Source organism: Streptomyces xanthophaeus (assembly GCF_000725805.1).
GTDB lineage: Bacteria > Actinomycetota > Actinomycetes > Streptomycetales > Streptomycetaceae > Streptomyces > Streptomyces xanthophaeus.
Genome location: NZ_JOFT01000023.1, coordinates 1 through 113,791, shown reverse-complemented (window position 1 = coordinate 113,791; position 113,791 = coordinate 1). Strand labels below are relative to the sequence as shown.

101 protein-coding genes and 1 tRNA gene (1 of these 102 cut by a window edge) are annotated in these 113,791 nt (G+C 72.8%); 42 read left to right on the top strand and 60 right to left on the bottom strand.

The genetic code is table 11. The annotated features are described in order from the left end of the window. Positions 1–332: the 5' portion of an aspartate 1-decarboxylase gene (gene panD / locus IO30_RS0115860; RefSeq protein ID WP_031143468.1), read on the bottom strand. It extends 88 nt beyond the left edge of the window; only the first 332 of its 420 coding nucleotides appear in the window; it begins with the start codon at positions 330–332; the stop codon falls past the left edge of the window. A 669-nt stretch (positions 333–1,001) separates the two neighbouring features. Between panD and IO30_RS0115855 the strand changes: the two genes are divergently transcribed. From IO30_RS0115855 to IO30_RS0115835, 5 genes are read left to right on the top strand one after another with little or no spacing between them, the layout of a single operon-like run. Next, positions 1,002–2,423: an ATP-binding protein gene (locus tag IO30_RS0115855; protein WP_037894170.1), complete on the top strand. Its 1,422-nt coding sequence runs from the start codon at positions 1,002–1,004 to the stop codon at positions 2,421–2,423. Between the two features lie 20 nt (positions 2,424–2,443). Further along, on the top strand, positions 2,444–2,833 hold the full coding sequence (locus IO30_RS0115850; protein ID WP_031143464.1) for a roadblock/LC7 domain-containing protein: 390 nt from the start codon (positions 2,444–2,446) through the stop codon (positions 2,831–2,833). 38 nt (positions 2,834–2,871) lie between these two features. After that, positions 2,872–3,186 carry a DUF742 domain-containing protein gene (locus IO30_RS0115845; RefSeq protein ID WP_234321741.1) on the top strand — a complete coding sequence of 105 codons (315 nt, stop codon included), beginning with the start codon at positions 2,872–2,874 and terminating at the stop codon, positions 3,184–3,186. Further along, positions 3,167–3,790, top strand: coding sequence for a GTP-binding protein (locus IO30_RS0115840; protein WP_031143460.1), 624 nt, complete (start codon positions 3,167–3,169; stop codon positions 3,788–3,790). Before IO30_RS0115845 ends, IO30_RS0115840 begins: the two co-directional genes overlap by 20 nt. Then, on the top strand, positions 3,787–5,232 hold the full coding sequence (locus IO30_RS0115835) for a cytochrome P450 (RefSeq protein WP_031143458.1): 1,446 nt from the start codon (positions 3,787–3,789) through the stop codon (positions 5,230–5,232). Before IO30_RS0115840 ends, IO30_RS0115835 begins: the two co-directional genes overlap by 4 nt. Positions 5,233–5,364: 132 nt before the next feature. On the opposite strand, the gene IO30_RS0115830 is transcribed toward IO30_RS0115835, so the two are convergent. Further along, a complete protein-coding gene (locus IO30_RS0115830) occupies positions 5,365–6,450 on the bottom strand; it encodes a terpene synthase family protein (protein WP_031143456.1) in 1,086 nt (361 codons plus the stop codon). A gap of 546 nt (positions 6,451–6,996) precedes the next feature. Here IO30_RS0115830 and IO30_RS0115820 point away from each other — a divergent pair. The 3 genes from IO30_RS0115820 to IO30_RS0115810 all read left to right on the top strand — a co-directional run bounded on the left by IO30_RS0115820 (position 6,997) and on the right by IO30_RS0115810 (position 9,979). After that, the gene (locus tag IO30_RS0115820; RefSeq protein WP_237403494.1) at positions 6,997–8,274 is read left to right on the top strand and encodes an amidohydrolase family protein; all 1,278 of its coding nucleotides are present in this window, start codon (positions 6,997–6,999) and stop codon (positions 8,272–8,274) included. Beyond that, complete coding sequence (locus IO30_RS47870) at positions 8,211–8,522, top strand: DUF5994 family protein (protein ID WP_078904724.1); 312 nt, start codon at positions 8,211–8,213, stop codon at positions 8,520–8,522. The genes IO30_RS0115820 and IO30_RS47870 overlap by 64 nt, the downstream gene beginning before the upstream one ends. A gap of 185 nt (positions 8,523–8,707) precedes the next feature. Further along, complete coding sequence (locus IO30_RS0115810; protein ID WP_031143449.1) at positions 8,708–9,979, top strand: alpha-L-fucosidase; 1,272 nt, start codon at positions 8,708–8,710, stop codon at positions 9,977–9,979. Between the two features lie 2 nt (positions 9,980–9,981). Here the strand turns inward: IO30_RS0115810 and IO30_RS0115805 are convergent, their stop codons facing one another. Both IO30_RS0115805 and IO30_RS0115800 read right to left on the bottom strand, forming a co-directional pair. After that, positions 9,982–10,785: a helix-turn-helix transcriptional regulator gene (locus IO30_RS0115805; RefSeq protein ID WP_051902344.1), complete on the bottom strand. Its 804-nt coding sequence runs from the start codon at positions 10,783–10,785 to the stop codon at positions 9,982–9,984. A 12-nt stretch (positions 10,786–10,797) separates the two neighbouring features. Further along, positions 10,798–10,998 carry a hypothetical protein gene (locus tag IO30_RS0115800; RefSeq protein WP_031143445.1) on the bottom strand — a complete coding sequence of 67 codons (201 nt, stop codon included), beginning with the start codon at positions 10,996–10,998 and terminating at the stop codon, positions 10,798–10,800. 293 nt (positions 10,999–11,291) lie between these two features. On the opposite strand from IO30_RS0115800, the gene IO30_RS0115790 reads away from it, so the two are divergent. Both IO30_RS0115790 and IO30_RS0115785 read left to right on the top strand, forming a co-directional pair. Continuing rightward, the gene (locus tag IO30_RS0115790) at positions 11,292–12,323 is read left to right on the top strand and encodes an AraC family transcriptional regulator (protein ID WP_234321742.1); all 1,032 of its coding nucleotides are present in this window, start codon (positions 11,292–11,294) and stop codon (positions 12,321–12,323) included. A gap of 89 nt (positions 12,324–12,412) precedes the next feature. Further along, the gene (locus IO30_RS0115785; protein ID WP_031143441.1) at positions 12,413–13,594 is read left to right on the top strand and encodes an FAD-dependent monooxygenase; all 1,182 of its coding nucleotides are present in this window, start codon (positions 12,413–12,415) and stop codon (positions 13,592–13,594) included. Between the two features lie 43 nt (positions 13,595–13,637). On the opposite strand, the gene IO30_RS0115780 is transcribed toward IO30_RS0115785, so the two are convergent. The 3 genes from IO30_RS0115780 to IO30_RS45455 form a co-directional block, all read right to left on the bottom strand. Continuing rightward, the gene (locus IO30_RS0115780; RefSeq protein WP_051902342.1) at positions 13,638–14,648 is read right to left on the bottom strand and encodes a helix-turn-helix domain-containing protein; all 1,011 of its coding nucleotides are present in this window, start codon (positions 14,646–14,648) and stop codon (positions 13,638–13,640) included. Positions 14,649–14,657: 9 nt separating this feature from the next. Next, positions 14,658–15,584: an AraC family transcriptional regulator gene (locus IO30_RS0115775; protein ID WP_051902340.1), complete on the bottom strand. Its 927-nt coding sequence runs from the start codon at positions 15,582–15,584 to the stop codon at positions 14,658–14,660. A 188-nt stretch (positions 15,585–15,772) separates the two neighbouring features. Then, complete coding sequence (locus IO30_RS45455; RefSeq protein WP_157853323.1) at positions 15,773–15,946, bottom strand: hypothetical protein; 174 nt, start codon at positions 15,944–15,946, stop codon at positions 15,773–15,775. Here IO30_RS45455 and IO30_RS0115765 point away from each other — a divergent pair. From IO30_RS0115765 to IO30_RS0115755, 3 genes are all read left to right on the top strand, one after another. Beyond that, positions 15,945–16,367: a DUF5990 family protein gene (locus tag IO30_RS0115765; protein WP_031143435.1), complete on the top strand. Its 423-nt coding sequence runs from the start codon at positions 15,945–15,947 to the stop codon at positions 16,365–16,367. The genes IO30_RS45455 and IO30_RS0115765 overlap by 2 nt on opposite strands. Before the next feature lie 82 nt (positions 16,368–16,449). After that, positions 16,450–17,295 carry a hypothetical protein gene (locus IO30_RS0115760; RefSeq protein ID WP_031143433.1) on the top strand — a complete coding sequence of 282 codons (846 nt, stop codon included), beginning with the start codon at positions 16,450–16,452 and terminating at the stop codon, positions 17,293–17,295. A 150-nt stretch (positions 17,296–17,445) separates the two neighbouring features. Continuing rightward, a complete protein-coding gene (locus IO30_RS0115755; protein ID WP_031143431.1) occupies positions 17,446–19,353 on the top strand; it encodes a CASTOR/POLLUX-related putative ion channel in 1,908 nt (635 codons plus the stop codon). A 69-nt stretch (positions 19,354–19,422) separates the two neighbouring features. Here the strand turns inward: IO30_RS0115755 and IO30_RS0115750 are convergent, their stop codons facing one another. Together IO30_RS0115750 and IO30_RS0115745 are read right to left on the bottom strand one after the other, a co-directional pair. Beyond that, the gene (locus IO30_RS0115750) at positions 19,423–21,378 is read right to left on the bottom strand and encodes a flavin monoamine oxidase family protein (RefSeq protein ID WP_031143429.1); all 1,956 of its coding nucleotides are present in this window, start codon (positions 21,376–21,378) and stop codon (positions 19,423–19,425) included. Positions 21,379–21,515: 137 nt separating this feature from the next. After that, the gene (locus IO30_RS0115745) at positions 21,516–21,872 is read right to left on the bottom strand and encodes a zinc ribbon domain-containing protein YjdM (RefSeq protein WP_031143427.1); all 357 of its coding nucleotides are present in this window, start codon (positions 21,870–21,872) and stop codon (positions 21,516–21,518) included. A gap of 235 nt (positions 21,873–22,107) precedes the next feature. Between IO30_RS0115745 and IO30_RS0115740 the strand changes: the two genes are divergently transcribed. Next, complete coding sequence (locus IO30_RS0115740; protein ID WP_031143425.1) at positions 22,108–23,772, top strand: carbohydrate binding domain-containing protein; 1,665 nt, start codon at positions 22,108–22,110, stop codon at positions 23,770–23,772. A 13-nt stretch (positions 23,773–23,785) separates the two neighbouring features. On the opposite strand, the gene IO30_RS0115735 is transcribed toward IO30_RS0115740, so the two are convergent. From IO30_RS0115735 to IO30_RS0115695, 9 genes are all read right to left on the bottom strand, one after another. After that, complete coding sequence (locus IO30_RS0115735; RefSeq protein ID WP_031143423.1) at positions 23,786–24,442, bottom strand: HD domain-containing protein; 657 nt, start codon at positions 24,440–24,442, stop codon at positions 23,786–23,788. A gap of 33 nt (positions 24,443–24,475) precedes the next feature. After that, positions 24,476–25,837: an NCS2 family permease gene (locus IO30_RS0115730; RefSeq protein WP_051902339.1), complete on the bottom strand. Its 1,362-nt coding sequence runs from the start codon at positions 25,835–25,837 to the stop codon at positions 24,476–24,478. Further along, positions 25,834–26,640, bottom strand: coding sequence for a type I phosphoribosyltransferase (locus IO30_RS0115725; protein WP_031143419.1), 807 nt, complete (start codon positions 26,638–26,640; stop codon positions 25,834–25,836). The genes IO30_RS0115730 and IO30_RS0115725 overlap by 4 nt, the downstream gene beginning before the upstream one ends. Then, positions 26,637–28,013, bottom strand: a complete 1,377-nt coding sequence (locus IO30_RS0115720) for an MFS transporter (protein WP_051859388.1) — start codon at positions 28,011–28,013, stop codon at positions 26,637–26,639. Before IO30_RS0115720 ends, IO30_RS0115725 begins: the two co-directional genes overlap by 4 nt. Positions 28,014–28,089: 76 nt before the next feature. Continuing rightward, positions 28,090–29,025 (bottom strand): nucleoside hydrolase, encoded by a 936-nt coding sequence (locus IO30_RS0115715; RefSeq protein ID WP_031143415.1) that lies wholly within the window; start codon positions 29,023–29,025, stop codon positions 28,090–28,092. A gap of 59 nt (positions 29,026–29,084) precedes the next feature. Next, entirely contained in the window at positions 29,085–30,173 is a 1,089-nt protein-coding gene (locus tag IO30_RS0115710) for a glycosyltransferase family 4 protein (protein ID WP_031143413.1), read from the bottom strand. Between the two features lie 6 nt (positions 30,174–30,179). After that, entirely contained in the window at positions 30,180–31,193 is a 1,014-nt protein-coding gene (locus IO30_RS0115705; RefSeq protein ID WP_078904723.1) for a formylglycine-generating enzyme family protein, read from the bottom strand. Positions 31,194–31,323: 130 nt separating this feature from the next. Then, positions 31,324–32,013, bottom strand: a complete 690-nt coding sequence (gene ribA, locus IO30_RS0115700; protein WP_031154749.1) for a GTP cyclohydrolase II RibA — start codon at positions 32,011–32,013, stop codon at positions 31,324–31,326. Continuing rightward, positions 32,010–33,740, bottom strand: coding sequence for a WD40 repeat domain-containing protein (locus IO30_RS0115695; protein ID WP_031143400.1), 1,731 nt, complete (start codon positions 33,738–33,740; stop codon positions 32,010–32,012). Before IO30_RS0115695 ends, ribA begins: the two co-directional genes overlap by 4 nt. Before the next feature lie 533 nt (positions 33,741–34,273). Between IO30_RS0115695 and IO30_RS0115690 the strand changes: the two genes are divergently transcribed. From IO30_RS0115690 to IO30_RS0115660, 7 genes are all read left to right on the top strand, one after another. Next, positions 34,274–35,308: a questin oxidase family protein gene (locus IO30_RS0115690; protein WP_051859389.1), complete on the top strand. Its 1,035-nt coding sequence runs from the start codon at positions 34,274–34,276 to the stop codon at positions 35,306–35,308. 2 nt (positions 35,309–35,310) lie between these two features. Further along, complete coding sequence (locus tag IO30_RS0115685) at positions 35,311–36,951, top strand: alpha-amylase family glycosyl hydrolase (protein WP_037894167.1); 1,641 nt, start codon at positions 35,311–35,313, stop codon at positions 36,949–36,951. A gap of 52 nt (positions 36,952–37,003) precedes the next feature. Beyond that, on the top strand, positions 37,004–37,591 hold the full coding sequence (locus tag IO30_RS0115680) for a TetR/AcrR family transcriptional regulator (protein ID WP_031143394.1): 588 nt from the start codon (positions 37,004–37,006) through the stop codon (positions 37,589–37,591). Continuing rightward, positions 37,588–37,968: a hypothetical protein gene (locus tag IO30_RS0115675; RefSeq protein ID WP_031143392.1), complete on the top strand. Its 381-nt coding sequence runs from the start codon at positions 37,588–37,590 to the stop codon at positions 37,966–37,968. Before IO30_RS0115680 ends, IO30_RS0115675 begins: the two co-directional genes overlap by 4 nt. A 121-nt stretch (positions 37,969–38,089) precedes the next feature. Continuing rightward, a complete protein-coding gene (locus IO30_RS0115670) occupies positions 38,090–38,578 on the top strand; it encodes a GNAT family N-acetyltransferase (protein ID WP_031143390.1) in 489 nt (162 codons plus the stop codon). A gap of 268 nt (positions 38,579–38,846) precedes the next feature. After that, positions 38,847–39,563, top strand: a complete 717-nt coding sequence (locus IO30_RS0115665; protein ID WP_037894165.1) for a DUF4142 domain-containing protein — start codon at positions 38,847–38,849, stop codon at positions 39,561–39,563. 9 nt (positions 39,564–39,572) lie between these two features. Then, a complete protein-coding gene (locus IO30_RS0115660) occupies positions 39,573–40,967 on the top strand; it encodes a DUF1996 domain-containing protein (protein ID WP_031143386.1) in 1,395 nt (464 codons plus the stop codon). Positions 40,968–41,215: 248 nt separating this feature from the next. Here the strand turns inward: IO30_RS0115660 and IO30_RS47010 are convergent, their stop codons facing one another. After that, positions 41,216–42,595 (bottom strand): PucR family transcriptional regulator, encoded by a 1,380-nt coding sequence (locus IO30_RS47010; protein WP_031143384.1) that lies wholly within the window; start codon positions 42,593–42,595, stop codon positions 41,216–41,218. 518 nt (positions 42,596–43,113) lie between these two features. Between IO30_RS47010 and IO30_RS40560 the strand changes: the two genes are divergently transcribed. From IO30_RS40560 to IO30_RS0115630, 5 genes are all read left to right on the top strand, one after another. Next, a complete protein-coding gene (locus IO30_RS40560) occupies positions 43,114–43,893 on the top strand; it encodes a hypothetical protein (protein WP_063768195.1) in 780 nt (259 codons plus the stop codon). Between the two features lie 29 nt (positions 43,894–43,922). Continuing rightward, the gene (locus tag IO30_RS0115645; protein WP_234321743.1) at positions 43,923–45,338 is read left to right on the top strand and encodes an NADH-quinone oxidoreductase subunit NuoF family protein; all 1,416 of its coding nucleotides are present in this window, start codon (positions 43,923–43,925) and stop codon (positions 45,336–45,338) included. 163 nt (positions 45,339–45,501) lie between these two features. Then, a complete protein-coding gene (locus IO30_RS0115640; protein ID WP_031143379.1) occupies positions 45,502–46,497 on the top strand; it encodes an SCO0930 family lipoprotein in 996 nt (331 codons plus the stop codon). A gap of 96 nt (positions 46,498–46,593) precedes the next feature. After that, the gene (locus IO30_RS45450) at positions 46,594–47,109 is read left to right on the top strand and encodes a hypothetical protein (protein ID WP_051902337.1); all 516 of its coding nucleotides are present in this window, start codon (positions 46,594–46,596) and stop codon (positions 47,107–47,109) included. 175 nt (positions 47,110–47,284) lie between these two features. Next, entirely contained in the window at positions 47,285–48,919 is a 1,635-nt protein-coding gene (locus IO30_RS0115630) for an alpha/beta hydrolase (RefSeq protein WP_037894161.1), read from the top strand. Between the two features lie 38 nt (positions 48,920–48,957). Here IO30_RS0115630 and IO30_RS0115625 read toward each other — a convergent pair whose 3' ends face one another. From IO30_RS0115625 to IO30_RS0115610, 4 genes are all read right to left on the bottom strand, one after another. Beyond that, positions 48,958–49,410 (bottom strand): SRPBCC family protein, encoded by a 453-nt coding sequence (locus tag IO30_RS0115625; protein WP_031143373.1) that lies wholly within the window; start codon positions 49,408–49,410, stop codon positions 48,958–48,960. Positions 49,411–49,459: 49 nt separating this feature from the next. Next, positions 49,460–50,785 (bottom strand): MFS transporter, encoded by a 1,326-nt coding sequence (locus IO30_RS0115620; RefSeq protein WP_063768450.1) that lies wholly within the window; start codon positions 50,783–50,785, stop codon positions 49,460–49,462. A 73-nt stretch (positions 50,786–50,858) separates the two neighbouring features. Continuing rightward, positions 50,859–51,272: a PaaI family thioesterase gene (locus IO30_RS0115615; protein WP_031143368.1), complete on the bottom strand. Its 414-nt coding sequence runs from the start codon at positions 51,270–51,272 to the stop codon at positions 50,859–50,861. An 80-nt stretch (positions 51,273–51,352) separates the two neighbouring features. After that, positions 51,353–53,377, bottom strand: coding sequence for an NADPH-dependent 2,4-dienoyl-CoA reductase (locus IO30_RS0115610; protein WP_031143366.1), 2,025 nt, complete (start codon positions 53,375–53,377; stop codon positions 51,353–51,355). A gap of 210 nt (positions 53,378–53,587) precedes the next feature. Here IO30_RS0115610 and IO30_RS0115605 point away from each other — a divergent pair, with 210 nt between their 5' ends. Then, entirely contained in the window at positions 53,588–53,788 is a 201-nt protein-coding gene (locus IO30_RS0115605) for a hypothetical protein (protein WP_157853321.1), read from the top strand. Then, positions 53,785–54,585 carry a hypothetical protein gene (locus IO30_RS0115600; protein WP_051902335.1) on the top strand — a complete coding sequence of 267 codons (801 nt, stop codon included), beginning with the start codon at positions 53,785–53,787 and terminating at the stop codon, positions 54,583–54,585. Before IO30_RS0115605 ends, IO30_RS0115600 begins: the two co-directional genes overlap by 4 nt. Here the strand turns inward: IO30_RS0115600 and IO30_RS0115595 are convergent. The 4 genes from IO30_RS0115595 to IO30_RS0115580 form a co-directional block, all read right to left on the bottom strand. Then, positions 54,560–57,583 carry an alpha-mannosidase gene (locus IO30_RS0115595; protein ID WP_031143360.1) on the bottom strand — a complete coding sequence of 1,008 codons (3,024 nt, stop codon included), beginning with the start codon at positions 57,581–57,583 and terminating at the stop codon, positions 54,560–54,562. The genes IO30_RS0115600 and IO30_RS0115595 overlap by 26 nt on opposite strands. 86 nt (positions 57,584–57,669) lie before the next feature. Beyond that, positions 57,670–58,524, bottom strand: a complete 855-nt coding sequence (locus IO30_RS0115590; RefSeq protein WP_031143358.1) for a carbohydrate ABC transporter permease — start codon at positions 58,522–58,524, stop codon at positions 57,670–57,672. Further along, positions 58,521–59,342, bottom strand: a complete 822-nt coding sequence (locus IO30_RS0115585) for a carbohydrate ABC transporter permease (protein ID WP_308443108.1) — start codon at positions 59,340–59,342, stop codon at positions 58,521–58,523. Before IO30_RS0115585 ends, IO30_RS0115590 begins: the two co-directional genes overlap by 4 nt. Positions 59,343–59,437: 95 nt before the next feature. Next, entirely contained in the window at positions 59,438–60,772 is a 1,335-nt protein-coding gene (locus tag IO30_RS0115580) for an ABC transporter substrate-binding protein (RefSeq protein ID WP_078904721.1), read from the bottom strand. Between the two features lie 400 nt (positions 60,773–61,172). Here IO30_RS0115580 and IO30_RS0115575 point away from each other — a divergent pair. Together IO30_RS0115575 and IO30_RS40555 are read left to right on the top strand one after the other, a co-directional pair. Beyond that, a tRNA-Trp gene (locus tag IO30_RS0115575) sits at positions 61,173–61,248 on the top strand. Continuing rightward, on the top strand, positions 61,248–62,297 hold the full coding sequence (locus IO30_RS40555; protein ID WP_031143352.1) for a hypothetical protein: 1,050 nt from the start codon (positions 61,248–61,250) through the stop codon (positions 62,295–62,297). Before IO30_RS0115575 ends, IO30_RS40555 begins: the two co-directional genes overlap by 1 nt. A gap of 19 nt (positions 62,298–62,316) precedes the next feature. Here the strand turns inward: IO30_RS40555 and IO30_RS0115565 are convergent, their stop codons facing one another. Continuing rightward, positions 62,317–62,682, bottom strand: coding sequence for a hypothetical protein (locus IO30_RS0115565; RefSeq protein WP_031143350.1), 366 nt, complete (start codon positions 62,680–62,682; stop codon positions 62,317–62,319). 189 nt (positions 62,683–62,871) lie between these two features. Here IO30_RS0115565 and IO30_RS0115560 point away from each other — a divergent pair, with 189 nt between their 5' ends. Then, the gene (locus IO30_RS0115560) at positions 62,872–63,336 is read left to right on the top strand and encodes a universal stress protein (protein WP_031143348.1); all 465 of its coding nucleotides are present in this window, start codon (positions 62,872–62,874) and stop codon (positions 63,334–63,336) included. Between the two features lie 6 nt (positions 63,337–63,342). Here the strand turns inward: IO30_RS0115560 and IO30_RS0115555 are convergent, their stop codons facing one another. After that, entirely contained in the window at positions 63,343–64,278 is a 936-nt protein-coding gene (locus tag IO30_RS0115555) for a serine/threonine dehydratase (RefSeq protein ID WP_031143346.1), read from the bottom strand. A gap of 14 nt (positions 64,279–64,292) precedes the next feature. Further along, positions 64,293–64,934 (bottom strand): TetR/AcrR family transcriptional regulator, encoded by a 642-nt coding sequence (locus IO30_RS0115550; protein ID WP_031143344.1) that lies wholly within the window; start codon positions 64,932–64,934, stop codon positions 64,293–64,295. Positions 64,935–65,163: 229 nt separating this feature from the next. Between IO30_RS0115550 and IO30_RS0115545 the strand changes: the two genes are divergently transcribed. From IO30_RS0115545 to IO30_RS0115530, 4 genes are all read left to right on the top strand, one after another. Next, complete coding sequence (locus IO30_RS0115545) at positions 65,164–66,855, top strand: ricin-type beta-trefoil lectin domain protein (protein WP_234321745.1); 1,692 nt, start codon at positions 65,164–65,166, stop codon at positions 66,853–66,855. 174 nt (positions 66,856–67,029) lie between these two features. After that, on the top strand, positions 67,030–69,324 hold the full coding sequence (locus IO30_RS0115540) for an alpha-N-acetylglucosaminidase (protein ID WP_078904720.1): 2,295 nt from the start codon (positions 67,030–67,032) through the stop codon (positions 69,322–69,324). A 133-nt stretch (positions 69,325–69,457) separates the two neighbouring features. After that, the gene (locus IO30_RS0115535; protein ID WP_031143338.1) at positions 69,458–69,700 is read left to right on the top strand and encodes a hypothetical protein; all 243 of its coding nucleotides are present in this window, start codon (positions 69,458–69,460) and stop codon (positions 69,698–69,700) included. A 75-nt stretch (positions 69,701–69,775) separates the two neighbouring features. After that, on the top strand, positions 69,776–71,389 hold the full coding sequence (locus IO30_RS0115530; protein ID WP_051902333.1) for a molybdopterin-dependent oxidoreductase: 1,614 nt from the start codon (positions 69,776–69,778) through the stop codon (positions 71,387–71,389). Between the two features lie 3 nt (positions 71,390–71,392). On the opposite strand, the gene IO30_RS0115525 is transcribed toward IO30_RS0115530, so the two are convergent. From IO30_RS0115525 to IO30_RS0115445, 17 genes are all read right to left on the bottom strand, one after another. Beyond that, positions 71,393–72,778 carry an ABC1 kinase family protein gene (locus IO30_RS0115525; RefSeq protein ID WP_031143335.1) on the bottom strand — a complete coding sequence of 462 codons (1,386 nt, stop codon included), beginning with the start codon at positions 72,776–72,778 and terminating at the stop codon, positions 71,393–71,395. Continuing rightward, positions 72,778–75,030: an anthranilate synthase component I gene (locus IO30_RS0115520; RefSeq protein ID WP_202205077.1), complete on the bottom strand. Its 2,253-nt coding sequence runs from the start codon at positions 75,028–75,030 to the stop codon at positions 72,778–72,780. Before IO30_RS0115520 ends, IO30_RS0115525 begins: the two co-directional genes overlap by 1 nt. 34 nt (positions 75,031–75,064) lie before the next feature. Then, positions 75,065–76,513 (bottom strand): nitrosuccinate lyase, encoded by a 1,449-nt coding sequence (locus IO30_RS0115515; RefSeq protein ID WP_031143333.1) that lies wholly within the window; start codon positions 76,511–76,513, stop codon positions 75,065–75,067. Beyond that, entirely contained in the window at positions 76,510–78,501 is a 1,992-nt protein-coding gene (locus IO30_RS0115510; protein WP_051902332.1) for an FAD/NAD(P)-binding protein, read from the bottom strand. Before IO30_RS0115510 ends, IO30_RS0115515 begins: the two co-directional genes overlap by 4 nt. Before the next feature lie 112 nt (positions 78,502–78,613). Continuing rightward, positions 78,614–79,756, bottom strand: a complete 1,143-nt coding sequence (locus tag IO30_RS0115505; protein WP_031143329.1) for an acyl-CoA dehydrogenase family protein — start codon at positions 79,754–79,756, stop codon at positions 78,614–78,616. Then, complete coding sequence (locus IO30_RS0115500; protein WP_031143327.1) at positions 79,749–80,249, bottom strand: PaaI family thioesterase; 501 nt, start codon at positions 80,247–80,249, stop codon at positions 79,749–79,751. Before IO30_RS0115500 ends, IO30_RS0115505 begins: the two co-directional genes overlap by 8 nt. Positions 80,250–80,449: 200 nt before the next feature. After that, entirely contained in the window at positions 80,450–81,577 is a 1,128-nt protein-coding gene (locus tag IO30_RS0115495; RefSeq protein WP_051859394.1) for a ferritin-like domain-containing protein, read from the bottom strand. Beyond that, a complete protein-coding gene (locus IO30_RS0115490; protein ID WP_051902330.1) occupies positions 81,574–83,088 on the bottom strand; it encodes a class I adenylate-forming enzyme family protein in 1,515 nt (504 codons plus the stop codon). Before IO30_RS0115490 ends, IO30_RS0115495 begins: the two co-directional genes overlap by 4 nt. Before the next feature lies 1 nt (position 83,089). Then, positions 83,090–83,317, bottom strand: a complete 228-nt coding sequence (locus IO30_RS0115485; protein ID WP_031143321.1) for an acyl carrier protein — start codon at positions 83,315–83,317, stop codon at positions 83,090–83,092. Beyond that, the gene (locus IO30_RS0115480) at positions 83,314–84,336 is read right to left on the bottom strand and encodes a hypothetical protein (RefSeq protein WP_051902328.1); all 1,023 of its coding nucleotides are present in this window, start codon (positions 84,334–84,336) and stop codon (positions 83,314–83,316) included. Before IO30_RS0115480 ends, IO30_RS0115485 begins: the two co-directional genes overlap by 4 nt. Then, entirely contained in the window at positions 84,333–84,590 is a 258-nt protein-coding gene (locus tag IO30_RS0115475) for an acyl carrier protein (RefSeq protein WP_031154793.1), read from the bottom strand. The genes IO30_RS0115480 and IO30_RS0115475 overlap by 4 nt, the downstream gene beginning before the upstream one ends. Continuing rightward, a complete protein-coding gene (locus IO30_RS0115470) occupies positions 84,587–86,269 on the bottom strand; it encodes an AMP-binding protein (RefSeq protein ID WP_199921062.1) in 1,683 nt (560 codons plus the stop codon). The genes IO30_RS0115475 and IO30_RS0115470 overlap by 4 nt, the downstream gene beginning before the upstream one ends. Continuing rightward, on the bottom strand, positions 86,266–87,870 hold the full coding sequence (locus IO30_RS0115465; RefSeq protein WP_031143313.1) for a class I adenylate-forming enzyme family protein: 1,605 nt from the start codon (positions 87,868–87,870) through the stop codon (positions 86,266–86,268). Before IO30_RS0115465 ends, IO30_RS0115470 begins: the two co-directional genes overlap by 4 nt. A 294-nt stretch (positions 87,871–88,164) precedes the next feature. Then, the gene (locus tag IO30_RS0115460; protein WP_031143311.1) at positions 88,165–89,052 is read right to left on the bottom strand and encodes an alpha/beta fold hydrolase; all 888 of its coding nucleotides are present in this window, start codon (positions 89,050–89,052) and stop codon (positions 88,165–88,167) included. Positions 89,053–89,174: 122 nt separating this feature from the next. Further along, a complete protein-coding gene (locus IO30_RS0115455) occupies positions 89,175–90,425 on the bottom strand; it encodes a 3-deoxy-7-phosphoheptulonate synthase (protein ID WP_078904719.1) in 1,251 nt (416 codons plus the stop codon). Positions 90,426–90,529: 104 nt separating this feature from the next. Next, a complete protein-coding gene (locus tag IO30_RS41990) occupies positions 90,530–91,192 on the bottom strand; it encodes a 4'-phosphopantetheinyl transferase family protein (protein ID WP_051859397.1) in 663 nt (220 codons plus the stop codon). 87 nt (positions 91,193–91,279) lie between these two features. Beyond that, positions 91,280–92,806 carry a class I adenylate-forming enzyme family protein gene (locus IO30_RS0115445; RefSeq protein WP_031143305.1) on the bottom strand — a complete coding sequence of 509 codons (1,527 nt, stop codon included), beginning with the start codon at positions 92,804–92,806 and terminating at the stop codon, positions 91,280–91,282. A 207-nt stretch (positions 92,807–93,013) separates the two neighbouring features. On the opposite strand from IO30_RS0115445, the gene IO30_RS45445 reads away from it, so the two are divergent. Beyond that, on the top strand, positions 93,014–93,517 hold the full coding sequence (locus tag IO30_RS45445; protein ID WP_157853319.1) for a hypothetical protein: 504 nt from the start codon (positions 93,014–93,016) through the stop codon (positions 93,515–93,517). On the opposite strand, the gene IO30_RS0115435 is transcribed toward IO30_RS45445, so the two are convergent. Together IO30_RS0115435 and IO30_RS0115430 are read right to left on the bottom strand one after the other, a co-directional pair. Next, positions 93,494–93,991 (bottom strand): RNA polymerase sigma factor, encoded by a 498-nt coding sequence (locus tag IO30_RS0115435; protein ID WP_031143302.1) that lies wholly within the window; start codon positions 93,989–93,991, stop codon positions 93,494–93,496. The genes IO30_RS45445 and IO30_RS0115435 overlap by 24 nt on opposite strands. A 375-nt stretch (positions 93,992–94,366) precedes the next feature. Further along, on the bottom strand, positions 94,367–95,878 hold the full coding sequence (locus tag IO30_RS0115430; protein WP_037894155.1) for a carboxylesterase/lipase family protein: 1,512 nt from the start codon (positions 95,876–95,878) through the stop codon (positions 94,367–94,369). Between the two features lie 221 nt (positions 95,879–96,099). Here IO30_RS0115430 and IO30_RS0115425 point away from each other — a divergent pair, with 221 nt between their 5' ends. The 3 genes from IO30_RS0115425 (at position 96,100) to IO30_RS0115415 (ending at position 98,414) form a co-directional block, all read left to right on the top strand. Beyond that, positions 96,100–96,672: an RNA polymerase sigma factor gene (locus IO30_RS0115425; protein WP_078904085.1), complete on the top strand. Its 573-nt coding sequence runs from the start codon at positions 96,100–96,102 to the stop codon at positions 96,670–96,672. After that, on the top strand, positions 96,669–97,175 hold the full coding sequence (locus IO30_RS45440; protein WP_157853317.1) for an SRPBCC family protein: 507 nt from the start codon (positions 96,669–96,671) through the stop codon (positions 97,173–97,175). The genes IO30_RS0115425 and IO30_RS45440 overlap by 4 nt, the downstream gene beginning before the upstream one ends. A 171-nt stretch (positions 97,176–97,346) precedes the next feature. After that, positions 97,347–98,414 carry an alpha/beta hydrolase gene (locus tag IO30_RS0115415; protein ID WP_031143294.1) on the top strand — a complete coding sequence of 356 codons (1,068 nt, stop codon included), beginning with the start codon at positions 97,347–97,349 and terminating at the stop codon, positions 98,412–98,414. A gap of 12 nt (positions 98,415–98,426) precedes the next feature. On the opposite strand, the gene IO30_RS0115410 is transcribed toward IO30_RS0115415, so the two are convergent. Together IO30_RS0115410 and IO30_RS0115405 are read right to left on the bottom strand one after the other, a co-directional pair. Beyond that, on the bottom strand, positions 98,427–99,674 hold the full coding sequence (locus IO30_RS0115410) for a cytochrome P450 family protein (RefSeq protein ID WP_031143292.1): 1,248 nt from the start codon (positions 99,672–99,674) through the stop codon (positions 98,427–98,429). 79 nt (positions 99,675–99,753) lie between these two features. Beyond that, complete coding sequence (locus tag IO30_RS0115405; RefSeq protein ID WP_031143290.1) at positions 99,754–100,554, bottom strand: TetR/AcrR family transcriptional regulator C-terminal domain-containing protein; 801 nt, start codon at positions 100,552–100,554, stop codon at positions 99,754–99,756. A gap of 86 nt (positions 100,555–100,640) precedes the next feature. Between IO30_RS0115405 and IO30_RS0115400 the strand changes: the two genes are divergently transcribed. After that, a complete protein-coding gene (locus IO30_RS0115400) occupies positions 100,641–101,030 on the top strand; it encodes a VOC family protein (RefSeq protein WP_031143288.1) in 390 nt (129 codons plus the stop codon). A gap of 11 nt (positions 101,031–101,041) precedes the next feature. Continuing rightward, positions 101,042–103,312 (top strand): ATP-binding cassette domain-containing protein, encoded by a 2,271-nt coding sequence (locus IO30_RS0115395; RefSeq protein WP_031143286.1) that lies wholly within the window; start codon positions 101,042–101,044, stop codon positions 103,310–103,312. A 27-nt stretch (positions 103,313–103,339) separates the two neighbouring features. Here the strand turns inward: IO30_RS0115395 and IO30_RS0115390 are convergent, their stop codons facing one another. After that, complete coding sequence (locus IO30_RS0115390; protein WP_031143285.1) at positions 103,340–104,404, bottom strand: enoyl-CoA hydratase/isomerase family protein; 1,065 nt, start codon at positions 104,402–104,404, stop codon at positions 103,340–103,342. 36 nt (positions 104,405–104,440) lie between these two features. Here IO30_RS0115390 and IO30_RS0115385 point away from each other — a divergent pair, with 36 nt between their 5' ends. Next, complete coding sequence (locus tag IO30_RS0115385) at positions 104,441–105,010, top strand: dihydrofolate reductase family protein (protein WP_031143283.1); 570 nt, start codon at positions 104,441–104,443, stop codon at positions 105,008–105,010. A 174-nt stretch (positions 105,011–105,184) separates the two neighbouring features. Here IO30_RS0115385 and IO30_RS0115380 read toward each other — a convergent pair whose 3' ends face one another. The 8 genes from IO30_RS0115380 to IO30_RS0115345 form a co-directional block, all read right to left on the bottom strand. After that, positions 105,185–105,643 carry an ATP-binding protein gene (locus IO30_RS0115380; protein WP_051859399.1) on the bottom strand — a complete coding sequence of 153 codons (459 nt, stop codon included), beginning with the start codon at positions 105,641–105,643 and terminating at the stop codon, positions 105,185–105,187. Between the two features lie 186 nt (positions 105,644–105,829). After that, positions 105,830–106,213: an STAS domain-containing protein gene (locus IO30_RS0115375; protein WP_031143279.1), complete on the bottom strand. Its 384-nt coding sequence runs from the start codon at positions 106,211–106,213 to the stop codon at positions 105,830–105,832. Positions 106,214–106,388: 175 nt separating this feature from the next. Continuing rightward, entirely contained in the window at positions 106,389–107,177 is a 789-nt protein-coding gene (locus IO30_RS0115370; RefSeq protein ID WP_051859400.1) for a peptidoglycan recognition protein family protein, read from the bottom strand. Positions 107,178–107,368: 191 nt separating this feature from the next. Further along, positions 107,369–108,940, bottom strand: coding sequence for a phospholipase D family protein (locus tag IO30_RS0115365; RefSeq protein ID WP_031143275.1), 1,572 nt, complete (start codon positions 108,938–108,940; stop codon positions 107,369–107,371). Between the two features lie 146 nt (positions 108,941–109,086). Continuing rightward, entirely contained in the window at positions 109,087–110,505 is a 1,419-nt protein-coding gene (locus IO30_RS0115360) for an MFS transporter (protein WP_078904718.1), read from the bottom strand. A 28-nt stretch (positions 110,506–110,533) separates the two neighbouring features. Next, entirely contained in the window at positions 110,534–111,256 is a 723-nt protein-coding gene (locus tag IO30_RS0115355; RefSeq protein WP_051859402.1) for an SGNH/GDSL hydrolase family protein, read from the bottom strand. Continuing rightward, positions 111,253–112,683 (bottom strand): cytochrome P450, encoded by a 1,431-nt coding sequence (locus IO30_RS0115350; protein ID WP_157853315.1) that lies wholly within the window; start codon positions 112,681–112,683, stop codon positions 111,253–111,255. The genes IO30_RS0115355 and IO30_RS0115350 overlap by 4 nt, the downstream gene beginning before the upstream one ends. A gap of 110 nt (positions 112,684–112,793) precedes the next feature. Further along, on the bottom strand, positions 112,794–113,791 hold a 998-nt coding region (locus IO30_RS0115345; RefSeq protein ID WP_031143267.1), incomplete at its 5' end, for an alpha/beta fold hydrolase.

The following is a 113,791-nucleotide window of genomic DNA, read 5'->3' as shown; positions in this document are numbered from 1 at the left end:
TCCGCGTCGACGTGCACGACGCGGGGCTCGAACACCCGGGCCTGCGCGTCCTCGATCTGGGCGTAGCTGATGAGGATGACGAGGTCGCCGGGGTGCACGAGGTGCGCGGCGGCTCCGTTGATCCCGATGACCCCGGACCCGCGCTCGCCCTTGATGACGTAGGTCTCCAGGCGGGCGCCGTTGGTGATGTCCACGATGTGCACGAGCTCGCCGGGCAGCAGGTCCGCGGCGTCGAGCAGATCGGCGTCGACGGTCACGGAGCCGACGTAGTGCAGGTCGGCCTGCGTGACGGTGGCCCGGTGGATCTTGGACTTGAACATGGTGCGAAGCATGCGAATACTCCCGATATGTCTGCTCCCTGCCTGCTCATTGCAGGTCAAGGGCGGTCTCCGCAGATTACAACCATTCGCATGTTCGGTCAGCTCCCTGCCCCGAACAGTGGCGTACAAGGACCCCGGCTCACCGGCCGCCGCGCCCGCGGAGGCGTCCTTGCTCCATGGCATGCACGGGCCTGGAGGCGGCGGAGGCCGGAGCTGGGAGCCGTGAGCAGCAAGCTGCTGGATGCGGTCGATTCCAGGCATGTGCAGTGTGTGTGATGGCGGCGATCGATCAACTATCGATCCAGATCGATCAACGGAGATATCCGTCCCAGTCAAGGCCACTTGGCTTACCCGAACTGACTATGCTCGCCTCGCGTGTTGCGCTGCATTCACCGCGCGTCGAACCTCGCATTGCGCGCAGACGGAGCCCGGCCGCAGAGAGGCGTGACCACCAATGCGATCTCGAACCGGCCTGTCGGGCGCACCCATTAGAACATCTTTGCTCGGCCGAGCAATGTCCCGACCGTTCTTGTCGGCGCAATGCATCACGCCCAGTCCACTCATTCCAGACTGTTTAGGGACCCTTCGATGGTTCGTGCAGGTTCAACCCCTAGAGCGCTGCCGCGTGCAGTGGCTCCGGCATGGCTTATCCCCCCTGTTGCCCTGGCTGGGGCCTGCGTCGTGGCGCTGGTCTGTGTTTCCGCGCAGATACGCACGCCGGTTGCCTGGTGCGGCCTCGTCGCGGTCGTCCTGACGGCCATCACTTCGGCTGAGACGGCGCGCCGGACGCGCGCGGCAGAGGCGGCCCGCTACGCGCGGGCGAACGCCGAGGTACAGCGGTACTACGCGCAACGCGAGGCCGTGCTGCTCGCGCGCTTGTCCGATCAGCGGGCCACCACTGTATGGCTCGCCGAAGAGCTCCTCCCCGCGGCTGTCGCCCGCCTGCAGCAGGGTGAGCCCGTTTCGGAGATCCTGCACTCCGTCCCGTTCGGGGGACATCTCGACAGCGAGTTCGCCGAAGCGCTCCGGGCAGCTCTGCGCACGCTCCTGGAAGCCGTGGATGCCGAGGAACGCACACGGGACTCGTCGCAGCGGGCCCTGGTGGCGATCGCCCGGCGGGTCCAGGCGATCGTGCATCAACTCGCCAAGGACCTGCGCGACATGCAGATCCTGCACGGTACGGATGTCGTGGTCTCCCATGGCCTGCAGGACATCGACCATCGCAATGCCCTGATCGGGCGCCTCGCGGCCAGCATCGCGGTACTGGGTGACGCCCGGCCCGGGCGTCAGTGGTCGAAAGCGATTCCGCTCTACGACGTCGTGCGAGGGGCCATGTCACGCATCGTGGACTATCCCCGCGTGAAGTTGCAGTCGGTGACAGAGGTCGCTGTGATCGGCCAGGGAGCCGAGCCGCTGATCCACCTGCTCGCCGAATTGCTCGACAACGCCACGACCTTCTCGCCGCCGCACGCCCCGGTCGAGGTGACCGCGAGCGAGGTGCCCTCCGGTATCGCGATCGAGATCGAGGACCGGGGGGTCGGGCTCACCGAAGAGGTCCGCCAGCGCATCGACCGGGTCATGGCTCAGGCATCATCCGGCACCGGTCTGGCGGACCTGGGCGAGGCGACGCAGCTCGGCCTGCCCGTCGTCAGCAGGCTGGCCCGCGAGAACGGCCTCGACGTCGACTTGCGCACCTCCGCCTACGGAGGAGTGCGGGCCGTCGTGCTCGTTCCGCGGCGCCTGATCACCACAGTTCAGCAGCCTGCCCCGAAAGTCCAGCAGTTCGCGCCGAGGCCCACGGGCGCACCGACCGTGCCGACCGTGCCGACCGTGCCGAGGCCGACGATGACGCATGATGCCGCAGCCGATTCCGGCGAGGTCAAACAAACCGTCAACGGACTGCCGCAACGGCGACGCGAGTCGCCCGTCCCGACACCGGTCGTCCGCACAGCCCCTCATCCCCCTGCCGCGCCGGCCGCCACCCCGGGAACGGCCGGCGCACCCCGGCAGCCGGGCCTGATGTGGGAGGCGTTCAGCGGCGACAACAGACCGGCCACGGGCCCTTCCATCCGAACCAGCGAGCCATCAGACGAGGGTGAGTAACCGTGCCGCCACTTCTCAACATGGACTGGATGCTCAAGGAGCTTGCGGCCAGCGTCCCGTACGTGCGACACGTGGTCGTGTTGTCGTCAGACGGTCTGTGCATCGGTCAAGCGAACACGGAGCCCGACACCGCTGACGCGATCGCGGCCGCCTGCTCGGGCATCCAGAGCCTGGCGAAGGCCATCGCGCAGAAGTTCCCGCACGGAGACGGCTCGACCCACATGGTCGGGATCGAAGTCGACGGCGGTTACTTCTCCCTCATGGCGGCCGGACCCGGAGCCTATCTCGCGGTGCTGGCCGATGCGGAGGTGGACGCAGGATTGCTGGGCGACCGCATGCGCACGCTGGTGGTCCGGATCGGCCAGCACATGACCAGCCCGCCTCGTGATGACATCGGGCAGGCAATGTGACGTCACAAAACCAGGACGCATGGGATGAAGGCAGTCCCGTGCCGCTTTATGTCATCTCCGGTGGCCCAGGTTCCTCAGCCAAAGCCTTCAACCTGGTCACCCTCGTCGCATCGAGGTCCGCGCCCGAACCCGGTATGCAGCCCGAGCAGGCGGCCATTCTCGCCATGTGCCAATACCCGTTGTCGGTGGCCGAGATCTCCGCGTATCTCAGCCTGCCGTTCAGCGTCATCACGGTGCTGCTCTCCAAGCTCGTGGACCACGAGCGAGTTGAGGCCACTGCTCCCGTTCCTGTGGCGGCGGTCCCCGAACTTGGCCTTCTGGAGGCGGTGATCCATGGACTACGCAGGCTCTGACGCAGTCGCCGCCGGCCCCCGCCGCTCGGCCGTTCTGCTGCCGCACGGCGCCAGAGGGGTCAAGGTCGTGATCGTCGGCGGCTTCGGGGTGGGCAAGACGACCATGGTCGGGGCGGTGAGCGAGATCCCGCCCCTGACCACCGAAGAAACCATGACGCAGGCCGGCGTCGGGATCGACCACAATCCCGGCGCGGAAGGCAAGAACACCACGACCGTTGCTCTGGACTTCGGCCGCATCAGCATCAACGAGGAGCTGATCCTGTATCTCTTCGGGACGCCGGGACAGGAGCGCTTCTGGTTCCTCTGGAACGGCATCTTCGAGGGCGCACTCGGAGCCGTGGTCCTCGTCGACACCCGGAGGATCGAAGTCTGTTTCGAGATCATCACCCGTCTGGAGGACCGTCGAGTCCCCTTCGTCGTGGCCGTCAACACCTTCCCCGAGGCGCCGCAGCACCCGCTACCAGCCCTGCGCACTGCTCTGGCACTCAACGAATCGGTGCCCATCGTCACCTGTGACGCACGCGACCGGTCGTCCAGTCGCGACGCGCTCCTCTCGCTGATGGGCTACTTGTGTACCCTCGCCGCCGCTCAGGAGTCCGCATGACCGTCCCCCCCGCTGACCACACCACCACGGAACCAGGGCTCACCCCGCCCCAGGGGTGCCCGGCCCACACCGGCACGGGACTCGACGCGGCGACCCCGCTGTGGGGCGCCGCCGCCGAGACCGACCCCATGGGCCTGTACGAGAAGTTGCGTGCCGCCCACGGTCCGGTGGCGCCCGTCCTGCTCGACGGGGACGTACGGGCCTGGCTCGTCCTGGGGTACCTCGAGAACCGTGATGTGGCCAGCCGCTCCACCCAGTTCTCCCGCGACCCCCGCACCTGGCACGGCTGGAAGAGTGGCGAGATCGACGCCACCACCTCGCCGCTGGTGCCGATGATCGGCTGGCGACCCGACTGCGTTTGTGCGGACGGCGAAGAGCACCAGCGCCTGCGCGGCGCGGTCACGGCCAGCCTCGACCAGTTCGACCAACGCGGAATCCGCCGCCACATCACCCGCTTCGCGCACCAGTTGGTCGATGAGTTCTGCGGGGCGGGCAGCGCGGAGCTGGTCGGCCAGTTCACCGAGCACCTGCCCATGCTCGTGCTCACCCACCTGCTCGGAATGCCGGACGAGTACGGTCCCAAGCTCGTGCACGCCGCCCGGGACCTCTTCAAGGGCACCGAAACGTCGCTCGCGAGCAACGCCTACGTGCTGAAGACCCTCGAGCAGCTTGTCGTCGACAAGCACGCGGCGCCCGGGCAGGACATCGCATCCGTGCTGCTGGCCCACCCGGCCGGCCTCACGGACGAGGAGGTGCAGCACCACCTGCGCCTCATCTTGCTCGCGGGCTATGAGACGACCTCGAATCTCATGTCCAACGTGATGCGGATGGTGGTCACCGACCCGCGGTTCCGCGGGTCGTTGGCCGGCGGCCAGATGACCTTGCCGGAAGCAGTGGAGCAAGTGCTCTGGGACGAGCCGCCGCTGATGGTGTGCCCGGGTCGCTGGGCCACCGGTGACACCACCCTCGGAGGGCAGGAGATCAAGGCGGGGGACATGCTCCTGCTGGGCCTGGCCGCCGGGAACGTCGATCAGACGGTCCGCCCGGACTCCTCGACCCGCGTGCACCACAACCGCGCGCACCTGTCGTTCAGCGCCGGCGCCCATGAATGCCCCGGCCAGGACATCGGCCGTGTCATCGCCGACGCCGGCATCGACATCCTGCTCACCCGGATTCCCGACATCAGCCTGGCGGTGCCCGAGGAAGAGCTCACCTGGCGCTCCTCCACCTGGTCCCGGCATCTGACGGCGCTGCCCGTGAAGTTCGCGCCCCGCAGTCCGGAAGCCCATGACGTGCTGACACCGCTGCCGGCCGCGCCCCCGCCGAGCAGCGGTATGTCGACGGCGCCCAAATGGCCGCTATCCGAGCCGGTGTTGCCGCCGCCTGCCAAGCCCCGCACCTCGTGGCGGGCGCGGCTGAGGAGCTTCCTGCGGAAGCTGTAGGCCTCGCAGCTCGCATCGGAACCGAGCATCACAGCCGAGGAGGCTGCCGGACGGCGTGGGTCGGCAGCCTCCTTCGAGCTGGTGCGGCGCCCTCACGCGTGGGTCGACGTCGTGAGGCCTCATGACGAGACCTCATGACACCGAGACACAACGCCCGCCGGTGGGCACAGCGGCGGTGGAAGTCCGCTGCTCTTGGGACGGACCGTCTGCCGGAGCGTAGCGAGGCGCCCCGGTGTACCACGCATGGAGGCCGGACAGGAAACTGCAAGCACCCCGGAGCCACGACTCCAGCTCGATCCGTTCGCCCTGGTTCAGCCCGGCTCGCTGGACGACCGTGGGCAGTTCGCTCCGTGTGAGGTGCTCGAAGTGGCGCAGTCGGGCGGTCACCAGTTCGGCGGCCGCATGCATCGCCTCCTGGACGGATAGGCCCAGGGACGCCTGGAGGACTATGACGAGGTTGTTGACGTCGTGTTCGTCATGGACCTCCCGCTGATAGGAGGCGATGTCGTTCGCCATCCCCATGTAGTCCATGAAGGCGTCGAGCAACGCACGGAAGGCTCGGCTGTGCCGGATCTGCTCAGGGATCCGTGCACCGGTGGAGAGTTCCACGGAGTAGGGGGCGGTATAGGCGGCAAAGCTTTCACGGCGGAACTGGGCATACTCGATGAGGTCCGGGACACGGCCGGCGCGGCTGTTGGCCAGTTCCTGGACTCCCGCGTCGATGTACCTTGCCAGGGCGCGGTTGAGCCCCTGCTGCCAGTGCGCCAGTCTCGGGGGGAACAGTCGTTGCTGGAGGTCGGCCATGCCCCTTTCGACGGCATTGGTCGGCTCCGGCAACCGGGCGCCCGGCTCCAGCGGCAGGAAGGCATGGAGGCGGTCGGTGAAGGCTTGGGCGCCTGCGAGGTCGCCCGTCCGTTTGAAGGCGGAGGCGAAGTAGTCGTCCCAGGCCAGAGCCCAGAGGTTGAACCGGTGATTGAGCCGGAGGTCGGCGGGTGAGGCATCAGGAAGGGCCCAGGCGGTCAGCCGGTCAACGGCCATTGCGTGGAACTGGGACCGGGTCCAGATGGCCCGGTGGGCCGACGGTGCTTCGTCGCTGTCCAGCATGCCCATCTCTCGCGCCCACGTCTCGGTCTCCTCGTGCAGGGCCAGCAGAGACGGATTCACCCGCACCGGGTACGGCATCCGCAGTATGGGCAGCTTGATGGCCTGCACTGTCATGAGATCCCTGCTTCCCTTTCGGCGCGCGCCGGTGGTGCGTGTACCAGCGATACAAACCGGTGACGCGCCGTCACGAGTTCGAGATCATCCCGTGGCCGGTCTCTGGCGCGTCCGGGTCATGCCCCTTGATCGGGAACTGGACGAGGATCGCGCATGCCAGTTCCTGGAACATGACTTCTCCCTCCGAGACAGCCCATAGGCTGACGATCGCCGAACCGGTCCCACCCTTCGGTGCTCCAAAACGTGCGCCCACCCCGGCCAATCCGCAACCCCACGTAGCCGTCCTCGGCCCGCGATTAGGGCTGGTTTGCGGGTAATGAAACGATCCTTCTGGGTCAACTTGGCTCAAATTCGATCCTTAAGCCAGTCATGATCGGCCAATGATCGTCAGTCGGCATGCGCGCGCCTGCGGTCCCGATATGGCTCTGCACGGCGTGGGGGGCCCGCCGCTCGTCCGTTCGCGGCGAACCATGACGGCGATCTCGCAGACGTGGTACGGCAGTTGGCCGTAGTGTCGGGCGCGCAGACCGTGCGGGGAGGTTCATGATGCGGGCAGTGGTGTCAGCGGGGCGGATGGTGACCGGACCCGGTGGGCGGGAGACCGCCGACGGCGCCGTCCTCGTCGACAAGGGCGTGATCGCGGCGGCCGGGCCGCGCGCCACGGTCGAGGCGCAGGCCGGGCCGGACGTGCCCCGGCTGGCGTTTCCGGAGGGCACCCTGCTGCCGGGGCTCATCGACACCCACGTCCACCTCGCACTCGACGCCGGGCCCGATCCCGTGGAAACCCTGCGGGCCGCCACCGACACCGAGTTGTACCCGGGGATGGCCGAGCGGGCGTTGCGGCTCCTCGGCACGGGCGTGACCACGGTGCGCGACCTCGGTGACCGGGGCGGGCTCGCGGTGCGCCTGCGGGAGGAGATCGCGGCCGGGCTGCTCCCCGGGCCGCGCGTCCTCGCCGCCGGCACTCCGCTGACCGGGCCCGGCGGGCACTGCTGGTTCCTCGGCGGCGAGGTCGAGGGGGCGGACGCCATCCGGGCCGCGGTCCGCCGCAACGCGGAGAGCGGAGTGGACCTCATCAAGGTGATGGCCACCGGCGGCGGCATCACCAAGGGCGGCCCTCCCGTCTGGCAGGCCCAGTTCACGACGCAGGAGCTACGGCTCGTCGTGGAGGAGGCGCAGCGGTTCGGCCTGCCCGTCGCCGCGCACGCCCACGGCACCGAGGGCATCGAGGCCGCGGTGGCCGCCGGGGTGGACACCATCGAGCACTGCACCTGGATGGCGCGCGACGGGTTCGACGTACGGGAGGACCTGGTGGCCGCGATCGCCGCCCGGGGCATCGCGGTCGGCCCGGCGGCCAGCCCCGACTGGCGGGGCTTCGCTGAGCGCTTCGGCCGGGAACGGGCCGAGGAGATGTTCGGCCGGATCCGCTGGATGGCGCGGCGCGGCGTACGGCTCATCCCCGGTACCGATGCCGGGGTCTCCCGGGCCGTCTTCGACGGCTTCGTCTCCAGCCTGGAGTTCTTCGAGCACATCGGGATGACACCGGCCGAGATCATCGACCTGGCCACGACGGGCGCGGCGCAGGCCCTGGGCATCTCCCACGACACGGGCCGGCTCACGGCGGGCCACCGCGCCGACCTCCTCGTCGTGGACGGCAACCCGCTCTCCGACGTGCAAGCCCTGCGCTCGGTCCGCCTCGTCGTCGCCGGAGGCCGCCCGTTCAGCCCCGGACGGCGCCTGCCCCGCCATGAGCTCCGATCGTGCCGTCCGGAACAGCCGACCCCTGCGCAAGCAGACCGGTATCCGAGCTCTGCACCGGAGTAGGGCGGACAGCCCAGGTCGTCCCGCACACCGTCGCCGTGGACGGGCGCACGCTGCACGTGGGCTGGTTCACCGAACAGGGCCCCAGCAAGCTGGTCCTGCTCGCCGGTACCGGCGGACGCCCGGACCTCCTGGTCGTCCCGCCCCGGACGGCACCCGCCACCGCGTCCCGTCGGCCGGCTGCCGCGGCTCGTGCGGGCGGGGTCGAGGAGTGGCTGCGGTCCCAGCAGGTTTCCCGTCCGCAGGACTGACCCGCCGGGCCCCGATGGTGAGAACCGACCAGTTTTGGTGAGTGGCACCCACCCGCCGGGCAGTGGGACGGACCTAGCGTCGAGGTGGGGCCGGGGCCCGCCCCACCTCCGCGTTCCCACCTCCCAGAGGTGGGGCCGGGGCCCGCCCCACCTCCGCGTTCCCACCTCCCAGAGGAGTTACGACCGTGCCGATGCAGCCCTGGTTCACCGATGCCAAACTGGGCATTTTCCTCCACTACGGGATCTACGCCGTCGACGGCGTCGCCGAGTCCTGGTCGCTCTACAGCGGCGAGCTGTCACGGGAGGAGTACATGGGCCAGCTCGCCGGGTTCACCGCCTCCGCCTTCGACGCCCGCGCCTGGGCGAAGCTCTTCACCCGGGCGGGCGCCCGGTACGCCGTGCTCACCGCCCGGCACCACGACGGCGTCTGCCTGTGGGACACCGCCGTCAGCGACCTGAACGTCGTACGGCGCACCCCGGCCCGGCGCGACCTGGTCGCCGAGTACACCGGGGCACTGCGCGAGGAGGGCCTCAAGGTGGGCCTGTACTACTCGCATTCGGACTGGAGCCACCCGGACTACGCGAGCGTGGTCCACCCGCAGCCGCCGAACGAGGACGTGGCCGTCCACCCGCTCGTCGCCCCGGCGGACGGCAAGGAGTACCCCGAGGCCTGGGCCCGGTACCTGGCGTACCGGGACGCCCAGGTCGGCGAGTTGGTCTCGCGGTTCGGCCCCGACCTGCTGTGGTTCGACGGCGAGTGGGAGCGCAGCGAGGAGCAGTGGGGCATGGGGCGGCTCGCCGCACAGATCCTGGAGGGGAACCCGGAGACGGTGCTCAATGCCCGGATGCTGAGCCACGGCGACTACGCGACCCCCGAGCAGGGGGTCCCCCTGGAGCGGCCGGCCGGGCCGTGGGAGCTGTGCCTGACGCTGAACGGTTCCTGGGGCTTCCAGCCGCAGGACCAGGAGCACAAGTCGGTCCGCCAGCTGGTGCGCTACTTCACGGAGACGATCGGCATGGGCGGGAACCTGCTGCTGGCGGTCGGCCCGCGGGAGGACGGCACCATCCCGCAGGAGCAGGTGGAGCGGCTGGAGGGGCTCGGTGCGTGGATCGCGGCGCATTCCGAGGCCGTCTTCTCCACCGTGGCCGGGCTCCCCGCCGGGCACCACTACGGGCCGAGCACCCTGTCCGCGGACGGCCGCACCCTGTACCTGGTCTGCTTCGACCCGCCCCGCGAGGCCGTGTCCCTGCGCGGTCTGCGCAGCCGGGTGCGCCGGGTCTCGGTGCTCGGCACCGGCGCGGAGCTCGGGCACCGGGTGACCGGCGGCCTCGGTGAGGTGCCGGGGGTGCTGTGGATCGATGCCCCGGCGCCCGGGGACGTGGACGAGCAGGCGACCGTGCTCGCCGTGGAGCTCGACGGGCGGCTGGACCTCTACCGGGGTCCCGGACGGGACTGAGGTCACGGCCGCCCGGCCCGTACGGCTCGCGGCGAGGCGCCCAGTTCGCTGCGGCAGGCCTTGTTGAAGGCCTGGAGGTCGCCGATTCCGACGGCCGCGGCGATCGCGGGGATCGGCAGGGTCGACTCGCGGAGCAGGTGACGGGCGCGCTCCAGACGCCGACGCCGGAGGTACGCCACCACGGTGCCCCCGGTCTCGGCGCGGAACAGCCGCAGCAGGTGGTTGTGCGAGACGTCCGCGGCGCGGGCGATCTCGGGCACGGTGACGGGCCCGGCGAGCCGGGACTCGATGTACGCCACCGCCGCCGCGACCGCCGGATGCGGGCGGGGGACTCCCCCGGCCGGTTCGGCGAGGTCCGCCAGCTGCCACAGCACGTCCCACACCTGCGCGTCCGCCCGGCGCGGGGTGTGCGGGGCGGACGCGACGGCCCGCAGCAGGAGTTCGGACAGTGCCGGGGTCAGCGCTCCGGCGTCCTGCACCACCGGTACGGGGGTCAGCGGGCCGGTCCCGGGCAGCGCGAAGTGCACGTAGAGGTGCTCCGAGCGGCCCCGGTAGCGGTAGCCCACGACCGCGCCGGGCGGCACCAGGCTCACGCGGCCGGGCCGTAGGGCGTGCGCGGTCCCGTCCACGGTGAGTTCGGCCTCGTAGCGGTACAGGTGGAGCTGCCACAGGTCCGGCAGCCGGAAGACGTCGAGGCGGCCGGCCGTCCCGTGCACGCCGACGCCGAGCGCGGCCACGCGCGGCGGTTCGTCCAGGGGGACGCCGACGGTGCGGCCGGACTCGGTCCAGTGCGTCTGGTGCGTCAAGGCGGGGCCTGTCTACGGGATGACGGTGACGGAGCCGAGCTGGAGGCAGGTGCCGCCGGTCTGGGTGACGGTGACCGTGTGGCTGCCGGGGGTGAGGTGGTCGACGGTCCGGTACCTGTGCCGGGGGGGGTACGCGCCGGTGTGGACGGCCTTCACCGTACCGGCGGGCAGTCCGTCGACGCGGGCGGACGCGGTGCCGTCCCCGGTGGACATCGGGCCGCGCAGGACGAGTCCGGTGCCGGTGAAGGAGATGATGCCCGGGCTCGACGCAGACGCAGCTCCGGGACATCCACAGCGCGTCCGGCGACCCGGTGGGCGTCCTGCGCGTGGACGTCCTGCGCGTGGACATCGCCTCCGCGCTCCTCGACGGCCTGTGCACGGCGGTGGCGGTGGACCTGCCGCCTCCCCCCGCCTGACCTGCAGGTACGGCTCCCCTTCGGCGGCGTCCGGCAGCGCTCGGCGGAGTTCGGCCGCCCGGCCATCAAATACGCTGGGAGCATGATCACTTGTCGAGCCGTCAGTGGCGCCCGGCGAGCGGGGGCGCCGTGCTGATCCTGGATCTGGAGACCGTGGCTCCGGGCGAACGGGTGGAGGCGTTCCACCACGCGCTGACGGACGAGTCGGTGCCCAACGACATCGTCCACGAATCGCCCGCCCGGTCGGTCCGCGCGCGGATGGAGCTGTGGCAGATGGGCGGCATCCCCATGTTCTCCACGCGCAATTCCGGTTTCACGCTCCGCCGCACGGCCGCCCACGTACGCCGCCACCGGGCACGCCCCGTGGTCTCGGTCTCGCTCCAGACCAGGGGCCTGGGCCGGGCCGAGGTCGCGGGAGAGCAGATGCTGTTCGGCGCCGACGACATGGCCGTCTTCCACGAGCTGACGCCGCGCACCTACGGCTGGTCCGGCGACGGCGCCTCCCAGGCCATGGTGTTCGACGTCGAGCGGCTCGGCCTGCCGGTCGAGGCCGTGGTGCAGGCGTCGTTGCGGCTGCGCGCCAGCCCGATGTACGACCTCGTCCTGCACCACCTGCGCGGGATGTGGCGCAGCCCCGGGCGGCTGGCGGCCGATCCCGGGGCCGCGGCGTGCGCCCAGGCCACCACCGAGCTCGTACGCGCCCTGCTGGTGTCTGCGGCGCACGACGAGCGGAGCCCGCTGGTCGGCTCGGCCATGCACGAGACCCTGCTGACCCGCGTGATGGCCTACGCGCGGCGGCACCTCACCGATCCCGGCCTCACACCCGAACGGATCGCAGCGGAGCACTCCGTGTCGCTGCGTCAGCTCTACCTCGTGCTGGGCCGCGCGGGCATCAGCCTGGAGCAGTGGCTCATCGCCGAGCGGTTGGAGGAGGCCCGGCGGATGCTGGCCTCGCCCCGGTACGCCCGGCTCACGGCCGCGGCGGTCGCCGGCCGGTGCGGGTTCAGCAGCCGCAGCCACTTCACCCGGCGGTTCCAGGCCGCCTACGGGCTGACGCCGCGCGAGTGGAGGCTGCTCCAGCAGGTCCCCGCGGCCCCGTCCGCCGTCGCGCGGCCGTCGTGAACCGGGGTGGACGCGCCTGCACTCTACAGATGTAGAGTGAGGGCCTGCGGCCGCGGAGGACGCGCCCGGACCCGACGGAGGGGTGTTCCATGCCGAATCGTCACGCGGTGGTGGCCGGGGCCGGGATCGGCGGCCTCACGGCCGCCGTCGCACTGCACCGCCGCGGCTGGCAGGTCACCGTCTGCGAACGCGCCCCCGAACTCCCCGTCACCGGCGCCGGGATCGGCCTCGCCCCCAACGCCCTGCGCGCACTGGACGCCATCGGCGTCGACGCCGCCCGCGCCGCCGGAAGCGCCGTCCCGGAGACGATGGGTGTACGCCGCTCCGACGGCCGGTGGCTCACCCGGGCGGCCACCGCGGACATGGCCGCCCGCTACGGCATGCCCCCGATCGCCGTCCCCCGCCCGGCCTTCACCGCCGCCCTGGCCGCCGCCCTGCCTCCGGAGGCCCTGCGCTACGGCACCACCGTGACCGGCGTCGACGACGCTGCGGGCCGCCCGACCGTCCGGACGTCGGCGGGCCCGGACCTGCCCGCCGATCTGGTCGTCGCGGCCGACGGCATCCACAGCCCGCTGCGCCGCGCACACTTCCCCGGCCACCCCGGCCTGCACTACATCGGCGAGACCGCGTGGCGGGCCCTCGTCGACGCCCCGGACCTCGGGGCACCGGCCATGAGCGAGACCTGGGGGCGGGGCGAACGCTTCGGCGTGACCCCGCTGTCCGACGGCCGGCTCTACCTCTACGCCACCGCCGTCGTCCCGGCCGGCACCCGGCCGGCCGACGCCCGCGCCGAACTCCGCCGCCGCTTCGGCGCGTGGCACGACCCGATTCCGGCCCTGCTGGACCACGTCGCACGGCTCGACCCAGCCGACGTCCTGCAGAACGACCTCTACGACCTGGCCGCCCCGCTCCCCCGGCTGCACCACGGCCGGATCGCCTGGCTCGGCGACGCCGCCCACGCCATGGCCCCCAACCTCGGCCAGGGTGGCTGCCAGGCCATCGAGGACGCGGTGGTCCTCGCCCACCTGCTGCCCTCCGGCGACGGCACCGACCGTACGGACCCCGTCCCGGCCGCACTCGCCGCGTACACCGCCGCCCGCCGCGAGCGCACCGACGCCGTGCGCGTGCGAGCCCGCCGGGTCGGCCGTCTGGGCGCCCTGCGCAGCCCTCTCGCAGTGGCTGCGCGCGACCTCGCGGTGCGCGCCGTCCCCGACCGGCTGGCCCTGCGCGGCCTGGACGACCTCTTCGACGGCTTCCGCCTCCCCCGGTAGCGCGGCCCCGGAGGGACACCGAACCGGCCGGCAGGCCGCCGGCCTACGCGACGGGCCCGGCGGGGTCCGCGCGTCCGGCGGCCCCGCCGGACTCCGCCGCGCTGCGGACCTCTGCGCGCCACTGCCGTGGCGGACGCCCGTGCAGGGCCTTGAAGGCGCGGCTGAAGTGCGACGGGCTGCGGAAGCCCCAGCGCAGGGCCACCGCGGCGATGGACGGGTCCGCACCGGCCCGCCGCAGGAGTTCGCTGCGGCACTGCTCGACCCGGCGCTGCCGGATCAGCCTGCCCACGGTGGCTTCCTCCGCCTCGAAGAGGCGGTGCAGGTAGCGGACCGAGATGCGGTGCGCCGCCGCGATGTGCTCGGGGGCGAGGCCGGGGTCGGCGAGGTTCGCGTCGATGTACCGCCGGATCCCGGTGACCAGGTGCCCGCGTCCCGTACCGCAGGCCCCGTCCCCCGCGTCCGTCAGCTCGTCGGCCAGCCCCGCCACCAGGTCCGTGACGATGCCCCCCAGGGCCTCCCCCATCGCCCCGGGACAGCGGGCCCCCGCGTCGTCCGCCTCCGGCAGCAGCGCCGCGATCAGCGCGGCCGTACCGCCCGAGGTGGGAACGGCCCGGCCGGTGAGCGGGCGGAGGGCGCCCGGGGCCAGGCCGAGGGCGTGCGCGGACATCCGGGCCAGCAGGATCCTGGCGTCCGCCTCCTGTTCCAGCGCGAAGGCCCTGTCGAGGTCGATCAGCGCCAGCTCCCCCGCGGCCACGGTGGCGCCGCGGCCGTCCTGTACGAGACGGGCGGCCCCCCGGCGCGGCAGGACGAGGACGACCGCGTCCCCGGCGCCGCGGGCCACGAGGCCGGGGGTACGGCTCAGGCGGAGGGGGCCGCCCGCGCAGGTGATCAGCCGCAGGGAGCCGAGCTGGTGCAGGGTCAGGGAAGGGCCGTACGGGTCGTCCTCGCTGACCCGGGCCCGTACGGGGGCCAGCCATCGGGACAGCGCCTCCTGGAGGTCGGCGCCGGGTGGGGCCGCGCCGGGTGGGGCGACGGTCTCGGGGTGGGCGGACATGACGACTCCTCATGCGGTGGTGCGGTCGGGCGTGGCGGTACGGACGGCGCGCCATCGGCTCGGCGGCATCCCGTACGCGGAGCGGAAACTCCGGCTGAAGTGGGCGGCGTCGGCGAAGCCCCAACGTGCCGCCACCGCGGCCACGCTGATGTCCTGCCGCCCCGGCCGGGCCAGCTCGCGGCGGGCCTCCTCCAGCCGGCAGTGCCGGATCCACCGGCCGGTGGTGCTGCCGTGGGCCGCGAAGAGCTTGTGCAGGTGGCGGACCGAGATGTGGTGCGCGGCGGCGACGGTCACGGGTGACAGGCCGCGCTCCGGGAGACGGTCGTCGATGTGGGCCCGCAGACGGCCGAGCAGGGTCCGGTGGCAGCAGCCCGGCGCGGGATCCGGAACCCGCTCCTGCCGTCCTCGGGCGCGGTCCTCGTCGGCCAGGACCGCCATGACGGTGACCAGTTCGGCGATGGCCGAGGCCGCCTGCGCCGCGCTGTGCGGGGCGGCGGGGAACTCCCGCAGGACCGTCCGCAGGAGGCGGGCGAGCAGCGGAGCCACCGGTCCGGCGGGGTGCGGGCCGCGGGTGCCCAGATCCCGCACCTGCCGGTCGGTGAGGGCGAGCACGCGGTGCGGGATCCGCACCAGGTGCAGTTCGAAGTCCTCGGTCTCGTGGAGCACGAGGGGAGCGGCTCCGTCGACGACGAAGACCTCCCCCGGCCCGCAGGGGCGGTCGGCGCCGCCGGAGGCGGGCGCGGCGACCCGCGCGCGGCCACGGGTGTGGAGGCCGAGCACGAGGTGCGGGGCGGAGGCGGCGCAGCCGCCGGCGGGCAACGGCGCGAGCGGCTGCGCCGCACCGGACACCGTGACCACCTCCAGGAAGCCCAGTCCACGGGTGGTCACCCGGTTGCGGTGCGGGGCGGTCTGCTGCGGTACGGCCGTCGAACTCATGCTGTCCCCTGGTCAACGCGTCGCCCCGGGGGTACCGGGGCGATGTGCCGGAACGGGACGTCCCGGGTCGGGTGTCCTCGTGACGACAGCCTGCGCGGGGAGCCGGGCGGCGGGGAGGCCCGCGGGCGCATCCCTGCACCGAGGGGCAATCGCACTGCACGCCGGGGCACGACCTGGCCTGCCCGGTGTCAGCGCGCCTGCCCGTCCGTGGGGTCGACGAAGCGGCGGATGGAGGTGGGGGACGCTAGGCCGTGCGGGACCGGGCCGGTGCGCGTCCGCGTGCACAGCTCTTGCCCCGGGGCGCACGACACCGCCCGGCCGCCGCCGCCCGGCTCCGCCGTCGGCTCGTAGGCTGGGCGCATGTCTTCCCTCTCCCTCCGCGTCACCGGCCGGGACCTGCCCGGGCTCACCTGCGGACCCCATCACCACGTCCATGTCGGTGTGCAGCGCGGACGCGAGCCCGAAGGACTGGCTGCGGGGGACGCGGCACAGGCCGTCTGGGAGTTCGCGGTCACCCGGACCACCGCGCCGGACGGGTCCCCCGATTTCCGCGGCCCCCATGTCCAGGGCGGGCGCGGAGCCCGGTTCTTCTACCTGACCTGGGGCGAACTTCCCCCGGGCGGCGCCTTCGTGATGTTCCGGCGGATCAAGCTGTTCTTCGCGGACCTCCCCTCCTCGGCCCTGGAACGCGGCAGCGCTGCGGGAACCCTCGCCCTGACCGACGCCGACGGCATGCCGCTCTGCGGCGCGGTCCGCCCCCCGGCGGTCACCTGGACCGCATAGGTCCTGTCGTGGCGGCGGGTCCGGTCGGAGCGCACACTGGAAGGGTCCCGTCGGGGGCCGTTCACAGGGCCGGGAGCCCGTCATGCCCGTCACCCGCAGGAGGCTCGTCGCCGGGGCCGTGACCGCGGCCCTCCCCCTGGCGTTCCTGACACCGGCCGCACCGGCCGCGGCCACCACCTGCACCGGGCACTACCCCGTACGGATCGCCGACGGGTACGCCGGCCTGTACACGGAGTCCAGCCAGAGCCCCCGGCGGCCCTCGTGCTCCGTGGTGACCAATACGGCCACGGACGGAACGGCCCTGCTGATCCGGAGCACCGAAGGCCTCGTCGAGCCGACGTCCGACCCGGCCGGCGGCGTCCGGGACGCGCTGCGCGAAAGCGCCCGACAGGCCGCTCAGGACATCGTGGGGAGGGGGGCGACGGTCGTGCTGCCCGGCGAATCGGTCATCCTCCACTACTCACCGACGAACAGCTTCACCGTCTCGATCGCCGACAACCGGGTCAGCGCCGCGGGCAAAGTGGCCGGCTTCATCGCCTCGTACGCCCTGCGGAAGGCGATCGCCACCGGAACACCGTGGCTCGATACCGCCCTGAACCGGGCCAGCCTGAAGTCGGACATCGCCGCGTGTGCAGCGGCGGCGGCCACGGCGTGGAACCAGACCAGCGCCGACCAGACCTTCCCGGAACTCGCGGCCGTGCTCGCGCAGACCGCGCAGGAGGGGTCCGGCCCGTGCAAGACGGCCTACACCACCATCAAGGGCTTCGACCCCGCCCCCGTCCCCGCCCCCACGCACCGCACCTCGCTCGCCTGGCAGCAGACCCTGCACGAGGCCCAGCCCTACGGCCGCATCCACTGGAGGACCACCTGGACCCGCTCCCACACCCTCCCGCTGCGCCCGCTGATCCTCCAACTCCTGCCCCGGTGACCACGGCTGGGCCGGTTCAGGCCGACGGGTTCATACCTGCGGGTGAGGGCGGGGCGCTCGGGGGTGGTGCGGGCGTCGGGATTGTCTAACGTGGACGCGGGAGTGGCGGGCAGCCACCCCGTGGCACGGTCGAAGGCTCGGGAGCTGGCAATGGCGGGGCAGCACAGGACGTCCCTCCGGGTGCGCCTGCGGTACCGGTTCGACCATCTGGTGGCCCGGGGCACCACCGCGCTCGTCGGCTGGCTGGCGCTGGCCTGCCTCGCCGTCGTGCTCCCGGCGAGCGCGGTCCTCGTGTGGGCCGACCGGGGCGCCCCGAAGACCTTCTCCGGCAAGCTCACCGCGGTGTGGGTCAGCGTGGGGCAGACGCTCAAGATCGGGGGCGCGGTCGGGCCTCCCGTGTACGTCGTCGCCTCCGTGGCCCTGGCCCTGGTAGCCCTGCTGTTCGTGTCGGCCCTGGTCAGTCTGATCACCACCGGCATCAACGAGCGCATCATGGCCCTGCGCCTGGGCCACTCCACCGTGGTGGAGTCCCGCCACACCGTCGTACTGGGCTGGTCGGACCAGGTGTTCCCGGTGGTCGGGGAACTGGTGGCCGCCCATGCGAACCAGCGCCGGTCCGCCCTCGCCGTCCTCGCCCCGATGGACAAGGTGGCGATGGAGGAGGCGATCGCCACCCACGTCCCCCACACCGGCCGGACCAGGATCATCTGCCGGAGCGGCCGCACCACCGACCCGACGGAGCTCGCCCGCGTCAGCCCGCAGACCGCGAAGGCGGTGCTCGTCCTGCCGCCCGACACGGAGTGGGGCGACGCCCACGTGGTGAAGACCCTGCTCGCCCTCGACACGGCCGTACCCGCCGGTGGCGACACGGTGGTGGTGGCGGCCGTCCGCGACGCCCGCAACCACCCCACGGCGCGGCTGGCGGCCGGGCCGGGCGGACACGTGCTGTGCATCGACGACATCGTCGCCCGGCTCCTCGTGCAGACCGCCCGCCAGCCCGGACTCTCCCTCGTCTACCAGGAGTTACTGGACTTCGACGGAGACGAGTTCTACACCGCTGCTCCCGGGCCGCTCGTGGGCCGGACCTTCGGCGAGGCCCTGCTCGCCTTCACCACCTCCTCGGTGGTCGGCCTGCTGCACGCCGACGGAAGCGTCGCGCTCAATCCTGATCCCGCCGCGGCCGTCGGCGCGGACGACCGGATCCTCGTCATCTCGCAGGACGACGACACGGCCGTGGCGCAGGACGTGTCCTCCTTCGTCGACGAGGCCGTCATGGTCACGGCCCGCCCCCGGACCCCCGTGGCCGAACGGCTGCTCCTCCTCGGCTGGAACCGCCGCGCCCCGCTCGTCCTGGAACAGCTCGACGAGTACGTGAGCCCCGGCACCGTCCTGGACGTGGTGGCCCTCGACGACGGGACGACGACGCGCAGCGCCTACGAGGCCGCGGCGGTCCGCAGTCGGCTCGAAGTGACCTTCCGCGGCGGGGACATCACCGATCCCCGCGTCCTGGACAAGCTGGACGTGCCCGCCTACGACGGCGTGATGGTGATCGCCGAGGACGCAGCCGCGCCCCTGGACTCGGGGGCCCTGCCCCAGGCCGATGACAGGACGCTGGTCACGCTGCTGCACCTGCGGGCGATCGGGGAGGCCGCGCACCGGGAACTCTCGCTGACCACCGAGATGTCCGACGACGCCAACCGGCTGCTCGCACCCGCCCGGGACGGCGCCGACTTCATCGTCAGCGGACGGCTGATCAGCCTCCTGATGACCCAGGTCTCGGAGAGCCCCCACCTCGCCGCCGTCTTCGAGGAGCTGTTCCGGGCGGAGGGTCACGAGCTGTACCTGCGGCCGGTCACCGACTACGTCCGGGCCGGGTACGAGGTCAGCTTCGCCACCGTCGTCGCCTCGGCGCGCCGCAGCCGGGCCTGCGCGGTCGGCTACCGGCTGCGTGCGGAAGCCGCGACGGGGCCCGGCTACGGGGTGCGGATCAACCCCGACAAGCGCCAGCGGGTGCGTTTCGCCGAAGGGGACTGGCTGATCGTGCTCGCGGAGAGCTGACGGCGCCGCCCCTCGGGGAGGGGCGGCGCCCGGACAGCGGCGGGCGGGGGGGCGGCGGCCCCGTACGCCCTACGCCGAGTGGACCTCCAGGGCGCTGCGCACCGCGGACTCCAGGGCCCCCTCGATCCAGGCCGGCTTGATCGAGGTGTGGCAGCCGGCGAAGTGCAGGCTGCCCTCGGGCTCGCGGACGTGGGGGAAGAGCTCGGTGTGCTGGCCGGGCAGCAGGACGGAGGCCTCACCGTAGGCGTACGGGTCGCGCATCCAGGACTGGGTGCGCCCGACCCCGGTGTAGAACACCTCGATCCGCTGCCCGAACACCTCCTGGAGTCCGGCGAGGGCGCGCGGGTAGCGCTCCGCGTCGTCGAAGGAGTCCCACTTCAGGGCGTCGTCCGCCCAGCTGTAGGAGGCGAGGATCACGCCGCCCTGGCTGCCCTCGACGGGATAGGAGGGCTGGAACATGAAGCGGTTGGGGTTGTCGGTGGCCGATCCGCCGCCGATGACGCCGGCCGCCTCGGGCTGGTCGCGGGTGATCCGGCGGCAGGCGGCGTAGTGCGCGCGCTGGGCGGCGGAGACGTGGCCCTTGGGGACGGAGGAGTGGGCGCCGAGCAGCGCACCGTCGTCGGAGGTCTGGCCGAGCTGGTACTTGCGGTACAGCCCGGGCTTCACGGCTTCGAGTTCGCGCTTCCAGGCGGCCTCGTCGAACTCCCACCAGCGGCGGCTGAATTCCAGCAGCACCTTGGTGGCCGCGTCGTAGTGCAGTTCGGTGACCGCGCGCCGCTTGCCGTAGGAGAGTGCGGGGCTGACCTGGATGTGGCGCAGGCCGGAGAAGGGGACGGTGATGATCGCGGTGTCGCCGGTGAAGGTCTCGCGCCGTACGGGGCTGCCGCCGCGGCCCTCGGAGACGGTGTCGATGCTCACCGTGCGCTCGCCGTGCGTGATCCGGGTGGCCCGGCGGTCGAGCCGGACCAGGTCCTTGACGCGGCCGTAGAGCGCGTCGGCAAGGGTGGCGGTGCCGTCGGGCAGCTCGTAGAACGCGGTGTCGGGGCTGATCAGCGAGGCGCCGATGAAGCTGTGGATGAAGGCGAGGTGCAGCCGGGAGGTGAGGTTCTCGACGGTTCCGATCAGGTCGATCGTCCGGTCGTCGAGCTGTGCCTCCTCGGTCAGGAAGCGGTACATCGACATGTGGCCGTAGCGCTGGACGACCCTGGCCCAGCCCTCGACGAGCTCCTTGTCCTTCTTGCCCTCGATCTCCTTGCGCACGGGGGCGAAGGCGCCCCGCACGATCTGCGCGGCGGGCAGGGACTCGTACGCCGCCGGGACGCCGAAGGAGCGGTTGACGGCCTGCGGGCTGCGGGCGTAGTCGGCGCGGCGGACCCGGATGCCGTTGACGAAGATCCAGGTGCGGTAGGCGGGCCGGCCGGATCCGTCGACGTCGACCAGGTGGAAGCGCCGGCGCTGGAGGCCGAAGCTGTCCATCAGCCCGGTGACCAGCGGGTGGCTGTCGGGGATGCGCATGGCGCCGGCCTCGGCGTACTGCTTGGGGTCGGCGAAGGGGGCGGGCGCGTTCTCGTGGCCGCCCGTCCGGAAGGTCTTGATCCGGCCGCCCACCCGGTTGCCGTTGGCCTCGATGACGGTGACCTGGTGCCCGGCCTCGCGCAGCAGGTGCGCGGCGGCGAGCCCGGCGGGCCCGGCGCCCACGACCAGCACCTTCTTGGCGGGGCGGCGGGACCGGGGCAGTCCGTTCTTCAGCAGGACGTCCGCGTAGCGCGGTACGAGCGGCTGGTCCTCCTCGTCGCGGACGAGGACGGCCCGGGCGACGGTGAGGCAGGTGTCCCAGTCGGGGCGGGCGCTGCCGGGCGCCGTCCGCGGGGTCTCGGCCGACGCCGCGGCGACGGTGAGGGCGCCGGCTCCCGCGACGGTCAGTGCGCCGGCTCCGGCGATGACGGTGCGGCGGGAGGGCCTGCGGGCGGGCGCGGGTGCGGGCTCGTCGGAGGCGCTGGGGGTGGGGGGCGGATCGATGATCATGGGGCAACTCTTGCGGTCCCCACGGGCCCCGGGCGCCGAAAAGCCCCCGGGCGGGGAACTACCACCCGGACGTGCGGCCCGGGCCGCACGCTGCTGACGAACTGGGTTTCGTACGGGCCGTTCCGGACGTACCGGGGTCAGACCTTGCGGACCACGCTGGACTTGAGCTGCATGGCGCCGAAGCCCTCGATCTTGCAGTCGATGTCGTGGCCGTCGACCCCGTCGACCAGTCGGATGTTGCGCACCTTGGTGCCCGCCTTGATGCCGCTCGTACTGCCCTTCACCTTGAGGCCCTTGACGACCGTGACCGTGTCGCCGTCGGCGAGGACGTTGCCGACCGAGTCCTTGACCACCCGCTCGCCGGAGGCTTCGGCGGGCTCACCGGTGGCGGGCGGCCACTCGTGTCCGCACTCGGGGCAGACCAGGAGCGCGCCCATCTCGTAGGTGTAGGTACCGGAGCATTCGGGACAGGGCGGCAAGGAGTTCTCAGTCACCGGGACAGTGTATTTGAGGGCGCCGACCTGCTGTGATCACGGCGCGCGATCACGGCGGCGGGGGTGGGCGGCCGTGCGGGTCCGCGCCAACGCCCGTACGGGTGACCGGAATTCCCGCACGGCCAATTGGTCCAGACCTGTTGACGTCGAGACTTACGGAGGAATAGGTTCCCGGCACCCCCGCACTTCTCCGTGACCTCACGCCTGCTCTCCCCCCACCTCTGGAGGCACTGCCTTGCGTACCCCCACACGCCTGCTCGGCGCACTGGGCGCCACCCTGCTCGGCGCGGCCGCGGTGCTGAGCACCCCGGGCGCCGCCTTCGGCGCCAACCTGCTCGCGAACGGCGACTTCGAGACCGGGACGACGGCCGGCTGGTCGTGTACCGGCGGGCTGGGCTCGGTGGTGAGCTCCCCCGTGCACGGCGGCGGCAAGGCGCTGGCCGGGGCGGCGAGCGCCGGTGACAACGCCAAGTGCACGCAGACCGTCGCCGTGCAGCCGAACACCGCCTACACCCTCTCCGGGTGGGTCCGCGGCAGCTACGTGTACCTCGGTGTCACCGGCGGCGCCTCCACCTGGACCGGCTCCGCCGGCGCCTGGACCAAGCTCAGCGTCTCCTTCACCACCGGCCCGTCCCAGACCAGCGCCGAGGTCTACGTGAACGGCTGGTACGGGCAGGGCACCTACCACGCCGACGACATCAGCCTCGACGGCCCCGGCGGCAGCTCCGACACCGTCGCCCCCACCGCGCCGGGGGGCCTCACCGCCACCGGCAAGACCTCCTCCAGCGTCTCGCTGACCTGGTCGGCCGCCACCGACGACGTGGGCGTCACCGGCTACGACGTCTACCGGGGCACCACGAAGGTCGCCACCTCCACCACCACGAGCGCCACCGTCACCGGACTCGCCGCGGCCACCGCCCACTCCTTCACCGTCCGGGCCCGCGACCTGGCGGGCAACACCTCGCCCGCCTCCGCCGCGCTCCAGGTCACCACCGACGCCGGATCCGACCCGAGCGGCTTCAAGCAGGCCGCGCCCTACCTCTACATGGGCTGGGGCAACCCGCCGAGCGCCACCACGGTGATGAACGCGACCGGCGTGAAGTGGTTCACCATGGCCTTCATCCTCTCCTCCGGCGGCTGCAACCCGTCCTGGGACGGCCAGCGCCCCCTCACCGGCGGGGTCGACCAGTCCACCATCAGCGCCATCCGGGCCGCGGGCGGCGACGTCGTACCGTCCATCGGCGGCTGGCAGGGCAACAAGCTCGGCCCGAACTGCTCCACCCCCGAGGCCCTGGCCGGGGCCTACCAGCAGGTCATCGACGCCTACGGGCTGAAGGCCATCGACGTCGACATCGAGAACACCGACGAGTTCGAGAACGCGGTGGTCCAGGACCGCATCCTCGGCGCACTCAAGATCGTCAAGCAGAACAACCCGGGCCTGAAGACCATCCTCACCTTCGGCACCAGCACCACCGGGCCGACCTCCTGGGGCAACCGCCTGATCGAGCGGGCCGCGGCGCTGGACGCGGGCATCGATGTCTTCACCATCATGCCGTTCGACTTCGGCAACGCGTCCACCGACATGTACGCGAGCACGGTGAGCGCCACCCAGGGCCTGGCCGGCAAGCTCAAGTCCACCTTCGGCTGGGACGACGCCACCGCCTACGCGCACATCGGCATCTCCGGCATGAACGGGATCAGCGACACCCAGGAGACCACCACGGTCCAGAACTGGACGGACATCCGCGACTGGGCCAACTCCCACCACCTCGCCCGGCTCGCCTTCTGGTCCGTCAACCGCGACCGCGGCTGCGCCGGCGGCGGACTGCAGGAGACCTGCTCCGGGATCGCCCAGAACGACTGGCAGTTCACCTCCATCACCGCCGGCTTCACCGGCTGACCCGGCCCCGCCGTCAGGCGCCGGTGTGGTCCCGGGGCACCCAGCCCCGGTCCGCACCGGTGCGGATCAGGCTCTGCGCGTACTCCCACAGGTCCGCGGAGGCGTCCTTGATCACCGACTTGCGGGCCAGCACCACCTCCTCCGTGACCCCGGGGGTGCGCCATGTGCCGCCCTGGTTGCCGAAGTTGAGCAGCAGCGGCTGGAGCCGGTCCATGGCTTTGGCGAAGCGCGCCTCCGGGGTGACGCGGGCCTCGAACTCGTCCCACAGCGCGCGGAAGTGCTTCTGCTGGTCCTCCGGGAGCAGCGCGAAGAGCTTGTCCGCGGCCCGCTGTTCACGCTCTTCCTGGTCCTCGGCGCCCTCGGTGTCGTACAGGAAGGTGTCCCCCGCGTAGATCTCCACCAGGTCGTGGACGAGGACCAGGGCGAGGACCTTGCTGGTGTCGACCGGCTCGTCCGCGTGCTCGGCGAGCACCAGGGTCATCAGTGCGAGGTGCCAGGAGTGCTCGGCGTCGTTCTCCTTGCGGTCGGCGGCCAGCAGCGGGCTCTGCCGGAAGACGTTCTTGAGGCGGTCGACCTCGATGACGAACTCGATCTGGCGGCGCAGCCGGTCGGGGGTGCCCTCGGGCTGGCGGACGGACTCGGCGAGGAGGGGAAGGTCCTCGTTGCTCATGGTGGCTCCTTGATCGTGCGGTGAGCGGGCTGCTCAGCGGTTGAGGTACTGGAGGGCGACGGCTGCCACCAGCAGCACTGTCGTCACCCACAGGGCGGGACGCGGCCTGCGGCGGCCGGACAGGCCGGCCAGGGCGCACACCACGAAGGCGGCGGCCATCGCCTGGTCGATGGCGAGGGTGACCACGGTGACGGCCAGAGCCGTCACCGTGACGGCCAGGCCCAGGCGCCCGGAGGCCTCCGGGCGGCGCGCGGTCAGCATCTTGACCGCGACGAAGACCAGGGCGCCGGTGGTGGCCTCCACCGGTACGTGGGCCAGCACCGGGGCCAGGAACAGGCAGGAGAACAGGAGCAGGCCGGTGACGACCGCCGCGAGGCCCGTCCGGGCGCCGGCGCGGATGCCGACGGCGCTCTCGACGAAGGCCACGAAGCTGGAGGAACCGGCGGCGGATCCGGCCACGGTGGCGCCCGCGTCGACGAGCAGGGCCTGGCGCATGCCGGGCACCTTCCCGTCGGCGTCCTGGAGCGGGGTGTTCGCCGACAGGCCGACCACCTTCGCGATGCTGCCGAAGAAGTCGAGGGCGAACAGGACCAGGATCAGACCCCAGGCCCGGGGGTCGGCGATGACGCCGAGGTCGAAGCGGAAGAGCGCCGCCCCGCCCCCCTCGACCGAGCCCGCCGCAGCCGCCGCGTCGATGTCCGCGAGGACGCAGTACAGCGCGGAGGCCGCGATGCCGCCCAGGACGGCCGCGGCCCGGGCTCCGAGCGCGTCCAGGACCAGCGCGACGGCGAGCCCGATGTACAGCGCGACGGCGGGCGGCGCCGTCCAGTCGCCGAAGCCCGACAGCCGTCCGTCGGAGGTGCGCACGAGGTGGGCGATCTGCAGGCCCACCAGGCCGATGAACGCGCCGACCGAGGCGGCGAGGGCGGCGCGCAGCTCCGCGGGGATGGCGTCGATCACCGCCTCGCGCAGCCGCAGCACGGACACCACGAGCATCGCGACGCCGGACCAGAACACCATGCCCAGCGCCTCGGGCCAGGTGTAGGCGAGCGTGCCGACCACGGAGAACGCGATCATCGCGTTCATCTCCATGCCGGGTGCCACGGCGAAGGGGAGCCTGGCCCACAGCCCCATGGCCACGGTGGCGATGCCGCCGACGGCCGCCGTGGCGAAGAAGGCGGCGGCGTGCGGGATGCCGCCCTCGCTGAGGATCGCCGGATTGACGACCACGATGTAGGAGAGGGCCAGGAAGGTGGACGTCCCGGCGAACACCTCGCGCTGCCAGGTCGAGCCGCGGGCGGTCAGCGAGAAGTACCGGTCGACGGCTCCGGGGACCGCGGCGGGTTCCCGGCTGAGGAGTTCCGGCCCGCTGCCCGGGCTCCCGGGCCGCGTCACGGGGCGGTCCCCCGGGGTGGGGGCACGGTCGCGACCGGGCTGATGGTGTCCCCGACGTCACCGAGGAGCAGCTGCCCCGGGGCGTCGGGTGACACGGCGTAGAACTTCCCGTTCAGCTCGCCCGAGACGTGGCCGACGTGGAGGGTGAGGGACACCTGGAGCTGCTCGGCGTACCGGGCGAGGGCGAGGGCGCCCTGCCGGGTGGAGTGGCAGGTGAAGATCTCCACGGCGGCTCCGGGCCGGACCGTCAGCCGCATCATCGCCATGAGGGTCACCCCGCTGGCCACGACTCCGTCGACGATCACCAGCCGGTCGGCCCGGGAGGGGAGGCGTTCGTCGACGCCGACGAGGAGTCCGCCCTCCAGCGGTATGCGTTTGGCCTGCGGGGTCCAGTTGCGCTGCTGCGGCAGGACGCCGAGGCGCTCGGCGAGGATGCGGCCTTCGCGTTCGGGGGCCACGACGGCCGTTCCGGGTGCGGTGACGCGGTCGCGCACCCGGACGGGGAGCAGGCCGTAGATGTCGAGGAGGGCTCGGAGGTAGCGGGCCCGGTCGGCATCGCTCTGGGCGGGGAGGTTGGCGACCTCGGTGACGGTGGCCATGCGCTCGACGACCTCGGGGAGGGTGTCGGACGCGACGCGTACGTTCGGCGGCAGGGGGCCGGGGGCGTGCAGCGTCTCCAGCGTCCCGGGCGCGAAGTGCACCAGGTGGCTGAAGCGGGTGTCGTGTTCCTTCTCGTAGTCCTCGACGGTGCGCCGGGCCTCCGGGAGGAGTCCGGGCCGGTCGAGTAAGTGGGCGGTGTTCATCGATGACCTCCGGTCTTGGGCTGTGCGGACTGGTCCGTACGGGACGCGGGGGCCGGGCTGCGTCCCGTACGCGCGAGGAGGAGCAGGGCGAGCGGTGCGGCGGCGGCCGCGACGACGGCGGTGACGTAGAAGGTCAGTTCGAAGTCCGGGGCCGCGGGTTCCTCCCCGTGGAGCAGGACGAGCAGTGCCAGTCCGACGGAGCCGCCGGTGTACTGGGCGGTCGTCACCAGGGCGCTGCCGGTGCCGTTGCTCTCGGGCGGGAGGTCGCGGGTGCCGGTGATGAACATGCCGGTGAAGGCCATTCCCTGGCCGAGGCCGCTGAGCAGCAGTCCGGGCAGGACGGCGGGCCCGTAGCCGCCGTCGGCGCCGACGGCCAGGGCGAGGACGAGGAGGCCGGCGGCGCCGGTGACGAAGGCGGTGGCCAGCAGCCGCTGGAGCGGGAGGCGTCCGGCCACCCGGCCGGCCACGGTGTTGCCGACGACGATGGCGGCGGCCAGCGGCAGGAAGGCCAGGCCTGCGGCGAGGGCGCTGTAGGCCCGTACCTCCTGGAGGTAGAGGGTGACGAGGTAGAACTCGGCTCCGAAGCTCGCCATGTACAACGCGGCGGCGAGGCAGGCCACTTGGAGGGTGCGTACGCGCAGCAGCGAGGCCGGTACGAGCGGGCGGCGGTGGCGGCGGCTGAGGAAGAGGACGGCGCCCGCGAGGGCGGCGACCGCCAGGGCGGCGGTGACCACGGGGGCGGCGGGCCGGGCGCGGGAGAGTTCGGTGAAGGCCAGGACGAGGGCGACCACCGCGGTGCACGCGGTGAGGGTGGCCGTGGCGGCGACCGGGGCCCGCGCCGCGGACGCGGTGGAGCGCAGGGCGCTGCCCGCGGCACACAGGCAGACCGCGACGATGGGCAGGTTGATCCAGAAGATCCACTGCCAGGAGGTGACCGCGAGGATGCCGCCGCCCGCCGTGACCCCGAGGGCCAGGCCGACCGCCCCGGTGGTACCCCACACGCTCACGGCCCGGTCGCGTTCGGGTCCGGCCGGGTAGGCCGCGCTGAGCAGGCCCAGGGTGGCGGGCACCAGCAGGGCGGCGGCCACCCCCTGGCCGACGCGCGCCGCGATCAGCGGTGCGGCCGAGCCGGAGAGGGCGGCGCCGACCGAGGACAGCGCGAAGAGCAGCTGGGCGGCGAGGAACACCCGGCCGGCGCCGAACGCGTCCGCCAACTGGCCGCCCAGCAACAGGAATCCGGCGAAGAAGATCGCGTAGGCGCTGACGATCCACTGGAGGGCGACGGTGGAGAAGTGCAGGCTTCCCCCGATGTCGGGGAGCGCGACGTAGATGATGGAGAAGTCGAGCGCCACCAGCAGTTGCGCCCCGGCCAACGCCGTCAGTAAGCGAGCACCCGGAGTTGGTACGGAAGAAGCGGGCAAGGTCGGTCAGCCTTCCTAGGTCAGCAGGTCACCCCAGTGCGGCGAGGGCCTTCATGAACACGTCCCAGAACCGTTCCGTGTCCAGCCGCGTCGCCACCAGGGCGTTGGGCTCGCGCCCCGTGACACCGTAGAGGTCGATCACGGTCGCGCCGCGGGTGAACTCGCCGCGCAGCTCGATCGAGACGGGTGCCTGGACGCATTCCACCAGGGTGGGGTCCAGGACGCGGGCGATGGCGACCGGGTCGTGCAGGGGTGCGTCGGGCAGGTCCCAGATCTGGTCGTAGGTGCTGGAGCGGAATTCGAGGAGGGCGGCCGACACCTTGCTGATGTGCGTGCCCACGTCGAGGATGCGGCCCAGGACCTCGCGGGTGACCGGGGCCTGGTGGGTGACGTTGAGGCCGCAGTACGTCATCGGGACGCCGCTGACGAGCACTTCGTGGGCCGCCTCGGGGTCGACCAGGATGTTGTACTCGGAGTAGGGCAGGGTGTTCCCGCGGTGCGTGGCCCCGCCCATGCAGACGATTTCCTTGATCTTGTGGCGGTCCTCCGGGTGGAGGGCGAGGAGACCGGCGATGTTGGTCTGCGGTCCCGTGACCACGAGGGTGAGGGGTTCGGGACTGTCGGTCAGCAGGCCGTGGATGAGGTCCACGGCGTGGGCGGAGTGCAGCGGGACCTCGGTGGGTTCGGGGAAGTCCCAGCCGTCCAGGCCGGTTTCGCCGTGCACGTCGTCGCCGACCAGCAGGGGGCCGGTGAGCGGCTTGGGGTAGCCGGCGGCGACGGGGACGTCGAAGGCCTTGGCGAGGGCGCACATCCGCCGGGCGTTCAGGGCCGTCTTCGCGATCGTCTGGTTGCCCGCGCTGGTGGTGACGGCCCGCAGGTCCACGCGGGGGTCGCCGACGGCGAGGAGGATGGCCATCGCGTCGTCGTGGCCGGGGTCGCAGTCCAGGATGATGGGGGTGGGCATGCGGGACTCCATGTCGTGTCGGTCGGTCGTGGCGGCCGCGGCGGGCGGGTTGCGGCCCGTCACGCGGGGGCGGCGAGGGTCCGGTAGAAGTCCAGGTGGCGGCGGCCCGCCGTGGCGAACTGCGTGCGCAGCCGGTGGGCCAGGGCCCGGTCCGCCGCGGTGGGTTCGACGGCGGGCCGTGCCAGTGCCTCCCGGAGCGCCGCGGTCAGCGCCCGGACGTCTCCGGCGGGGACGACGGTGGCGGCCGAGTAGTCCCGCAGCAGCAGCGGCAGGTTGCCCGAGTCGCTGGCGACGATGCGCCGTCCGCAGATGACGGCCTGGGCGACGGACAGGGAGAACGGCTCGCCGTGGGCGCCCCGGTCGACGGTCGGGTGGATCACGACCTGACTGGCGCGGATCGCGCTCCAGCTCTGCTCGGGACGGTAGTGGGTGAAGTGCACGCGCCCCTTGTCCTGCCACACGCCGGCCCGTTCCATGAGGGAGTCGGGGATGCCCGGCGGCCAGATGAGGTGCCGGGTCCCGGCGTGGACGAAGTGCAGGTCGGCTCCTTCGTCCAGCAGGGTCATGGACGCCTCCAGGCTCAGGTGGGAGCCCTTCCAGCGGGTCATGCGGCTGGGCTGGAGCACGGTGGCGGCGCCGCCGCTCCCGGGCAGCGCGAAGGGTTCCTCGGCCAGGGGCAGGGCCAGTGCCAGCTCGGTGACCTCGGCCGCGGGCAGCCTGCGCCGGACCTCTTCGGCGACGAAGGGCGAGTGGGCGACGAGCACGCCGGGCAGCGTACCGAGGAACTCCCACTGTTCGGGGCTCTCGTCGATGTTGTGCAGGTCGAGGACGAGGCGGCCGTGCCATCCGCGCTCGCGCAGGGCCCGTGCGGCGGCGGTCACGGTCTCGGGCCGGTGCCACTGCGGGTTGTGCCAGTGCAGCACGTCCGCGTCGAGGCAGCCCTCGGCGAGGGCGGCGGCCGCGGCCGGGTCGAACGGCAGGGCGATGTCCAGGGCCGGGTGGTAGGCGCAGTCCGGTGAATCCCGGGTGCCGACGACGGCCCGGACCTCGCAGGGCAGGACGGCGAGCTGGCCGACGACCGCGCGCAGATGGGTCTCCACGCCGCCGGTCACCGGGAGTCCGGTCCAGTGGATGTGTACGATGCGCACCGCTCGTCACCCTTCCCGGGGTGTGTCGAGGTCCTCGGCCAGCCGGAATCCCATCGCGTACAGCGAGCGCGGGTAGGGGCCGTGGCGCCGCTGGCAGCGGGCGAGGTCGCGGAACCGGTTGAAGGCCCCGCCCCTGGCGATGCGGTAGGCGCCGAGCCGCAGGTACAGGTCGTCCTGGACGAGTTCCCCGCCCGGGTAGGGCCCGTAGGTGCTGCTGGTGTACTCCTCGACGTTGCCCGCCATGTCCAGGGCCCCGCACCAGGTCCGGCCGTCGGGGAAGGCCCCGACGGGGCTGGTCATGAGCAGGCCCGTCTCCAGCGTGTTGGCGGCGTGGGGGCTCCAGGTGCCGCCCCAGGGGTAGCGCAGGCCGTCGGGTCCGCCCGCGGCGTACTCCCATTCCTGTTCGGTGGGCAGCCGGAAGCGGCGGCCGGTGCGGTGGCTCAGCCAGACCGTGTAGAGGTCGGCGCTCTCGGCGGTGACCGTGTACACCGGGTGGTTGGCTGCGGCGGGGTCGTAGCGTCCGTAGTGCCAGTTGCTCGGCAGCCCGGGATGGCCGGTGTCCTTGAGGAAGACGCCGAACTCTGCGTTGGTGACCGGGTACTTGGCGATGGCGAAGGCGTCCGTCGGCACGGTGTGGCGCGGGCACTCCTTCTCCACCCAGGAACGCTGGACGCCGAACTGGGCGGACTCCGCGTGCAGTTCGTCGACTTCGGTTCCGGCGGTGCCGACGAGGGCGAGTCCGGCGGGGACCGCCAGCATGTCCGGTGCGTCCCAGGGGGTCCGGGGGTCGCCCGCGAGAGCGAGCGCGGCGCCGGCCGCCAGGCGGTGTTCGAGGGTCAGCGCCGTGTCCTCGACCAGGGCGGCGAGTTCGGCGGGCGAGTGGGCGGCGACCTGGCCGAAGCAGTCGAGGCGTTCCGCGCGGGGTTCCACGTAGCCCTCGGGCAGGCCCATCGCCGCGCGGTCGGTGAGGGAGTTGATGTCGGCGTCGACCAGGTTCGTGTGCGCGATGTGGGAGGTCACTTCGCTCCTCGGAGGGTGTCGTGGCGGTCGGACCGGGCCGGGGGCCGGGGGCCTCCGGCCCGGCGGCGCCGTCCCGCCCCCGCGGGCCGGCCCCCGGGGGAGGCGGGCCCGCCCGCGGAGGGGGGCGGGGTCACGGCGCCCCCTGCCCCGAGGCGGCGACTTCGAGCCCGGCGACGGGCGGCAGGCCGTGGCCCAGCGCGTCGAGGTGCCCCATCAGCCGGTCCTTGACCTCCAGATAGGCCTCGTTGAAGGGCGTGCGGAAGCCGCCGAGCGGCACCCGGTCCGCGACCACGATGCCCTGGGCGGCGAGCCCTTCGACCTTGTGCGGGTTGTTCGTCATGAGCCGCACCCGGTCGATGCCCAGCTGGCGCAGGCAGTCGGCGGCCATCCGGAAGTCGCGGCCCTCGGCCGGGAAGCCCAGGGCGAGGTTGGCGCTGATGGTGTCGTGCCCGGCCGACTGGAGGGCGTACGCACGGATCTTGTTGGCGAGTCCGATGCCCCGCCCTTCCTGGCGGAGCATGTAGACGAGCACGCCGTTGTGCGAATGGACGATGGCGGCCAGCGCGGCGTGCAGCTGGGGTCCGCAGTCGCACTTCTCGGAGCCGAGCACGTCCCCGGTGAAGCAGGCGCTGTGGATCCGGACGATCGGCGGGGCCGCGGACTCGCTGTGCGGCGAGATCGTCCGCAGGGTGACCACCTCCTCCGTCTCCTGCCCGTCCGCGCCGGCCTGGCCGAAGACGGTCAGCTGCATGAGGGTGGAGGCGACGGGCAGGGGGGCGCTCGCGAGGCGTACCACCGGGTGCTCACCGGGCGCGGTCATCGGCTGTCCCGGCCGCGCGCGGTGCGCTGCGCGGCGGTGTCCACCGTGATCTCGTAGACGCAGCCGTCGTAGGAGGAGGCCAGGAAGCGGCCCGGGGCTCCGCCGGGGGCCAGCGCCGAGATGCCCGCGGGGGTGGGCCGCGTGTCGCACACCCACTCGCCGGCGCCGGGGTCGTAGACGGCGACCTGTCCGTGGTAGCCGCCGGTGGCGATCAGGCTGGTGTGCGGGTCGACGGCGACGCACTTGATGCTGTTGAGGTGCGGGGTGGTGACGACGGCCTGCTGTTCCCCGGCCGCGGTCCAGATCCGCAGGGTCAGGTCGCGGCTGACGCTGACGAACCGACCGTCGGGCAGGCCGGCCGCGCCGTTGGCGATGCGGGCGTGCGCCGCCGCGTTGTCGGCGACGGGCTTGAGGTCGGGCAGGGCGTGCCATTTCGCGGCGCCGGTGGCACACACGCTGAAGAGCACGTCGCCCTGGACGGCGACGCCCTTGATCGCGTTGTCCTGGATCCGGTGTTCACCGACGAGCTGCAGGCCGGTCCCCTCGTCGCGCAGGACGAGTGCCTCGCCGGTGTAGGTGCCGACGACGAGGGTCTCGGAGCCGTCCGCCGCGGTGTGGACGGCCGCGCAGTTGAGCGGGGAGCGGTGCTGGTGGAGCAGGGCGCCGGTGGTGGCGTCGTAGAGGGCGCCGAGCTGGCCGCCGCTGACGACGGTGCCCGCGACGGGGGTGATGAAGTTGCAGCAGCTGCCGAGTTCGGTCACCACGTCCTCGTCGCGCCGGACGGTGCCGCTGTCGCCTACGGTGAACCGTCCCGTGGGGGTGTCCGTGACCGCGTTGAGCCCGGGGGTGGGCGTGACGGCGGACAGGTCCCAGCTCCCGTCGGCCCGGTCGAAGACCGCGTAGCTCGATCCGAAGGTGCCGAAGACCCAGCGGGTGTCGTCGAGCTTGGCGCAGGAGCGCAGCCAGACGTCGGCGGGCACCTGGCTCGTCAGGAGGTGGACGGGCTCCGCGCCCCGTTCCAGGCGCCACAGCCGCACGGTGCGGTCGTAGCTGGAGCTGAGCAGGAGGCCGGCCTCGGCGTCGTAGGCGATCCGCTTGATGCCCGCGTCGTGCACGCGGTGGCGGCGGGTGCCCGAGGGGTCGATGAGGATCAGCTCGCCCTCGTCGTTGCCGAGGGCGAAGCTGTCGACGCCCAGGACGGCCACGGTGTCCGTCTCGACGTCGCCTAGGTCGATGGTGCTCAGCAGGGCGCCGCCGGCCGCGTCCCAGCGGCGTACGGTCCCGTCGTCGCTGGTGGTGACCAACTCGGCTCCGCCGCGCACCCATTCGACGGACAGGACGTCCTCCTCGTGCCCCTCCAGTCGGTGGATGAGGCGCCCGTCGAGGTCGTAGATCCGCGCGATGTGGTCCCGTGAGGCGGTCGCCACCCGGGTCTCGTCGGGTGAGACGACGGTCATCTCCACGTCGTCCTTCTGGTCCGTCAGCACGCTGATCAGCCGCAGGTCCGGTACGGACCATAAGCGGGCCGAGTAGTCGCTGCTCGACGTCACCACGATGCGGCCGGAGGAGGAGAAGCGGCACTGGTTGGCGAGGTGGTCGTGGCGGGCCTCGGTGATGGCCGTCCTGGTCAGCGCATTCCACAGGATGATCCGGTTGTCGTACCCGGCGGTGACCACGAGATCGCCGCGGGCGTCAATCCCGCTGATCGGCGAAGTGTGCTTGATCATGAATTCTCCTCATCGTCACGTGATCGCGATCGCCCTGATCGAGGGCATGCCTGTGCGCCTTTACGGAGATATGGCACCGCAGGGGACGGAAACGGGAATGGGGATATCGATATGTGCCGAACGGCCGGCCGGCGGGACGAATGCCGGTGAATTGGGCTGCCGGACCCGACCGGTGACGGGGTGGTGTGAAGGGCAGGCCTCAGCTCGGACCGAAGTCGGACACTAGCTATTGGCACATGCCCAGGTCAACGACAGCCTGCCAGCTGTCCTGATTTCACTGGCATGCCGGTCACCGCATTCCCGTCGGCACTCCTGCGAAATTCCATGATCACGCCGATCGCCCACCAGTTCCGGCCTGCGCCGATCGGAGCCCTTTCTTGATCGCCGGACAGGGTGCCCCATTCGCGGAACCGCCCGCTCCCACGGCACGGAATGCCGCTCACCCACCCCAGAACAAGCCAATGTGTACATGCCATGTTGCTGAAAGAGGCCGCTGCGCCCTTCCATGGAAGGGAATCGATCTAGGGGGAACGGTGAACGACCTGGACGGCGCCCTGCAGTACCTCAGCGACTCCGGACCGGAATTCGGGCCCGGCGTGAGCAACCACGGCCCCATGGCGGCCGAAGCCCTGGGACAGCTCGGGCACGGCGCGTCGATCGGAGCCTGGGTGAGCTCGTACCGGAAGGTGCTCTACGAAGACACCTACGGGCGCTTCCACGAGATCACCCAGGACAACTGGCCGTCGGCCCTCGGCAACATGCGCCTCCTCGGGGACTGGAACGAATTCTTCCGCCGGGAACTGGACAGCGCTCCCTGGGCCGAGGTCCTCACCCGCTGGTGGCCCCGGCTGCTGGGCGGCTTCGCCGCCGGAGGCGGCCACGGCGTCATCCGGACCGGGCACGCGGTACGGATGCTGACCGAGGCCCACACCCCGTGGCGCCTGGAGGAACTGGCCCGCGGTCTCGGTTACTGGGCGGCCCGCTACCAGGAACTCCCCGAGGAACCCTCGACTCCGCGTGCGCGGGACCTGCCGCAGGCCTGGGCGGCGGTGCCCAGGCTCCGCAGCGACCAGGGCATGGGCATGATCTTCCGGATCCGGCTCGAAACGGTCTGGCTCGAGCCGGACTTCGCGCCGGCCGTGGACTCCCTGCTCCCCGAGGACGACGCCGACCTGGCCCTGAGCCGGCTCACCCTGGCCGCCGCCGGGAGCTACCTGACCGACGACCACAAGACCCCCATGGCCTTCGTCCACGCGCTCACCACCCCCGCGGCGGCCCGCCTGGTCCTGCCGCACCTGCCGCAACGGCTGCACTGGCCGACCGTCGCGGCCGCCGTCCGCTTCTCCGCCGCCATCCGCAGCGCGTACGGTACGGGGCTGCGCGAGCACCACCCCGAGGAGCCCGTCCGGGACTACGTGACGCTCGCGGAACGGGCCCTGGCCACCGAGGACCCGCACGCCATCAAATACGTGGAGGCCTGCCGCCGCGAGGACGCGCTGCGCCCCGACCCCGCGTACGCCGTCGCCGCGACCGACTGGGTGCGGCGCTGCGAGACGGGATCCTTCTGAACGTGACGGGCCACGAGCCCACGGCGACGCCGCCCTGGTGGTGCGACGCCGTGATCTACCAGGTCTACCCGCGCAGCTTCCTCGACACCGACGGTGACGGCGTCGGCGACCTGCCCGGTGTCACCCGCCGGATCCCCTACCTCGCCCGCCTCGGCGTCGACACGCTGTGGCTCTCCCCCTTCTTCTCCTCCCCCATGGCGGACTTCGGGTACGACATCCGGGACCACACCGCCGTCGACCCCCTCTTCGGTGACCTCGCCGACTTCGACGCGCTCCTCGCCTCGGCCCACGCCCACGGGCTGCGCGTGCTGATCGACTACGTCCCCAACCACACGTCCGGCGAACACCCCTGGTTCCTGGACGCGCGCACCGGTCGCCACAGCCGCCGGCGCGACTGGTACGTATGGCGGGACCCGGCGCCCGGGGGCGGGCCCCCGAACAACTGGATCACCCTGTTCGGGGAATCCGCCTGGACCCTCGACCTGAAGAGCGGCCAGTACTACCTGCATTCCTTCCTCTCGTCGATGCCCGACCTGAACTGGCGCAACCCGGCCGTGCAGGAGTCCATGTTCGACGTCGCCCGCTTCTGGCTCGACCGCGGCGTCGACGGGTTCCGCGTGGACTGCGCACCGCTCGTCGCCAAGGACCCCGCGCTACGCGACAATCCCGGGGCCTCGGCGGGGACCTTGGCCCATCACCGGCCCATGGGCGGATACGACGGCCAGCTGCACCTGCACGACCAGGGGCATCCCGATCTCCACCGGATCTACCGGGAATTCCGCACGGTGCTCGACGGATACGGGGACGGGCCGGGCGCACGCATAGCCCTCGGCGAGATCCACGAATACGACTGGGCGGCCTGGAGCCGCTATTTCGGCCGGGAACTCGACGAAATGCACCTGCCCCTCAACTTCGGCCTGCTCCGCACCTCGTGGGAGCCCGGCCCCGTCAGGGACCTCGTCCAGGAGGTGACCGCCGCCCTGCCCGCCGGGGCGGCGGCGACCTGGGTGACGGGCAGCCACGACGACCCGCGGGTGGCCACCCGCGTCGGCCCGGGGCAGGCGGCGAACGCGATGCTGCTCCTGCTCACCCTCCCGGGCGCGGCGATCCTGTACAACGGCGACGAACTCGGGCTGCCGGACGCGGACATCGCCCCGCAGGACATCCGGGACCCCTGGGGCCTGCGCACCCCCGCGCTCAGCCGCGACCCGTCCCGCTCGCCCATGCCCTGGACCGCCGGGCCGGCGGCGGGCTTCACCGAGGGGGGCGTACGGCCGTGGCTCCCCCTGGCCCGTCCGCCGGGCGGCGACGCGGCAGCCCAGGAGGCCGACCCCGGTTCCCTGCTGAACCTCACCCGGAGGATCCTGGCCCTGCGGCGCGGGCATCCGGCCCTCGGCGCCGGCGGGATCGAGTTCACCGACGCCCCCGAGGGGGTGCTGGCCTACACGCGCGGCAGCTCCCCGGACGGCCCGTCCCTCCTGCTCACCCTCAACATGACGGACCGCCCCGTACGCCTCGACAAACTGCCCGCCGGCGGGCCCTGGCACCGCCACCTGTCGACGGCCCCGCAGCCACCGGGGGCCCCGGCCCCCTCCGACCCCCGGGTCCTGGCCGCGGACGAAGGGGTGGTCTGGCGCCGCTGAGTGCCGAGCCCGGGTTGTTTATCAAACGGGTCGACCCGTAAGGTAACTCGGTATGAGTACCTCATCGCCCTCCAGGGGCCGTCCCCGGGATCCCCGCTCGCACGAGTCGATCGTCACCGCGACCACGGAGCTGGTGACCGAGGTCGGCTACGCCGCGACGTCCATCGGGGCGGTGGCCGCCCGCGCCGGCGTCGGCAAGGACACCGTCTACCGGCGGTGGCGGGGCAAGCCGGAGCTGATCTTCGAGGCCGTGTTCACGACCACCGACCACGCTCCGGCCCCGGACACCGGAACGCTGGCCGGGGACCTGACCGCACTGCTGCAAGGCCTGGTCGACGAATTCCACGCACCCGCCGCTGCAGTGGCGCTCCCGGGGCTGCTCGCCGACTTCGCCGCCGATCCGGCACTGAAGGAGCGCATCCGCAGCGACTTCCTGGCCCCGTCGAAGGAGCGGCTGCTGATCGTCTTCGAACGTGCCGTGGCGCGCGGGGAGATCGCAGCCGGCACACCTGTGGACCTGGTGCTGGACACGCTCGCAGGAGCCGTGTTCTTCCACGTCGGTCTGGTCGGGGTACAGCCCGACCACCAGCTGGCCGCCCGGCTGGCTGCCGTCATCGCCAAGGGGATCGAGATCCGATGAACGGCTGGTTCCTTGCTGCGGGCATCACCGCGTCCGGCGTGGCCGCGACGCACATCGTCGCGGGACACCGGGACGTGGTGCGCCCGCTGCTGTCCTGCGGACTCGCAGACGAACCCAAGCGCGTCCTTCATGCCGTGTGGCACATGGTGAGCATCGACCTGGTGCTCTCGGCAGCCGCCCTGATCCACCTCGCACTGGCGGACGGCACCTCAGCGACCGGCCCGCTGGCCTGGTTCGTGGCCGCGCACTTCGTGGCGTACGCAGCCGCCTTCCTGGTCGTCACCCTGTCGGCCGACTGGCCGAAGCCACTCCTCCGCCTCCCGCAGTGGATCCTCCTCCTACCGGTGGCGGCCCTGACGGGGGCGGGCGCCGCGTAGGGCGACAGGACGCGAAAAGCCAGTGCGCCGATCATGCACAGCACCACCGACAACGAGCTTCGGCGTGGGGGCACCGTGAACCCACTGGTGGAGGCCGTTGCTGCCGGGGGATGCTGGCGGCATGACGGATCAGCCCGGGGTCGTTGTCGTCCGGAACCCCTCTGCCGCGCCCGGCTTGGCCGGGCTGCTGGCGGCCTATCACCTGCGGACGCAGGCGGAGAAGGGCGAGGCCGTCGCCGGTGTGGACGGGTTGCCCGGCCGCTATCGGGCGGAGGTCCTGGATCCGGGGGCCGCCTTCGCCGATGACACCGTCCTGATGGCCTCCAGCGGGGTGACCGCTGCCGGATGTCTCGTGCTGACCGGCCCCGTCGGAGGTCGTGCCGAGGTCAAGAGGCTGTGGACGGACCCGGCGTTCCGGGGCCGGGGCATCGCGTCCGCGCTGATCGGCGCTGCGCTCGCGCACGCCGCGGGGAGCGGCGTCGCCACCGTCGGGCTGTCGGTGTGGAGGTGGCGCACGGGCGCCATCTCCTTGTACGAGCGGCTCGGTTTCGCCGTGGCCGCCTCCTGGGACGAGCGGGACGGCCTGGTGTGCATGGAGCACACGCTGTGACCCGACGGCCCCGGCGGACACGGCCGTAGCACCGCGCGCGCGGGACGGCGGCGACGCGCAGCGCGTCGTCCGAAAGGGCGTCGGAGGCCGCACGGTAGCAGCCGTTCGGGGGGGCGCCCCGATGTTTGTCCGATGGTGATGGTCCTCCGGTGACGGCACCACAAGTGGCACTAGCGTCCCGTGGCACCCGGGAATGCGGGTGCGCACCGCAGGCCGCACACAGGCCCTGCGGCCGCCCCCTCCGGGCCCACGGAGCGAGGAGGCACTTGTGCTGTCATTGCGGCGGAGAACCGCCGGCAACCTGTCGGGAGCCACGAAGTACGCGATCGGGAGCGTGGTCGTCATCGCCGCCCTGGCCATGACGCTGGTCGCGCTGTTGATCCCCGTGGAGAGTTACGGCGGCCGCGCCCAGGCGGCTGCCGCCGCACCTTCGGGCGAGGACGACGGCCGCGGAACCATGAGCACCGCCTTCGGGCCGCTGACCGCCGCCGACCGGGACTTCGTCCGCAAGGTCCGGCTGGCCGGGCTGTGGGAGCTGCCCGCCGGACGCCAGGCCCAGCAGCGCGGGTCGCGCCCTTCGATGCGGACGGCCGGGGACCACCTGGTGGACGGTCACACCGAACTGGACCGGCAGGTCATCCAGGTGGGCCAGGCCCTCGGCGTGGACCTGCCCAACCAGCCGAGCGCACAGCAGCAGGAGTGGCTGCGCCAGCTGACCCAGGCCCAGGGCGAGGAGTACGAGCGGCTGTTCGTCCAGTTGCTGCGCCGGGCCCACGGGAAGGTGTTCGCCCTGCTGGCCGGGGTGCGGGCACAGACCCTCAACTCCAAGGTCCGGGCCCTCGCCACGTCCGCCAACGCCACGGTCCTGGACCACATCACGGTCCTGGAGGACACCGGACTGGTCGACTTCGACGCGCTCGCCGACACGCCCCCGCCCGCCACCACCACCCCGCCCCGTTCCTCCGATGTCCGACCGACGAAGTGAAGTGATCGCATGAGTCAACAGGGCCACAAACGCCCCCGTTTCTCGAACAAGCTCCTGGCCGTGGTGTCCGCCCTGGTACTGGGCGGCGGCGGGGTCGCCGTGGTCGCGGGCAACGCGTCCGCCGGCCAGGAGGACGACCGTACGTCGCAGGTGATGGCCACCATCGACTGCCCGGACGTCGGGGACAAGCTCACCGCCGTCCCCGACCCCGCCAGGACGGAGGTCGACGAGAACCTCGCCCAGCTGGACGACCAGGTGGCCGACGCCTACCGGCGCCTCGCCGCCGGCGAGGCGGCCGGGGACGCCCTGCTGGGCGAGCTCAAGGACCAGCGCGGCGCGACCATCACCAAGGTGGCCGACGCGATCGGCCGCTCCGCCGCACGGCCGGAGGGCCTGGACGCCCTGAGCAACTGCGAGATGAAGCAGGCCGAGGCCTCCGACGAGGGCGCGGACGGGCAGGGCGCGAAGGCGCTGGCCGCGGAGGGCGCCGACGGACAGCGCGCCGCGGACGCCGCGCGCAAGAGCGGTCCCGCGCGCGGTGACTTCGTCAACATCACCAAGGTCCGGCCGAACGTGCGCACCCCGAACGCCAGGAACGGCGCCTCCACCGGCTCCTTCAGCTCCCGCTGCGGCCGCAACGAGAACGGCCACTTCAACCCCGACAATGTGATCGTCGCGCCGGGCGTCTCCAACGGCGCGCACCACATGCACGACTACGTGGGCAACAACTCCACGGACGCGTTCTCCACCAACGACAGCCTCGCCGCTTCCGGCACCACGTGCAGCAACGGCGACCAGTCCACCTACTACTGGCCGGTGCTGCGGCTGCGCGACGGCAAGGCCGAGAAGGACGCCAAGGCGCCGGGCGGCGGCCAGGACGGCAACGTGGGCACCATCCTGCAGCCCAAGCAGGTGACGATCACCTTCAAGGGCAGTCCCGACGGCAAGGTCACGGCCATGCCGCGGTTCCTGCGCATCATCACGGGCGACGCCAAGGCCTTCACCAACGGGACGGCTAACGCCAACGCCTCGTGGAGCTGCACCGGTTTCGAGAACCGCCAGCTGAAGGACAAGTACCCGATCTGCCCCAAGGGCAGTGACGTCGTACGCACCTTCACCTTCCAGAGCTGCTGGGACGGCCGGAACACCGACAGCGCCAACCACCGCACGCACGTAGCCTTCGCGGACAGCGACGGCCGCTGCAAGAAGGGGTTCAAGGCCCTGCCGCAGCTGGTGCAGCGGATCACCTACGGGGTCGCTCCGGGTTCCAAGATCGCTGTGGACAGCTTCCCCGAGCAGCTGCACAAGCCGGTGACCGATCACGGGGACTTCATCAACGTGATGTCGAACGGGCTGATGAACAAGGCCGTGGACTGCATCAACAGCGGGCGCACCTGCCGCTGACGCGGCGCGGTCCCGGCCGCCCCTCATGACTCCCGGGACGGGCGCTCCCTCCCCCCACTCACCGCGCCCGTCCCGGGAAAGGTGTTGGCCCGGAGCCGACTTCGGGCCAACACCGCCGTGCTGCCGGGCACACGACCGAGGGCCCCGGCCCGGCCCCGCCGTCGCGGGGGCCGGGCCGGGGCCCTTGCCGTAGGGCCGGGGGCCCTTGCCGTACTGCTCGCCGTGCCCGTCGAAGGGCTCCCGACGTCCTACAGGCCGTTGACGCGCGCCATGCGGCCGACGACCACGGGGGTGAAGTCCGCGGTGACCACGCGCTGCGTCCTGCGGCCGACCCGTGCGTTCTGGCGCCGTACGTGCGCCATCAGACGGCGGCTGCGCAGGGCCATCTCCAGTTCGAACCGGGTCCGCGGGTCGCGCAGGCCGGGTCCGAAGAGCTTCTCCAGCTGCCGCATGCGGTAGCGCACGGTCTGCGGATGCACGTTGAGGGCCTTCGCGGCCTCCGGGGCGCCGCCGCCCTCCAGCCAGGCGAGCAGGGTCACCTCCAGGCGTTCGCTCTGGCGGGGGGTCAGGTCCGCCAGCGGCTGCAGCCACCGGGCGGCGAGCGCGTGGGCCAGGGGCTCGTCCTGGAGCAGCAGCAGGGTGGACAGGTGGTCGTCCACGAAGACGGCCCGGGCGTCGGGTGCGGGCCGGACGGGTGTCAGGGCGATCAGCCGCAGCGCCCAGCGCAGCGAGGACGCGGTGTCCCGCAGGGATACGGCGTGACCGACGGCCACGGCCCGTCCGCGAAGCGGGAGTTCGAGGGGGGAACGGGTGTCAGGGTCGGGGCTCGGCACCAGCAGGCAGGGCCGGCCGGCGAAGGTCCCGGGGAGGGCGGCGTCCAGGACGGCCGCCAGCTGGTGCGTCTCGCCGGGCAGGGCCGGTACGACGGCCCGTACCGCCGCGGGCAGGGGCCAGCCGGCCTCTTCGGCGAGCTGGGTCAGCGAACCCTCGGAGGCGGCCCGGTCGTCGGTGAGGGCCTTGAAGAGGTCCTGGCGTGCGCGGTCCGGCGGCTCGACGGGCCCCGGGCGCTCGCCCTGGCCGCCGCTCTGGACGCCGGGTCCTGCGTGGCCGCCCGCGTGGCCGCCCCCGTGGCCGCCGTGACAGCCGCGGCCGCCGCTCGCACCGCCGCCGGGACCGCCCGGGCCGTCCTCCGGCAGGGGGCGGGCGCCGCGCACGGAGTCGTGGACGGGCTCGCGCACGGAGTCCCGTACGGCCTCCCGCATGTCCTCGCGGCGGGCGTCGCGGCGGCCGTCGTGGCGGTCCTCGTGGTCGGCCGTGCTCCGCGCACCGTCAGGTGCCGGGGCCGGGGCCGGGGCCGGGGCCGGGGCGACTGCCGCCACCGCTGCGGCTACCGGGGCCCGTTCGTCGGGATCGGGGTAGCCGAGGGCGGAAAGAAGTGCCTTTTCCACCTTCTGTCTGACCAATTCGTCATCGATGGCATCGTTGTCATCGATAAGGTCGGAAAATCCTGGAATTCCATGCAGAAGCTCCTCCACTATCTCGGCGGCCAGCGCGGGGAGTTCCCTGCGCAGGACGCGGGTCCACTCGCCTCGGGGGCGGGACCAGATGCGGTTCAGAAGTTCGCACATCGTTACCTCGTTCGTGCCGGGGTGAGGCCTGTCCGGTGAAGGGGCGACAGACCCGCCGGGGTGGCCTCGCTTGCCAACTGCCTTACCTGACAAGCAAGTTGCGACCCTCGTACTCCCTCCTGGAGAGGTCCGGCCACGTACCGTCCTCTGGTTTTGCCGATATTTTGCCGTCGAGGACGCGTAGGTGGCGTGCGGTGCGGTGGCCTGTCGCAACCTCCGCTGGAGGGGAATCTTCCGGTGTTGTTCGATGAGCCGGAGACGCGGTGCGAGAAATTATCACGTTTCGATAAATCCTGTGGAGATGCTGGGCAGCTACACGATGCTGCTGCACTCCGGCCCAAGTTCCCTCGGCCGGCGCAGGAGTTCACAGCGCTGCCGGGCACCCCGCACAGGAGAACTGGATGCCCCTGTCCCAGCCGCACATGCCCCGTTCACACCGAGCCCGCCGCAGAAGTCGCCACGCGGCAGCGGCAGCGGCCCCGGCCGCCGGACGGCGGGCCGTCCGGCGGCCTTCCCTCTTGCCCGTCGCCGGGAGGCTGCGCCCCGGCGCGGTCTCCGCCGCGCTCGCGGCCCTCGTCTCCCTCGTCGTGGCCGCCCGCGCGGGCGCCCTGACCCACCTGTGGGACTTCCTCGACTTCGGTTCGGGGGTCCTCTCCCTCGTCTCGCTCAGCGCCACGGTCCTGTGGGGGCTGGTCGCCACCGACCGGGTCCTGCTCGAATCCGGCCACCGGCTGCTCGCCCAGGGCGCGCACCGCGGACTGGCCGTCGCCGGACTGGGGTTCCTGGCCCTGCACATCTGGGTCAAGATCGCGGAGCAGCAGACCACCGCCGCCGCGGCCGTGGTCCCCTTCAGCGACCCGGACCGGCCGTTCCTGATCGGCCTCGGCTCGCTCGCCGGCTACCTCTTCGTGGCCGTGGCGGTGTCCGGCGCGGTGCGCAGCGCGTTCGCCACCAAGAGCCGCTCCCTGTGGTGGCGCGCCCTGCACATAGGAGCCTATCCCGCGTGGGGCGCGTCGCTGGTGCACGGGCTGAAGGCGGGCCGGCCCGCCGACGCCTGGGTGACGGCGGCGTACGCGCTCTGCCTCGCCGGGGTCGCCGCCGTCCTCGCCCTGCGCCTGCGGTCCCGGATGCAGGGCCCGCCCGCGGTCCTGCCGCCCGTCCGGCCGCCCGCCCGTCCGGTGCGCCCTCCGGCCGCCGCAGTCAGGGTGGGCGCGGAGCGCCAACAGGTGCCCGCGCAAAGGTCCTTCGTGCACGCACCCCTGGTGGACTCCTTCGCCTCCCGTGAGCGCCAGCTGTGACGGGCGGGCCGCGCCCCGGCCTCGGGTGCGTGGGCGCGCCCCGGCTGCTGGCCGGACTCGACCAGGTCCCTCGGCTCGACCGGGTCGCCCACCTGACCGCGCACGGCTCGCTGCCCCAGCTCCGTACCGAGGAACTCGCCGCCCTCGCCGAGGACATCGATCTGAGGGGCCGCGGCGGAGCGGGGTTCCCGTTCGCCCGCAAGCTGCGCGCCGTCCTCCGGTCGGCCAAGGGGCAGGGCGGGACGACCGCGGTGGTCGTCAACGGCAGCGAAGGAGAGCCGAGTTGCCTCAAGGACACCGCCATGCTGCTGCACGCGCCGCACCTGGTGCTCGACGGGGCCCTGCTGGCCGCGGCGGCGATCGGCGCCGAGGACGTGGTGGTGGGCGTGACCCGGACGGACGTGGAACAGTCCGTGCGCCAGGCCATCGCGGAACGCGGGCCGGGCGGGCGCCGGGTGCGCGTGGACCGGCTGCCCGAGCGCTTCGTGACGGGTGAGGGCACCTCCCTCGTCAACGGCATGAACGGGGGACCGACGCTGCCGTCCGGGAAGAAGGTGCGGACCAGCGAGCGGGGCCTGGGCGGCGTGCCCACACTGCTGTCGAACACCGAGACCTACGCCCAACTCGCCGTCGCCGCGCGGCTCGGCGCGCTGGAATACCGTACGGCGGGGCTGCCCGCCGAGCCGGGCACCGTCCTGCTGACGGTGGCCGGCTCCACGGTCGTCGAGGCGCCGACCGGGACCTCGCTGGCCTACGTCCTGGACCTGTGCGGCACCGCACCCGGCCAGGGCGTGCTCGTGGGCGGCTACCACGGCCGGTGGCTGGGTCCCGTGGCCGCCCGCTCCGCCCTGGTCTCCCGGCAGTCGCTGGCCTCCTTCGACGCGGTGCTGGGGGCGGGGGCGGTGCTGCCGCTGCCCGAGGACACCTGTCCGGCCGGCGAGGTGGCACGGGTGACCCGCTGGATGGCCAAGGAGTCGGCGGGCCAGTGCGGCCCCTGCGTACGGGGCCTGCCCGCCCTGGCCGACGTACTGGAGGTCGCCGTGGCGGGAGGGGGTCTGGCCGCCCTGGAGGCGGTGGAGGCCCGGATGGCATCGGTGCGCGGCCGGGGGGCGTGCAGTCATCCCGACGGCACCTCGGGCTTCGTGGCCTCGGCGCTCGCCTCCTTCCCCGACGAGTTCCGGGACCACGCGCTGGGCAGCGGGTGCGGACGGCGGGTCCTGGGCGCGCTGCCGCTGCCCGAGGACGAGAGCCCGGAACGGCTGGTCGTGGACTGGACCCTGTGCAAGGGCCACGGGCTGTGCGTGGACATCCTGCCCGACGTCGTACGGCTCGACGCGGACGGCTACCCGGCGAAGGCGTCGATGCCCGTACCCGCCCGGCTGCGGCCCAAGGCGCTGCGCGCGGTGCGTCGTTGCCCCGCCCTCGCGCTGCGCATCCAGGAATGATGGGCAGACGTCCCCGGGTCGCACCGAGTTCAATCTTTGCCGGATCTGACAAATTCCCCGGGATTTCCACTTCCACTCCCCCGGGCCCCGTATCAATGAGTGAAGGGACCGAAGAAAAGAAACACAGCACCGAAACCCGCACCGAGGAGAGATCGTGAAGAAAATGCGTCGTGGGATATTCGCCGGTTCGGCCGTCGCGGTACTGCTGCTGACCGCGGGATGCAGCTCCGGGGAAAAGGCCTCCGAGTCGAAGGACTCGGTGGCGCCGGTGGGGGGCAGCAAACAGCTCGGGTCCCCCCAGGACCCGGCCGGCGACGCGTACGGGGCGGGCTCGGGGTACGGCGCCGATCCGGGCGCGGTCCCGGCGGCCGCGGCCGGGGCGGGTTCCCCGGCCGGGACCCTGACGGCCAAGCAGGCCGGCGCCCTGGGCACCACGGTCACCGACGGTGAGGGTTTCACGCTCTACCGCTTCGACAAGGACACGCCCGAGCCGCCCAAGTCCGCCTGTGAAGGAGACTGCGCGACGGCCTGGCCCCCGGTGGCCGCGGACGACGCCTCCGCAGGTGAGGGCATCGACGGGGGCCTCCTCGGCTCGGTCGCCCGGGCGGACGGCACCCGGCAGCTGACCCTGGCGGGCTGGCCCGTGTACCGCTACGCCAAGGACACCAAGGCGGGCGACACGCTCGGTGAGGGCGTCGGCGGCACGTGGCACGCGCTGGGCCCCGACGGGAAGCCGTCCACGGCGGCCGCCAAGGGCGACGCGGCCCCGGAACCGGCACCGGAGGAGGCGCCGAAGAAGGAGGCCGAGCTGTCCGTCAACCCCAACGCCGAGCTCGGTCACGTCGTCGCGGACGCCCAGGGCAAGACCCTCTACCGCTTCGACAAGGACAGCGCCTGGCCGATGAAGATCGGCTGCGTGGGCGCCTGCGTGGACACCTGGAAGCCCGCCGAGCCCGTGGACAAGTCGAAGGTTTCCGGAATCGCACCCGAATTGATCGGAACGGTGAAGCGCCCCGACGGGTCCGAACAATTGACGATCGACTGCTGGCCCGTGTATTCCTTCACCGGCGACACGAAGCCCGGCGACATCACCGGACACAACAAACAAGGCCTCTGGTTCGCCGTGACCGAGAAGGGAAAGAAGGCGAAGGTCTCCTGACCCCTTCCGCACCCCCCACCCCCTGACACGTGGCGCCCGGGTTCCCTCCCCTCCCGGGCGCCACGGCCGCTCTCCCGCCCCCTCTGTGAGGTAGCCATGCCACCGCCGGACCGCTGGACCCACATCCGCTCCGCGCGCGCGGCGCTCGCCGTGCTGTGCACCGTGCTGCTGTACGGCGGCTGCGCCGGGAAGCCCGCGGCGGACACCCCGCCCGCCACTCTGGAGGAGATCGCCGCCGCCATCGGCTGCACCGCCGAAGTGAGCGTGCAGGCGGATGAGTTGAGGCAGGGCGGCTGCGGGACCGGGCCGGACGCCTACCGCATGGCGACCTTCGCCGCCGACGAGGGCCTGAAGGACTGGCTGACGGAGGCCCAGGCCTACGGCGGCACCTACCTGGTGGGGAACCGGTGGGTGGTCACCGCCCGGTCCGAGCAGGCCCTGACCGCGCTGCGCGGGCGCCTCGGCGGCTCCCTGGAGAACGGCGCCTCACACGGAGAGCACCCCTCGGACCCACCCCCGGAACAGCCCGCCGCCGCCCCCTCCGGATCCTCCGCCGAGTCCCCCGCCGGATCCCCCGCGGTCTCCCCCACCGGGCCCCACTCCGGCCACTGACACCGGCGGCCCGAGCGCACCGCGCCGCGGCGAACTCCTGTGGCGCGTCGGCCAGTTGTCCTGATATCGCCTCGTTCGTGAGATGCATGAGGCCCTGCCCTTCGGGATGATTCGCACAACCTCCCCATGCAACAAGGTGAGCGGGTAAGCGAATTCACCGAAAGGAAACGGCATCGTGCGCATGAAACGCCTCGCACCGCTGCTCGCCACCGCCGGACTGATAGCTACCACCCTGCCCCTGATGGCCGCGACACAGGCGTCCGCGGCCCCGGGAGGCGAGTACCTCGAGCAGAAGCCCGCCTGGCAGCGTTGCAGCCCCGACCAGCCGGCCTCGTACGAATGCGCCACCATCAAGGTCCCGCTCGACTACCGGCGGCCCGCCGGACCGACGCTCGACCTCGCCCTGTCCCGCATCAAGAGCGAGAACCCGGCGAAGCGGCACGGCGTCATGCTGTTCAACCCGGGCGGACCCGGCGGCTCGGGGCTCGACCTGCCCCTGATGATGAACGAGTCGATGCCGGCGGACGTGCGCGAGCAGTACGACCTGATCGGCTTCGACCCGCGCGGGGTCGGCGCCAGCAGCCCCGTCAGCTGCGGACTGAGCGATGAGGAACAGAACTTCATCCGGCCCTACCGCCCGGAGACCTTCCCCTCCGACGTGAACTGGGCGCGCACCGTCGCCGACAAGTGCAGCGAGAAGGCCGGGGCCGTGCTGCCCCACATCACCACCCGCAACACGGCGCGCGACATGGACACGATCCGTGCGGTGCTGGGCGAACGGAAGATCTCGTACGTGGGCTACTCGTACGGGACCTACCTCGGCGCGGTGTACACGCAGATGTTCCCGGACCGGACCGACCGCTTCGTGCTCGACAGCGGTGTGGACCCGCAGCGCATCTGGCGCGGCATGATCCAGGTCTGGGCCTCGGAGGCCGAGCCCGCCTTCGCCCGGTGGACCGGGTGGGCGGCCGAGCGTTCGGCCGAGTTCGGGCTCGGCGACAGCCCGAAGGCCGTCTCGGACACCTTCTGGGGGCTGGTGGCGCGCGCCGACCGGGAGCCGATCGAGTGGGACGGGCTCAAGCTCACGGGCGACGACATCCGCAGCGCGCGGGCGCTGTTCTTCTACCCGGCGCAGGCCACCCCGGTCATCGTGGCCCTCAAGGCGGCGGCGGAGGGCGCCCCGCAGCCCTCTCCCGACACCGTCGCCGAGGTGAAGCGGCTGCTCACCACGGGCTTCGCCACCGGTGCGGCGCCGGTACGGGCAGCCGCCGACCGTCGGGCGTCCGCCACAGGTCCGGGCGCCGAGCCGCCCGCGGACAACAGCACCGCGGTCTTCCTGGCCGTGGCCTGCGGGGACACCGGCAACTGGCCGCGCTACACCGAGCAGTACGAGCGGGACGCGGCGCGGGACAAGGCCAGGTATCCGCTGTACGGGGACTTCGTCTCGAACGTCATGCCGTGCGCCTTCTGGCAGCGGCCGGTCGAGACGGCGACGCCGATGCGGACCAAGGCGAAGGTGCTGACCGTCCAGAACGAGTGGGACTCGCAGACCCCGCTGCCCAGCGGGCTCGGCCTGCACCGTGCGCTGAAGGACTCCCGGATGGTTCTGGTGGAGGGCGGTGAGGGGCACGGGGTGTACCTCGCGGACCCCAACTCCTGCGCCAATGCGCCGGTCAACTCCTACCTCGCCACGGGCCGGCTGCCCGCCGAGGACGTGACGTGCCGGAACCCGGAGCAGCCGGAGCAGCCCCGGGAGTCGCTGAGCCCGCGCAAGCCGCTGCCGGTCCCGGCCGGGCCCGGCCGGTTCTGATCCCGCGGTTGTGATCCCGCGGACCTGATCCCGCGGGCTCAGGAGGGCGAGGACGCCTCCACGGCCGCCTTGATGCGGCGGCCGAAGTCGGGGGCGTCCTTGCGGGCCGCGCTCAGTGCGAGTCCGACCAGGAGCCGGCCGAAGCCGTGCCCCTGGAGGGTGTTGAAGATGCGGACCCTGGTGCGGCCGCCGGGCAGGGACTCGAAGTCGTAGCCGCCCTCGGCCGTCACCAGGTTCTTGCTCAGCTCCGTCCAGCGGATCGTGCGCAGCGGCTCGAAGCCGACGATGCGGAACTCGCGGCCGGTCTTCATCCCGGCGTCCTTGACCGTGCTCCGGAAGACGGTGCCGAAGGCGGTCGGCCCGTCCGGCGTCTTGGTGATCTGCTGGACGCGGGGGCTGAACGCGGGGTCGTTGCGCCCGTCGGCGAGGTAGGCGAAGACCACCTCGACGGGCCTGTCGATGTCGACGCTCGCCTCGAACTGTCCGGACATGTCGGCTCCTCCGTGCGGTTCTCGCGATCCACGATCGCAGACGGGCACCCTACGCGCGCGCCGACGGCCCCGAACGTGCACCACGCGGGCCGGAGCCTGCCGTGGAAGCTTCGGCGGCCGCCCCGATCCGGCTGCCGCGCAGCGGGCTGAGCAGCCCCGCGCCCAGGATGAGCAGGCAGAACGCTCCGCCGGCCAGGCTGACCGCCGGGACCCCGTACCGGGCGGCCAGCACCGTGAGCACGGCCGCGCCCACCGGACCCGAGGCGTTGTGCACGGTCCAGAAGGCGGAGGTCACCCGGCCGAGGAGGTGGTCGGGGGTCACCTCCTGGCGCAGGGTCATGCTGCAGACCCCGGCCAGGGTCAGGCCGAACATGGACACGGCGGACAGTACGGCGATCAGCGGCACGCTGCGGCTCACGCCGGTGCCCGCCACCGCCACGCCGATCATGGCGACCGAGGCCAGCCAGCAGGTGCCGAAGCCCAGGGCCCGGCGCAGCCTCCCGGCCGAGAAGGCCGCGAGGAGGGAGCCGGCCCCGCCCGCCGCCACCACGTAGCCCAGGGTCTGCGCGTCCCGGCCGAGGTCGTTCTGGACCCGGTAGATCAGCAGGTCGGTGGCGCCCATGGTGAGGAAGGTCAGCAGGGTCAGCAGCACCGTCAGGGGGCGCAGCAGGGGGTGGGTCCACAGGAAGCGGAAGCCGACGAGGAACACTTCCTGGAAGAGCCCCTGCCGGCCCTGTGCCCGCGCCACCTCCTTCGGCCCGCCCTCCGGCGGGCGGCCGAACCGCACCCAGGCCAGGCTGGCGGCGGAGACGAGGAAGGTCGCCCCGTCCGCGGCCAGGGCCCATTGCGCTCCCACGGCGGCCGTGAGGAGGCCCGCCGCCACCGGGCCGAGGAGGGTCCCGAAGGCGAAGGTGCTCATCAGCCGGCCGTTGGCGGCGGTGAGGTCCTGCGGGCGCACCAGGTTGGGTACCGCCGTCACGTACGCCACGTCGAAGAGCGTCTTCAGCACGGTGACCAGAGCGGTCAGTACGTACAGCGGCCAGATCCCCGACCCGGCCAGCCAGAGCAGCGGCACCGAGCCGAGGAGCAGTCCGCGCGCCAGATCGCAGACGATCATGAGTCGGCGGCGGTCCACCCGGTCGACCACGTACCCGGCGAACACCCCGGTGACGATGCCCGTGGCGCCGGAGACGACGGTGACGAGGCCCAGTTGGACGAGCGAGCCGGTGGCGTGCAGGACCAGCAGGGGCAGGGCGAGCAGTGAGACGGAGCCGCCGAGGACGGACAGGGCCTGCCCGAGCCAGAAGACGTTGAAGTCCTTGTTCCGCCCCAGCGAGGGGCGTTCGGTCAGGGTGTCTGCTCTTCGGCCGGTCACCCGGGGACGGTAGGCGAGGCGGCCGCGGTGTGTCGCCTGCTTTTCGGCGGAGCGCCGACGGCCGTACGGGCCGTCAGCCGAGCAGGGCGTAGACGGTGGAGGCGGTGGCCGCGGGCTCCTGGGCGCCCTCGGGGGTCATGGTGACGTCGGCGAAGGCCATGCGCCGGCCGAGCTTGGTCACCCGTACGTGGACCAGTACGTCGGCGCCGACGACGGGCCGCTGGAAGCTGGTCGACTGCTGGACGGTGGTCATCGGCCCGTACTCCCCGCGCGCGGCGGAGATCGCGATGACGGTGGCGGTGTCGGCGGCGGCCATCATGGCCTGCCCCGAGAGGCCTCCGCCGTCCCGGGCCAGGGTGTCGGACCAGGGCAGCCGCAGGACGGCGTGCCGCTCGCCGGTCTCCTGGACGGTCAGCCCGAGGGCCAGCACCCAGGGGGCGAAGTGGTCGGCGAGGATCTTGTCGGCGTCTGCCGGTGTCAGCGTCACCGGGAGATTGTGGCGGCCCGGACCGGGCCGCCACAACACCCTGGAGCGAAAAGGATCAGCTTCCGCAGGATCTCCCGCGGTCAGAGGGAGGCGGCGAGTTCCGTGCCCTGGCGGATGGCCCGCTTGGCATCGAGTTCGGCGGCCACGTCGGCGCCGCCGATGAGGTGCGCGTCGATCCCGGCCGCGAGCAGCGCCTCGTACAGGTCGCGGCGCGGCTCCTGGCCGGTGCAGAGCACCACGGTGTCGGCGGGCACGAGGCGCTGCTCGCCGCCGACGGTGATGTGCAGGCCCTCGTCGTCGATGCAGTCGTACGTGGCTCCGGCGACGGAGACCACGCCGCGGTGCTTGAGCTCCGCGCGGTGGATCCAGCCGGTGGTGGTGCCGAGGCCGCCGCCGACCTTGGTGGTCTTGCGCTGGAGCAGGTGGACCTGGCGCGGGGGCGTCGGGCGGGCCGGGGCGGTGAGGCCGCCGGGGCCCGCGTACTCGGTGTCGACGCCCCAGTGCCGGAAGTAGACGTCGGGGTCCTGCGAGGCGCCCTCGCCGCTGTCGGTGAGGTACTCGGCCACGTCGAAGCCGATGCCGCCCGCGCCGACCACGGCGACGCGCTCGCCGACGGGGGCTCCGTCGCGCAGGACGTCGAGGTAGCTGACGACGCTGGGGTGGTCGACGCCGTCGATGGCGGGGATGCGGGGGGTGACTCCGGTGGCGACGACGACCTCGTCGTAGCCCTGGAGGGTCTCCACGTCCGCGCGGGTGTTCAGGCGGACCTCGACGCCGCTGTCCACGAGCTGGGTGCCGTAGTAGCGGATGGTCTCCTCGAACTCCTCCTTGCCGGGGATGCGGCGGGCGATGTCGAGCTGGCCGCCGATGTGGCCCGAGGCCTCGAAGAGGGTGACGGCGTGGCCGCGTCCGGCCGCGGAGACCGCGCAGGCCAGGCCGGCCGGGCCGGCCCCGACGACGGCGACGCGCTTCTTCAGCTGGGTGGGCGACAGGACCAGTTCGGTCTCGTGGCAGGCGCGCGGGTTGACCAGGCAGCTGGTGATCTTGCCGCTGAAGGTGTGGTCGAGGCAGGCCTGGTTGCAGCCGATGCAGGTGTTGATGGTCTCGGAGCGGCCGGCGGCGGCCTTGGCGACGAAGTCCGCGTCGGCCAGGAAGGGACGGGCGAGGGAGACCAGGTCGGCGCGGCCGTCCGCCAGCAGCTCCTCGGCGATCTCCGGGGTGTTGATGCGGTTGCTGGTGACCAGCGGCACGCTCACCGCGCCCATCAGCCGCTTGGTGACCCAGGTGTAGGCGCCGCGCGGGACGGAGGTGGCGATGGTGGGGATGCGGGCCTCGTGCCAGCCGATGCCGGTGTTGATGATGGTGGCGCCGGCCGCCTCGATCTCCTTGGCGAGGTGGACGACCTCGTCGAGGGTGGAGCCGCCGGGGATCAGGTCCAGCATGGAGAGCCGGTAGATCAGGATGAAGTCCTCGCCGACGGCCGCGCGGGTGCGCCGGACGATCTCCAGCGGGAAGCGCACGCGGTTCTCGTAGGCGCCGCCCCAGCGGTCGGTGCGCCGGTTGGTGGCGGCGGCGATGAACTCGTTGATCAGGTAGCCCTCGGAGCCCATGATCTCGACGCCGTCGTAGCCCGCGAGCTTGGCGAGGCGGGCGGCCCGGACGAAGTCCTCGACGGTGCGCTCGACCTCGATGTCGGTGAGCTCGTTGGGGACGAACGGGCTGATGGGGGCCTGGAGGGCGCTGGGGGCGACCAGGTCCTTGTGGTAGGCGTAGCGGCCGAAGTGGAGGATCTGCATGGCGATCTTCCCGCCCTCGGCGTGCACCGCCTCGGTGATCACCCGGTGCTCCGCGGCCTCTTCCTCGGTGGTGAGGCGGGAGCCGCCTTCGAAGGGGCGGCCGGCGTCGTTGGGGGCGATGCCGCCCGTGACGATCAGGCCGGCGCCGCCGCGGGCCCGCTCGGCGTAGAAGGCGGCCAGGCGCTCGAAGCCGCCCTGGTGCTCCTCGAGGCCGGTGTGCATCGATCCCATGATCACGCGGTTCGGCAGGGTGGTGAAACCGAGGTCCAGGGGGCTCAGCAGGTGCGGGTACCGGCTCTGGGAACTCATGAGGGCGCCTCCTCGCGCGGGGGTGATGCGTCTGTTCTAGCTGAGCAAGCGCTTATTGTGCAACTAGGTGCATAAGCGAGCGCCGGACCCCGCCTCCCGGAAGATGCCGGGATTCCACCGGCCACGGGCCCCCTCGGCCGGCTCCTGTGGCGCAGTTCACGGACCCGGGTGATCACCAAGGGCGGAGCGCCGCCGGGTACCCTCGGCCGGATGACGCGGAAGCCCAGGACCACCCGGACGACCGGGCACCGCTCCGTGACGGTGAACGGCGGAGCGCGCCTCGCCCACGAGGTCACCGGCCCGCCGGCCGGACCGCCGGTGCTCCTCCCACCACTGGTCCGCCGCATCCCGGACGCCCGCCTGATCACCTTCCCGTTCACCGCGGCCGTCTCGGCCTTCCTCGCGGCATGACCCCGGAGCCGGAGCCGCACCCGGAGACGGCCCTCGCCCGGAGCTGGCTCGCCGAGGACGGGCTGACGCAGGACGCCGACGGCGTGTGGTGGTACGCGGAGCCCGACGCTCCCCCCGAAGCCATGAGCGCGGACGACATCGCGCAGACCTACGGGTTCCTGGTCTTCGACGACGAGCGGATCGGCCCGGCCGACCGGGTCCGCGTGGCGCTCGGCCTGATGGACCTGGTCGGCAGCCACGTCCTGGTGCACCGCCCGATCCACACGGCGCACCTCGGACCGGCGGGGCCGCTGCCGGCCGAGGTCCTCTGGGACGGCTACCGGCGGCGCCTGGAGGCAGAGCCGGAGCCGGAGGCCGTCATCGCCTCGCTCTGGCTCGACTGGTTCGAGCACGGGCTGACGAGCGGGACCGCCTTCACCGAGGTGCTGGGCCGGGATGCCGGGCGGATCCGCACCGGGGCCCCGGCGGGGTTCCTGCGGCGGACCCGGCGGGTCCTGGAGTGCTCCGGACCGGCACCCTGGGCCGTCAAGGAGCCCGCCTACCGGGCCGCCGCGGCCGTGCCGGAGCTCCACCCGGCCGTGTTCCGGGCCCTTCGCGACAGCTACCACGACCTCTTCGGGCAGCTCGAACCACCTTCGGCACTCGCCCTGTTGGACACCTTGGACCTGCCGCCCGACACCGAGCACCTGGCCGCGCTGCGCACCGTACTGAGAGCCGGGCACGCGAACCACTACCGCTCCCCGGACGCGTGGCGGCAAGCGGCGGGGCGGCTCAGGCCCGGTGCAGGCGCACCGTGACGATCTGGAACGGGCGCAGGGCGAGGGCGACCGTGCCGTCCGGGGCCGGGGCGGCCACCGCCGCCCCGGGCAGGGGACGCTCCAGCAGATCGCTCTCCACCGCGGCGGTGGCCGCGAAGCCCGGCGTGAGGACGGCCGTGGCGCGGCCTCCCCGGGATTCGTAGAGGCGCACGATCACGTCTCCGCTGCGGTCCTCGGCCAGCTTGACCGCCTCGACGACGACGGCGTCGTTGTCGACGGCCAGCAGCGGGGCGACGGGGCCCGCCCCGGTCAGGACCCGCTCGGGCAGGTTCAGGGCATGACCCTCGCGCACCGCGTCCCCGATCTGCGCGCCGGGCGCGAGCGAGAACCGCAGGGTGTGGCCGCCCTGGTCGGTCTCGGGGTCCGGGTAGCGAGGGGCGCGCAGCAGGGACAGCCGGACCGTGGTGGTCTGGCCGCCGTCGGGACGCACGTCCCGGGTGACGTCGTGGCCGTAGGTGGAGTCGTTGAGGAGCGCCACGCCCCAGCCGGGCTCCTCCACGTGGATCCAGCGGTGGGCGCAGATCTCGAACTTGGCCGCCTCCCAGGAGGTGTTGGTGTGCGTGGCGCGGTGGACATGGCCGAACTGCGTCTCGGAGGCCGAGCGTTCGGCCTTCACGTCCAGCGGGAAGGCGGCCTTGAGGAACTTCTCCGTCTCGTGCCACTCCACGTCCGTGACGAGGTCGACGGTCCGGGCGCCCGCCCGCAGGGTGACCGTCTGAACGGCCGTGGAGGAGCCGAAGGAGCGCGTCACCGTGACGGTGGCCGCGTCTGGTCCGCCCCCGGTGACCTCCATGGAGTCCAGGGCGACGAGGTCGGTGACCTTGTGCCGGTAGAACGCGTCGATGTCCCAGGCGTCCCACATGTTCGGGAAGTCGGGGTGGATCTGGAGGAGGTTGGCCGCCGCCCCCGGGGCGAGCGACTCCCGGCGCCCCTCCAGGTCGTAGGCGGAGACGATCAGGCCCCTGCCGTCGATCTCCACCAGCAGCCTGCCGTTCGCCAGGACGTGACCGCCGCCGTGCCGCTCCTCCACCGTGACGGGCTGACCGGCGGCGGCCGGGACCCCGGCGCCGCCCGCCGGGACGCCGCGCCGGGCGTGCGGGGCGCAGTTGAAGACCAGCTCCTCCTCCCCCGGGCCCGCCAGGGCGCGCTGCGCCGCCAGCGTGATCGCCTGCAGCTCCTCGCGCACCGCGGCGTACGTCGCGCGCGCCTCGCGGTGCACCCAGGCGATGGAGGAGCCCGGCAGGATGTCGTGGAACTGGTGCAGCAGCACCGTCTTCCACAGGCGCTCCAGGTCCTCGTACGGGTAGGCGTACCCTTCGGTGCGCACCGTCGCGGTGGCGGCCCAGAGCTCGGCCTCGCGCAGCAGGGATTCGCTGCGCCGGTTGCCCTGCTTGGTCTTGGCCTGGGAGGTGTAGGTGCCGCGGTGCAGCTCCAGGTACAGCTCACCGGCCCAGACGGGGGCGTCGCCGTACTCTGCGTGGGCCTTCTCGAAGAAGGCGTCCGGGCGTTCGATCTCGACCCGCGGGGAGCCCTCCAGGTCCCGCTGGCGGGCTGCCCGGGCCAGGTGCTCGCGGGTGGGGCCGCCGCCGCCGTCGCCCCACCCGAAGGGGACCAGGGAGCGGGAACCGCGGCCCTTCTCCTGGTAGTTGCGGGCGGCGTGCGCGAGCTGGGCGCCCCCGAGGTCGGAGTTGTAGGTGTCGACGGGCGGGAAGTGGGTGAAGACCCGGGTGCCGTCGATGCCCTCCCACCAGAAGGTGTGGTGGGGGAACTTGTTGACCTGGGACCAGCTGATCTTCTGGGTCAGGAACCACTTGGCTCCGGCGAGCTTGACGATCTGCGGCATGGCGGCGGTGTAGCCGAAGGAGTCCGGCAGCCAGACGTTGTGGGTCTCGATGCCGAACTCGTCCAGCAGGAACTTCTTGCCGTAGAGGAACTGGCGGGCCATGGCCTCGCCGCCGACCATGTTGGTGTCGGACTCCACCCACATGCCGCCGACGGGCACGAACTGCCCGTCCGCGATCTTCTTCTTGATCTGCTCGAAGAGCTCGGGCCGGGAGGTCTTGATCCAGTCGAGCTGCTGCGCCTGCGACATGGCGAAGACGAACTCGGGGTGCCCGTCCATGAGGTGCACCACGTTGGACGCGGTGCGGGAGACCTTGCGGACGGTCTCGCGCAGCGGCCACAGCCACGCGGAGTCGATGTGGGCGTGGCCGACCGCGCTGATCCGGTGGGCGGAGGCGTGGGCCGGGGAGGACAGTACGCCGGCCAGCTGCGCCCGGGCGGCGGCCGCGGTGCCGGGGACGTCGCCGAGGTCCACGGCGTCCAGTGCCGCCTCGACGGCGTGCAGGACGGCGTACCGCCGGGCGTCCTGGACGTCGAGCTGCGTCATCAGTTCGTGGAGGACCTCCAGGTCCTGGACCAGTTCCCAGACCTCCGTCTCGAAGACGGTGAGGTCCATCCGGGCGAGCCGGTAGAGGGGCTGGTCCCCGCTGGTGCGCAGATCCCCCTCGTACGTGGCCGCGTGGTCGACGAGGACCGGGTTGGAGGCGGCCTCGACGTACCACTCGACGCGCTCGCCGCCCTCGGCCCGGTCGGCGACGCGCACCCAGTCGTTGTACGGGTTCAGGCCCTTGACCTCGCCGCCGTCGGCCCGGTGGACCAGGCCCTCGCACTGGAAGCCGGGCATCATCCGGTCGAAGCCGAGGTCGAGGACGGCTTCCACGGTACGGCCGGCCCAGCTGGCCGGGACGGTGCCGGTGACCTTGAACCAGGTGGTCCCCCAGGCCGGGCCCCACGGGTCGCCGGCCGCGCAGGGCCGGTAGGGCGCCGCGAGTCCCTCGGCGACCGGTACGGGCTCGCCCGGGGCCTCCCAGCGCTCGACGGCCAGCGGCACGGAACGGGAGCGGACGGCTGGTTTGATGCGTTCCCTGAGGACCCGGCGGAGGCGGTGCTCGGTGATGCTGCGGTCGTCGTGCATGACGGCTGCTCCAGGAATCTGGGAGATGCGGAAGGTGCGGAAGATACGGAAGGTGCGGGAGGTGCAGGAGTTGCGGGAGATGCGGCTCAGAGCTTGACGGCTCCCTCTCCCACGCCCTTGAAGAAGAAACGCTGCAGGGCGCAGAAGAGGAGCACCATGGGGACCAGCGCTGCCGTCGCACCTGCGGCGACGAGCCGCTGGTCGTTGACGGTGGTGGCGCCGGCCAGGGACTTCAGGCCGAGCTGGAGGGTGTAGTGGTCGCTGTCGGTGAGGACGAGCAGGGGCCACAGGAAGTCGTCCCAGGCCCCCATGAAGCTGGTGATGCAGACGACGGCCAGGGCGCCTTTGGCGGCGGGGAGGAAGACCCGGGTGAAGCGGGTCCACTCGCCCGCGCCGTCCAGGACCGCGGCCTCCTCGATCTCCCGGGGCACGGCGAGGAAGGCGGCCCGCATGATCATGATGTTGAGGACGGAGACCGCCCCGGGGAGCCAGACGCCGATGAGGGTGTCGACCAGGCCCATCTCGCGGACCGTGAGGAACATGGAGATCATCACGGACTCGAAGGGGAACATCAGGGTGGCCACCAGGACGGTGAACACGCTCCTGCGGCCCTTCCATCCGGCCCGGGACAGGGCGTAGCCGCCCATCGCCGCGAAGAGCAGGTTCGAGGTGACGGCGAGCACGGCGACCGTGAGGGTGTTGCCGACGTACTGGAGCAGCGGGAAGGACTCCGCGACCCGTACGTAGTTGCCGAGGGTCGGCTGCGAGGGCAGTACGCCTTCGTACACGTTCTCGGTGCGGCCCCGGAGCGAGGTGAGGAACTGCCAGACGATCGGGCCCACCATCACCAACAGCATCAGGAGCAGCGCGGCGTACCGGCCGGCCCGGCCGGCGCGGCGGCGCCCCCTCCCCCTCGCGGGCGCGGACACGCGGGCGCTCATGGCTCGTCCCCCTTCGCCAGGCGGCGGCCGAACAGGCTGAAGACCAGCGTCAGCAGGAACAGCAGGAGGGAGACGGCCGAGGCGTAGCCGGTCTCCCCGGCGAAGCCGAGGCCGACCTGCCGGATGAGGAAGGGCAGGGTGCGGGCGCCGCCGCCCGGGCCTCCGCTCTCGCCGCCGAGGACGTAGATCTCGGTGAAGACGCGCAGCGCGGAGACGGCGGAGAGCGTGCCGACGAGCAGCATCATCGGCTTGACCTGGGGGACGGTGATGCTGAAGAAGCGGCGTACGGCTCCGGCCCCGTCGATCGCGGCCGCCTCGTGGAGCGAGGCGGGGACGTTCCCGAGGGCCGCGAGGTAGAAGACCATGTAGTAGCCCAGGCCCTTCCACACGGTCACGAGCATCGCGGAGAACAACAGCATCGTGCTGTCGGTGAGGAAGGGGACGGGCTCGGAGACGAGGCGCAGTTTCAGGAAGACCGTGTTGACGAGGCCGTCGCTGCGCAGCAGCCACTGCCAGATCAGGCCGACCACCACCGCCGAGGCGATCACCGGGGTGTAGAAGGCGGAGCGGAAGAACCCGATGCCCGGGACCTTCGTCTGCACGAGGACCGCGAGGGCCAGCGGCAGCAGCACCAGGCAGGGGACGACGACCAGGAGGTAGAGCACGCTGTTGCCGGTCGCGACCCAGAAGTCCGGGTCGGTCAGGGCGCGTCCGTAGTTGTCGAGGCCGACGAAGGTGCCGCCGCGCAGGATCCGGGCGTCGGTGAGCGAGAGGACGACGGTGTTGACGAACGGCCAGATGCTGAAGACCGCGACCATCACCAGGCCGGGGGCGAGGAAGAGGTAGGGGGTCCACCAGGTCCGGTGGGGCAGCCCCGTCCCGTCCCGCGGCGCCGCCGCCCGTCCTGCCTTGCTCACTTCGCGGCCGCGTCGGCGAGCAGCGCGTTGGCCGCTTCCTGCGCCTTGCGGACCGCCGTACGGGCGTCCTGCTCGCCCTTGATGGCCTTCTGCATCTCCCGCACGACGGCGTCGCCGACCTGACTGGTCCACTGGACTGGGGTGTTGGCGTCCAACGCCGCGGTCCGCAGCTGCTCGGATCCGACGGCGCGGGCCACGGTCTCCGCGTCCGTGCCGTCGCCCCGGTCCGCGAAGTACGGGTCGGCGAGCCCCTGGGCGTTGGACGGGTAGATGGTGGCCTTCTTGGAGAACTCCACCTGGTTGGGGCCGTTGGTGACCCACTTGGCGAACTCGTTCGCCGCGTCGAGGTGCCGGGTGTCCTTGCGGATGCCGAGGGACTGGGCGTAGATGCCGATGTGGCCGAGGGTGCCGGTGACGGCTCCGGCGACCTGGGTGTCCGCGTAGACCTGCGGGGCGTTGCGCTTGATGTCCTTGACGAAGCCCGGTGAGCCGGGGCCGAAGACGAGTCTGCTGCTGCCGTAGAGCTGGTTGATGTCGTCGGACTTCAGGAGGGACTCCCTGGGCATCGCGCCCTTGGCGTACAGGTCCTTCATCCGCTCGGTCCACTCGACGGCCTTGTCGGTGTCGAAGGTGAACCGGTCCCGCTCCGCGTTCAGCACCGGGATGCCCATCTTCTGCCAGTCCCCCGGCAGCCTGCCCTTGGGGTCGGCCATGAACGCGGCGTACCGGCCTCCGGAGCGGGCCGCTATCTGCTCGGCGTAGTCGAAGAACTGCTCGACGCTGGTGGGCGGGGCGGCCGGGTCCAGGCCCGCCTTGCGGAAGAGCTCCCGGTTGTAGGTGAGGATCTCCGGGGTCACGTACCAGGGGTAGGCGAACACGCCGTCGCCGCGGCCGGGGAGCCTGAACTGCTCCCAGGCGCCGGGTACGTACTCCTTCGCCTGACCCTCGTCCAGGGCGGCGACGTCGGCGAGCATGCCGCGGTCGCCGAGCAGCTGGAAGGAATCGGTGGAGAGGTTGACCACGTCGGGAAGGGCTCCGGCCTGGGCGTCCGCGACGAGCTTCTCGTTGTAGCCGTCGCCCGGGACGTCCTCCCACGTGACCTCGACCTCGGGGTACTTCTGCTCGAAGGCGTCGATCACCCCCTGGACGTACGAGGTGTACACGGGCTTCAGCTGGAGGGTCCGGAAGGTGATCGCACCGGCCACCCGGCCCGTGCGACGCGCTTCCTCCACGTCCCCGGCGCCGCCGCCGAGGCCGCACGCCGACACCCCCAGGAGGGTCCAGGCGACGAGCGCGGCACCGGCGGTACGGGTCAGGTTCGAACGAGTCATCCTCGCCGCCTTCGCAGAAGGTCCGGCCTCTTTGCCGGAGGCGGGGCCCACGGTCGTCCGGATCCGGGATCACGTCAATGAGGCATTTCCACCGGTGGCCGGGGACCGGCGGGTACCGAATGCCCGCAGTCACCGACGCCGATTGCGCAGGCCTTCTCCGGCAGCACTTCGAACTGGACTGATGCGCTTTAGTCCAATGGTTCCCCGGAGGGTGCCGATTCGGCGCCGGAGCGGGACGGCCGTCAGGAATTGGCTCTTTGTCGACCGTCCCCGGGAACGCGCACTAATGCGCTTTACCTCCGGCGCCGGTCCGGCACGGGTCAGGACCTCGCACGGCGCCCCGGGGGCAACGCGGCCACGACTTGTGCACGCCCGTTCGAACGCCTGAATTCCCCCCTTACGGCGTGTAGCTCAGCAGCCGGAGCACCGGTCTCCACAACCGGAGGGCGCAGGGGCAGGACCTGCCACGCCGGCCATGGACGAGAACACCGCACCGCAGCCCCCCGCCGCCGACGCCTCCTGCCCCGAGGTCTTCGCGTACTGCCTCACCGACCAGGGCCTGCGCTGGCTGTGGCCCCTGCTGGACACCGGGCGGTACGTCCTGCGGGCACCCCAGGAGGGCGCCCTGCTCGCCGTGGCCTGGCTGCTGCGGGCCGGAGAGGACGCCGCCGCGGGGGAACTCCTGGACCAGTTGCGGCCCCTCGCCGCCGGGACGCGCTCCGCCCCCCGGTCCGCGGACCGTCAGGCTCCCGGCCCGGACGCCGTCCACCGCCGTACCGCGGGCGAGGTGGCGGGAGCACTCGCCCTCCGCGCCGAGCGGCCCGCCGTCGGGGCGCAGCGCGAGGCCCTCGCGGTCTGGCGGCCCTTCGAGGACGAACTGCTCGGCCACTGGCTGTCCGCCGAGGACCCCGGTCCGCAGTGGCACGCGGACGGTTCCCGGCTGCTGGAGCGCTACCGGGCCCTGGCCGGCGCGCACATCCGCTGCACCAAGCACCTCGACCCGAAGTCGAACGCGGCCGTCCTTCGGAGCGCGCTGGAGGAGCGGGTCGCCGGCCGTGAGCCGACGCCCGCGCTGGCGGGCCGGCTCCACCATGCCGTCGCCTCCATGGTCGCCAAGCGGGGCCGGCCGGGCTCCACCGGGCATCCGTCCTGCGGCTCGGACCCGGTGCACGCCCTGGCCGCCGAGGCGGCGGTCATGGTCCAGGCCCGGATCCTGGCCTCGGGAGGACTCGCCACCTTGGTCCGGCACGTCGGCTTCACCCCCCGGCCCGGCTGGGACACCCTGGCGCCGGGCGCGTTCCGCGCCGCGGCCCGCCGGTCCGCCTCGGCCGCCCGGTCCACCCGCGCCTGGCGGCAGTTGCTGTTCCACTTCTCCGCGTGCACCGGTCCGGAGCGGGCCGCCGCACTCGCCTGGATCGACGCCGAGACCGCCCGGTACCCGGCCGGGGCCGCGGCCCGGCCGGCCCCGGCCGTGGCGGGTCTGCGCCGGGCCGCGGCGGGGGGCCGGGCAGCCGGGGCCCGCTGAACCGGCGCCACCGCGGGCGTCACTTCATCGGGTACTCGGCCTTCTCCGCGAGCTTGCCGTCCTTGAAGCAGAAGCGGAACACGGTTTCCTTGCCCGCCTTGGGGTCGCCGCTGGAGACGTACCAGGCGCAGGTGCTGCCCTCGGGCGCGGCCGGGCCGCCGTCCTTGAGGACGTCCTTGACGAAGGTGTCGCCCGACGGGAGCTCGGCGCGGACCGCGTCCTCCGCGTCGCCGGTCTGCACGGCCTCGTAGACCTTGGGGTCCACCAGGGTCTTGTCGGCCATGTCGAGGACCTTGCCCATGCCGAACACCAGGGCCACGAGCAGCCCGACGCCCACCACCAGCGCCACGCCGCAGCCGATCAGACAACCCTTGCGCTGTGCCACGCCCGTTCCTCCATGTCGTGCCGTGCCGGGTGTCGTTCACCCGACACCCACACCTTCGTCGGAGCCGGGGGTCCGGGGCTGCCCTCCAAAGTCGTCGGTCCCCGCGACGATGGTCGTTCGAGGTCGGACCACGCCTTCCGGGTATACATGGAGAAGACCGGCTATTCAGGCGAAGCGAGAGGAACCACCGTGACCGAGCAGCTCATCGAGCCTCTGATCGTCGTCGGCGTGGACGGCTCGAACCATTCCAGGGAAGCCCTGAAATGGGGGGTCGAGCAGGCCAGGATGACGGGCGCCCGGGTGCACGCGGTGATGGCCTGGGAGTGGAACCGCAATCCGTTCGCGCTCGGTTCGGCGGCCGCGCAGACCGCCGACGACGAGGCGGTCACGGCCGAGGAGGCGGCCCGCCGGAAGCTCGCGGACACCGTGGCCTCGGCCGTCGGCACCTCGCCCGGCGTGCCGGTGTTCCGCCGCGTGGAGCAGGGCTCCCCCGCCCAGGTCCTGGTCGACGCCTCCAAGGAGGCCGACCTGATGGTGGTCGGCACCCGCGGGTACGGCGGCTTCAAGGGCGCCCTGCTGGGTTCGGTGAGCCAGCAGGTGGTGCAGTACTCCACCAGCAGCGTGGTGGTCGTCCGCGAGGCCGAGGACGACTGACGGCGGCTACGCCACGGGGGCCACCAGGTCGCGCGGGTCCGTATTGGCCCCGCAGAGGACCACGGCGACCCGCTCGCCGGGCCGCCGCGGCGCCGCGTCCAGCGCCGCCAGGGCGGTGCCGGCCGCTGCTTCGACCACGATCCGGTGCTCCTCCCACAGGGTGCGCCGGGCGGCGGCGATGGCCGTGTCGGCGACGAGCACCGACTCCACGCCGGCCTGCCGGGCGGCCGCCAGCGCGTCCGCCGACACCCGGGTGGCGCCGAGGGAGTCCGCCGCCACCGAGTCCACGGCGACGTCCACGGGCCGCCCCGCCGCCAGGGCCGCGTTGAGGGCCCGGCAGTTCTCCGGCTCGGCCGCCACGACCCGTACGCCGTGCTCGCGCGCGGCGGTGGCGATCCCGGCGAAGAGACCCCCGCCGCCGACGGCGACGACCACGGTGTCCAGGCCGGGCAGAGCGGCCCGGATCTCGTCGAGCAGGGTGCCGGCGCCCGCCGCGATGAGCGGGTGGTCGTACGCGTGGCTGCTGAGGGCCCCGGAGGCGGCCGCGAACTCCCGGCAGGCGGCGAGCGCTTCGGCGTAGCGGTCACCGACGAGCCGCACCTCGGCCCCGTACCCCCGCAGCCGTTCCACCTTCACGCGCGGGGCGCTCTCGGGCAGGAACACGGTGGCGGGCACGGACCGTGCGCGGGCCGCCCAGGCGCAGGCCAGTCCCGCGTTGCCGCCGGAGGCGATGGTGACGCCGACGGCCGGGAGGGTCCCGGCGCGGTGGTGGGCGGTGAGGAAGTTGAGGGCGCCGCGGGCCTTGAAGGAGCCGGTGTGCTGGAGGTGTTCCAGCGCGTACCAGACCCCTTCGGCCGCGGGGACCACGGCGACGGGCCGCACACCTCCGGCGATCCGGTCGGCGGCGGCGCGTACGGCGGCGTAGTCGAGCTGTTGTTCCATGGTCGGACTGCCTTTCAGACGGCGGGCCGGGCGGCCTCGATGAGCTGGCGCAGCGCGCCGTAGTACACCTCGTGGTCGGTCAGCGGGGGCAGTACGTCGGTCAGCCCGGCGGAGAGCACGGGGAACCGCTGCGGGTCCAGCGCGGCGAGCGCCGCCCGCGAGGCCTCGACGGCCGCGGCCGGGTCACGGTGGTCCACGAAGGCGGCGCTGCCGAGGGTCAGCAGGTACATGCGGCGGTAGACGGTCATGGCCTCGGCGGCGGTCATCCCGGCGGCCACGCTGTCGGCGAGCGCGGGCTCCACGAGCCGGGCCAGCAGCTGCCGCCCCAGCCAGGGCCGGCCGCCGCGCAGCACGAGCAGCCCGGGATGGGCGGTGAGCAGGCGGTACAGGGCGGTGAAGCGCAGCTCGGTGGCCTCGGCCCAGTCCGTCCCGGCGGGGACGACGGGCAGTTGCGCGGCCAGGTGCTCGGTGCACAGGTCCAGCAGTCCGGCGAGGTCGGTGCACCGGCGCTGGACGGTGGCGTGGGAGACCTCCAGCCGGTCGGCGAGGGCGCGGAAGCTCAGGCTCTGGGGCCCTTCTTCGTCCAGGATCCGCAGGGCGGCGACGGCGATGGCCTCGGGCGTGGCGCGGTCGAGGGCGGGTGATCTCCTAGGCATGAGATACACCGTATCAGCCGCCGTATCCGCCGGTGTATCTACCGCTGTACCGATCGTCACGCCGGGCGGGGGCCCGGAGCACCCGTCACCCCTTTCGTGTGACGTCGACTACGGCCATATTGCTGGTCATTGACTGATAACCATCGACTTTTGTTGACAGTGGGTAATCGCACCGCTGCACTGAGCGCACCACTGCCCCGGTACGCCCGCCCCACGTCAAGGAGTCCCCGTGCCGCCTCGCCTGCGTGCGTCACTCCCCTGCCTGACCGCGGCCGCCGTGCTCGCCCTCATGCTCGCTCCCGCCCCGGCGGCGGCCGAACCCACGGCGACCTCGGACACCCCCCTCGCCCTCACCCCGCCCATGGGCTGGAACAACTGGGCGCACTACATGTGCGACATCGACGAGGCCAAGGTGATCGCGAACGCCGACGCCCTCGTGTCCACCGGCCTCGCCGCCAAGGGCTACGACACGGTGACCGTCGACGACTGCTGGATGACCAGGAGCCGGGACGCGCAGGGCAACCTCGTCGTCGACACGCAGAAGTTCCCGCACGGCATGGCCTGGCTCGGCGAGTACCTCCACGCCAAGGGCCTGAAGTTCGGCATCTACGAGGACGCCGGCTACCTGACCTGCGAGAAGTACCCCGGCAGCGGGGCACCCCAGGGCGGCGGCGCGGACCACTACGCGCAGGACGCCCGGCAGTTCGCCTCCTGGAAGGTGGACTACGTCAAGATGGACGGCTGCAACCTGTGGGTGCCCGAGGGCAAGACCAAGGAGCAGGCCTACCGGGACGCCTACAACGCCGTCGCCCGGGCGCTGCGCGCCAGCGGCCGGGACATGGTGCTGTCCGCATCGGCTCCCGCCTACTTCCAGCAGGGCGAATGGGGCAGCCCGGACTGGCACAAGGTGATCGGCTGGACGGGCGAGACCGGCCAGCTGTGGCGCGAGGGCCGCGACATCAAGGTGTACAACCCTGCCTCGCCCGCCACCTCGCGCTGGAGCTCGGTGATGGGCAACTACGGCTACAACCGCTGGCTCGGCCGGTACGCGTCACCCGGCAACTGGAACGACCCGGACTTCCTGATCGCGGGCGCCCCCGGGCTCACCGCGGCCGAGAGCCGCAGCCAGGTCGCCCTGTGGGCCATGATGGCGGCTCCCTTCATCCTGTCCTCCGACGTCTCCGCCCTCACCCCGGACGCGCTCGCCGCCCTCGGCAACACCGATCTGATCGCGCTGGACCAGGACCCGATGGGCCGTCAGGGCGCGGTGGTCTCCTCCAACGCCACCTTCGAGATCCTGGTGCGCCCGCTCGCGAACGGCGACCGCGCGGTGGCCGTGCTCAACCGCTCGGCCCGCGACCGCGACATCGCCGTACCGCTCGAAGAGGCCGGGCTGCACGCGTGCGAGGCCGTCCAGGCCAAGGACCTGTGGAGCGGGGAGCGCCGGGAGATCGCCGGGACGCTGACCGGGAAGGTGGCCGCGCACGGCACCGGCGTCTGGCGGCTCACCCCGAGCGGCTGCGCCGAGGCCGTGCCCACCGGACAGATCACCGGTGACGGCGCCAAGTGCGCCGACGGTGCCAACACCACGGGCGTCGGCGCGGTGGTGCTGGCGACCTGCACCGGAGCCCCCGACCAGCGCTGGATCCTGGGCGACGACAGCCGCCTGCGGCTCGCGGGTGAATGCCTGTCGGCCGGCGAGGACGGCCTGGTGGAGCTGGCCGACTGCGCGTCCCGGCCGCAGGAGCAGCCCGGCCAGACCTGGAAGCACCGCCGGGACGGGGCCCTCGTCGAGGAGGCGAGCGGGCTGTGCCTGACCGCTCCCGCGGCGGCCGCGACCCCGGACGCCCCGGCCGAACGGCTGCGGCTGACGGCCTGCGGCGACCACCGGGTCGACCAGGCCTGGTCCCTGCCCGTCTGAGGCCGGACCGGCACCGCCTGCCCGCGGGCACGCCCGCCCGCGGACAGGCGGCACGGGGGACGGCAGGACGGCAGGACGGCAGGACAGCTCACCGCGGACAGGCAGCTGCGGACAGCCGGCGCGGACAGTCACCGCGGGCGGCCCACGGCGAACGGCGAACGGATGACCCACCCCATGACACCCAGGCCCCGCACCCGTCCGGTCGCCCTCGCCGCGCTCCCCGCGGTGCTGCTGACCCTGATCTGCGCGGGCCCGGCCCCCGGGGCCGCCGCCCCGGGCGCCCCGGCGCCCGCACGGGCCGACGTACGCGGGGAGGTGCGGGCGGCCGGGACGGTCCCGGCCGCGCCGCGCCCGCGCACCTTCGACACCGCGCCCGCCCGGGCCGCCCTCGGGCGGCTGCTGCCCCGGCACGCCGGGCAGTTCACCCTCGTGCCGGACACCACCGTCGCGGCCGACACCTTCACCGTGTCCGGCACCCCGGGGGCGCTCACCGTGCGCGGGAGCACCGGAGCCACGCTGCTCACCGGAGTCGGCTGGTACCTCCAGCACGTCGCCGGGGCGGACATCGGCTGGCCCGGCGACAGCATCGGCATGCTGCCGGCCACCCTGCCCGGCCTCCCCGCGCCGGTCACCCGCAGCGCGGTGGTCCCCCACCGGTACGCCCTCAACGACACCGACGACGGCTACTCGGGCCCGTACCGCTCCTTCGAGGAGCACCAGCGGCAGATCGACCTGCTCGCCCTGCACGGCATCAACGAGGTGTTCGTCCAGGTCGGCGCCGAGTACCCGTACTACCGGGCGCTCCAGGGCTTCGGCTACTCCGCCGAGGAGCTGCGGGAGTGGATCCCCGGCCCCGCCCACCAGAGCTGGTGGCTGCTGCAGAACCTGAGCGGGTTCGGCGGCCCGGTCTCCGAGCGGCTGATGCGGGAACGGGCGGAGCTGGGCGGGCGGATCGCCGAGCAGCTGCGCGGGCTCGGCATGACCCCGGTGCTGCCGGGCTACTTCGGCACCGTCCCGCCCGGCTTCACCGCGCGCAACCCCGGCTCGGCCACGGTGGCGCAGGGGGACTGGGCGGGCTTCGACCGCCCGGACTGGCTGGACCCGGCCGCGCCGGCCTTCGGGAAGCTGGCCGCGGCGTACTACGCGGAGCAGCGGGCGGTGTTCGGGGACAGCACGATGTACCGGATGAGCCCGCTGCACGAGGGCGGCCAGACCGGGTCGGTGGACGTGAAGGCCGCCGCGGGCGCCGTCCAGGACGCCCTGCACGCTGCGCATCCCGGGGCGCTGTGGGCGGTGCTGGGCTGGCAGGACGACCCGACCGCGGAACTGCTGGCCGGGGTCGACACCTCGAAGCTGCTGATCCTGGACGGGCTGTCGGACCGGTACAACCGGCTGGACCGGGAGGCCCGTTGGGGCGGGACTCCCTACGCCATGGGGACCATCTACAACTTCGGCGGGCACACGACGATCGGCGCGAACAGCTCCGTGTGGCTCGAACGGTTCGGGCCGTGGCGGGCGAAGGGCAACAGCGCGCTCACGGGGATCGCCTACCTGCCGGAGGCCACCGGCACCAACCCCGCCGCCTTCGACCTCTTCACCGATCTGGCCTGGGAGCCCGGGACGATCGACCACCGGGCGTGGTTCGCCGGGTTCGCGGCCCGGCGGTACGGCGGGCCCGACGCCGAGGCCGCCGCGGCCTGGGAGGAACTGCGCAAGGGCCCGTACAGCACCTCCTCGGGGCTGTGGTCGGAGTCCCAGGACAGCCTCTTCTCGGCACGCCCGAGCCTGACCGCGACGGGGGCGGCGTACTGGAGCCCCAAGTCGATGCGCTACCCGGCCGATGCGGTGCGCCGGGCCCTGGACCACCTGCTTGACGTCGATCCGCGGCTGCGCGGCTCCAGCGCCTACCGCTTCGACCTGGTGGACACCGCCCGGCAGGCCCTCGCCAACCATTCGCGGGTGCTCCTGCCGAAGATCAGGGCGGCGTACGAGGCCAAGGACCTGGCCCGGTTCCGCGAGCTCACCGCCCAGTGGAACTACGCCGAGCGGCAGTTGGACGCGGTCACCGGCTCCGACCCGAACTTCCTGCTGGGCCGCTGGCTGAAGCCGGCCCGCTCCGCCGGCGCCGACCGGGCCGAGCAGGACCGGTACGAGTACGACGCCCGCTCGGTCCTCAGCGTGTGGGGCCGCCGGAGCACCAGCGAGGGCGGCTTCCTCCACGACTACGCCAACCGCGAGTGGAGCGGTCTGGTCAGCGAGCTCTACGCCCGGCGGTGGACGGCCTACTTCGACTCGCTGGAGGAGGCCCTGGTGCGGCAGGCCGCCCCGCGGGTGATCGACTGGCACGCCTTCGAGGAGGAGTGGGCCCGGCGCACCACCCGGCACCCGAGCGAGCCGAGCGGGGACCCGTACGCCCTGGCCTCGAAGATCGCCGGATGGCTCCCGGCGGCGGCCCCCGCCAAGGGCTGATCTACACCACGGGAGGCGTCGGCGATCACCTGACGGGGTGACCGTCACCCTCCCGTGGGAATCTCGCTGCCCGTGCGGGGGAGAGCTCCCCCGGCGGGCCGCCCGGCCGCACCGGCCCGGAAATCATCGGGGCATGTCCGAGACCGAAGCGGAGCGGCCCGAGTCCGTGCAACAGCCCCCGGCAGCGGTCGAGTCCGCCGCCCCCGACCGGCTGGGCCCGTGCCGGTGCGGCGCCGGGTCGCCGTTCGCCGACGGGGTGGTGGAACTGCGCAAGCGCCGCGGACCGGGCACCTCCAGCACCTCCGTGGACGCGGCGCACTGGCTGGAGCTCCTGGCCCGCCGGGCGGCCGACCGGGCGGAACGCCCGCGCGCGTGACGCCCTGCCCGGCGCTCCGGGGGGACACTGGAACCGGGCCCCGCCCGACCGGGCCGGGGCGGAAGGTGGTTCCGGATGATCCCTGCGGCCTCGGACCCCACGCAGCGCCCCTACCTGCTCGGCGCCCTCAGCGGGGTGGTCGCCGCGGGCGCCGGCCTGGCGCTGGCCGAACTGGTCACGGCCGCCGTGCGCCCGGAGGCCTCGCCGCTCACCGCCGTCGGCGGGGCGCTGGTCGACCGTACGCCGACAGCCCTGCGGGAGTGGGCGATCCGCACGTTCGGCGCCGCCGACAAACTGGTGCTGACGCTCGGCATCGTGGTCGTGCTGACCGCCGTCGCCGTCGCGGCCGGGCTGCTCTCCGTCCGCCGTCTGCGCGCCGGGATCGCCCTCACCGCGGCCTTCGCACTCGTCGGCGCCGCGGCCGCCCTGTCCCGCCCCGAGGCCTCCTGGCGGGACGCGCTGCCTTCGCTGATCGGCGGGCTGGGTTCGGCCGGGGTGCTGTACGTGCTGGTCAGGGCCGCGACCCGGCCCGGGACGGGATCGGCTGGAGGGGCCTGGGCGATGGACCGGCGCGGCTTCGGCCGGCTGCTGGCCGCCGCCGTGGCGCTCTCGGCCGGTGCGGGGCTCGCGGGGCGGCGCCTGGGCGCCCACGGCTCGGCGGGGGCCACGGAGTCCCGGGCCCGGTTCCGTCTCCCGCCGCCCGACGTGCCCGCGCCACCGGTGCCCGCCGGGGCGGAGCTCCGGGTGCCCGGGGTGTCACCCTTCCTCACTCCGAACCGGGCCTTCTACCGCGTGGACACGGCCCTGGTGGTCCCGCGCGTGGACGCGGACACCTGGCGGCTGCGCATCCACGGCGAAGGGGTGTCCCGGCCGCTCACCCTGGATCTGCGGGACCTGCTCGCCCGCCCGGTCGTCGAGCACGACATCACCCTGACCTGCGTGTCGAACGAGGTCGGGGGCCCGTACGCGGGCAACGCCCGCTGGCTCGGCGTACGCCTGGCGGACCTGCTGCGGGAGGCCGGGGTGCGGCCGCCGTCCGGGGGCGGACCGGCGGACCAGCTGGTGGCGCGTTCGGTCGACGGAATGACGCTGGGCACGCCCGTCGAGACGGTGATGGACGGCCGGGAGGCGCTGCTGGCCTTCGGGATGAACGGCGAGCCGCTCCCCTTCTCGCACGGCTTCCCGGTCCGGATGGTGGTGCCCGGCCTGTACGGCTACGTCTCGGCGTGCAAGTGGCTGACCGAGCTGCGGCTGACCACCTTCGGCGCGTACGACGCGTACTGGGTGCGCCGGTCGTGGGCGGCGCGGGCCCCGGTCAAGACGCAGTCCCGGATCGACACCCCGCGGGTGTTCGCCGCCCTGCCGGCGGGCCGGGTGGCGGTGGCGGGGGTGGCGTGGGCGCAGCACCGGGGGATCTCGCGGGTCGAGGTACGGGTGGACGGCGGCCCGTGGCAGCAGGCGCGGCTCGCGGACGCCGACGGGGACGACACCTGGCGCCAGTGGGTGTGGCCGTGGGACGCGGCCCCGGGCCCGCACACCCTGGAGGTCCGGGCCGTGGACGGCACCGGCGCCGTCCAGACGGGCGAACGCACCGGCACCGTCCCGGACGGCGCGACCGGATGGCACACGGTGCCCGTGGACGTGCGCCCCGCACGCGTCCCCGGTACCGCGTCCTCCCGCTCCGGCTGATGCCTACGGCCTCTCGGCCTCCTGCGGGGCGGCGAAGCCGGGCAGCCAGCGGAGGGCCTCCGCGCGGAAGGGCAGCTCGCACTCCAGCTGGCACAGGACCGCGGTGGCCGCGCCGACGACGCGGTTCACCAGGACGTACGAGGGCGGCAGGTTGAAGCGCCGCAGCAGGCTGCCCGGACCCCGGTCGACGGCCTGGACCACTTCCTCGCGCAGCCACTCGCGGGTGAAGCGGTAGGTCTCGTCCCGCGACGGGGTCGCGATGGGCAGCAGGAAGGTGGCGAGCGCGGCGTCGTCGGGCGGAGTTCCGGGCCGGATGAACCCCTCTTCGACGAGGAGTGCGTGGGCGGCGTTCCAGTCCCCCTGCTGGGCGAGCCGGCTCAGGGTCCCCAGGGAGACCGGGAACCCGTCCGGCAGGTGCTTGACGGCGCCGAAGTCGATGACACCTAGGCGGCCGTCGGCCAGCATCCGGAAGTTCCCCGGGTGGGGGTCGGCGTGCAGGTAGCCGGCCCGTTCGGGGCCGGAGAAGAGGAAGCGGGCGTACTTCAGTCCGGCGTCGTCGCGCTGCTCCTGCATGCCCTCGCGGATGACGGCCGACAGCGGTGTGCCGTCCATCCATTCGGTGACGAGGACCCGCTCGCTGAAGTCGACCACCGCGGGGACGAGGACCTCCGCGTCCCCGTGGAAGGCTTCGCCGAACGCCTGCTGGGCCGCCGCCTCCAGCCGGTAGTCCAGCTCCTCGGAGACCCGCTCGCGCAGTTCGTCGAGCATCGGCTCGACGTCCAGGCCGGGCGTGATGAGGGAGAACAGCTTCATCAGGCGCCCGAGTTGGGCGTAGTCCCCGAGCAGTGCCTCCCCCGCGCCCGGGTACTGCACCTTGACCGCCACCGCGCGCCCGTCCTGCCACACCGCGCGGTGGACCTGGCCGATGGAGGCGGCCGCGGCCGGTTCGTCGTCGAAGGAGCGGAACCGCTCGCGCCAGTCGGGACCCAGCTCGGCGGCGAGCACGGCGTGGACGCGTGCGGCGGGCAGTGCGGGCGCGGCGTCCTGGAGCATGGTGAGGGCGGCCCGGTAGGGGCCGATGACCTCCGGGGGCAGGGCCGCCTCGAACACCGAGAGCATCTGCCCGAACTTCATGGCTCCGCCCTTGAGTTCACCGAGTACGCGGAACACGTGCTCGCCGGTGCGGCGCTGGAGCTCGCCGGTGATGCGCTCGACCGGCTGCCCGAGCAGCCGTTTGCCCATCCGTACGGCGCTGCGGCCCGCGAAGCCGATGGGCAGGGAGGCGAGGCGGGCGTTGCGGGTGAAGGGGGAACGGGGGATGTCGCGGGCGGGCCGCCGGGCGGGGGTGGTGCGGCCGTCGTCGGGCGCGTCGTCCTTGCGGTAGGTCATCACAGGCTCCCCGCGCCGATCCGGGGCGCCGCGGTGCGGGTGAGCCCGGCGACCGCGTTCGCGATCAGCGCGTACCCCGCACCGTTCTCCGTGGTCATGATCGATTCAGGGTGGAACTGGACTGCTGCGACGGGCAGATCACGGTGCTCGATGGCCATCACCGTCCCGTCCGGCGTGCAGGCCGTCACCTCGAACACCTCGGGGAGGGTGCCCGGTTCGGCGTACAGCGAGTGGTAGCGCCCCGCGTGGATCCGCGCCGGCAGGTTCTTGAACAGGGTGCCGCCGCCGTCGAGCACGTCGACCGGGGAGGGCTTGCCGTGCACCGGGAGCGGCAGGACGCCCAGGGTCCCGCCGAAGTGCTCCACCAGGCCCTGGAGGCCGAGGCAGACCCCGAACACGGGCAGGTCGCGGGCGAGTGCGGCGTCCAGCAGGGCCGACATCGCGAAGTCCGCGGGGCGGCCGGGGCCGGGCGAGAGCACCAGCAGGTCGGGGGCGAGGGAGTCGAGCAGCTCCGGCGGGAAGCCGGCCCGGTAGGTGACGACGTCGGCGCCGGTCTGGCGGAAGTAGTCGGCGAGGGTGTGGACGAAGGAGTCCTGGTGGTCGACGAGCAGGATCCGCCGCGCCGCCCCGGTCGACCCGCCGGTCGCCGCAGCGCCCGCGCGGACCGGTGCCGCAAGGGGCGCGGGCCCGGCCGGCGGGCCCGCGGGCGCCGGGTTCTCCACGGCGTCGATCAGCGCGAACGCCTTGAGCACCGTCTCGCTCTCCTCCGCCTCCGGGTCGGAGTCGAACAGCAGGGTGGCACCGGCCCGTACGGTGGCCACCCCGTCCCGGATCTGGATGGTGCGCAGGGTCAGGGCCGTGTCCAGGCCGCCGTCGAAGCCGATCCGGCCGACGGCTCCGCCGTACCAGCGGCGCGGGCTGCGCTCGTTCTCCTCGATGAAGGCGACGGCGGCGCGCTTGGGCGCCCCGGTGACGGTGACGGCCCACATGTGGGTGAGGAAGGCGTCCAGCGCGTCGCGGTCGCCGCGCAGCCGGCCCCGTACGTGGTCGACCGTGTGGATGAGGGTGGAGTACAGCTCTATCTGGCGGCGGGCGAGCAGTTGTACGCTGCCCGGCTCGCAGACCCGGGCCTTGTCGTTGCGGTCCACGTCGGTGCACATGGTGAGTTCGGACTCCTCCTTGCGGGAGTCGAGCAGGGTGCGGACCTGCTCGGCGTCCTCCAGGGGGCCGTTGCCGCGTGCGATGGTGCCGCTGATCGGGCAGGACTCCACCGTCCGGGTCCGCGGGTCGACCCGGACGAACATCTCGGGCGAGGCCCCGACCAGGTGCTCCCCCGCGGCCAGGTTCATCAGCAGACCGTACGGCGCCGGGTTGCGCGAGCGGAGCCTGCGGAACACCTCGGAGGGTGCCGAGGCGCTCGGGCGGTGGAAGCTCTGCCCGGGGACTGCCTCGAACATCTCCCCGTCGCGGAAGCGCTGCTGGGCCCGCCGCACCAGCTGCGCGTACTCGCCCGGCGCATGGTCGCGGTAGGCGGGGGGCTCGGCGGGCGGCGCGTAGGGCGCGGCGGGTGTGGCCCGGTCGAGGCCTGCGGTGGAGCGGCCCGCGTAGGAGAACTCGTAGTCGTGCCGGGTGGCGGTGCCGCGCTGCCGGTCGACCTCCAGGACCGTGTCCGGCAGGTGAAGGACCATGGTGCGGTCCCGGGGGTCGCGGTCCTGGTGCAGGGGCACCGGGTCGAACCCGAGGACGAGGTCGTAGCCGAAGGCCCCGTACAGGCCCCACACCGGGTCCTGCGGGCCGGCGAAGCCGGAGATGATGCAGCGCAGGAGGTTCAGGACGGAGGGGCGGCGGGTGCGGTCCTCCTCCGTGAGCGGGCCCAGGCCCTCGCCGGCGTCCGCGCTCACCACGCCTTCCCCTGCGTCGAGCCGTGCCCCGTACGGGAGCAGGACGTCGGCCAGGGCGGGCAGCAGGACACGGCCGCGCGCGTTGAGGGCGCGTGCGTACACCCGGTCGCCGACGGCGGTCACCTCCACCGGCGGGTCGACGTGGCCCAGGTCGTGGGGGCGGTAGCGGCCCGGCTGCTCGGAGCGCCCGGACATCAGCAGACCGCGCCGCGTGTCGAGCGCCGACTCCAGGCGGGCCAGTTCCGCATCCGCCCGTGCGGGGTCCAGGCCGGTGGAGCGCCGGGTCACCTCCACCCCGGCCGGGGTGGTCCAGCGGTGGGTGGTGTCCGTCGGCCGCGTCATTGCCGTCATCGTGTTCGTCCTTCTGCGTCGTCAAAGGGCTCGGTCAGCCGCAGCGGCGGGTGACCCGGAAGCGGTGGAGGACCCGGTCCACGAGGACCGCGGCGGCCCCGGTGTACTGCGCGGGGTCGCACAGCTCGTGCAGTGACCGCGGGCCGTGGAGCCCGGCGAGCGCGGGTGAGGCGGCGAGTTCATCGGCCAGGTGGCGGCCGCCGGCGGCGGCGCGCGCCGAGGCTGCGGCGACCAGGTCCCGTGCGGCGGCCCGGCCCAGGTCCGGCGAGAGCACCGCGGCGAGCCGCTCGGAGACCACGAGGCCGCCGGTGAGCTCCAGGTTGGCGCGCATCCTGTCGGGGTGGACGGTGAGGCCCTCGGCCAGTTCCGCGGCGGTGGCGGCGGCTCCGCCGGTGAGCCGCAGGGCCGTACGGAGCGGCTCCCACTCGGCGTGCCAGGCGCCCGCGGGCCGCTCGTCGTCGGCGACGGCGGCGTGGGCGAGGGTGCTCACCAGCCCGGGCAGCTGGTAGGCGGCGGACCGGATCAGCGCGGCCAGCGCCGGATTGCGTTTGTGCGGCATGGCCGAGGACGCGCCGCGGCCCGCGGCGGCCGGTTCGGTGACCTCGGCGGTCTCGGTGCGCGACAGCAGCTGGACGTCGGCGGCGAACGTGCCGAGCCCGGTGGCCGTCAGGGACAGTGCGGCGGCCAGGTCGGCGAGCGGGGTGCGGACCGTGTGCCAGGGCACGAGCGGTTCCGCGAGACCCAGTTCGGCGGCCACGGCGGACGGCAGCCCTTGCGCGTAGGCGGCCGTTCCCTCCGCCGTTCCCGCGGTCCCGGCCGGTGCGTTCAGCCGTGCGTACTCGAGGTATCCGGCCAGCGTGCCCGCCGCGCCGCCGAGCTGCACGGGCAGGCCCTCCTCGCGGACCCGGCGCAGCCGTTCCCCGGCGTCCAGGACGGCCTGGAGCCAGCCGGCCGCCTTGAGCCCGAAGGTGGTGGGCACGGCGTGCTGGCCCAGGGTGCGTGCGGCCATCGGGGTGCCGCGGTGCCGCAGGGCGAGGGCGGCCAGGGCGGTGGCCGTGCGGTCCAGGTCGGCCAGGACCAGGTCGGCGGTGCGGGCCGCGACCAGCATGAGTGCGGTGTCCAGGACGTCCTGGCTGGTGGAGCCCTGGTGCACGTAGGAAGCGGCCTGCGGGTCCTTGCGGGCCACTTCCTCGGCGAGCATCCGCACCAGCGCGACCACCGGGTTGGCGGCCGCACGGGCACGCACCGCGACCTCGCGCAGGTCGTAGAGCTCCGCCCGCGCGGCGGCCGTGACGGCCTCGGCGGCGGCCGCGGGGACCGCCCCGAGCCGGGCCTGGGCCCGGGCCAGCGCGGCCTCCGCGTCGAGCACGGCCTGGAGGACGGCGAGGTCGCCGGTGGCCGCCTCCGCCGCGGTGCCGGCCCGTACGGGGGACAGCAGGCCGGTGTCCGGTGCCGGGTCCCAGCCCGGCCGGTCCCCGGTCACGCGTGCTCCCAGCCGGGGACGTCGGCATCCGCGGCGTGCGCTGCGACGGGGACGGGGACCTGGACGGATACCGGGGCGGGCGCGGCGAGTTCGAGCAGGGCCAGCGCGATCGCGTCGGAGTCACCGAGGGTCACCGAGTTCACCCCGGGGCGGATGCCCGCGGCCGTCACCCAGTGCACGGCCTCGGTCGGCACCCCGTAGGCGAACCGCCGCGGATGGGCCCGGCCCTCGGCGTCGATCAGCCGGTACGGGCGCTCGGTGACGGCCACGCCGCCCGTGCGGTGGGGGCCGTGGTGCGTGTCGCGGATCTCGTACGGGCGGCAGGCTCCGGTGGCGGCCAGGTGGCGCAGCAGCGGATCGGCGGTGCGCCGCAGGTCGGGTTCCGGCAGCCGGGCCTCCACCAGGGTGGTGACCTCGGTCCGCGATCCGGGGACCTCGGGGGACTCGACCACGAACACCCCGGCGCTGTCGTCCGCTTCCACGCGCATGCCGGGCCCGAGGACCTGCAGGATCCCGGCCTCGACGAGGGCGATCATCTCCTCGATGCGGCGGGGCGGCGGACCGATGGACAGGAACGCGTTGAGCGGGGTGTACCAGCCGTCGAGGTCCTCGCGGTGGGAGCGGCCGCTGAGGCCGCCGTGGTCCACGGCCAGCCGGATCTCGTTGCGCAGGTCGCGCAGCACGTCCAGGGCCGCCTTCAGCGGGCCGTCGACGTTGCCCGCCTCGGAGGCGACGAGGTCGTGGCGCAGGGTCTCCAGCAGCCAGTCGCGGTACTCCTCGGGGCCGTGGAAGGAGCGGTCGCCGTACGGACGGGCGAGGTGCTTCCAGTCCCAGCGGTCCTCGGGGCCGATGCCGAACTCGTCGAGCACGTCGGCCTCTTCGGCCGAGCCCCAGGGCCGTGCCAGGGTGCGCTCCTGGAACCGGAGGACCGTCTCCGGCTCCGTCCGCAGGGCCAGCAGGGCCGCGTAGAAGACGGTCTCGACCTCCTTGGCGATCAGCGGCCACAGGTCGCGGGAGAAGTCGACGCCGCCGCGGTCCGCGGCGGCGCGCAGCTCCGCCAGTCTGGCGGGGGTGAGCAGCCAGGAGTGGTGGCGGCCGTGCGCACCCTTCTGGTTGCGGCCCCGCGAGTGGTACGGGACCCCGCGCCGCGAGGCCGCGTAGAGCCGGGGTTCGCGGCCGGACGGGCGGTACACCAGGGCCCCGTCGGCGAGGCGGTCGAAGGTGCCGCCCCGGCCGAGCGTGAACAGGGCCATGTGGTCGAAGAAGTTGAGCCCCAGTCCGCGCAGGGCGACGGGCTCGCCCGGGGCGACCGCCGACAGCTCGGTGTCGGCGGGGTTGGCGGGGCGCACGTGGCGCAGTCCGTGGGTACGGGCGAACTCCGCCAGCTGCAGCTCGCCGGCGTCCGGGGTGACGGGCAGGTGGCCCTGCGCCATGACCACGGCGTCGAGTCCGCGGATGCGGGTGCCGTTGGCCAAGGTCACGCACTGGCGGCCGTCCTCCTGGTCGTGCAGGCGGACGGCGCGCAGCGGGTGCACGGTGACGGTCAGCCGCTCCGGGGCGGTGCGCACCACGTGGCGGAACACCCACTCCAGGTAGTGGCCGTAGAAGGCGCGCGTCGGGTAGGAGTCGGGGGTCAGGTCCCTGGCCTCGGCCAGCACCTGGTCGTCGTGGCCCGCGCCGTCGGCGCGGCCCTCCGCGAGGCCGCGGGCCCAGGCGTAGAGGCTGGGCCCGGGGGCGAGGACGCCCGCCATCTCCACGCTCGGGTCGGTGAACAGGGTCACCTGGGAGGCCACCGTGTTCATGAGCAGGTGGTGCGACTGCCGGGTGCGCCAGACGCTGCCCGCGCCGGGCCGGGCCGGATCCACGACGTGCACCGTGACGGTGGTCGTGGGGCCGAGTCGGCGGGCGTCGGCGCAGAGCCTTTCCAGCACCGAGAGGCCTCGGGGGCCGGCGCCTATGATGCAGACCTCCAGCTGTCTGTCGCTCACGTGAATTTCTCCGTTCCGGCGGGCGGTTTGGGGTGTGCGTCGGCGAGCGGGAGGCGCGGGCCCGGGCGGTCCGAGAGGGACGGCCCGGACGGGACGGCCTGGACGGGACGCCCTAGACGCCGAGGTCGCGGCCGATGATCTCTTTCATGATTTCGTTGGTGCCGCCGTAGATCGGGTGCACGCGGTTGTCGACGAAGGCCCTGGCCACGGGGGTCTCCCGCATGAAGCCGTAGCCGCCGTGGAGTTGCACGCAGCGGTCCAGGACCCGGCGCTGCACGTCGGTGGCCCACCACTTGGCCTTGGCCGCATCCACCGCATCGAGCCGGCCCGCGTTGTGCTCCGCGACGGCCCGGTCGACGTAGGTGCGGGCCACGTCCAGTTCGGTGGCCATCTCGGCGAGTTCGAAGCGCACGTGCTGGAAGCCGCCGATGGCCCGGCCGAACTGGGTGCGCGACTTGCAGTACTCAAGGGTCTGGGCGAAGGCGGTCTCCGCAGCGGCGACGGCGTACGCGGCGATGCCGAGCCGTTCCTGGGGCAGGTTGTTGGCCAGGTGGAGGAAGCCGCGGCCGGCCCGGCCCAGCAGGTTGGTGACCGGCACCCGGACCTCGTCGAAGAACAGCTCGGCCGTGTCCTGCGCGGCCATGCCGATCTTCTCCAGCTTGCGTCCGCGTTCGAACCCAGCCATGCCGCGCTCGACGACCAGCAGGCTCAGGCCGCGCGCGCCGCGGCCGGGTCCGGTCCTGGCCACCACGATCACCAGGTCGGCGTGGATGCCGTTGGTGATGAAGGTCTTGGCCCCGCTGAGCACGTAGTGCTCGCCGTCGAGACGGGCCGAGGTGCGGACGGCCTGCAGGTCGCTGCCGGCCTCCGGTTCGGTCATCGCGATGGCCGTGACCAGTTCGCCCGAGCAGAAGCCGGGCAGCCAGCGCCGCTTCTGTTCCTCGGTGGCGAGGTCCAGCAGGTACGGGGCGACCACGTCGTTGTGGAGGGCGAAGCCGACGCCGGTGGCGCCGACCCGCATGATCTCCTCGCTGATGATGGCCTGGTAGCGGAAGTCGCGCACTCCCCCGCCCCCGTACTCCTCGGGTACGTCGATGCCGAGCAGCCCGTGCTTCCCGGCGGAGCGCCACACCTCGCGGTCGACCAGTCCGGCCCGCTCCCAGTCGGCGTGGAAGGGGACGATCTCGCGCTCCACGAAGGCGCGCACCATGTCCCTGAAGTCGCGGTGTTCCGGGCTCAGTTCGCTGTCACGCACGGTTGCTCCCGTTGCGGTGGATGATCTGCTCGACCGTCCCGGTGCAGGCGAGCCGCCCGTCCTGCACGAAGCGCACCTCGGCGACCGCACGGCGGGTCGAGCAGCTGGTCAGTACGGTCTCGACGGTCACCGGCCCCGGTACCAGCGGTGCGTGGTAGGCGACGGACAGGCCCGCGGTCAGGAAGCCGGAGCCGTCGGGGATCGCCGAGAGCATCACCAGGCCCGCGAAGTGGTCGACGAGGCAGGCGATCCAGCCGCCGAAGACCACTCCGGGCGTCAGGGTCAGGGACGCGTCGAACTCGGTCTCGCAGGTGATCAGGCCGGGCAGCCAGGAGGTAGCGGGCGGCAGGGCGAGGGTGTCCGCGGCCGGCGGGTCGGGCACGGTTCCGTCGGCCAGGCCGGTCAGCGTCCTCCGGCCGCTGGTGTCGGCGTCGGGTGCCGCGAGACCGCGCATGCGGCCGGACCGGGCAGGGGGCAGGGTGGCTTCGAGCATGACGGTGTCTCTCCGCTGGTCCAGAGGCGGGAACGGGACGGCAGGGCAGGCGGCACGGGCCGGGGCGGGCCGGGAAGGCGGCCGGGGAAGCGCTGGGCGGGGCGGTACGGGCCGCCGCGCACGGGCGGTACGGGCCGCCGCGCCGCCGGGCACGGGCGGGAGCCGGTGTCCCCGGCGGCGCGGCCGCGGCGGCGGCCCGTTCAGGAGGCGGCGGGCGGGCCGTCCGGGGTGGCGGAGCCGAGTTCGACCACGGAGGCGATGTCGTGGCGCCGGAAGTCCATCTCGCGCCGGGTCAGCTCGTCCACGGCCGCCTTGTCGTCCAGCTCCCGCAGCGCGGCCTCGTCCACGGACTGGAAGCCGAGCACGCCCATCTTCTGGAGCGCCTCCTGCACCCGCGGGCCGAACATGCCGATCTCCTTGAGGCCGGGCACGATCCGCATGAACACCAGACGGCGGAACTCCCGCTTGGCGGGCGAGCGGCGGGAGGCCTTGATGGCCTCCTCGCCGTAGCCGAGGGTGTTCCAGATGTCGTCGTCGACGTAGCGGTCGCGCAGCGCCCAGCAGCCCTCGACGACGAAGTCCTCGCGCTCCTTCAGCTCGGAGTCGCTGAGCTGCGGGTAGTACTCGCGCAGCAGCAGCCGGCCGAAGGCCACGTGACGGGCCTCGTCGCGGGCCACGTAGGCGCTGAACGCCCGGGCCAGCGGGTCCTTGAGCCGCTCGCGGTGCACACCGAAGGTGGCCAGGCCCATGTTCTCCACGAGGATGTGCGCCGCCAGCACGCCGAAGTCCCAGCGCGGTTCGCGCATCGCGTGCTCGAACATCGCGGCGATGGACGGGGAGAGCCCGTAGCGCAGCCCGATCTTGGTGTGCAGGAAGCGGTTGAAGCCCTCGACGTGCCGGGCCTCGTCCATCAGCTGGGTGGCCGCGTACAGCTTGGAGTCGAGGTCGTTGACGGTGAGCAGGATCTTGCCCACGGCGATCAGGGCGGCCTGCTCCGAGTGCAGGAACTGCGAGTACAGCCAGCCGCTGCTGTGCTTGCGCACGATGCTGCGCTCGCTCTCGGGCAGCCGGTCCCACAGCTTCGAGCCCGAGATGGAGATGAAGTCGTCCGGCAGGCCGAGCGGGTCGTCGGGGTCCACCTCGTGGTCCCAGTCGAGCCGTTCGTCCATGTCCCACTGGCGCTGCTTGCCCTGCTGGTAGAGCCGCACCATCTTGTCGTTGCGCCGGTCGTAGTCCCACTGGATGACGGCGTTGCCGTACACCGGGACGGCCCATTCGCCGGCCAGGGCCGTCAGGATCTCCGGTCGCGTGTAGTCGGTCGTGGTCACGGGGTGTCCTTGGGTTCGATGACGAGCCGGTGGGCCAGCTCCCGCAGCCGGGGCCGCAGGGCCTTGCCGGCCGGGTTGCGCGGGATGGTCTCCAGCGGAAGGAAGTGGCTGGGCCGCTTGTAGGCGGCCAGCCCGTCGACGCACAGCCCGAGCAGTTCGGTCGCGTCGAAGGCGTCCGGGGACACGGGGGCGACGAAGGCCACGGGGACCTGCCCCCAGACCGGGGAGGCGACGGGCACCACGACGACGTCGGCGACGGAGGGCGACTGCCGCAGGACGTGCTCGATCTCGGCCGGGTAGACGTTCTGGCCGCCGCGCAGGATCAGGTCGTTGCGGCGGTCGACCACCCAGACCAGCCCCGCCTCGTCGATGCAGCCGAGGTCGTGGGTGTTGAGCCAGCCGTCGCGCAGGACCTCGGCGGTGGCTTCCGGACGCTTCCAGTAGCCCTGCATCAGGCCGTCGCCGCTGACCTGGAGCTCCCCGATGGTGCCCGGGGCGACCTCGCGCCCCTCGCCGTCGGCGATCCGCAGTCCGGTGCCGAGCATGGGCCGTCCGACGCAGACCGCGCCGGGGACGGGGGGCTCGCCTGCCTCGGTGTCCGGGGCGAGGGAGAGGACGGGGCCGCCGCCCTCCGTGATGCCGAACACCGTCTGGAGCTCCGTACCGAGGCGCTCGCGCGCCTCGGCCGCCAGCTCCGCGGGCATCGGGGCGGCGCCGTGCAGCAGCAGCCGCAGCGCCGAGAGGTCGGCGGCGTCCAGTGCCTTGGTGTCGAGGACGAGCCGCACCATGGACGGCACCAGGAAGGCGTGTTCGACCTCCCAGCGCTCCAGGGCGGCGAGGCAGCCCTGCGGGGTGAACCGGTCCAGGACGCAGACCGTACCGCCCGCCGCGAGGTGGTCGAGCGCGATGACCACGCTGCCGTGGAAGAGCGGACCCGCGTTGAGGAAGACGGTGCCCGGCCCCGGCCGTACGTCGGCCAGCCAGGACAGCGCGTTCAGCTGGAGGGAGCGCTGGTCGACGACGACGCCCTTCGCGGTGCCGGTCGTCGCGGAGGTGTGCAGGATCATGACCGGGTCGGCGAGGCCGCTGCCCTCGTGGCCGCCGGAATCCGTCCCGGCGTCGGGGAGTTCGGCGATCTGCGCGATGTCCGTGAGCGGCAGTGCGGGGCACAGGGCGCCGAGCCGGGTCAGTCCTTCGCCCTCGGCCACCGCGGCGGCGGGCTCCACGGAGTCCACGATCGCGCCGATCTCACGGTCGGTGAGGGCCGGGTTGACCGGCACGGCGACCACCGCGGCCGCCGCACAGGCCAGGTAGGTCTCGATCACCTCGACCCGGTTGCCGCTGAGCACCAGGACCCGGCTGCCGCGCGGGAGGTCCCTGCGCAGCCGGGAGGCCAGTGCCTCCACGTCCCGGTGCAGCCTGCGCCAGCTGACGTCCCGGCGGGCGTCGCGCAGCGCGAGGACCTCGGGGTCGCGGTCCAGGCCGCGGCGCACCACGTGCTTGAGCCACATCTCAGGCCGCCTCCTTCCCGACCAGTTCGGCGACGGCGCTGATGGAGGTCAGCTCCAGGAGCTCCTCGTCGTCGAGTGCCCGGCCGAGCTGCTGCTCGATGTTCAGCGCGAGCCGGATCAGTTCACCGGAGTTGACGCCGGCTCCGGCGAGGCTGGCCTCGTCGCTGACCCGGTCGAGCAGCGCGGGGTGGTCCAGGCTTTGGCGTACGAGGGTGCGTGCCAGGCTCATGAGGTCCTCCGTGGGCGGGCGCCGACGCCGACCATCGCCCAGTAGGGGGCCGGTTCGCCGTCGAAGTAGACGAGGGGTTCCGCGCTGTCCGTGCGGCACGGCAGCAGTCGGTTGAAGCGGCTTCCGAAGCAGGCGGCGGCGAACTCCGGGGACTCGGCGACGCCGCGCTCGTCCCCGACGGTGGCCACGAAGGCGAACACGGGGTCGAGGGACTTGTGCACGCCGTCCTCGACGACGTCGCACCAGGCGTGGTCGCTGCCGAAGAGGCCGAGGAGGTAGCCGCGCCGGGCGGTGGCCTCCAGGCCGGCCGCCCGCAGCCGGTCCGCGAGCAGCCGCGAGGCGACCACGCAGTCGGCGACGCCCAGTTCCCAGGCGCGGTGGTGGTCGGCGCGCAGCGGCTCCGGCACCGTCTGGTAGGTGACCCGGCGCGAGGCCAGGCCCTCCACCACCTCGTCCCACGCCTCGCGGATCCGCGGGTCGCGCACGCTCTGGTCGGCGCCGGTGAGGCGGACCGTCGCCTCGTAGCCGCCCGCGCGCAGCGGGTCGTCGAAGGGGTGCTCCGACAGCAGTTCCACGCCGGGCGCCGACAGGTCGGGCACCCGTACGGTCACCTCGGGCAGCCCGGCGCCGGAGGCCTGGGTGCCTGCTGCGCCCTCGCCGCCCGCCGTACGGGACGGGTGGACGCCGATCTCCCACTCCCGCGGCGCGAACCAGCTGCTGCGGGAGGCGGCGGCGAACCTCATCAGGAAGCGCAGTCCGAGCTCCGGCACGGTCTGGCCGGTGCCGCAGAACATGCCCACGTTCATCAGGTCGTCGTAGTCGAAGAGGGGGCCGCGCTCGGAGTCGCTCACGTGCGGCAGCCCCGCGTCCGCGAGCCTGGCGACCTGCTCCGGGGCGGCGCGCAGGGCCTGCGCAGCGGTCCGGGCGTCCGTGTCGTAGCGCCCGATGTCGCGGGGCACGGCGGTGAACCGGCCGAGGGCGCCGAGCAGCGCCTCTGGCGCGGCGGTCTCCACCGTCACAGGGAGCTGCCTTCCGGGAGCAGGGAGGAGACGAAGTCGGCGAGTTCGCGCACGGTCGCCGTCTCGAAGAGGAAGTCGTCGGGGATGACGACGTCGCACTCGTCCTCGATGTCGGTGATCGCGCGCAGTGCCTTGACCGACTCGATGCCGGGGACGGCGGAGAGGGGCTTGTCGGTGTCGATGCCGTTCGCGGGGACACCGGCCTGCGCGGCCAGGGCTCGTACGACGATGTCCAGGGTCTGGTCGGCGCTCACTGGTGGCGTCCTTCCGATGCGGTGGTGAGGGGCTGGGTCTGCTGGCGGTAGAGGTCGGCCGCGCCGGAGCGCTTGACCTTGCCGGAGCTGGTGAAGGGCAGGCTCTGCGGGGAGACGGCGACGGTCTCCACGGCGCCCAGGCCGAGGTGTTCGACGAGCCGTGCGCGGATGGCCTCGCCGACGGCGGCGGCCGCGTCCTGGTCGAGCTTGGTCTCCCAGATCACGATCATCCGCTCCTCGCCGTCGTCGTCCCAGGCGAAGGCGGCGCAGTGCCGGCGGTCGACCCCGGGCGTGGCCTTGACGATCTCCTCGACGTCCTCGGCGTAGTAGTTCTGGCCGCGGACGACCGCCATCGCCTTCATCCGGCCGATGACGTAGAGCTCGTTGTCGTGCAGGAATCCGATGTCTCCGGTGCGGAGCATCCCGTCGGGCGTGAACGGCTGCTGGTCGGCGGGCAGTCCGAGGTATCCGGCGGTGACCGGCGCTCCGCCGATCTGCACCTCGCCGACGGTGCCCTCGTCCAGTGCGGCTCCCTCGGCGTCACCGATGCGGACGTCGACGCCCGCCACGGCGGGGCCGCAGGAGACCACGGACCGCACGGTCGGCCCGGACTCGGTGGTCTCGGTGATCCGGTCGCCGACCGACAGGCTGGAACGGTCCACCAGCAGGCTGCGGTAGCCGGACAGCGGGATGCCGCTGCTGACGATCAGCGTGGCCTCGGCGAGTCCGTAGTTGGGCTGGACGACCTGGGGCCGCAGCCCGTAGGGGGCGAAGGTCTCCTGGAAGGCTTCGAGGCTGCTCAGGCGGACCGGCTCGGAGCCGTTGCCGCCGTAGCGCCAGGCGGAGAGGTCGAGGTCGTCGGGGATGCCCTTGGCGGCGGCCGCGACGAGGTAGTCGTAGAAGAAGTTGGGCGCCGGCAGGATCGTGGACCGGGAGGCGGCGAACTCGCCGAGCCACTGCATGGGCCGGCGGACGAAGTCGCCCGGCTGCCACAGCGAGGTCTTCGTGCCGTACCGCAGCGAGGCGAGCATGGTGAACAGGCCCATGTCGTGGAAGAGCGGCAGCCACTGGCCGAGCGCGTCGTCGGGGCCCCACCGGGTGCCGTCGCCGATGGAGTCGAGCCCGGCGTCGATGTTGTCGTGGGTGACCACGACGCCCTTGGGCGCCGAGGTGCTGCCCGAGGTGTACTGGATGACGGCCGGGGCCCGGCCCCCGCCGCGCACCGCCGGGAGTTCGATGCCCGTGGGCGGCGGTTCGGCGATGTCGACGACCGGCAGGTGCGGTACGGCGGCGGCGACGCGGGACACGATCCGGGCGCCGAGGCTGCCGTCGACGAGCAGGGCGTCGAGGGAGGCGTCGGCCGCGATCCGCTGGATGTGCGCGGCGTACGCGTCGGCTCCGCCGAAAGCCACGGGCAGGGCGAGCGGGACCGCCGCGGCGTCGAGCCGCAGCAGGGCCAGCAGCCCGCGCACCCACGGCTCGCCGTTGGCCATCAGCAGGCCGGCACGGCGCGGGACGCGGCCGTCACAGGCTTCCAGGATCGTGCCCGCGGTGCGTTCGGCGCGGGAGAAGAGGGCGGGTCCTGAGACGGGCTCCTCCTGGCGGGAGGGGGTGTGGAGCATCGTGGCGTCGTGGACGGACTCGGAGAGCAGGTTCCACAGCTGGACCATCTCGGTCATGCCTCCTTCGCGGGCGTGGTGGTGCGCTGGATGCGGCCGGCGAGCTTGCGGCGCAGTACGGAGCGGCGGACCTTGTACGAACCGGTGACGGGCATCGCCTCCCACTCCCAGAAGCGCACCTGGAGGTCGGGCAGTCCGGCCTCGGCGGCGACGGCGCGGAACCGTTCGGGGTCGGGCACGGTGCCCGGGCGGGGGCAGGCGACGGCGAAGACGGTGCTGTCCTGTGCGTCCTCGGCCTTCACCAGGACCAGTTCGACGAGCTCGGGCATGGCCTCCAGGAGGTGGTCCTCCTTTTCGAGGAGGCTGCCGACGCCGTCGACGTGCTCGACGATGCGGTCGAGGAGTTCGAGGGATCCGTCGTCGAGCTGGCGTCCGATGTCGCCCATGGGCCACCAGGAGTCCTGCGGGGGCATGGGGTCGCCGCCGACGTAGCCGCGCATGCGGCCGGGCGAGCGGGTCTCGATGATGCCGGGCGTGTTCGCGGGCTGGGGGGCGCCCTTCTCGTCCACGATGCGGACCTCCATGCCGCCGCCGGGGTGGCCGACGTTGCGCGGCGAGTAGTCCGCGGACTCCTCACGGGTCACGATGCGCAGGCAGATGGGGCCGGACTCGGTCTGGCCGTACGCCTGGAAGTAGTGGGCGTCGGGGTGCTCGGACGCGCCGAGCAGGGCCCGTACGGTGCGTGGGTGCATGGCGTCGAAGGTGCTGATGAACCGCTCGACGTGCTGGAAGGGCCGGTCCGGGTCCGTGGCCAGCGACTCCCACTGGATGTAGACGTTGGGGTGCGTCTCCAGGGAGGTGGGGCGGTGTTCGAGCATGAGGCGCTTGACGTTGGCGGGGTCCGGGTCGGCGATGGCCAGGGCGGGCATCGCGGTCTCCAGGGAGGCGAGCGTGCCGGCGCAGGTGCGGGCGTGGACGAACGACAGGTGCTTGGCGTTCAGGTCGTCGGTCGAGTACTGGTCCCGGAAGATCATGATCATCGGGGCGACCATGCCGAAGAGCGACCGGGTCGAGTGCGCGGCCATCTTCGGGGCGCCGGTGGTGCCCGAGGAGTGGGTGATGACGAACCATTCGTCCTCGCCGCGCGGGTCGGCCACGTGCGGCAGCCGGTCCTGGACCGGGACGACCCACTTCTCCTCGGTCGGCTCCAGACACAGCACGTTGCGCACCAGGAGCCGCAGCGCGTGCCGGGATTCGCTCAGCCGGGACAGGCCGAGGGAGTCGACGAGCAGGTACGGGTTCTCCAGCCGGGCGAAGCATTCGAGCAGTTCGCCGACCTCCATGGCGGAGGACAGCAGCGCGGGCAGTGCGCCGATCTTGCCGAGGGCGCACATCACGCCCTCGACCTCGATGTGGTTGCGCTGGACGACGGCGACCACGTCGCCCTTGCGGATGCCCGCGGCCCACAGGCGGTCGGCGTAGTCGTCGACGGCCTGCGCGAACTCCGCAAAGGTGCGCACCGGACCGTCGTAGGTGCGCCAGGGGGTGTCGGAGAGGAAGGGCGTGTCGGGGCTCTTCTCGGCGGCGACGGCGGGGAGCACTCCGAGGGACGCGGTGGGCTGGGGTATCACGTCGAGGTTGAGTGCGGATATGTCGGGCATTCGTCATCCCTCTGCTCGGCCTGGCTCATGCTTTCGGGCAGCGCGAACACCGCCCTGGTACGGGCGCGTTGCGCTGGGGGGTTCGCGGGTTCTTCTGAAGCGGCTGGAAGCAGCCGACACCAGATAAGAGCCCGGGTCGGGCCGTCACACTCCACCGGAATCCGAGTATTTTTCCGGAGCCCCCAACTCCGGCTCCGAAAGGGCCCCGGAAGGGCTCCGGAACGCGTCCGGCCCGGTCCACGGACCCCGGGAAGGGGCCGTGGACCGGGCCGGCGGGACGGGGACTCCCGGGGCTCAGCCGCCTTCGGAGAACAGCTGCCGGGCCGTCTTCGCCACCAGGTCGGGGCGCTCCTCGTGCAGGTAGTGCCCGCAGTCGGCGACCACCTCGACCCTCAGGTCGTCCGCATGCCGCCCGCCGCCCGACAGCACGCTCGGCGGCAGCATGAAGTCGTGGGCCCCGGCCATGATCACCGTCGGGGTCGTCAGCCGGTGCTTCTTGAAGCTGCCCAGCAGCAGCTTGGCGATGTCCCTCAGGGCGAAGGCCCGGTGCAGCGCCTCACCGGCCCGCGCCCGGTCCGGTTCCTGGCTGGAGCGGACGAACTCGTCCATCACACGGGGCTCCCAGACGGCCGCGTCGGCGACCCCCTTGCGCATCAGGTAGCGGGTGAAGGCCGGCCGGTTGCGCAGCACCCACCGGCCGAGCAGCGGCTGTTCCAGCAGCGCCGTGTACCAGAACCGCCAGGACTGCGGCATCAGCCGGTGGTGCTGCGGCCAGGGGTGGAGCATGTTCAGCGCGAGGAAGTGGCTGAACCGCTCGGGAGCCCGCAGGCAGAGGTGGAAGCCGGTCCAGGCACCCCAGTCGTGTCCGATGAGCGCGGCCCGGTCCAGCCCGAGGACGTCCATCAGCGCCAGTACGTCGGCCACCCGGCTGTCGGTGTCGTAGCCGCGGGCCGGCGCCTCGGACCAGCCGAAGCCCCGCAGGTCCACACAGATCAGCCGGTGGTCGCCGGAGAGCAGCGGGATCAGCCGCCGCCAGCCGTACCAGTGCTGCGGGAAGCCGTGCAGCAGGACCACGGGCTTGCCCTCCCCCACCTCCGCGATGTGCAGCCGCACACCCCTCACGTCGGCGTAGTGGTGGCGGACGCCTTCGAGTTCGGGCATCGGCGGTGTGCGGTCCTGCATGGCAACTCCCGGGGTCGGGTGGGTCGGTCGGTCGGGTCGCTCGTCAGGAGGAGCCGACCGCGCCAGACGTTCCGTCCGGAAATGCGGGGAGGGGTCATGGCGGTCCCGTCCGGGAGCGGCGCTCAGCGCGTGGCGCAGAGCTCTGCGACCAGTTCGGCCACCAGGGCCGTCTGCACCCCGTTGAGACGGGGGTCGCAGGCCGTCTCGTAGCGCAGCGGCAGATCGTGCTCCGCGACGCCGGGGGCGCCGCCCACGCATTCGGTGACGTCGGCCGGCGTGGCCTCCAGGTGGATGCCCCCGGGCCAGCCGCGCGCGGCGCGCACCGCGGCGAAGAACCCGCGGATCTCCTCGCCCACCACGTCCACGTGCCGGGTCTTGTGGCCCGTGGCACTGGTGTAGGTGTTGCCGTGGACCGGGTCGCACACCCACACCACGGGGTGCCCGAGCCCGGCGACCTCCTCCACCAGGGGAGGCAGCAGGGAACGCACCGCGTCCGCGCCCATCCTGGAGATGAGGACGAGCCGCCCGGGCTGGTGGTCCGGATCGAGCCGAGCGCACAGCTCGGCCAGCCGTGCGGGATCGGTGTCCGGGCCGACCTTCACCCCGACCGGGTTGGCCACGCCCGCCAGGAACCGTACGTGCGCCCCGTCCGGTTCGCAGGTGCGCGCGCCGATCCACGGCAGGTGGGTGGAGGTCAGGCACCAGCTGCCCGTCACCGGGTCTCGGCGCACCAGCGGCTCCTCGTAGTCGAGGAGCAGCGCCTCGTGGCTGGTCCACACGGCGGGGGCGCCTCCCGCTGCCGAGTCCTGCACGGCCATGCCCGACTCGGCGAGTTCGCGCAGCAGGGCCAGGACGTCGCGGGCATGCCCGTGCCCCCGGAGCAGCCGCATCGCGTCGGGGACGCGGGCGGCGGGGTCGGGCGCCGGATCGTTGACCAGGTGGCCGCGGAAGGACGGCAGGACGAGGTCGCCGACCTTTTCGGTGGGCGAGGAGCGTGGTTTGGCGTACTGGCCGGCGATCCGCCCGACCGGGATCACCGGCCGGTGCAGGGCGCGCCCGATCGTCCGGGCGGTGCTGTGCAGCAGGTCGACGCGGGCGGCGGTACCGGCGAAGGTGGGCGTCTCGAAGGTCTCCGCGCAGTCGCCGAGCTGCACGACGAAGGCCTCGGCGTGCGCGGCGCGGGCGAGCGCCTGGCGCAGGTCCAGGACCTCGCCGGGCTGGACGAGCGGTGCGGTCCCGGCCAGCCGGGCGCGGACCCGGCGCAGCAGCGCGTGGTCGGGCCATTCGGGCTGCTGGGCGGCCGGGTGCAGGCGCCAGTCGGACGGCGTCCAGTCCGCCGGCCGTGGCGGTGCGGGCAGGGTGGGTGCGTGCATGACGACGTGACCTCCAGGAGGCGTGAGAGGCGGGGCGGGGTACGGGCGTACGGGCCTACGCGAAGCTGCGCGGGATGCGCAGGTCTGCTTGGGGCTGCGCAGGTCTACTCGGTGTCCTGCGGAACGGCCCAGCACAGGACGCCCTGCGGGAGGCGTCGTACGCTCACCCGCATCCGCAGTTCCGGGCGGCGCACGGCGTGGGCCAGGAAGCCGTCGGCGTCCGTGGTGAGCCGCAGGTCGCGCAGGCCGATCAGGTCGGGGCCGAGGAGCGGGCTGAGCGCCTTGAAGGCGGCTTCCTTGGCGGAGTACATCGCGAGCAGCCGCTGCTGTGCGGCCTCGCCGGCCTGCTGCAGGGCTGCGCCCTCGGCCCCGCGCAGCACCAGGTGGGCGGCTTCCAGGGGCAGGCCGGTCAGTTCGAGGTCGACACCCAGCGAGCGGAACCGTTCGCAGGGGCCGGCCACGGCGACGGCGACCCCGTCGGAGTGGCTGATGGACGCCGAGATCCCGGGCGGCAGCAGCGGGCGCGGCCCCTCGAACAGCACGGCGTCCGCGGTGAGTCCGGCCGAACGCAGGGCGCGGTGCAGGGCGCTGCGGCCGATCAGGAAGTCGGCCCGGCGCCGGGGCGGCATGCCCCTGGCCATCCGGCGCTCGGCCTCGCGCACCGCGACCGGCGGCCCCTCGTGGACCGAGGAGGCACCGAAGCCGAGCCCCGGTATCCGGGGCCGGAAGTGGGTGAGGGCGCGTGGCAGTGTCAGCAGGGTCCCCATGGGTGGCACGGCTTCCTTCTCCGTCTTCGGGTGTACGCGTCCGGCGCGCTCGGCGGGTGGGGCGGGTTCGGCCGCATCCGTGGCCGTTCACGCGGTGAGGAGCTTCTTCTGCACCTTCCCGGTGGAGTTGCGGGGGAGCTCCTCGATGATCTGGACGTCCTTGGGGACCTTGTACTGCGCCATCCGCTCGACGAGGTGCCCGAGGATCTCCGTACGGCCGGCCGTGGCGCCGGGGACGAGCACGACCAGGGCCAGCGGCACCTCGCCCTCGTCGCCGTCGGCGACCGGGACGACGGCGGCGTCGGCCACGGCCGGGTGCCGGCGCAGCACGCGTTCGATCTCGGCCGGGTAGACGTTGCGCCCGTTCCTGATGATGAGGTCGGTGAGCCGGTCCACGAGGTGCAGCCGGCCCTCGTCGTCGAGGCGGCCGAGGTCGCCGGTGCGCAGCCAGCCCGTGACGGTGGCCGCCGCCGTGGCCGCGGGGTCGCGCCAGTAGCCGCGCATCCTGCCGTCGCCGCGGACCAGGATCTCGCCGGTGTGCCCGGCGGGCAGCGGGCGGCCGTTCTCGTCGGCGATGCGCAGGGACATCCCCGGGATGACCCGCCCGGTGGGAAGCGTCTCGGGCAGTTCCGCCGACGGGTCGGGGTGCTCGCCGGGACCGAGCGTGACGATGGGTCCGCCCGCCTCCGTCAGCCCGTACACCTGGCGGAAGCCGCAGCCGAGGGTGCGGGCGGCCCGCGCGTACAGTTCGACGGTCAACGGGGCGGCTCCGTAGAGGACTTCGGCCAGCGAGTCCGGCAGGGTCTGCCCGGGTTCCGCGTCGAGGTGGTCGAGCACGGCGCGCAGGGTCTCCGGCACCAGCCACAGGTGTGTCGCCCGGTGGGTGCGGGCGGCTTCCACGATGTCCTGCGGCCTCGGTCCGGCCACCACCAGGGCGGCGCCCGCGGCGAGATGGGCGAAGGCCAGCACGACCGTCCCGTGGAACAGGGGCCCGCTGGTCACCAGTACGCCCTCGGGGTGCGGAGCCGTGGCGGCGAGCCAGCCCAGTGAGATGTCCTTGACCGAACGGTGGTCCACGACCACGCCCTTGGGGCGGCCGCCGGTGGCGGAGGTGTAGAGGATGGCCAGGGGGTCGTCGGCCCGCACGTGCGGTTCGAAGGCCGGCTGCCCGCCGCCCGCGCCGTCCCGGCCGACCGCGGCGGAGGCACCGGGTCCGGCGTCGTCGAACAGCGGGTCCTCGAAGGCCAGCCGCCAACTGCTGGCCGTGGCACCGCGGTCGGCGCGTTCCAGCAGCGCCCCCTCGCCGATGACCCCCACGACCTTGGCGTGGTCGACGATCTCCTCGATCTCCCCGGGGACCAGGCTCGGGTCCAGCGGTACGAAGACCGCCCCGAGGTGCCCGAGCGCGAAGTAGGTCTCCACCACCTCGCTGCGGTCCGCCGACAGGACGGCGACCCGGTCCCCGCGCTGCACTCCGTGCGCGTTCAGCCGGGCGGCCAGCAGGTCCACGCGTCCGGCCAACTGTTCCCAGGTCAGCGAGCGTCGCGCATCGGCCAGGGCCACCCGCCCGCCGAAGCCCTGCCGGTTGCGCTCCAGCAACTGAGTAAGCCACATGCCGATGCTCCCCTTGTACGATGCATACGTATCCCGCTCCTTCGAGGGGAAAGAGGCCGCGCGGCGCGGATGCACTCCCGCCCGGATCCGATTTCTCTCGAAGGGTTGTTGCGCAGGACCACCCGGGGCGGGTATTCCGAAGTGCTTGACCGGGCAGGGGGATGCTGAGAGTCTCTCCCGCATACGAGACAGAGGGGGCGGTAGTCAATGACCGGACCGCTGCACAGCGACTGGCCGGAAGTTGAACTCGATCCGCTGCGGCGTCTCAAGGTCATCGCTTCCGCCTCGAAGTACCCGAGTTACGGCGAGCGCCTTTTCGATGTTCCGGTCGACCGGCTCTGGGCTGTCGTATCCGATCTGGAATCGGAACTCCCACATATTCTCCCCGGCTTGCGTTCCTTCACCGTCACCGGATCCGAGAAGGACCGGCTGACCGGGCGCGCCGTGAGTGCGGTCGGGCACAGCGAGCATTTCGACGTGGTGCTGAGACCGGGCTGGTGCCTCATGCAGAGCAAGGCCCTGGTCGGCGCGATGGCCGCCGTCACCGAGGGCGAAGGAACGCGTTTCGCCTTCTTCAGCAGCCTGCGCTTCCCCGGCGGCCAGGTCGTCGACCGCGTGCGCCGGCTGCGTGCCGAGCAGCGGACCGGCGTGCTCTTCGACCGCTTGCAGCAGCGCCTGGACGCGCGCTCACTCCCAGGCGGAACGGAATGAGCGCCGGGCCCGGAACAACCGGGACCTGACCGTCCCCACCGGTACCGCGAGCACCCCGGCGACCTCCTGTTCGTTCAGTCCGTCGATGTGCCTCAGGGTCAGCACCACCCGGTGTTCGGGGGCCAGCCTGCCCATGACGTCGGCGATGTCCGAGGCCAGCTGGAGATCCTCCAGCACCGGCTTCTCGTCCCAGTCGGCGGGTAAGGGGCCCTGCCTCTGCCGCTGTTTGGCGTACTTGAGGGCCTCCCGCACGGCGATCGCCCGGACCCATCCGAGGAACGCCACGGGCGTCTTCAGCTGGTGCAGGTTGCGGAAGACCGCGATGAGCGCTTCCTGCGCCGCGTCCGCCCCGTCCTGGAGGGCCACCGGCCCGCAGATCCGGCCGACGTACGGCGCAACGATGCCGAGCAGCTCGTCCATGGCCAGGGCATCGCCCCGCTGCGCACCTTCCACGAGCCGGGCCAATTCCTCCATGTCCCAGCCAGCCGCCCGCGCAACATCGGTTTCAGCCACTGCGCCCCCATTGTCGGTATCCCGATCGCCGGACGGGGGCGGCGTCCACCATTCGATTGTGCAATGCCAACGCAAAGATTCCCTGTGCATGAACTTTGCCGGCCTGTTGCATATTCAATATTGACCCGCGCGTAGCAAAGAGCGGGCAGTCGGAGTGCAGGCGATCAACCCCCGTCGCGCCTGAACTCAGACCTGAGCAACACCGGCCACCCTAGCATCAGGCGGCGATAGTTGGACGGATCCAAATCACTTCCGCAATCCGAGACGAGTATCGACTGTAGCGCTCCGAATCGCCCACTCGGGCCGAATGCCGTATCCGTCCGGGGGCGCCTGCCGCTACCGCGCCCCCAAGGTGCTGAAAGGGTGCTGCTCCCACGCCTTGCGGGACGCCGCCAACGGGTCGCCCAGCAGCCCGTCTTCGCAGTCGAACACCTTCGAGAGCCGTCCCGCGAAGCGGTATCCGGGCCAGCCGGGATCCCCGGAGGCGGCGAACCGGGCCCACGCCGACTGCATCCGCTCCGACAGGGCGGCCGCCTCCGGCGGTGCAGTCTCCCCGAGCATCTGCCGGGCCAGCGGGGCGTCCAGGGTCCCGAACACCAGCGGCACGTCCAGACCGTGGCAGGAGCCCAGCCTCCCCGCTGACACCGGGGCGGGCCAGCGCAGTTCGTAGGCGTACGCCACACCGCCCGCGGCCACCTGGGCTTCGAGCAGCTGCAGCGTCGGCACCCGGCACAGCCAGTCCGACATGACCGTCTCGTAGAGCTGCTCCGCGTCCGCCTCCGGGTACGCCGCACGGTAGGCCCGCTCGCCGTCCCCGCCCGGCCCGAACACCCGCAGGGCGGCCGAGGCCCGCTCCTCGGTCACGGACCCGAACTCGCCGCGCTTGGCCATGAACAGCCGGTACTCCTGCCGGTTGTGACCGAGCATCAGAGCAAGCTCGCGCGCCGCTCCCCCCGCGACGGCCTCCCACGGCGTGCACGGCAGCGACTCCCCGTCGACCACGGGAGAGCACAGGGTCTCGGTGTGCGCCACGGTGCCCCACTGCCCGGCCCGCTCGGGCATCGTCGCGAACACCGCGTCCGCGGCCCGTACGAGGAGGTGCGGATCCCCGTCACGCAGGGCCTCGGCAGTGGCGACGGCACCCACCCGCGCGGCGACGGCGCCGGCGATGTCCGCCGCCAGCCGCGGAGTGAAGTACGAACCGGGCACGCTCTGCGCCACCGCCTGGTGGAACAGCCCCGCTGCCGCGGGCATCGCGAGCAGCGCCGCGATCGAACCGGCTCCGGCGGACTCCCCGAAGACCGTCACGTCGTCCGGCTCGCCGCCGAAGGCCGCGATGTTCTCCTGCACCCAGCGCAGTGCGGCGATCTGGTCCAGCAGACCCCGGTTGGCCGGGCTCCCGGCCAGCAGCCCGAAACCCTCCATCCCCACCCGGTAGTTGAAGCTGACCACCACGACGTCCCGGCGGGCCAAGCCCGCCCCGTCGTAGACGGGTTCCGCCGACCGCCCGAACACGTAGGCGCCCCCGTGGAACCACACCATCACCGGGAGCCCGATGGCCCCGAGCGCCGGGGACCACACGTTGACCGTCAGACAGTCCGGAGCCTGCTCCCGGCTGCCGTCGGCCGCCTGCGGGCTCATCCGGTCGTACTGCGGCGGCGGGGGCCCGAACTCCAGCGCGGGCCGTACCCCGTCCCACGGCCGCACGGGCTCCGGCGCGGCGAAGCGCAGCGCGCCGAAGGGCGGCTGCGCGTAGGGGATGCCCCGGAACACGGCGATCCCGTCCTCGACCCGGCCCTTCACCACACCCTGACCGGTCCGTACCTCGGGATGAAGATCCTTCTCCAACGTCCCCGTCCCCTTCACAGCGCTAGCAGGCATTGCCGACACCAGGGAAGAGGGCGTCCGGGCCCGGGACACTCCCCCCGATCGACGAGTGCCGGAACGAGCAAATATGCAGCCGCGGGAGTATCCGCTCCGTTTGGCCCCTCTGTCCTATGGAGCACCGTGCACCGAGCGCCGCCCGGCGTGCGGGTGGTGCGATGCCCTGCGAGGGAGGAGAACGGCGCATGAGAACAGCCGACGCACGTGTCCAGCTGCACGAGCTGGACACCGGACGGCCGTGGGAGCCGGATCCGGACCCCTGGGAAGCCGCCGCCCGGCTGGTGCGGGCCGCCCAGTCGGGCGATGCCCTGGCCGTCAACGACCTCCTCACCCTGCTGACCCCCTACGTCAGCCGGCTGTGCCGCCCGATCGCCCTGACGGACAGCGCCGACGCGGTCCAGGAGTCCCTGATCGCCGTCTTCCAGGGCCTGCCCCGCCTCAAGGACCCGACGGCCCTGTACGGCTGGGTCCGCACCATCACCGTACGCGAAGCCGTGCGCGTCGCCCGGCGCGCCCAACGGGAGACCCCGTGGGGCGAGTTCGACGACGTACCCGTCTCCCGCAGCGCGGAGCTGGTCTGCGACGTGCACGACGTACTGCGCCGGATGTCGTCCGAACACCGGGCGGTCCTGACCCTGCGCGAGCTCGAAGGCCTGGACGAACGGGCGGCGAGCGAGGTCCTGAACATTCCCTGTGGCACGGTGAAGTCCAGACTCCACCGCGCCCGCAACAGCTTTCGGAAGGCGTGGACGCGATGACCACCGGCTGGCCCACGGCCCCACTCGACCCCGTCCGGCGACTGCGGATCATGGCTGCCGGACTGGGCGCCGTCATGTACGCGCAGGAGTACATCGACGCCCCCCTCGACGAGGTGTGGGACGTGGCGAGCGACCTGGAGGGCGAACTCCCCCACCTCGTGCCGACCATCCAGGCGTTCCGCATGGTCCCCGGCTTCCGGCCGGGCGCCCCGGAGCGCGGCCAGGGCTGGGCCCACGGGCCGCTGGGCTACCGGGCCAGGTTCGAGGTGCTGCTCCAGCCCGGCTACTGCCTGATGCAGAGCCGGCACGTGGTCGGCGGGATGGCCGCGGTCGCCGAGGGTGACGGCACGCTCTTCGCGGTGCTCGGCGGCATCCGCGGCGGCCGCGAGGCCAAGGCCCTCCAGGCACTGCGCGCCCTCGGCGACGACCGCGGACTGCGCATGATCGACCGTACCCGGCGCCGTACGTCGGCCCGCGCGGCGGCCCGGGCGGGCAGCTCCTGACCCTGCGCGCCCGACAGGGGCGTCCGGACCCTGCGTGGCGGATCAGCGCACCCTGATCCGACACGGAGCCCGCCGCCGCCCCCGGCGGCGGAACGCGCCCTACATTGACGGGAGCACCAGAACAAACGGACATCCCGCGCGGATGGTCCCGTCCCGACAGGAGCCGACGCCGTGGAGCTGACCAGTACGTCGTTCCTCGTCGCCCTCGTCGCCGTCACCGTCCTGGCCGTGCTCGCCGCGCTGCTCCTGTGGAACCGCGTCCCCGGGCCCGCGTGGGTGCGGTGGCCGGCGCGCGTGCTGATGATCGGGCTGTGCCAGCTCACCGCCATCTGCGTGGTGGCCACCTGGATCAACGGCAGCTACGGGCTCTACTCCTCCTGGGACGACCTGCTGGGCACCGATGCCGGACGGCAGGCCGGGGCGATGACCGGCCCGCCGGTGGGCCGGGCGCGGTTCACCGCGGGCGGGGACGGCACCAGGAGCACCTACTTCCGCGGCTCCCATTCGAAGCTCGCCGGCCAGGTGACGGTCTGGACTCCCCCGGAGTACGACGCCCCGGGCGCGGAGCGGACCCGGTTCCCGGTGCTGATCCTGCTGCACGGCTATCCGGGCTCTCCGCGGACGTGGATCGACCTCGGCGACATGCCCGGGCAGCTGACGCGGCTGGTGCAGCGGGGCGGGGCGCACCCGTTCGTCGTGGTGATCCCGGAGATCAATCCGGGCGGGGTGAACACCGACTGCAGCAACACCCCGCAGCGCAAGGTCGCCGACTGGCTCGCGCAGGACGTGCCGGAACTCGTCGCGCGGAACTTCCGTACGCTGCCCTCCCCCGCGGGCTGGGGGCTGATGGGCATCTCCACCGGCGGGTTCTGCGCGGCGAAACTGCCCTTGCAGTACCCGAAGGTGTTCCGGGCGGGCGCCGCCCTGGACCCGGACCCGCTCACGGGCGACCCGGAGGTCCTGGCGGACCGGACCCTGCGCGAGCGCAACAGCCCGATGTGGCTGGTGGCGCACGCACAGGACGCGGACGTCGGGCTGTTCCTGGCCACGTCCGCGCAGGACAAGGACAGCCCGCCGCAGCAGCTGACGGACTTCGCCGCGGCCGCGACGGGCACCGGCGTCCGGGTGAAGACGCTGGTGCGGCCGGCCGGCGGGCACAACTTCCAGACCTGGATCGGGATGTACCCGGACGCGCTGGGCTGGCTGAGCGCGGAGATCGCCCCGCCGGGCACGGGCTGACCCCCGCCGCGCTCAGCTCCGTACGGGACGCACCGGCAGGGCCGCGACGCTGTTGCCGATGAAGCTGCGCTGGTACGGGAGAGCGGCCTCGGGGACCGCCAGGTCGAGGTCGGGGAAGCGGGTGAAGAGCTGCTCCAGGGCGATGGTGGCCTCCAGGCGGGCCAGCGGGGCGCCCACGCAGTAGTGCGCACCGTGGCCGAAGGACAGGTGGCGGGCGGCCGTGGGGCGGGTGATGTCGAAGCGGTCCGCGTCCGGGCCGTGGACCGACTCGTCGCGCCCGGCCGCCGTGTACCCGGCGAGGACCGGGGTGCCGCGCGGGATGACGGTGCCGTCGACGGTCAGGTCGCGGGTGGGGTAGCGGAAGGGGAACCAGCTGACCGGGCCGTCCCAGCGCAGGGTCTCGTCCACCACGTCCGACCAGCCGGCCTTCCCTTCGAGGACGAGGGCGAGCTGGTCGCGGTGGGTGCACAGGGCGCGGACGGCGTTGCTGATGAGGTTGAGGGCGGTCTCGTGGCCCGCGACGAGCATCAGCCGCAGAGTGCCGATGAGTTCGGCCTCGCTGAGCCGGTCGCCGTCGCCCTCGCGGGCGGCGATCAGCGCACTGGTGAGGTCCTCGCCGGGGTGTTCGCGGCGCGTGGCGGCGATCGTGCCCATGAGCTCGACCAGTTCGCGTACGGCGGCCGTCTTCTCGGCCGGGGTGGTGTCGGTCGCGACGATCACCGTGTTGGACAGCTGGTGCAGCCGCCCGCGGTGTGCGGGGTCCACGCCGAGCAGCTCGCAGATGACGCTCATCGGGAGCGGGAGCGCGAAGTGGGTGCGCAGGTCGGCGACCCCGTCGGGGGCCGCGGCCGCGGCCCGGCCGAGGCCGTCGAGCAGGGCGGCGGACAGTTCCTCGACGCGCGGGCGCAGCCGTTCCACCTGGCGGGCGGTGAAGGCCTTGCCGACCAGCGCGCGGAGCCTGCGGTGCTCGGCCTCGTCGGCGGTGTGCATCCCCTGGGCGTTGGTGAAGACCCGCAGCGGCCAGTCCCGGGGGATGCTGCCGTCGTGCAGGGCCGGGCAGTGCCGGGGGTCCTTGGCCACGTCGGGGTGGGCCAGGAACTCCTTCAGGCCCTCGTGGCCCAGGACGACCGCACCGGGGACCCCGCCGGGCAGCACGACCTCCGCCACGGCTCCCCGGGCGCGCAGCCGTGCGTTGAGGTCGTGCGGGCAGCCTCCGGCCGGGTCGATCACGTGGGGGTCGTGGGAATCGTGGCGCTGCAAGCCCGTTCTCCTGACGTCGCGGACGGGACGCCGTCAACACTGGGGCCTGGAGGGCGGGTTGTACAGACCCGCCCTGGAGTCAGGGCGCGTCCGGTGCGTCCGGCACGTCGGACGCGGCCAGTGTGTGCCGGGAGTCGATCAGGCGGGCCAGGCCGTCCAGGATGCACTGGAGGCCGAAGTCCCAGACCGCCTGGGGGTCGTAGGCGCCGACCGCGCTGCCGACGCGGACGCCGAGCGGGTAGCGCCCGGGGTCCATGGCCTGCTCCAGCAGCGGTGCGCTGACCGCCCACCACTCCTCGTCGCTCTGGCGGCTGTTGTGGTCGGCGGCGTCGGCCGCGGCCAGGACGTTGGCGTGGACGAAGCCCAGCAGGTGGGTGAGGGCGGCGTCCATCTCGGGGTCGGTGAGGCCGATGCCGTCGAAGGCGGCCAGCTCGTAGTCGTACTTCGCGATCACCCCGGGCCCGAGGGGCGGGCGGGTGACGGACAGGTCCGCGAGCCACGGGTGGCGCCCGACCAGGTCGCGATTGTCGTCGGCGACGCGGGTGACCTTCGCCTGCCAGGACTCCCCGGCGGGAGCCTCCCGGCGGTCCATGTACCGGTACACCTCGTCGAGCATCAGGTCGAGCAGCTCGGCCTTGCCCGGGACGTAGGTGTAGAGGGTCATCGGGGTGACGCCGAGCCGCTGGGCGAGCGCCCGCATGGTCAGCGCCGCCAGCCCCTCCTCGTCGGCCAGCCCGGTCGCGGCGCGGACGACGGCGTCCACGCTGAGGCCCTGGCGCGGTCCGCGCCGCCCGGTCCGGCCGGCCTCGTGCCCCGGCTCCCGCCACAGCAGCTCCAGCGTGCGGACGGGATCGCCCGCCCCGCTCCGGTCCTTCGCCATGCCGACCCCTTCCATCGAAACTAGCTACACCGTATAGAGTACTATGTATAATGTAAGCCCGAGACGCCGCCACCGCGAGGAGTTCCGTGCACATCGCCAGTACCGCGATATCCCTGACCGTCGACGACGTCCCCGCCTCCGCCGCCTTCCTGGCCGCCCACTTCGGCTACGCCGAGACCATGGCCGCCGACGGCTTCGCCTCGCTGACCCACCCCGACGGCCCCCAGGTGATCTTCCTGCGGCGCGGCATCGAGGTCCTGCCCGAAGGCCTGCGCGACCAGCACGCGTCCGGGCTGATCCTCGCCTTCACCGTGGCCGACCTCCCCGGCGAGTACGAGCGCCTGCGCACCGAGGGCGTCACCGTCACGATGGAGCTGCGCGAGGAACCCTGGGGCGAACGCCTCTTCCAGGTCGCCGACCCGAACGGCGTGACCATCCAGCTGGTCGACTGGGTCACCGCCACCGAAGACAAGTGAGGAAGCAGCAGATGACGATCCCCAACGCCGCCGCCGACGGTCACCAGGTCATCCAGGTCCGCGGAGCGAGGGAGAACAACCTCGCGGACATCTCCCTCGACATCCCCAAGCGCCGCCTCACCGTCTTCACCGGGGTCTCCGGCTCCGGCAAGTCCTCCCTGGTGTTCGGCACCATCGCCGCCGAGTCCCAGCGCATGATCAACGAGACGTACACCGCCTTCATCCAGTCGTTCATGCCGAGCCTGGGCCGGCCCGACGTGGACGGTCTGCACAACCTGAGCGCCGCCATCGTGGTCGACCAGGAGCGGATGGGCGCCAACTCCCGTTCCACGGTGGGCACCGCCACCGATGCCTACACCATGCTGCGGATCATCTTCTCCCGCCTCGGCACCCCCCACGTCGGCACGTCCACGGCCTTCAGCTTCAACGCGCCCGACGGCATGTGCCCGCGCTGCGAGGGCATCGGCCAGGTCTCCGACATCGACGTGGACCAGCTGGTGGACCGCGAACTCTCCCTCAACGAGGGCGCGATCACGGTCCCGGGCTTCGCCGTGGACTCCTGGTACTGGCAGGTCATGGCGAACTCCGGCTTCTACTCCCCCGACACCAAGCTCAAGGACTTCACCGAGCAGGAGTGGGCCGACTTCCTGCACAAGACCCCGGTGAAGGTGAAGGTCGGATCCAACAACTTCACCTACGAGGGCCTGATCACCAAGATCAGCCGGACGTACCTGGCCAAGGACCGCGAGTCCATGCAGTCCCACATCAAGGCCTTCGTGGACCGGGCCGTGGTCTTCGCCGACTGCCCGGACTGCGGCGGCACCCGGCTCTCCGCCGCCGCGCTGTCCTCCCGCATCGACGGGGTGAACATCGCCGACTGCTCGTCGATGCAGATCAGCGACCTGGCCGCCTTCGTCCGCCGGATCGACGACCCGGGCGTGGCCCCCCTGCTCGGCAACCTCCGCGACCTGCTCGATTCCCTCGTCGAGATCGGCCTCGGCTACCTCAGCCTGGACCGGCCCTCCGGCACCCTCTCCGGCGGCGAGGCCCAGCGCGTCAAGATGGTCCGCCACCTCGGCTCCTCGCTCACGGACATCACGTACGTCTTCGACGAGCCGACCACCGGCCTGCACCCGCACGACGTCCAGCGCATGAACGACCTCCTGCTGCGGCTGCGCGACAAGGGCAACACGGTGCTGGTCGTCGAGCACAAGCCCGAGGTCATCGCGATCGCCGACCACGTCGTGGACCTCGGCCCCGGCGCGGGCACGGCCGGCGGGCAGCTCTGCTACAGCGGGGACGTGGCCGGGCTGCGCACCTCCGGCACGCTCACCGGACGCCACCTCGAACACCGGGCGCAGCTGCGGGAGTCGGTGCGCACCCCGCGCGGCCACCTGTCCGTCAAGGGCGCCGACCTGCACAACCTGAAGGACGTCAGCGTGGAGGTGCCGCTGGGGGTGCTGACGGTGGTGACCGGGGTCGCGGGCTCCGGCAAGAGCTCGCTGATCCACGGGTACCTGGCCGGGCAGGACGGGGTGGTGGTGGCCGACCAGTCCCCGATCCGCGGCTCGCGCCGCTCCAACCCGGCGACGTACACCGGCCTGCTGAACCCGATCCGCACCGCCTTCGCCAAGGCCAACGGGGTCAAGGCGGCCCTGTTCAGCGCCAATTCGGAGGGCGCCTGCCCGAACTGCAACGGCCTCGGGCTGGTCTACACCGACCTGGCCATGATGGCCGGGGTGGCCTCGGTCTGCGAGGAGTGCGAGGGCAAGCGCTTCACGCCGGAGGTACTGGCGTACCGGCTCCGCGACAAGAACATCAGCGAGGTGCTGGACATGCCGGTGACGGAGGCCCACGCCTTCTTCACCACCGGCCAGGCCCGGGCGATCCTGGGCCGGCTCGCCGACGTGGGGCTGGGCTACCTCCGGCTCGGGCAGCCGCTCAACACCCTGTCGGGCGGCGAACGGCAGCGCCTGAAGCTGGCCATCAGCATGGCCGAGAAGTCCTCCACCTACATCCTGGACGAGCCGACGACCGGGCTGCACATGGCCGATGTGGACAAGCTCCTGGCCCTGCTGGACCGGCTCGTGGACGACGGCAACTCGGTGATCGTCATCGAGCACCACCAGGCGGTGATGGCGCACGCCGACTGGCTGATCGACATCGGCCCGGCGGGCGGCCACGCCGGCGGCGAGGTCGTCTTCGAGGGCACTCCGGCAGCCCTGGTGTCCACCGCCGACACCCTGACGGCCCGCCACCTGCGCACGTACGTGGGCCAGTAGCCCCGCCCCGCCCCCCGTCCCGGGTGACTACGCCTGCGGGAAGGTCAGTTCGTGGTCCTCGGGCAGGGGGGCGAAGAAGCGCCGCACCTCGGCTTGCGTGACGGCCTCCAGGGACGGCGGGGACCAGTGCGGGATGCGGTCCTTGTCGACGACCTGGGCCCGGATGCCCTCCACCAGGTCCGGCAGGGACAGTGCGTGGCAGGACACCCGGAACTCCTGGGCCAGCACCGCCTCCAGCGTCCCCGGGCCCGCGGCCCGGCGCAGCGCGGCGAGGGTGATCTTGAGCGCGGTCGGGGACTTCGCCAGGACCGTCCCCGCGGCCTCCTTCGCAGCCGGGTCGCCGTGGTCGAGGAGCCGGGCCACGATCTCCTCGACGGTGTCCGCCGCGTAGCAGGCGTCGATCCAGGGCCGCCGGGCGGCGAGTTCACCGGACCCGGGCCCGGTGGCGTACTGCGCCAGCACCTCGTGGGCAGGGGCCGCGGCCAGGGCATCGGTGAGCTCCGCCAGCGCGGCCGAGGGTACGAAGTGGTCGGCCAGGCCGCACAGCAGCGCGTCCGCCGCCCCGACCGCGGTCCCCGTCAGGGCCAGGTGGGTGCCCAGTTCACCGGGCGCCCGGGCGAGCAGGTAGGTGCCGCCGACGTCGGGGACGAAGCCGATGCCGGTCTCGGGCATGGCGACGCGGGAGCGTTCGGTGACGATCCGGACGCTGCCGTGGGCCGAGATCCCCACCCCGCCGCCCATCACGATGCCGTCCATGAGAGCCACGTACGGCTTGGGATAGCGGGCGATCCGCGCGTTGAGGCGGTACTCGTCGCGCCAGAACTCCGCCGAGGCGCTGCCGCCGGCCTTCGCGTCGTCGTGGATCGCACGGATGTCACCGCCCGCGCACAGCCCGCGCTCACCGGCCCCGCGGACGAGGACCTGCTGTACGCCGCGGTCGTGCTCCCAGGCGGTGAGGGCCTCGTCGATCCGCCGCACCATCGCGTGGGTGAGGGCGTTCAGGGCCCTGGGCCGGTTGAGGGTGATGACCCCCGCACGGCCCCGGATCTCGCACAGGACGGTGTTCTCAGCGCTGTCGTCTTCGCTCTTCACGACGATCAGTATGTCGGCGCGGTAGCGTCGACCGGTATGCGGAAGATCGTTCTGATGATGTCGGTGTCCCTCGACGGTTACATCGAAGGGCCCGAGCGGCAGATTGACTGGCACGTGGTCGACGACGAGCTGCACCAGCACTTCAACGACGTGACCCGTGCGATGGGCGGCTTCCTCGAAGGCCGTGTGGCGTACGAGCTGATGGAGGGCTTCTGGCCGACCGCCGACGAGGATCCGACGGCCGACGGGCCCATGACCGAGTTCGCGGCCATCTGGCGGGACACCCCCAAGTTCGTCTACTCACGCACGCTGGAGCGGGTCGGCCCCAACGCCACCCTCTTCCGCGACGTCGTGCCCGAGGAGGTCGCCGCCCTCAAGGCGGCTCCCGGCGGCGACCTGGGCCTGGGCGGGGCGGACCTCGCCGCCGCCTTCCTGCGCCACGACCTGGTGGACGCGTACCTGATCTACGTCCATCCGGTCCTCATCGGCCGCGGCAAGCCCCTCTTCCCGCTGACCGACTCCCGCACCCCGCTGCGCCTCGAAGGCACCCGGGCCTTCGGCAACGGCGTGGTCGAGCTGCGATACGAACGGCCCGACACGCCCTAGGTTCGTCTCTTTCGGATCTGGTCGGTCAGGTCCGCGTCGTCCGGTGCCGTGCCTCGGCGTGCTGCCGGGGCTGCCGTGTACTGGACGTACTCGGTTGCCCGCAGTGCGGCGAGGCACGGCACCGGGCGGCGCGGACCCGGCAAGATCCGAAAGAGACGGCCTAGCCCGGCGAGGTCACGTCGCGGCCCATGCCTGGCGCACCGGGTACGGGCAGGGCACCTCCACCCAGACGCACTTGCCGTTCGCCCAGGGCCGCGATCCCCAGCTGCGCGACAGCCGTTCGACGATCAGGAGCCCGTGTCCGCCCGGCAGACCGGGCGGCCGGGCCGCCCGGTCCCGAAGCGGCACCGGCGGCGCCGGGTTCCCGTCGGTGACCTCGATCCGCAGCCGCTCCTCGGTACAGTCCAGCAGCAAGGCACCCGGCCCGCCGCCGTGCAGGCAGGCGTTGGCCACCACCTCTGACACCAGCAGGAGCACGTCCTCGGCGGCCTCGCGGTCGTCCGGCTTCGCGGCCGGCAGCCAGCGCCAGGCGGTGAGCGCCTTGCGGGTGAACTCCCGGCTGCGCGTCACGACATCGGTGGCCCCGTCCAGCACCAGGTACCAGGTCCGGTCGGGTGACCCCCGCTGCTCCATGACGCTCAGGCTCCTCGTGTCGGCGCGGAGTCGTGTCCGCGTTTCCAGGTGTCCAGCTATCCGGGTGTCGGGGTCTCTCATGTCCGCGTCCGCCATCCGCCGTGTCCTGTCCGCCGTGTCCGTCTCCGTGCGTGTCCGTCTCCGTGCCCCCCGCGTGCCCGATCCCCGCGGGTCCACGCACCCGGCTCAGGTCGGAACCGTGCCGGGCGGTCCTCCCGGTCCGGACAGCGCACCCGCCATGTCGGCGTGCACGGGGAACACCCCGTCGGCGCCGGTGATGCGGAACATCCTGGCGACGGGGCCACGGAGGCCGACCAGCTCCAGGCCCGCCCCGGCCTCCTGCGCCGTGAGCCGGCTGTGCAGCAGCACGTTCAGTCCGGTGGAGTCGCAGAACCCGAGGTCCGTGAGGTCCACCAGCAGGCGGCCACCGGGGGTGACCGCCGCGTCCAGGGCATCGCGCAGGGGCTGCGCCGTGTCGTGGTCCAGCTCGCCCGCCAGCTCGAGCACGACCGCTCCGTCCACGGTCCGCACTGCGACGGTGAAGCGCTCGTTGTCCGCTCCGGAAAGCATCCGGCATCACCCTTCCGTTCTCCTGGCACCTTCCCTGAAGCGGGGACGCTACCCCTCCGCCGGGCATGATCTGCGACACCCTGGGAAGGAGCCGTTCCAGACGCTTGTTCCGGAGACCCTGCGCCCCCTGGGCGACGACGGCCCCCGGGCGCAACCGCCCGGGGGCCGTCCCTTGCTACGAGCGGCGGCGCGGCGTCCTGAGGGCCTGCTCCAGGAGGTCCGCCGGCAGGTACTCGGAGGGGCCGGTCCAGCGTTCCCGGTCCTCCTGGCCGATGGTGTCCCACAGCTCCTCGCCCACCTTGAGGGCGACGTCCTGGCGCAGCCGCGGCAGGAGGGCGTACAGCCGGTCGCCGGGGCAGGCGGTCTGGTTGAAGTCGCGGTGCCCGTGGATCTCCGACGGGGGCAGCCCGTACCGGCGGCAGATGTGCGCGCAGAGCTCGACCAGGGCCTGGTACTGCTTGGCCGGGGGCTCCACGCTGGTGTAGGTGCCTTCGTTCTCGATGCCCACGGAGACGTTGTTCTGGCCCACGCAGTGCGCCGAACGGACTTGCCGGGCGCCCGCGGTCAGTTCGTCCAGACTCCGGTGGCGGCCCTCGGTGACGAACGCGCCGCGGCTGATGGTGAAGTGCTGGCCGGTGTCGATCCAGCCCTGCATGTCCATGTGGTAGTTCTGGATGGCCCGCGCCAGGGCGAGCGCACGCTGGCGGGAGTAGTCCTCCACGTTGGCGGTGGCCGTGTGGTGCACGATGATCCGCTGCGGGGGCGTGTCGAGGACCACGACGGGTTCGGCGGGCGGGCGCGCGCCCCACGCATCGCAGCCGATGATCTCCGGGCCCGTGGCGGCGGCCGCGCGGGCGGCGGTGGCGCGCGGCCACGCGGCGGTCGCCCCGAGTGCCAGCGCACCGGACAGGAGCATGCGGCGGGTGACGCGCCGCAGCTGGGACGGGGTGATCTCGGCGCGCATGGGGAAACTCCCTCTCACCGGCGGGGGCGATCGCGGCGGCTGCCGCGCACCCGCACAACGACCGGGCGATCAAGAAGCAACGTGCCTGCACCGCCGGTCGGGGGATCCCTGGGCCGATCGGGTCAGCGCGGTTCCCCACCGGACCGCGTCACCGGGCCCGGTCGGAAGGAGCCGTGTCAGAAGGTGTCGCGTCAGAAGGTGTCGCGCAGCCGCATCCTCAGGGGGCGGCCGTCCGGGTCGACCAGCAGGTGGTGCAGCGGGGTCGCGAGCAGCCGCCGCAGCCGGGGCAGGTCCTGCGGCACGTACCGGCGCAGCCGCCCCGGGGGCCGGGGGCCGGGGCGGCCGTTGTCGTACCAGGCGTCCAGCGTGGCGGCCGTCCGCGCGAAGGCGTCGAAAGCGGCCACGGGGTCGTGCAGCCCGTCCTGCGCGGCCAGGGCGTCCAGGGCGTCCGGGGCGTCCAGGTGCTCGCGCATCAGCTCCAGGCGCAGCTCCCGGGCGAAGGCCCCGGCCTCGTCCAGTACGGCGCAGCTCAGCTCGGAGTCGTGGGTCCACGAGCGGAGGTTGATGTTGTCGGAACCCACCGAGGCCCACACGTCGTCGATCACGCACACCTTGGCGTGGACGTAGACGGGGGTCCCGGCCCGGTTCTCCAGGCCGTAGACCGCGACCCGGTCCCCACCCGCGCGGCGCAGTTCCGCCAGGGCGGTGATCCGCCCGATCAGGTTCATGGGCAGGGTGAGAGGGCCGTCCTGCTCCGGGACGGAGGGGATGACGGCGATCAGCCGCAGCCCGGGACGGGCGCGCAGTGCCTGGGCGAATCCGGCGACCACCCGGGGCGACCACAGGTACTGGTCCTCGAGGTAGATCAGCGTGCGTGCCCGGCCCAGGGCCTTCAGGTAGGCCCGGGCGATGCTGCGCTCGCCGTCGGGGGCGAAGGGGTAGCCGGCCAGCAGCCGGTTGGGGTAGGTCCGCAGCAGTTGGACGGTGTGCGTGCCGCAGGGGGGCGGATCGGGCGGCTGCGGGGGCAGGGGGTCCGCGCTGACGTCGTCCCCGTGGGCCAGTGAACGCAGGTAGGAGAACGGGCTGCGGCTGAGCGGTGCCGGGTCCTCCCAGCGTTCGCGGAACACGGCCTCGAGGTCGCCGACGGCCGGGCCGCGCACGGCGAGCTGTACGTCGTGCCAGGGCGGGTGCGGTCCGTAGGCGGCGGCCATCGGCAGTGACTGGCGGTCACCGCTGTGGGTGGCGTCGTCGTTGCGGTTGTGGCAGAGGTCGATGCCTCCGACGTACGCGACGTCCTGCTCCGGGCGGCCGGGGTGGCGCAGCACGACCAGCTTCTGATGGTGGGATCCGCCGGGGCGCACGCGCATGTCGAGCAGGCATTCGCCGCCCGCTTCCGCGATGTCCTCGCCGAGCCGGCGGTTCTCCTCCTCGCTGAACTGCAGGCTGTCCCAGTGGGAACGCCACAGGAGTCCTTTGACGACGACGCCCCGGCGGGCCGCCCGGCACAGGACCTCGCCGATCTCGGTACCGGGTCCGTCGAGCCGTTCGTCGTGGTCGCCGCGCCAGTCGGTGAACAGGAGCAGGTCCCCGGCCCGCAGGGCGCGGATCGACGCGAGCAGCTCGGGGAAGTAGGTGGCTCCGTGGACCAGGGGCCGGACGTGGTTGCCCTGCGACCACGTCTTCTTGTCCGGTCGGCGCCGGTCCAGGCGCGTCGCGGCGTTGCCGCGCTCACCGGAGTCCAGGAGCCACTCTGCCTGTGTCACGGGATCGGCCCTCCGATGTGCCCCTACCCGCTGCCGGGTCCCTCATTCGGGCCGGCGGGCCATGAACCTGGGCATGACCCGGCCCCGGCCCCGGGCGGGCAGGGGCTGGGCCGTGTCCGGCCGGCGGTCACGGCGCCCGGGGCGCCTCACCGGACGGCCGGCTGCCCCTCCGCGGCCGGGGCCTCGGCCGGCGCGGGCCGGCGGGTGGTGTCACGGATGGCGAGGAGGGCCAGACCGCCGGTCAGGCCGCAGGCGGCCATGAAGAACCAGATGGTGTGGAACGACCCCAGGTCCGGGCGGGCGCCCACGATCGCCGCCACGATCGCCGCGCCCAGAGCCAGCCCGATCTGACGGCACATGGAGACCATGGCCGTGCCCGTGGCGAAGCGTTCCGGGGGCAGCGGAAGGGTGGCTGCGCCGGACAGGCTCGGCAGGGCCAGCCCGGAACCGATGCCGGCGATGATGCCGGCCGGCAGGAACGTGGTCAGGTAGGCCGCGTCCGTGGCCGTGGCGGTCGCCCACAGGACGCCGCCCACGGCGAAGAGGACACTGCCCGCGAAGCCCACCACGTAGTTGCCGTACCTGGTGGCCAGCAGACCCCCCGGCACCGCGCAGACCGCCGCCATGATCGGGCCCGGGGCGATCTCCAGACCGGCCCGCAGCACCGAGTGGTCCCACAGGTCCGTGAGGAACAGCACCGAACCGAGGATCATGGCGCCGAACCCTGCGAAGAACAGGATCGTCGCGAGGTTGGCCAGCGCCACGGCCCGGATGCGCAGGATCGCCGGTTCGATGACGGGGGCCGGATGACGCACCGCCCGTACGGCGCTGAACGCCGCACCGAGCAGGCCCAGGGCGAACAGGCCGAGGACCCGTCCGCTGGTCCAGCCCCACGTCTCGCCCTGCACGATCGCCGCCACGAGGGCGCCCACGGTCACCGCGAGGGCGACCGCACCCAGGACGTCGGGCGACGTACTGGACTCCTCGCGGATCTCGCGCAGCGCCCACGCACCGACGGCGACCGCGGCCACCCCGATGGGCAGGTTGACGATGAACACCCATTGCCAGCCGGCCTGTACGAGGAGTCCGCCGATCGGCGGCCCCAGCGCGGCGGCCGCCCCGCCCATCGCCGACCACAGGCCGACCGCGGCTCCGCGCCGTTCCGGCGGGAACAGCGGGAGCAGCAGACCGAGCGAGCTCGGCAGCATCAGGGCTCCGCCGATCGCCTGGAGCGCGCGGGCGGCCACGAGCGCACCCAGCGACGGCGCCACGGCGCAGGCGAGCGAGGCCAGCGTGAACAACGCGAGACCCGCCAGGTAGGCCCGCTTGCGGCCGGACTGGTCCGCCCACCGGCCCGCCGGCGCGAGGAACGCCGCGAAGGTGATCGCGTAGGCGCTGAGCACCCAGGAGAGGCTGCTCAGCGTCGACGACGGGAACGACAGCGCCAGGTCGGGGAAGGCGATGTTGACGATGAACAGGTCCAGCGAGGAGACGAAGACGCCGAGGAGGAGCACGGTGATGCTCCATCCCCTCCTGGCCGTCGCCGCGCCCTGGGATGCCGTCATGCTGCGGACTTCCTCTCGGTCACGGTGATCACCGCTGCTGCCGGCCGGAGTTCTCGTCGGAGTTCAGGTGGTCGGCGACCGCCTGGGCCCAGAGGCGGTAGCCGTGGGCCGACGGGTGGAACCCGTCCCGCGCGAAGAAGTCCGGGGTGATCTGCATGATGTCGGTCGAGTTCATCCAGGTCACCCGCGGCCGCTCGGCGCAGACCTTCGCGGACGCCCGGTCGATGACGGCCGAGCGCTCGGCGCAGTAGCGTGCCAGCGCCCCGGGCAATGACGGGAACTCCCCGAACGGCGGGGTCCCCACGACCACGACCGACGTGGCCCGGTCGGCCAGGTCGTCGACGATCGCGGCGAGGTCGTCCGACCACTCCTCGGCCGTCCGCCGGCCGAGCACGTCGTTCGAGCCCGCGAGGACCACCGCCAGGTCGAAGCCGTCACCGAGCTGCGGGAGCAGCCGGTGGCGTACGCGGCGCCCGGTGGCACCGTGCTGGCCGACCACCTCCCAGGTCACGGGAGAGCCGTGCCGGTCGGAGAGCACCCGCGCGAGGCTGCCGGGGAAGCCCTCGTCGTGGGAGTCGACGCCGCAGCCCGCGGCCGTCGACTCCCCCAGTACGGCAATGCGCATCGGCGTACCGGGCGCCTCCGTTCCGACGGTCCCGGTGTTCGGGCCGGCGGCCGGGGGCAGCACCTCGGTGGTGGCTCGTACCCACATGCCCTGGACGGCGATGACGGGCATCAGCAGCGCGTTCACCTGCGGACCCCCTCGGCGGCCTCGGCTGCGACGCGGCTGCGCAGCTCCATGCGGGCGAAGTCCGACGGCACGTTCACCACGATCCGGCTGCGGGCCCGCTCGGGCTCGCCCTCGCCCACGTGGAGGTCGCACTGGCCGAGCACCTCGCGGATCACGGCCTTCATCTCGAGCAGGGCGATCCGGTCGCCGAGGCAGCGGATGCGGCCGCCGCCGAAGGGGATCCACGAGTAGGTGCCGGGCTTGACACCGAGGAACCGCTCGGGCCGGAACACGTCCGGGTCCTCGTAAAGGTTCGGGTCGCGGTTGAGCAGGAAGGCGCTCGCCCACAGGTGCTGGCCCGGCTCGTAGCGCACGCCACCGATCTCGATGGGCTTCTTGACCTCGCGGACGATGATGTTCGGGATCGAGGGGCGCAGCCGCAGCACCTCGTTGACCACCGCCGTGAGGTACGTCTCCTCGCCGCGGGCCATCTCCTCGCGCACCCGCGCGGTGACGTCCTTGTCGCGGGCGAGGTACACGAACGCCCAGGCTATGGCGGCCGCGGTCGTCTCCGTACCGGCCAGGAAGATCGTGGACATCTCGTCGCGGATCTCGCTGTCGGTGAGCGGCGTCCCGTCCGGGTGCGTCATCTCCAGCAGCTCCGAGAGCAGGTCGTCGCCGCGGTACCCGGCGGCGCGGTGCTCCTCGATGCTCTCGTAGACCAGTGCGTCGACCTGGTCGCGCAGGGTGAGGAAGCGCTCCAGCCCCAGCGGCCGGATCGCCCGGAGGACCTTGACCATCCGCGCCGGCATCTTGTGCAGCAGCATCGGCGAGACGGGGCCGTTGTTGAACTCCATCATCTCCAGGAGGAGGCGGTGCAGTTCGGTCCAGCGCGACGGCCCCTTGGGGCCGTAGATCACCTCACGGATGACGTTCATGGTGAAGCTGTGGATGTGCGAATGCAGCTGGACGGGCGTGTTCCGCGGCCAGGTGGCGACGTCCGTCTTGACCGTCTCGGTGATGGCCTGCGAGATCCGCTCCAGGGCGCCGCCGTGGTAGCTGGGCATCATCGCCTTGCGGCGGGCCTTGTGCGCGTCCTCGTCGAGCCAGGCCAGACCGGACTGGCCGGTGTACTTCTCGATGGTCGCCGAGCCGTTGCCGGTGTGCAGCACGTCGGCGGGCGCGGTGAACATGGCCTTGACGTCGTCGGGGGTGGTCAGCACGTACACGGGCCGGGGAGGGAGCCGGATGCTGAGCTGGAAGCGGGGGCCGTACTCCTTGCGGCAGCCCTCGATGAACGCCTGCGGGTTGGTCCAGTAGTTGAACAGCTGGACCACGGCGTGCTTCTTCGACCCCGGCAGTGCGGTGGCGGGGATGACGACGGGGGCCGCGGCGGCTCCGTGGTCGACGGGGCAACGGGCCGGCTGGCCCGCCTCGGAGGTGGTCATGTGGGTCCCCTCTGCGGTCTTCTGGTTCTGGTTCTGATTCGGGTTGTGATTCGGGTTGTGATTCGGGTTCTGGCTGTGGTTCTGATCCGGGCGCGGGTTCGGGATCGCGTTCATCGGTTCTGCTCCAGGTCCAGCTCCTGCAGCCACCGCCGGGTGGCCGCAGTGGTCTCGGCGGCCTCCGCCTCGATGAGGGCGAAGTGGTCCGCGGCGATCTTCACCTCGGTGTCGGCGACGTTCCAGGACGGCCAGGTGTCCGCGTCCAGCGGCACGTCGGCGCGGATCATCAGGCTCCGCGCGGTGATCCGGGCCGGGGTGTGGTCGGCCAGCAGGCGCATGTAGGCGCCCATGGTCAGCCAGTCGGTGTCGGTGACGGCTCCGGCCAGGGCCTCGCGGCCGAGGATCTGCGTCATCACCGAGCTGAAGACGCGGTTCGTCTCCTCCCCGGCACCCGGCATGGGCGTGTCGATCATGACCACGCCGACCGGCTGCACACCGGCCTCCTCGAACCGGGCTGCGAGGGAATGCGCGAGGACGCCGCCGGTCGAGTAGCCGACCAGGACGAACGGCGCCCCGTCGACCGCCCGGGTGATGGAGTCGGCGAGCACCTCGATCGCCGCGTCCCACGATCCGGGCGCGGGCTCGGTGTCGCGGTACCCGGGCAGCGAGCAGGCGAACACGTCGCGTTCGCCGGCGTAGCCGTCGGCGAACCGCATGAACTGGTGCGGGCTCGAACCGACCACGAAGGACGGCACGCAGACGACCTTCGTCCGCCCGCTGCCCGAGGCCAGCTGGACGACGTACTCGTCGCCGGCCAGTTCGGCGGCCGAGGAGAACGTCGGCCGGAACTGCGCTGCCCCGGTCAGCAGCGGCACGGCCTCGGCGATCGAACCGGCGGCGTGCGCGTGGCGCAGGAGCGCGCCCAGCGTGCCGCTCCCCTGCGTGCTGCCGTACGGGTCCTCGTGCGGGCTCGTGTGCGTGTCCGCGGCGGCGCCGGTGGCAGTAGCGGTCTGCTCGGCCTCGCCGATCTCGTCGAGGAGGAGGCGTGCGATGGCCGCCGGGGTCGGGTGGTCGAAGACCAGCGTCGTCGGCAGCCGCAGACCCGTCGCCT

Excerpts from the sequence above, each read along its gene's own strand:
- IO30_RS0115830 (WP_031143456.1), bottom strand. The coding sequence starts at position 6,450 with ATGACAGTGCAGGCCATCAAGCTGCCCATACTGCGGATGCCGTACCCG.
- IO30_RS0115460 (WP_031143311.1), bottom strand. The coding sequence starts at position 89,052 with ATGCAGGACCGCACACCGCCGATGCCCGAACTCGAAGGCGTCCGCCAC.
- IO30_RS0115360 (WP_078904718.1), bottom strand. The coding sequence starts at position 110,505 with ATGACGGCATCCCAGGGCGCGGCGACGGCCAGGAGGGGATGGAGCATC.
- IO30_RS0115680 (WP_031143394.1), top strand. The coding sequence starts at position 37,004 with ATGAGTACCTCATCGCCCTCCAGGGGCCGTCCCCGGGATCCCCGCTCG.
- IO30_RS45455 (WP_157853323.1), bottom strand. The coding sequence starts at position 15,946 with ATGCGCCCAGCCTACGAGCCGACGGCGGAGCCGGGCGGCGGCGGCCGG.
- IO30_RS0115380 (WP_051859399.1), bottom strand. The coding sequence starts at position 105,643 with ATGGAGCAGCGGGGGTCACCCGACCGGACCTGGTACCTGGTGCTGGAC.
- IO30_RS45445 (WP_157853319.1), top strand. The coding sequence starts at position 93,014 with ATGACCGGACCGCTGCACAGCGACTGGCCGGAAGTTGAACTCGATCCG.
- IO30_RS0115520 (WP_202205077.1), bottom strand. The coding sequence starts at position 75,030 with ATGACGGCAATGACGCGGCCGACGGACACCACCCACCGCTGGACCACC.
- IO30_RS0115775 (WP_051902340.1), bottom strand. The coding sequence starts at position 15,584 with ATGAGTTCGACGGCCGTACCGCAGCAGACCGCCCCGCACCGCAACCGG.
- IO30_RS0115670 (WP_031143390.1), top strand. The coding sequence starts at position 38,090 with ATGACGGATCAGCCCGGGGTCGTTGTCGTCCGGAACCCCTCTGCCGCG.
- IO30_RS0115435 (WP_031143302.1), bottom strand. The coding sequence starts at position 93,991 with ATGGAGGAATTGGCCCGGCTCGTGGAAGGTGCGCAGCGGGGCGATGCC.
- IO30_RS0115500 (WP_031143327.1), bottom strand. The coding sequence starts at position 80,249 with ATGCTCGAAGCCACCCTGCCCCCTGCCCGGTCCGGCCGCATGCGCGGT.
- IO30_RS0115725 (WP_031143419.1), bottom strand. The coding sequence starts at position 26,640 with ATGAACACCGCCCACTTACTCGACCGGCCCGGACTCCTCCCGGAGGCC.
- IO30_RS0115395 (WP_031143286.1), top strand. The coding sequence starts at position 101,042 with ATGACGATCCCCAACGCCGCCGCCGACGGTCACCAGGTCATCCAGGTC.
- IO30_RS0115455 (WP_078904719.1), bottom strand. The coding sequence starts at position 90,425 with ATGCACGCACCCACCCTGCCCGCACCGCCACGGCCGGCGGACTGGACG.
- IO30_RS0115375 (WP_031143279.1), bottom strand. The coding sequence starts at position 106,213 with ATGCTTTCCGGAGCGGACAACGAGCGCTTCACCGTCGCAGTGCGGACC.
- IO30_RS0115715 (WP_031143415.1), bottom strand. The coding sequence starts at position 29,025 with ATGCCCACCCCCATCATCCTGGACTGCGACCCCGGCCACGACGACGCG.
- IO30_RS0115750 (WP_031143429.1), bottom strand. The coding sequence starts at position 21,378 with ATGATCATCGATCCGCCCCCCACCCCCAGCGCCTCCGACGAGCCCGCA.
- IO30_RS47010 (WP_031143384.1), bottom strand. The coding sequence starts at position 42,595 with ATGTGCGAACTTCTGAACCGCATCTGGTCCCGCCCCCGAGGCGAGTGG.
- IO30_RS0115600 (WP_051902335.1), top strand. The coding sequence starts at position 53,785 with ATGACCCCGGAGCCGGAGCCGCACCCGGAGACGGCCCTCGCCCGGAGC.
- IO30_RS41990 (WP_051859397.1), bottom strand. The coding sequence starts at position 91,192 with ATGGGGACCCTGCTGACACTGCCACGCGCCCTCACCCACTTCCGGCCC.
- ribA (WP_031154749.1), bottom strand. The coding sequence starts at position 32,013 with ATGACCGCGCCCGGTGAGCACCCGGTGGTACGCCTCGCGAGCGCCCCC.
- IO30_RS0115535 (WP_031143338.1), top strand. The coding sequence starts at position 69,458 with ATGTCCGAGACCGAAGCGGAGCGGCCCGAGTCCGTGCAACAGCCCCCG.
- IO30_RS0115470 (WP_199921062.1), bottom strand. The coding sequence starts at position 86,269 with ATGACCGAGATGGTCCAGCTGTGGAACCTGCTCTCCGAGTCCGTCCAC.
- IO30_RS0115640 (WP_031143379.1), top strand. The coding sequence starts at position 45,502 with ATGCGTCGTGGGATATTCGCCGGTTCGGCCGTCGCGGTACTGCTGCTG.
- IO30_RS0115485 (WP_031143321.1), bottom strand. The coding sequence starts at position 83,317 with ATGAGCCTGGCACGCACCCTCGTACGCCAAAGCCTGGACCACCCCGCG.
- IO30_RS0115530 (WP_051902333.1), top strand. The coding sequence starts at position 69,776 with ATGATCCCTGCGGCCTCGGACCCCACGCAGCGCCCCTACCTGCTCGGC.
- IO30_RS0115445 (WP_031143305.1), bottom strand. The coding sequence starts at position 92,806 with ATGTGGCTTACTCAGTTGCTGGAGCGCAACCGGCAGGGCTTCGGCGGG.
- IO30_RS45450 (WP_051902337.1), top strand. The coding sequence starts at position 46,594 with ATGCCACCGCCGGACCGCTGGACCCACATCCGCTCCGCGCGCGCGGCG.
- IO30_RS0115385 (WP_031143283.1), top strand. The coding sequence starts at position 104,441 with ATGCGGAAGATCGTTCTGATGATGTCGGTGTCCCTCGACGGTTACATC.
- IO30_RS0115610 (WP_031143366.1), bottom strand. The coding sequence starts at position 53,377 with ATGAGTTCCCAGAGCCGGTACCCGCACCTGCTGAGCCCCCTGGACCTC.
- IO30_RS0115850 (WP_031143464.1), top strand. The coding sequence starts at position 2,444 with ATGGACTGGATGCTCAAGGAGCTTGCGGCCAGCGTCCCGTACGTGCGA.
- IO30_RS0115605 (WP_157853321.1), top strand. The coding sequence starts at position 53,588 with ATGACGCGGAAGCCCAGGACCACCCGGACGACCGGGCACCGCTCCGTG.
- IO30_RS0115595 (WP_031143360.1), bottom strand. The coding sequence starts at position 57,583 with ATGCACGACGACCGCAGCATCACCGAGCACCGCCTCCGCCGGGTCCTC.
- IO30_RS0115425 (WP_078904085.1), top strand. The coding sequence starts at position 96,100 with ATGAGAACAGCCGACGCACGTGTCCAGCTGCACGAGCTGGACACCGGA.
- IO30_RS0115465 (WP_031143313.1), bottom strand. The coding sequence starts at position 87,870 with ATGCCCGACATATCCGCACTCAACCTCGACGTGATACCCCAGCCCACC.
- IO30_RS0115785 (WP_031143441.1), top strand. The coding sequence starts at position 12,413 with ATGCCGAATCGTCACGCGGTGGTGGCCGGGGCCGGGATCGGCGGCCTC.
- IO30_RS0115780 (WP_051902342.1), bottom strand. The coding sequence starts at position 14,648 with ATGTCCGCCCACCCCGAGACCGTCGCCCCACCCGGCGCGGCCCCACCC.
- IO30_RS0115820 (WP_237403494.1), top strand. The coding sequence starts at position 6,997 with ATGCGGGCAGTGGTGTCAGCGGGGCGGATGGTGACCGGACCCGGTGGG.
- IO30_RS0115350 (WP_157853315.1), bottom strand. The coding sequence starts at position 112,683 with ATGACCACCTCCGAGGCGGGCCAGCCGGCCCGTTGCCCCGTCGACCAC.
- IO30_RS0115695 (WP_031143400.1), bottom strand. The coding sequence starts at position 33,740 with ATGATCAAGCACACTTCGCCGATCAGCGGGATTGACGCCCGCGGCGAT.
- IO30_RS0115590 (WP_031143358.1), bottom strand. The coding sequence starts at position 58,524 with ATGAGCGCCCGCGTGTCCGCGCCCGCGAGGGGGAGGGGGCGCCGCCGC.
- IO30_RS0115525 (WP_031143335.1), bottom strand. The coding sequence starts at position 72,778 with ATGACCTACCGCAAGGACGACGCGCCCGACGACGGCCGCACCACCCCC.
- IO30_RS0115660 (WP_031143386.1), top strand. The coding sequence starts at position 39,573 with ATGAGTCAACAGGGCCACAAACGCCCCCGTTTCTCGAACAAGCTCCTG.
- IO30_RS45440 (WP_157853317.1), top strand. The coding sequence starts at position 96,669 with ATGACCACCGGCTGGCCCACGGCCCCACTCGACCCCGTCCGGCGACTG.
- IO30_RS0115835 (WP_031143458.1), top strand. The coding sequence starts at position 3,787 with ATGACCGTCCCCCCCGCTGACCACACCACCACGGAACCAGGGCTCACC.
- IO30_RS0115735 (WP_031143423.1), bottom strand. The coding sequence starts at position 24,442 with ATGAGCAACGAGGACCTTCCCCTCCTCGCCGAGTCCGTCCGCCAGCCC.
- IO30_RS0115755 (WP_031143431.1), top strand. The coding sequence starts at position 17,446 with ATGGCGGGGCAGCACAGGACGTCCCTCCGGGTGCGCCTGCGGTACCGG.
- IO30_RS0115840 (WP_031143460.1), top strand. The coding sequence starts at position 3,167 with ATGGACTACGCAGGCTCTGACGCAGTCGCCGCCGGCCCCCGCCGCTCG.
- IO30_RS0115760 (WP_031143433.1), top strand. The coding sequence starts at position 16,450 with ATGCCCGTCACCCGCAGGAGGCTCGTCGCCGGGGCCGTGACCGCGGCC.
- IO30_RS0115370 (WP_051859400.1), bottom strand. The coding sequence starts at position 107,177 with ATGCGCGCCGAGATCACCCCGTCCCAGCTGCGGCGCGTCACCCGCCGC.
- IO30_RS0115490 (WP_051902330.1), bottom strand. The coding sequence starts at position 83,088 with ATGTGGCTCAAGCACGTGGTGCGCCGCGGCCTGGACCGCGACCCCGAG.
- IO30_RS0115800 (WP_031143445.1), bottom strand. The coding sequence starts at position 10,998 with ATGTCCACCGGGGACGGCACCGCGTCCGCCCGCGTCGACGGACTGCCC.
- IO30_RS0115765 (WP_031143435.1), top strand. The coding sequence starts at position 15,945 with ATGTCTTCCCTCTCCCTCCGCGTCACCGGCCGGGACCTGCCCGGGCTC.
- IO30_RS0115555 (WP_031143346.1), bottom strand. The coding sequence starts at position 64,278 with ATGGAACAACAGCTCGACTACGCCGCCGTACGCGCCGCCGCCGACCGG.
- IO30_RS0115405 (WP_031143290.1), bottom strand. The coding sequence starts at position 100,554 with ATGGCGAAGGACCGGAGCGGGGCGGGCGATCCCGTCCGCACGCTGGAG.
- IO30_RS0115550 (WP_031143344.1), bottom strand. The coding sequence starts at position 64,934 with ATGCCTAGGAGATCACCCGCCCTCGACCGCGCCACGCCCGAGGCCATC.
- IO30_RS0115585 (WP_308443108.1), bottom strand. The coding sequence starts at position 59,342 with ATGGTCGCGGTCTTCAGCATCTGGCCGTTCGTCAACACCGTCGTCCTC.
- IO30_RS0115625 (WP_031143373.1), bottom strand. The coding sequence starts at position 49,410 with ATGTCCGGACAGTTCGAGGCGAGCGTCGACATCGACAGGCCCGTCGAG.
- IO30_RS40555 (WP_031143352.1), top strand. The coding sequence starts at position 61,248 with ATGGACGAGAACACCGCACCGCAGCCCCCCGCCGCCGACGCCTCCTGC.
- IO30_RS0115580 (WP_078904721.1), bottom strand. The coding sequence starts at position 60,772 with ATGACTCGTTCGAACCTGACCCGTACCGCCGGTGCCGCGCTCGTCGCC.
- IO30_RS0115675 (WP_031143392.1), top strand. The coding sequence starts at position 37,588 with ATGAACGGCTGGTTCCTTGCTGCGGGCATCACCGCGTCCGGCGTGGCC.
- IO30_RS0115540 (WP_078904720.1), top strand. The coding sequence starts at position 67,030 with ATGACACCCAGGCCCCGCACCCGTCCGGTCGCCCTCGCCGCGCTCCCC.